Here is an 89,509-nt window from a genome sequence, read left to right as displayed (position 1 = left end):
TTTTACGAAAAGCCCGGTTGAGAGCTTCGGCTCCCAACCGGGCTTTTCTCATTGCGCTTTGTAGGCTGACCGTATGAGCTATGACCTGGTCATCTTCGACAACGATGGAGTGCTCGTCGACAGCGAGCCCATCTCCAATCGGCTTCTCGCCGCCTATCTCACGGAGTTGGGGCATCCCACCAGCTACGAGGACTCCATACGCGACTACATGGGCTCCGCCCTGCACCGCGTCCACGATCTGGTCCTCGAGCGCTCCGGCAGACGGCTTCCGCCGGACTTCGACGCCACCTTCCACGCCCGGGTCTTCGACGCCTTCCGCCGCGACCTGCGCCCGGTGGCCGGTGTGGCCGAGGTTCTGGAGAAGCTGCGGGCCGATGGGATCCCGTGCTGCGTCGCCTCCTCCGGAAGCCATGCGCGCATCCGGGTCGCCCTCCGTACGACCGGGCTGTACGACCTCTTCGGCGAGGACCACATCTTCAGCTCCGAGGACGTGGGCCGGGGCAAGCCCGCCCCGGATCTGTTTCTGCACGCGGCCGAGCGGATGGGCGTGGCGCCCGCGCGCTGTGCCGTCGTCGAGGACAGCCCGCTCGGGGTCCAGGCCGCTGTGGCCGCCGGGATGGATGTGTACGGCTACACGGCCATGACACCCGCCGCCAAGCTCTCCGCGGCCCGAGCCCGCTTTGTCGACATGGCCGAACTGCGAGCACTGCTCACCTCTACCCACAAGTAGTCCGGGGCCGTACGCTCCACGGCCATGACGGATTCGCCTCCGAGCCGCCGGCTCCGGCATGGCCGGGCCTCGTTGGCCATCAGCTTCTTCGTCCAGGGCGCGGTCTTCGCTCTGCTGGTGACGCGGATACCCGCGTTGCAGGACCGGTACGGGGTCTCCGACGGGCTGCTGCCCGTCTTCCTGGCCGCCGTGCCGATCCTCGCCGGAGTGGGCAGCGTCGGCACCGAACATCTCGTCAAACGGATGCGTCCGGGACTCGTCCTCCGCGTCGTCCAGCCGATCGTCTCCCTCGCCCTGCTGGCCGCCGGATCGGGTACGGCGGTGTGGCAGCTCGCCTCGGCGCTCGCGGTGTTCGGGCTGACGGTCGGGGCGCTCGACGCGTCGATGAACATGCTCGGGGTGAGCCTCCAGCGCGCGTACGGGCGCAGCATCATGCTCGGCTTCCACGCCGCGTACAGCCTGGGCGGGATCGCCGGGGCCTCGCTCGCCTGGGCGGGCGCGCACTGGGACCTGTCACTGACCACGCTCTACGCACCGCTCGTGGCCACCCTGGTGCCCGCCGCGCTGATCGCCAGTCGCTGGTACCTCGACGACCGGAGCATCCCGCGGACCGGACCGTCCCCGGCGGCGGAGGCGGGTGGCGCCGCGGTGAGCATGCGGGTGCTGCTGCCGCTCTGTCTCGTCATGGCCTTCGCCTATATCGGGGATTCCACGGTCTCCAACTGGAGCGCCAAGTATCTGGAGGACGTGCTGCACAGCTCGGAGCAGCTGGCCACGGTCCCGTACAACGTCTATATGGTCACCACGCTCCTCGGCCGCTCCTTCGGGGACCTCGGGGTGCGGCGCTTCGGCGCGGCCGCCGTGGTGCGGGCCGGGGCGCTGCTCGCGGGCGGCGGGTTCGCGGTGGTCGCGGCGGCGCCCGGGGCATGGGCGGGGATGGCCGGGTTCACGCTGCTGGGGCTGGGGTTGTGCGTGCTGGTGCCGCAGACCTTCGCGGCCGCGGGGCGGCTCTTCCCCGGGGCGTCCGATGCCGCCGTCGCCCGCCTCAACATCTTCAACTACGTGGGCTTCCTCATCGGCTCACCGCTCGTCGGCGCGCTGGGCGGGCTGTGGAACTACCGTGCGGCGATGCTGGTGCCGATGGTGCTCGTGCTGGTGACGATCCGGTACGCGAGGTCGTTCAGCCCGGTACCAGCCGGATACGGTGACGGGCATGAGCGGCCGCGCACAGTTGATGTGGGATGAGGAAGTAACCGGATACGACTTCGGCGCCGGGCATCCGATGGACCCGGTGCGGCTGGCGCTGACCATGCGGTTGGTGCAGGCGTACGGGCTGGATCGGGCGGTCAGGGTGGTCGCCGCCAAACCGGCCGGGGAGTCGACGCTGCGCCTGGTCCACGGGCAGGAGTACATCGAGGCCGTACGGCGCGCCTCGGCCGCCCCGGAAGCGGCGGACGGTTCGTACGGCCTGGGGACGATCGACGATCCGGCCTTCGCGGGGATGCACGAGGCGTCCGCGCTGATCGCCGGGCAGTCGGTCGGCGCGGCGGAGGACGTATGGCGCGGAGAGGCGCTGCACGCGGTGAACTTCTCGGGCGGGCTGCACCATGCGATGCCCAGGGCCGCGTCGGGGTTCTGCGTCTACAACGACGCGGCGCTCGCGGTCGCCCGGCTGCTGGAGCTGGGGGCGGAGCGGGTCGCGTACGTGGATGTGGACGTTCACCACGGGGACGGCGTGCAGGCCGCCTTCTGGGACGATCCGCGGGTGCTGACGATCTCGCTGCACGAGCACCCCCGGACTCTGTTCCCGCAGACCGGCTGGCCGGAGGAGGCGGGCGGGGAGGGCGCCGAGGGCTCGGCGGTCAATGTGGCGCTCCCGGCCGGGACCTCGGACGCGGGCTGGCTGCGGGCCTTTCACGCGGTGGTGCCGGAGCTGCTTGCGGCGTTCCGCCCGCAGGTGCTGGTGAGCCAGCATGGCGCGGACACCCATGTGGAGGACCCGCTGGCCCACTTGGCGGTGACCGTCGACGCGCAGCGGGCCGTCGCGGAGAGCTGTCACCGGCTGGCGCATGAGCACGCGGACGGGCGCTGGGTCGCGCTCGGGGGCGGTGGCTACGCGGTGGTGGACGTGGTGCCGCGGTCCTGGACGCATCTGGTCGCGATCGCGGCGGGGCGGCCGGTGGAGGCCACCACGCCGGTGCCGGAGGAGTGGCGGCAGGAGGTGTACCGGCGGACCCGGATGGACGCGCCGCGGCGGATGACGGACGGGCGGGAGCCGAACTGGCAGGAGTTCGGCGAGTCCGGGTACGACCCCGCGGACCGGCTGGACCAGGCGATCCTGGCGACGCGCCGGGCGGTCTTCCCGCACCACGGGCTGCTTCCGTGAATCGCCCCGCGGAAAGCCGCTCGGCGCCTTTCGGGAGCGCCCGCACGAGGAGCTGATCCAGCGGGCGTTACGCCAACCGTGGGGTCTGCCGGCGTATCCGGGCGGCCGGCGGGGTGTGTCCGCCAGCATCGGTGGAGTGTTGAGTACCGCCGCGCTGCGTGCGCATCTGCTGGCGGCGCGGCTCGCCGGACCGGTGGCGACGAGCCGGGAGGAGAGCCTGCGCCGCTATCGGCTTTTCGCCGCCCGGGACCCCCGGGTGCTGCTCGGTCTGGAGCCCGAATACGACTGGTCCTTTATGGAATTGCTCTGCCTGATGGGCGACAAATGCGGGGTTTCGATCGACCCGGCCAATGTTTCGGGGCCGGATGTGATCGATCCGGAGCTGACGATCGCCGCGCTGCATGCCTTCGCGGACCGGCTGCGCGGCGCCGCCAGGACCCGGCTCCCCGTGCTCCTGGGCACCGGCCACCCCCACCGTCTCCTCGGTTTCTACGCCGCGTTGGCGTCGGCGCTCTCGGCGGCCGGCTGCCGTGTCCTCACTCCCGCGGAGGGTAGATGTATCGACATAACGACGCGGTTCGGCGTACGCACCCACCAGCTCGCCTACGTACGAGGTGTCGCGATGGTGCGGGCGCCCGGCGCCCGCCCGACGGCGAGTGAGCCGGGCGCCCACAGTCATTCGCCGCTCCCGGTTCGGGTCGCCCTCGGCTGTGCCGCGGAGTCCGGCGGCCCGCTGCCGGGGCTGGTCATCGGGGACCACGGATGGGTCTGCGGAGCAGGTCAGCTGGGCTTTGAGGCCATCGGGCTGGGGGACACGGACGACCCCGCGCTGTTCGTCGGGGAGGCCGAGGGACGGGTGTCCGTCGCCGTTCCGCTTGATGACGGTGTGCGGTCTGGTTACTACCGGCCGATTACTCGCTATGTACTCAATCGAGCGTGTCTGTCACAGTAGGCGTCCGATCGCTACTCCTCTTCCCCACTTGCATCACCCGCCCCTAACCTGGGGAGGAGCGCGCATGCGACAAGGAGTCACCGGAGGGGAAGCCGGTGCCCGACATGTGCGGAAGGTTCAGGTGTTGTCATGGCTGCTGGCGAACGGCCTCTGAACGAGGTTCAGTTTCTGACCGTGGCGGAAGTCGCCTCGGTGATGCGAGTGTCCAAGATGACCGTGTACCGCTTGGTGCACAGCGGTCATCTGCCGGCGATCCGGGTGGGCAGGTCTTTCCGGGTCCCAGAGCAAGCGGTTCATGAATACCTCCGCGAATCGTATGTGGGGGTGGAGTCCGCCTAGGCCCATTCCGGGGCCCGGGGAGGACCCTCGGATTACGTGGTTCGCTCGGCGGCGGGTAGGCTGGCCCGATGTAGGTCGTGTGGGCTCGGACGCCCCGCACCGAGTGAATCGAAGTGAGCGAGGGTAGTCGTGGGCTCTGTTATCAAGAAGCGGCGCAAGCGGATGGCCAAGAAGAAGCACCGCAAGCTGCTCAAGCGCACGCGCGTCCAGCGTCGCAACAAGAAGTAGGCAAGCGGCGCTGTGTTCGTCCCGCAGCCCTTCCACCACAGGTGGGAGGGCTGCGGCGCGTGCATGGCACCGGTCTTCGCCACGGCCGTCCCGTTGGCCCCGGCTTAAAACGTCGCACCGCGCGGCGAGTGGTCATCACAGTGCAACATCGAGCGGTTACGGTGTTCGGCACAGCCCAGCTCGGACGAGGGTGGGAAGGAAGGCGCTGATCTTGGGAAAGGTCGTGCTCGTCACCGGAGTCGCTCGCCGGCTGGGAGGCCGTTTCGTCCGGCGCATACAGCGCGAACCCGATGTCGAGCGGGTGATCGGCGTGGACGCCGTGCCCCCCGAACACCACCTCGGCGGCGCCGACTTCGTCCGGGCCGATATCCGTCATCCCACGATCGGGAAACTGCTCGCCGAATACGGTGCCCACACCGTCGTCCACATGGATATCAACGGCACTCCGCTGGGGGCGCGCGGCAATCGCACCTCGGTCAAGGAGACCAATGTCATCGGCACCATGCAGCTGCTCGGCGCCTGCCAGAAGGCCCCGTCGGTGCAGCGGCTGGTGGTGAAGTCCAGCACCAATGTGTATGGCTCCGCGCCCCGCGACCCCGCCGTCTTCAGCGAGACCACCCCGCCCAAATCCCTGCCGAGCGGGGGCTTCGCCAAGGACACCGTCGAGGTCGAGGGATATGTGCGCGGTTTCGCCCGGCGCCGCCCCGATGTCGCGGTGTGCGTGCTGCGCTTCGCCAACATCCTGGGGCCGTGCGCGGACTCCCCCCTCGCCGAGTACTTCGCGCTGCCGGTGCTGCCCACCGTGATCGGCTACGACCCCCGGCTCCAGTTCGTCCATGAGAAGGACGCCATCGAGGTGCTGCGGATCGCGGCCTCCGAGCCGCGCCGCTCCACGCTCAACAGCGGCACGTTCAACATCGCCGGAGACGGGGTGCTGCTGCTCTCCCAGGCCGCCCGGCGGCTCGGCCGCCCCACCCTGCCGCTGCTGCTGCCCACCCTGCGCTGGGCCCGCACCGCGCTGCGGTCCCTCGGCATCACCGACTTCTCGCCCGAGCAGATCCGGCTGCTCACCCACGGCCGGGTCGTGGCCACCAACCAGATGCGCGAGACCCTGGGATTCGAACCCGAGCACACCACCGCCGGCGCCCTCGCGGACTATGCGCACAGCCGTGGTCCCGGGCTGCTCCCGCCCGAGACCCTCGCCCGTACCATCGACCGGCTCGCCGCGCTGCTGCCCGCCGGCGCCCAGACGTGAGGAGCGCAACCACCATGGCGGATGCCAAGGTCATTCCGTTCGGTGAGGAACCACGGTCCCGGAGGAAGGTCCCTCGGCTGGGCCGTGGCGGCCGCTCCCAGGGCTCGCTCAAGCCCGTACCGCAGCAGCGCGACGAGGAGCCCGAGGACCCCCAGACGGCGGCCGCGGCCGTGCCGCCCCTGCCGCCCGGCTCGCCCAAGCCCGCCCCGGGCAGCGGCGACTGGGAGCGCAAACTGGCCCACGGGCTGAGCTTTCTGCGCCGCCGGATCACCGGGGACTACGAGGTCGACGACTTCGGCTACGACCACGATCTGACCGAGCAGGTCCTGATGTCCCTGCTCCGGCCGCTGTCCGACAAGTACTTCCGGGTCGAGGTGAAGGGGATCGAGAACATCCCCGACAGCGGTGGTGCGCTCGTCGTCGCCAACCACTCCGGGGTGCTGCCGCTGGACGGGCTGATGCTCCAGGTCGCGGTGCACGACCACCACCCGGCCCAGCGCCATCTGCGGCTGCTCGCCGCCGACCTGGTCTTCGTACTGCCGGTCATCAACGAACTGGCCCGCAAGGCGGGCCACACCCTCGCCTGCGCCGAGGACGCCCAGCTGCTGCTGGAGCGCGGCGAGGTGGTCGGGGTGATGCCGGAGGGCTTCAAGGGGATCGGCAAGCCGTTCTCGGAGCGGTACAAGCTCCAGCGCTTCGGGCGGGGCGGCTTCGTCTCGACGGCGCTGCGCGCGGGGGCGCCGATCGTGCCGTGCTCGATCGTGGGCGCGGAGGAGATCTACCCGATGGTGGGGAACTCGAAGACCCTGGCCCGGCTGCTCGGCCTGCCGTACTTCCCGATCACGCCGACCTTCCCGCTGCTTGGGCCGCTGGGCGCGGTGCCGCTGCCGACGAAGTGGACCGTCCAGTTCGGCGAGCCCATCCCCACGGACGGGTATCCGCCGGAGGCGGCGGACGATCCGATGCTGATGTTCAACCTGACCGACCAGGTACGGGAAACGATCCAGCACACGCTCTACAAGCTGCTGGTGCAGCGGCGGTCGGTGTTCTTCTGACGGTTGCCCGGCCGGGGGCGGTGTGGGCGGCGCGGCCACCCGGCCCGACGGACGGAGTCCGGTGGTGGGTGGTGTGCCCTGCACACCACCCACCACCGGCTTTTTCACCTTGTGTCGTCGCCGTCGATGCTCAGGCCCGGCAGCAGATCCGGCAACAGCGGGGGGATCGTGATGTCCGGCTGGGGCGGCTTGCTGCCCTGGTCGCCCCTGCCCGTGGACGGGCTGGGGCTCGCGCCGCCGAGCGGCGGGTCCAGCAGATCGCCCGCCCCGCCCACCAGGCCGCCGCTCTGGTCGTGGGCGGTGGCCGAGGTCGACGACGGGCGCGGGTGGCTCGAGGTCTCGCCGGTGTGGCTGCCGCTCGGGGTGGCCGGGGCGGATGCCGCGCGGTCGCTCGCGTCCACCCCACCGTCGTGCTGCGGCGCACTGCCGGTCTGGTGGCCGGACTGGCCCTGCTGCTCCTTCTTCGTGGGCAGCAATGCCCGCAGCGGGCCGACCTCTTCGTCTATGGCGTCGAAGACCGAGCTCACCTCGTCGCCGACGTCCATCAATTGGATCGGCAGCCGCTCGCGCAGCTGGCTCCAGCCGTCGCGGTGGGCCTGGGAGAAGGTGGACAGCCGCTGAATCGGGCCGAGCGAGCCGTCGCGCTCGTAGACCTGGTGCAGCAGCCGGTGGCCTTCGGAGGCGTCATGGTGCATACCGGCGAGGACCCGGCGGATCTCCCGCAGCGACTCATGGTCCAGATCGCCGCTGCGGGTCCGCTCCATCAGGCGGCGCGCCTCGCTCATCCGCGTCGACGCCTGGTCCAGATAGATCCGGCCCCGGTCGGCGTCGCCGTTCGCCATCTCCAGCTTGAGGTCTTCCATACCGCGCTTGAACCCGTAGAGGGTGTCGCCCGGCAGCGCGTTCGAGCTGGCCGCGGCGACGCCGCCGAACGCTCCCGCCGCGACACCGACCGTGAGCCCCCCGGCCGCGAGCCCCTTGGACCAGCGGGAACGGGGGCGGAGTCTTGCCACCGGGGGTTTGGCCCGGTGGGCGCCGCTGGGGCGGCGGCGCTGCTCCGGCACGCGCGGCGCGCCCTCGGCGAAGGCCGCCTCCATGGCGGCGAGCAGCTGGGCCCGCTGGGTGGCGCGGACCTCAGGGTCCAATGTCGGTGCCGGCAGCTCGCCCAGCCCGCTCGCCAGGGCCAGCAGCCGTCTCCGCTCGGCGCTCTCCGCCGATGAGGAATCTGGCTGTTGCTGCGGCGTCTCGTCCCGGGCGGCCTGGCTGTTGCTCTCCAGGGCCTCCAGGGCCTCCAGGGCCTTGGCGAAGGCGTTCGCCCGCCGGTGTGCCGATACGTTCGCGATCACAGGCGGCACCTCCTCTCGTCGTGACGGTCGACTCCTCAGGACACCCGAGGGTTCCGTGCCATGCGCGCGTCCACCCGATCGAGTGAGTGGACCACGGGCAGGGTACGACCACGAGGCGCCTGCATCCCCCACAACGAGCGGCGCAGCACCCGGGTTACGCCCTCCTCACGGGCCCTGCCGCCGGGCGGACGGGCCGTGGCCGCGGCGCTACGGGCGGTCAGCGGGCGTCGTCCGGAAGGAGCCGGGCCAGAGTGCGGACGGCCCGGTACTGAAGGGTTTTGATCGCGCCCTCGTTCTTCCCCATGACCCGGGCGGTCTCGGCGACCGAGAGGCCCTGGAGGAAGCGGAGCGTCACACACTCCTGCTGCTGCGGGTTGAGTTTTCGCACCGCTTGGAGCAGGGCCGCGTTGGACAGCGATTCGAGGACGGAGTCCTCGGGGCTGCGCTCGACCTCGTTGGCGTCCAGCATCTCGCCGGTGGTGACCTCCAGCCGGAAGCGGCTGGACTTGAAGTGGTCGGCGACGAGGTTGCGGGCGATGGTCACCAGCCAGGCGCCGAAGTCGCGGCCCTGCCAGGTGAACGTGCCGATGCGGCGCAGGGCCCGCAGGAACGTCTCGCTGGTGAGGTCCTCGGCCGTGGCCTTGCCGCCCACGCGGTAGTAGATGTAGCGGTAGACCGTGTCGGCGTACTGGTCGTAGAGCCTGCCGAACGCTTCGGCCTCCCCGGCCTGGGCGCGCTCGACGAGGTCCATCATGCGGCGGCTGTCGCTGTCGGCGCCTGGGCGCCGGGTGGTTGAGGTGGAGCCGCGGGAGCGTCTGCCGACCGCGGCGCCGCCGTCCGCCAGGGCGTAGCACGGACCGGCCTGGCCGGGGCGGTCGACCGTGCCGACGGCTGGGCTGACGGGCTGGGGGGTGGCGAGGGCGGGGACGGCATACGCGGTGGGGACGAAGCCGCGCAGACAGTCGAGGACCGTTGCGCGCAGCGTAGCCAGGCCCGAGGCGTCAACCCCGACGTGTGGGTACACGGGACTCCCAGAGGCAGAGCTTCCATCACGTGCAGTACGGGACCGTCACCCGCCGTAGGGACGCGTGGGTACCGGTTTGCGTCTAAGGAGAATAACGCTTCGTACAGGCAGCACTACACCCAGTTGCTCAAATCATCGTTTCCGTTCGTTCTGTTATGGATTGACGACGGATCAAGTATCGAACGTGTACTGCTAATTGACCGGAACCGTACGTGGGTTGTGCGATTGCGTGGCGTGTTGTGACAAAGCGGCGGTAAGGGGGCTGGCGGGGGCGCTGTGGGGTAGGAAGTGCGGAATGACCGAAACAGGGCGGGCGCGTTCGCTTGGTGACGCTGTGTATCGATGGGCACGTCGTCACGGAGCGCGATCGCCGGTCAGCTTTGACCGTCCTCGGTCACGGTCGTACGCAGGCGGTCAGCACCGCCCGAAAGGAGCACACCGGAAGGCGCTCAACAGGAGGTCGGAGGGGGTCGGAAGGGGGCATGGGGAGGCCGGCGGTGGACCGGGGAGTGGCGCGGGCGTGCGAGCGCCGGGCGGTCAGCGGCGCCGGCGGTGCAGCGCCACGGCGGCCGCCGTACCGCCCGCCACCGCGCCCACCCCGGCCGCCGCCGGGATGCCGATCTTGGCCGCTTTGCGGCCGGTGCGGTAGTCGCGCAGCCGCCAGCCGTGCTCACGGGCGTGTTTGCGCAGTCCGCTGTCCGGATTCACCGCGTACGGATGACCCACGATGGACAGCATCGGGATGTCGTTGGAGGAGTCGCTGTAGGCCGCGCAGCGGGAGAGGTCCAGCCCCTCGGCCGTTGCCAGCGCCCGTACGGCCTCGGCCTTGGCCGGGCCGTGCAGCGGCTCGCCGACCAGCCGGCCGGTGTAGATGCCGCCCACCGACTCGGCCACCGTGCCCAGCGCCCCGGTCAGGCCGAGCCGCCGGGCGATGATCGTCGCGGTCTCGACCGGCGCGGCGGTCACCAGCCAGACCCGCTGCCCGGCGTCCAGGTGGGCCTGGGCCAGGGCGCGGGTGCCGGGCCAGATGCGGTCGGCCATGTACTCGTCGTAGATCTCCTCGCCGATCGACATCAGCTCGGAGACCCGGTGGCCCTTGACGATGGACAGGGCGCTGCTGCGCACGTCCTCCATGTGCGCCGGGTCCTCGACCCCGGCCATCCGGAACCAGGTCTGCTGCCATGCGAAGCGGGCGAGTTCGCGCTTGCGGAAGAAGTGCCGCTTGTAGAGGCCGCGGCCGAAGTGGAAGAGCGCGGCGCCCTGCATGACCGTGTTGTCCAGGTCGAAGAAGGCGGCGGCCAGCTCGTCCCCGACGACGGGGAACTCCGGCTCGGCGGGTGGCTGCGGTGCGGGGGTCTCGGCCGATGACTTGCGCGCGGCCTCGGCCGATGCCTCTCCGGCGAGGACACTCCGCTCGGTGGCGGGTCGTCGGCGTCGGGTGAACCATCCCAGTGCGGCCATGGAGCGAGCATAGCCAGCGCTCCGGCGGCATCCCGTTACGCCCGGGTGTCGGGCCGATTCAGGTTACGCGAAAGGGAGGCCGCGCGAGGTCGCGCGTGGGGCCGGAATCAGCCGCCGAGCGCGGCGCGCAGCCGCTTGGGGTCGACCCGCCAGAAGTCGTGCTGCTCGCCGTCGATGAGCACCACCGGGATCTGCTCCCAGTAGACGCGGTGGAGCTCCTCGTCCTGGGTGATGTCCTTCTTCTCCCAGGGGGTGCCCAGTTCCCCGCAGATCTCCTTGATCACGGCCTCGGCGTCCTCGCACAGGTGGCAGTCGGGCTTGCCGATCAGCGTGACCGTGCGCTCGGTGGGCTTCTTCCGCGGGGTGCGGCGCAGCAGCGGACTCATGTCCATAAGCATGCCCTCTCGCGCGGGCGGGCCGCTCCCGACGAGTTCGGAAGTGGGCTCTCGGTCGATTACGATCGTGGGCGTTTTGTTGCTGTCCGGGGGTAAAAAGGTGAGGAGTGAGCGCCTGTGCTCCGGTCGGCGGTCCAGGGGTACGAGCGTTCCCGCCGGGAACGGTGCGACGCAGGTAGTGGTTCCGCGGCTGGCCCGAAAACGCGCGTGACACCGGTCACTTTGCAAGGACAAAGCGGACACCATCTTTGTGCACGCGTTCACAAAGACATAGCCTGCTGTCGATGGGGCGGTCATGAAACACCCGGCCGCCCGCAGCCTCGCTCTACCCGCAGGAGCACCGTGGCAACTGGCCGAACTCACCGACCGGCGACCCGCAGCCGAGGGATCCCCGAGGCCACCGTCGCCCGGCTACCGCTGTATCTGCGGGCCCTGACCGCTCTCTCGGAGCGCTCGGTGCCCACGGTGTCCTCGGAGGAGCTGGCCACGGCGGCCGGCGTCAATTCGGCCAAGCTGCGCAAGGACTTCTCCTATCTCGGTTCGTACGGCACCCGCGGTGTCGGCTACGACGTGGAGTACCTCGTCTACCAGATCTCGCGGGAGCTCGGGCTCACCCAGGACTGGCCGGTTGTGATCGTCGGTATCGGTAACCTCGGCGCCGCGCTCGCGAACTACGGCGGCTTCGCCTCCCGCGGTTTCCGGGTCGCCGCGCTGATCGACGCCGATCCCGCCATGGCCGGGAAGCCGGTCGCGGGCATCCCGGTGCAGCACACCGACGAGCTAGAGAAGATCATCACGGACAACGGGGTCTCGATCGGCGTCATCGCCACCCCGGCGGGCGCGGCCCAGCAGGTCTGCGACCGGCTCGTCGCCGCCGGGATCACCTCGATCCTCAACTTCGCGCCCACCGTGCTGTCCGTTCCGGACGGGGTGGACGTGCGCAAGGTCGATCTCTCGATCGAGCTCCAGATCCTCGCCTTCCACGAGCAGCGCAAGGCGGGCGAGGAGGTCGCCGCCCCCGAGGAGGGCGCGGGGGCCGTATCCCCGCCGCCCGTGTCGCCCCACCGCGCACCCCCCGGCGCTCCCGGCGCCGACAGCGGCCGACAAGGACCTGACGGGGACGTGCCCGCCGTGATGCCGGCATGAGTCTCCTCGTCGTCGGACTGAGCCACCGCAGCGCGCCCGTGAGCGTGCTGGAGCGCGCCTCCCTCGTGGGGGACGAGCAGGCGAAGCTGGTGCAGGACACCCTCGCCGCCGAGCCCGCCACCGAGGCCGCGGTGCTGGCCACCTGCAACCGCATCGAGCTCTACGCCGATGTGGACAAGTTCCACGCCGGGGTCGCCGAGCTGTCCACGCTGCTCGCCCAGCACACCGGCGTCGGACTGGACGAGCTCACCCCGTATCTCTACGTCCACTACGAGGACCGGGCCGTCCACCACCTGTTCTCGGTGGCCTGCGGGCTGGACTCGATGGTCGTCGGCGAGGGCCAGATCCTCGGCCAGATCAAGGACGCGCTCGCGCTGGGGCAGGAGCTGCACACCGCCGGACGGCTGCTGAACGATCTCTTCCAGCAGGCGCTGCGGGTCGGCAAGCGGGCCCACAGCGAGACCGGTATCGACCGGGCGGGTCAGTCGCTGGTCACCTTCGGCCTGGAGCAGCTGGCCCAGGGCGCGCCGGTGGCGGAGTGGGCCCGGGGCAAGCGGGCCCTGGTGATCGGCGCCGGTTCGATGTCCTCGCTGGCGGCGGCGACGCTCGCACGCGCCGGAGTGGCAGAACTGGTGATCGCCAACAGGACGTTGGAGCGGGCCCTGCGCCTGGCCGAGTCCCTGGCCGAGCAGCACGCGGCCACCCCGGCCGCGGTCACCGCCGCGGGTGAGGAAACGTTGCGCGGGGGTCTGGTGGCCCGCGCCGTGCCCCGGGACCGGGTCTCCGCCGAGCTGCCGCACGCCGACATCGTGGTGTCCTGTACGGGCGCGACCGGTCTGGTCCTGACCGCCGCCGAGCTGCGCACCGCGCTCGCCCAGCGCGCCGCCTGTCCACCCGGGGCCCACCCCGCGGCGGCGGACGTCTCGCTGCTGGACCTGGCGATGCCGCGCGACATCGACGCCGCGGCGCACCGCGTCGAGGGGCTGCACCTGGTCGACATAGAGTCCCTCGCCGAGGCGGCCGCCGAGCCGTCCGGGGAGCCGGGCTCGTCCGCCGGGGCGATGGCCGCCGACGTGGACAAGGTGCGTGCCATCGTCTCCGAGGAGGTGGCCGCCTTCGGGGCGGCCCAGCGTGCCGCGCATATCACCCCGACCGTGGTCGCGCTGCGTACCATGGCTGCGGACGTCGTCGCCAGCGAGATCGCCCGCCTCGACGGGCGCCTTCCCGATCTGGACGACAAGCAGCGCGCCGAGATCACGCAGACCGTGCGCAGGGTCGTCGACAAGCTGCTGCACGCGCCCACCGTGCGGGTCAAGCAGCTCGCGAGCACTCCGGGAGGCGCCGGTTACGCGGACGCCCTGCGCGAGCTGTTCGACCTCGATCCGCAGGCGGTCGCCGCCGTCAGCCGCGCGGACGGCTCCGCCCGCACCGCCGGACCGAACGACCCGAAGGGAGGCCGGGCATGAACGCCACCCCCTCACCCGCCGCCTCCGGCGGCGCTCCGCCGCTGCGCCTGGGCACCCGCCGCAGCGCGCTCGCCATGGCCCAGTCCGGCCTGGTCGCGGATCTGGTGCGGGACGTCACCGGGCGCCCCGTCGAACTGGTCGAGATCACCACGTACGGCGACACCTCGCGGGAGCACCTCGCCCAGATCGGCGGCGCCGGTGTCTTTGTCTCGGCGCTGCGCGAGGCGCTGCTGCGCGGTGAGATCGACCTGGCCGTGCACTCGCTGAAGGACCTTCCCACCGCGGAGCCGGAGGGGCTCGCGCTGGCCGCCGTCCCGCGCCGCGAGGACCCGCGCGACGCGCTGATCGCCCGGGACGGGCTCACCTTCGCCCAGCTTCCGCCGGGGGCCCGGATAGGCACCGGATCCCCGCGCCGCGCGGCCCAGCTGAACGCATGGGCCCGCTCCCTCGGCCTCGACATCGAGACCGTGCCGATACGCGGCAATGTCGGCACCCGTATCGGCTACGTCCGGTCCGGGCGGCTGGACGCCGTGGTGCTCGCCGCCGCCGGTCTGACCCGGCTGGGGCGGATCGGCGAGGCGACCGAGCTGCTCGATGCCGACCATGTTTTGCCCGCCCCCGGCCAGGGGGCCCTGGCAGTGGAGTGCGCCGCGTCCAGCGCCTCGCTCGCTGCCCGGCTCGCCGAGATCGACGACCCGTGCACACGGGTCGCCGTGACCGCCGAGCGTTCCCTGCTCGCCGCCCTGGAGGCCGGTTGCAGCGCACCCGTGGGGGCGCTGGCCGACCTGTTGGGCGACGGTCAGGTTGTCACCGAAATGCGCCTGCGCGGCGTCGTCGGCACGCTCGACGGCACGACGCTGGTGCAGCTGTCCACCACCGGTCCCGTACCCGCGTCGCCCGGCGACGCCGCGGACCTCGGTCGCGTACTCGCGGCCGAGATGCTCGCCAAGGGTGCGGCCGGTCTTATGGGGGAGCGAGCACTTTGAACCCCACCGCCCCGAATCACCCCGGCTGCGGACACGTCACCTTTCTCGGTGCCGGCCCCGGAGATCCGGGCCTGCTGACCTTGCGCGCCGTGGAGGCTCTGGCCGCCGCTGACGTACTGATCGCCGACCCTCAAGTGCTCGACGTGGTGCGCAGTCACGTCAGGCCGGGCGTGGCCGCGGACGCTCAGGGCACGCCGCGGCAGGCGGACGCTGATGGGTCATCAGGCACCGCCACCGTCCCGGTACTCCGGGACAGCGCCAATCTTGTCATGACGGCCGCGCGCGGCGGCAAGCGGGTCGTCCGCGCGGTCGCGGGCGACCCCGGCCTCGACGGATACGCCGCCGACGAGATGCTCGCCTGCGCCGCCGAGGGCATCGTCTTCGAGGTGGTGCCCGGTGTGGCCGCCGCGGTGGGCGTGCCCGCCTACGCGGGAGTGCCGCTGCGGGACGCCCACAGCGCCGATGTGCGCTTCGTGGACGCGCTGACCGCCGATGAGCGCTGCTGGAGCGAGATCGGCTCGTCCGACGCGACCGCCGTGGTCTCCGCGACCCTGGAGACGGTGGCCGCCGCCGCGGGCGAGCTGGTGGCCGCGGGCCGCAAGCCGGACACCCCGCTCACCGTCACCGTCGCCGGCACCACCACCCGCCAGCGGACCTGGTCCGCGACGCTGGGGACCATCGCCCAGGTGCTGAAGGCGGCGAAGGTGCTGCCGTCGCCGCAGGGCGGGCAGCCGGTGATAGCCGTGGTCGGGGAGCAGAGCGCGGCCGGTAAGCGCGATCAGCTGTCTTGGTTCGAGTCCAAGCCGCTGTTCGGCTGGAAGGTCCTGGTGCCGCGCACCAAGGAGCAGGCCGCCTCGCTCTCGGACCAGCTGCGCGGTTACGGCGCGGTGCCCAGCGAGGTGCCGACGATCGCCGTGGAGCCGCCGCGCACCCCGCAGCAGATGGAGCGCGCGGTCAAGGGCCTGGTCACCGGGCGCTATGAGTGGATCGCCTTCACCTCGGTCAACGCGGTCAAGGCGGTGCGGGAGAAGTTCGAGGAGTACGGGCTCGACGCCCGCGCGTTCGCCGGGATCAAGGTCGCCGCGGTGGGCGAGCAGACCGCGAGGTCGCTGATCGACTTCGGGGTGAAGCCGGATCTGGTGCCCAGCGGTGAGCAGTCCGCGGCCGGGCTGCTGGAGGACTGGCCGCCGTACGACCCGGTCTTCGACCCGATCGACCGGGTCTTCCTGCCGCGTGCCGACATCGCCACCGAGACCCTGGTCGCCGGGCTGATCGAGCTGGGCTGGGAGGTCGACGACGTGACCGCGTACCGCACCGTGCGCGCCTCGCCGCCGCCGGCCGAGACCCGTGAGGCCATCAAGGGCGGCGGGTTCGACGCGGTGCTCTTCACCTCGTCGTCCACCGTGCGGAACCTCGTCGGCATCGCGGGCAAGCCGCACAATGTCACTGTCATCGCCTGTATCGGCCCGGCCACCGCGAAGACCGCGGAGGAGCACGGCCTGCGGGTGGACGTGCTGTCGCCCGAGCCCTCGGTGCTCAAGCTGGCCGAGGCGCTCGCGGACTTCGGGGCGGCGCGGCGCCAGGCCGCGATCGAGGCCGGGGAGCCGGTCACCCGCCCGAGCGAGCGACGGCCCGGTTCGCGGAGGAGGGCACGCTCTTGAGCACCACGTACGGCAGTTTTCCCGGTGCGCGGCCGCGCCGGCTGCGCACCACGCCCGCGATGCGGCGCATGGTCGCGGAGACCCGGCTGCACCCGGCGGAGCTGATCCTGCCCGCGTTCGTCCGCGAGGACGTGACCGAGCCGGTGCCGCTGGAGTCGATGCCGGGCGTCGTCCAGCACACCCGGGACACCCTGCGGAAGGCGGCGGCCGAGGCGGTCGCCGCGGGGGTCGGCGGGATCATGCTCTTCGGAGTGCCTGAGGAGTCCAAGAAGGACGCCGTCGGCACCCCCGGCACCGACCCGGACGGGATCCTTCAGCAGGCCATCCGGGATGTGCGCGCGGAGGTCGGCGACGACCTCGTGATCATGTCCGATCTGTGCCTGGACGAACACACCGACCACGGCCACTGCGGGGTCCTGGACGCCGAGGGCCGGGTGGACAACGACGCCACGCTGGAGCGGTACGCGGAGATGGCGCGCGTCCAGGCCGACGCGGGCGTCCACACCGTGGGCCCCAGCGGGATGATGGACGGGCAGGTCCGGGTGATCCGCGAGGCGCTGGACGGCGCCGGGCACCAGGACATCTCGATCCTCGCCTACACCGCGAAGTACTCCTCCGCCTTCTACGGTCCGTTCCGCGAGGCGGTGGGCTCGTCGCTGAAGGGCGACCGCAAGACCTACCAGCAGGACCCGGCCAACGCCCGGGAGTCCCTGCGCGAGCTGGAGCTGGACCTGGCCGAGGGCGCGGACATGGTCATGGTGAAGCCGGCCCTGCCGTACCTGGACATCCTGCGGCAGATCGCCGACGCCGTGGACGTGCCGGTGGCCGCGTACCAGATCTCCGGTGAGTACGCGATGGTCGAGGCGGCCGCGGCCAACGGCTGGATCGACCGCGACCGCGCGATCATGGAGACGTTGACCTCGGTGCGGCGCGCGGGCGCGGGGATGATCCTCACGTACTGGGCGACGGAGGTCGCGCGGCGGCTGAACCGCGGGGAGTAGCTCGGTCACTCGGTGTCGGTCACTCGGTGTCGGTGGCTCGGCGTCGGTGACTGAGCGTCGGTGACTGAGCGGCTCACCGGCTCCGTGGCTGAGGGCGCCGGTCGTCATCGGCGCCTGACCACGAAGTCGGCGGCCGCCCGCCCGGGGGCGACCAGCCGGGCGTTGGCCTCGTCGGAGGCGAGGACGAAGCGCTCGGCCTCGTCGCGCGCCTTGCCGAACCGCTCATGGCGGTCGATCAGCCGGCGCACCCGCTCCTCGGTGTCCAGGTCGACCCACCAGGTCTCGTCCAGCAGCTCGCGCACCGGGAGCCAGGGCGCCTCGTCCAGCAGCAGATAGTTCCCCTCGGTGATCACCAGCGGGATCTCCGGCGCCACCGGGATGGAGCCCGCGACCGGCTGTTCGAGCTCGCGGTCGAACCCCGGCGCGTAGACGACCTCCTCGGCGCGCGGCGTCCGCAGCCGCCGCAGCAGCGCGGCGTAGCCGTAGGGGTCGAAGGTCTCCGGTGCGCCCTTGCGGCCGATCAGGCCGAGCCTGCGCAGCTCGGCGTCGGCGAGGTGGAAGCCGTCCATCGGCACCAGGACGGCCTGGTCGGCGCCGAGGGCGTCGACCAGGTATTCGGCGAGGGTGGTCTTACCGGCCCCGGGCGGTCCGGCGATGCCGAGCAGACGGCGGCCGCCTGCGTCGGCCAGGCGCTGAGCGCGCTCGAGGAGTTGCTGGGGAGTCATAGCGGGCACTTTCGGCGATTTCAGGGATCTTACGGGACCGCGGGACCAGGGGACTTACGGGGATACCGAACGTAAAGGCGCGGGATTTACGGGCGCGGGATTCACGGGATACGGATGCGCGGACGGGGCGCCGGCGCCGCCGAGTGGGCGGCCCCCGGATGCCCGCGCGGGGGAATTCGCGGGAAATCTCGGCAGAGAGCACATCCATCGGGCCCTCTCGTATGTCTGATCAGGGAGCGGCCCTGTGATGCGGCCGCCGGCCAGGGGCATTTGGAGATATTCACGTTGAAAACCGGCATGAAGGGACTTCGTCGCGTATCCGCGGTCGCGATCACCGCTGGAGCCGTGCTGACGGCGGGGGCGTTCACCGCCTCCGCGCAGGCCGCGACGACCGCTACTCCCACGATCACCGCCCAGGGCGGGTACGTGATGAACAACGGCACCGGGAAGAGCCTGTTCACCAAGGCCGCTGACACCCGCCGTTCCACCGGCTCCACCACCAAGATCATGACCGCTCGGGTGGTGCTCGCACAGCCGAACCTCAACCTGGACGCCAAGGTCACGGTCCAGAAGGCGTACAGCGACTACATCGTCGACAACAACTGGGCCTCCTCGGCCAAGCTGATCGTCGGCGACAAGGTCACCGTCCGCCAGCTGCTGTACGGGCTGATGCTCCCGTCCGGCTGTGACGCGGCGTACGCGCTGGCGGACAAGTTCGGCACCGGTTCCACCCGGGCGGCGCGGGTCAAGTCGTTCATCGGCAAGATGAACACCACCGCCAAGTCCCTCGGACTGACGAACACCCACTTCGACTCGTTCGACGGCATCGGGCACGGCGCCAACTACTCGACGCCGCGCGATCTGACCAAGCTCGCCAGCAGCGCGATGAAGTACTCCACGTTCCGCACGGTCGTGAAGACGAAGTCGACCAAGCAGAAGGTGACCACGAAGAGCGGTGGCTACCGCTACATGTCGTGGACCAACACCAACAGCCTGCTGGGCAGCTACTCGGGCACCATCGGCGTCAAGACCGGCTCGGGCCCCGAGGCCAAGTACTGCCTGGTCTTCGCCGCCACCCGGGACGGGAAGACGGTCATCGGCACCGTCCTCGCCTCCTCCTCGGTGGACAACCGCACCGCGGACGCGAAGAAGCTGATGAACTACGGCTTCACCAAGTAGCCGTACGCGGCGGGCTCGCCGCATATGAAGGGCCTGCCCCGCGCACCTCATCGGGTTCGCGGGGCAGGCCCTTCGCCGTGGCTCCGGCCCGCTCAGCGCACCGCGTTCCACGAGTGCGCCACATCCACCACGACATGCCCGTCCGTCTGGAAGACCCGGAACGGCAGCCGTGCGCGCACCCCGAGGCCGACCTGGGTCTCACCCTCGAAGCTGGCGCCGAAGCGGGTGTCCCGGAAGGTCTGGTAGCCGTCGATGTCCACCCCCGGCAGCGGCTTGCGCGCCCGCCCGGGATACGACTCCCCGCCGGTCCCCGGGTCGTAGCTGGGCGCGGACACATGGATGTCCAGGATCGCCCCGCCGCTGACCGGGATCTCCTCGCCCGAGCCGTCCTGGTGCAGGGCGTCCACGTACTCCACGCGGTAGCCGACGCGATCGGCGGCCGTGGCGCCCTTAACGTCGAACACGATGCGGTCGTAGCACGCGTGCCGCCCGGTCCTGATGTTCTCCAGCGGCGCGTGCCCCGCCGGAGCGGCCGTCTTCTCGCCGCTGCCCCAGCCGGTCTCACAGGCGGTCGCCGCCTTGGCCGCCGTCGGTGTGACGGCCCCCGCCGTCCCCGCCGTCGCCGCCAGCGCACCGCCCGCGAGCGCCATCGCCGCGAGCGCGGTCCCCCACCGTCGCATGTCGAGCCCCCAATGGTCTGTAGATGACAGGTGATTCACGGGGTTGGACGGGCCGGGACGGGGAGAGGTTGTCCAGGTCCGGGAAATGTGTCGTGAATGCCACGTGCGTGCCCGTACGCCTGACGGGCCGTCGGGGGGTTATCCCCCGGACGGGTCGGCCGGTTGCCCGGATGGGCCGGGGATACCGGTTCGACCAGGCTTGTTCCCCATGAGACCGACGACCGGCAGAACCGCAGCGCTGGCCCTCGCCACCGCCGCCACCGCATCCCTCCTCGGTGTCGCGTCCGCGGACGCGACACCGGGACCGCCCGCCGATCCGACCGCCACCGCCCTCGACTGGGGGCCCTGTGCGGGCACCGGGCTCGACCCCCGCCAGGAATGCGCCGTGCTGAAGGTACCGCAGGACTACCGCGACCCCGGCGGGAAGCGGATCTCGCTCGCCGTCTCCCGCATCCCCAGCGAGCGGCCGCAGGCCCGCCGGGGCACCCTGCTGCTGATCCCGGGCGGCCCCGGATCGCCGGGTCTTGACCGGCCCACCACACTCGGCAAGCGGCTGCCGAAGCCGGTGCGGGACGCGTACGACATCGTCAGCTTCGACCCGCGCGGCATGGGGCGGTCCACGCACACCGGCTGCGATCTGGACGCCGCCGATCTGTCGCTGCTCGCCTCCCGCCCGTGGCCCGCCCCCGGCGGCGACATCACGGCGAACATCGCCACCGGCCGCCGCATGGCCGACACCTGCGCCCGCAACGGCGGCGAGCTGCTGCGCACCATCAGCACCGTCAACGAGGCCCGGGACATCGACAGCGTCCGCCGGGCGCTCGGCGAGCGGAAGCTCTCCGCCTGGGGCGTCTCCTACGGGACGTATGTGGGCTCCGTCTACGCGCAGCTCTTCCCCGAGCACACCGACCGCTGGGTGCTGGACAGCAATGACGACCCGAACCCCGAGCGGGTGGAGCGCGGCTGGCTGGCGAACTACGCGGTCGGCGTCGAGGACACCTTCCCCGACTTCGCCGCCTGGGCCTCCGACCCCGACAGCCCCGTCCGGCTCGCCCGGACCCCCGACGGGGTGCGCGCGAGGGTCCTGGACCTCGCCGCCCGGCTGGACGCGAAGCCGCTGCCGTGGCCCGGCGCCAACCCGCCCGAGCTGAACGGCAACGCGCTGCGCCAGAGCGTGCTGAACGCCCTCTACTCCCGGGACGACTTCGAGGGCCTGGCCAGGCTGATCGTCGACGCGGACGCGGGCAAGGCGCCCGGCGAGGCACCGTCCGAGCCCCCTCAGGACGCCATGGCCGTGTCCCTCGCGACCATCTGCAACGACGTGGAGTGGCCCACCTCCCTGCCCGACTACGCGCGGGACGTCGCCGCCAGCCGTAAGAGCCACCCGCTGACGGCGGGCATGCCGGTGAACGTCACACCGTGCTCGTTCTGGCATGACAAGCCGCGGGACAAGCCGGTGCGGATCACCGATCAGGGGCCGTCGAACGTACTGCTGGTGCAGAACAAGCGGGATGTGGCCACCCCGTACAGCGGGGCGCTCAATCTACGGCACGCTTATGGGGACCGGGCCCGGATGGTCAGCGTGGACGCGATGGGGCATGGCGCGGCCTATGTGGAGAACAACGGCAGCGCCTGTGCGGACCGGAAGGTGACCGCCTTCCTGCTGACCGGTGAGCGGCCGGAGCGCGATGTGCTCTGCCGGTCATGAACGCGAAGAGCCGCCGATCCGCCGATGGACACGCGGTGGTCCTGAGGGGCGCACAGCCGTCGTGATGGACGCACAGGGGTCCTGACGGACGCACAGTGATGGACGCACAGGGGTCCTGAGAACGCGCGGTGCCCCGCCCTCTCTTGCCGGGGCGGGGCACCGCGCGCTTCAGCGGGCTCAGAGGCGCTCGGGGGTGCGGATGCCCAGCAGGGTCATGCCCTGCCGCAGCGTCCGCGCCGTGATGTCGCACAGGAAGAGGCGGTTCTCCACCTGGGCCGGGCCGCCCTCCGCCTTCAGGACCGGGCACTGGTCGTAGAAGGTCGTGTAGAGCGAGGCCAGCTGGTAGAGATACCCGGCCAGTTTGTGCGGCTCGAACCCGGCGGCCACCTCGCGCAGCGTCTCCCCGAACTGGTCGAGGTGCAGGCCCAGCGCCCGCTCGGCCGGGGCCAGCCGAAGCTCGGGGTGGGCCAGCGGCCGCTGCCCCTCCCCGGCGCGGCGCAGGATCGACTGGATCCGGGCGTACGCGTACTGGAGGTAGACCGAGGTGTCGCCGTTGAGCGAGACCATCTGGTCGAGGTCGAACTTGTAGTCGCGCGATGCGGAGGTGGACAGATCCGCGTACTTCACCGCGCCGATGCCGACCTGGGCGCCGCGCTCGAGGATCTCCTCCTCCGTGAGGCCCAGCTTCTCGCTCTTCTCCCGGACCACGGCCGCGGCCCGCTCGGTGGCCTCGTCCAGCAGGTCCTCGAGCCGCACCGTCTCGCCCGCGCGGGTCTTGAACGGCTTGCCGTCCTTGCCCAGGACCGTGCCGAAGGCGAGCTGGACGGCGTGCACCTGATCATTGAGCCAGCCGATCCGGCGGGCGGTCTCGAAGACCATCTTGAAGTGCAGCGACTGACGGGCGTCCACCACATACAGCAGGGTGTCGGCCTTCAGGTGCTGCACCCGGTCACGGATCGCGGAGAGGTCGGTGGCCGCATAGCCGAAGCCGCCGTCGGACTTCTGGACGATCAGCGGCACCGGCTTGCCCTCGGGGCCCTTGACGTCGTCGAAGAAGACGCACAGCGCGCCCTCGGAGCGGACGGCGACGCCGGACTCCTCCAGCAGCCGGCAGGTCTCGGCCAGCATGTCGTTGTAACCCGACTCGCCGACCACATCGGGGTCGTGGATCTCGATGTCCAGCTTGTCGAAGACCGAGTAGAAGTAGATCTTCGACTCGTCGACGAACTTCCGCCACAGGGCGATGGTTTCCTCGTCGCCCGCCTGGAGATCGACCACCCGCCGCCGGGACCGCTCCTTGAACTCCTCGTCGGAGTCGAAGAGCGCCCGCGCGGCCTTGTAGAGCCGGTTGAGGTTGGACATGGCCTCCTGGCCGGAGGCGGCGTCCTTGTGGTCCAGCTCATGCGGGTGCTCGATCAGATACTGGATGAGCATGCCGAACTGGGTGCCCCAGTCGCCGATGTGGTGGCGGCGGACCACCTGCTCGCCCGCGAACTCCAGGATCCGCACCACCGCGTCGCCGATCACGGCCGAGCGCAGATGGCCGACGTGCATCTCCTTGGCCACATTGGGCTGGGCGTAGTCGATCACGGTGGTGCCGGGCGAATCCGCGCGCGGCACACCCAGGCGGTCGTCGGCCGCGCGGGCGGCGAGCGTCGCGGTGATCGCGGAGTCGGCGATCGTGATGTTGAGGAAGCCGGGGCCGGAGACCTCGATGTCCTCGATCACCGGATCGGGGTCGGCCGAGGTGGCGGCGACCGGAAGGTGCGAGACGACCTTGGAGGCCAGCTCACGGGGGTTTCCCTTGAGCTTCTTGGCCAGCGCCAGCATTCCGTTGGCCTGGAAATCGGCCCGGTCGCTTCGTCGCAGCAGCGGGTCCGCGGAGCCGGCCTCCGGCAGGGCAGCCGAGAGGGCGTCCGCGACGCGCTGATGGACTGTAGCGGCGAGAGAAGGGACCGATGCCATGGATGAGGTGCCATTCCGATAGTGGTGGTATGGGCCAACCCAGTATTTCACGGCGGGTCCAGCGATTTCCCCGGCCTGTGGATAACCCGGGGCCACCGGGAGGCGCGGTGGGCACCTCAGGGCCGACCCTGTGGGTAACTCCGGAGGGGTCCGTTCCGTCTGGGACAATGGGCGGTGCCATGACCGCTAGGAAGGAAGTGCCGACCGTGGCTCAGAGCACCGAGACCGACTGGGTCTCCCGATTCGCCGACGAGGTCATTGCCGAGGCGGAGCGCCGCGCCCCGGGCAAACCTGTCGTCTGCGCCTCGGGCCTCAGCCCGTCCGGCCCGATCCACCTCGGCAATCTGCGCGAGGTCATGACCCCGCACCTGGTCGCCGACGAGATCCGGCGCCGGGGCTATGAATGCGTTCACATCCTGTCCTGGGACGATTACGACCGGTACCGCAAGGTTCCGGCCGGGATCGACCCCTCCTGGTCCGAGCACATCGGCAAGCCGCTCACCTCGGTCCCGGCCCCGCCCGGATCGCCGTATGCGAACTGGGCGGAGCACTTCAAGGCGCCGATGGCCGAGGCGCTGCGGGAGATGGGCATCGAGTTCCACCCCATCAGCCAGACGGAGATGTACACCTCGGGGGCGTACCGCGAGCAGATCCTGCACGCGATGCGCCACCGCCGGGAGATCGACGCCGTCCTCGACCGGTACCGCACCAAGGAAAAGGCCGCCGCGAAGAAGCCGGCCAAGCAGCAGCAGAAGCCGGTCGACGAGGCCGAGCTGGCCGCCGCCGAGGGCTCGGGCGCGGCCGCCGAGGACGACGGCAGCGCGGGCGCCGGGGGCTACTACCCGTACAAGCCGTACTGCTCGGTCTGCGAGCGCGATCTGACCACGGTGACCTCGTACGACGACGAGACCACCGAGCTGGTCTACACCTGTGTGTGCGGCCATGGCGAGACCGTCCGCTTGAGCGAGCACAACCACGGCAAGCTGGTCTGGAAGGTCGACTGGCCGATGCGCTGGGCCTACGAGGGCGTGATCTTCGAGCCCTCGGGCGTCGACCACTCCTCGCCGGGCTCGTCCTTCGTGGTCGGCGGCCAGATCGTCCGCGAGGTCTTCGGCGGGGAGCAGCCCATCGGCCCGATGTACGCCTTCGTGGGCATCAGCGGCATGGCCAAGATGTCCTCCTCCAAGGGCGGTGTGCCCACCCCGGCCGACGCCCTGGAGATCATGGAGGCGCCGCTGCTGCGCTGGCTGTACGCCCGGCGTCGGCCCAACCAGTCCTTCAAGATCGCCTTCGACCAGGAGATCCAACGGACCTACGACGAGTGGGACGCGCTGGAGCGCAAGATCACCGAGTCCACGGCCCAGCCCGCCGACGCGGCCGCGTACAGCCGCGCGACCCGCACCGCCTCGGGCGAGCTGCCGAGCACCCCGCGCCCGCTGCCGTACCGCACGCTGGCCTCGGTGGTGGACATCACCACCGGCCATGACGAGCAGACGCTGCGCATCCTCAGCGACCTCGACCCCGAGAACCCGGTGAAGTCCCTGGAGGAGACCCGGCCCCGGCTCGACAAGGCCGAGCGCTGGATCACCACCCAGGTCCCGGCCGACCAGCGCACCCGCGTGCGGGACGAGCCGGACACCGAGCGGCTGGCCGCGCTGGGCGACACCGAGCGGGAGTCGCTGCGGCTGCTGCTCGACCGCCTGGACGACCACTGGTCGCTGGACGGTCTCACCACGCTGGTCTACGGGGTGCCCAAGATCCAGGCGGGGCTGCCGCCGGAGGCCAAGCCGACACCGGAGCTGAAGGTCGCCCAGCGGTCCTTCTTCGCGCTGCTCTACACCCTGCTGGTCGGGCGGGACACCGGCCCGCGGCTGCCCACGCTGCTGCTGGCGGTGGGGGCGGACCGGGTGCGCAAGCTGCTCGCGGCCTGAGCGCTCCGCTCGTATCAGCCGCTCTCCGCTCCCGGGCGCCGGGCGGGTGGCCTCACGGCCCCCGCCCGGCGCCCTCGGCGTTACGGGATGGCCTCGCGCTCCAGGCGGACGCGCTCCTTGAAGTCGTCCACGTACGCGGCCAGCTCGCTGTTGCTGAGGTCGCTCACGCCGTACGTCTCCCGCAGCCGCTGCCCGAACTGGTACGCGGAGGGGTACCGGCTGTGGTCGGCGAGGAACTGGCGGAAGGTCGCGTAGTAGACCTCCTCGCGCGGCACATCGTCCGGCAGCTGGTTCATCGGCTGCCCCGGCTGCTCCTCGTACGCGTACCGCTCGGGCTCGCGCTGCTCCGGTACGTACACGCCCTGCTGGCTGCCCAGGCCCTCGCCGCCGAGCGGCCGCACCCGGCCGCCGGGCCCGACGGGCACGGTCAGCTGGGGCTGTTGGAGCTGGGGCTGTGCCTGTTGCGGCTGCGGCTGCTGAGGCAGCTGCTCGGGCTGCGCCGCCTGGCCCGGGACCTGCTGGTACTCCGGCTGGAGCTGCTGCGGCTGCTGTGGTTCCTGGAGCTGCTGGGGTTGCTGTACCTGCTGCTCGACCGGCGCCGGGTGGGTGGCGGCCGGGTCGAAGGGCACGGCGTTCCGCCCGTCATGGCCCTGCTGCCCGCCGGGCTGCTGGTACACCGGCAGGGGCAGTGAGAGCGGCAGCTCCTGCGTCTGGGGCTGTTCCGGGTGCTGCTGTGGGCCCCCACCGGCCAGGGCCCCGGGCGGGCCGTACGGGCCCGGCTGGGCCTCCGGGGGCGTGCTCTGCGCCCCCGGCTCGCCCGCCCGGTCCGTCCGGCCCGGAGGGAGCGCGGTGGCCGACACCGTGGCCGGGTCGAGACCGGCCGCCGCGAGCCCGGCCGGTGCGGTGTCCGCCAGCGGCACCCCGTACCGCGCCAGCCGCAGCGGCATCAGCGACTCCACGGGGGCCTTGCGGCGCCAGGCGCGTCCGTAGCGGGCCCGCAGCCGGGCCTGGTAGACCAGCCGGTCCTGCTCCAGCCTGATGACCTCCTCGTAGCTGCGCAGCTCCCACAGCTTCATCCGGCGCCACAGCCGGAAGGTGGGAATCGGCGCGAGCAGCCAGCGGGTGATGCGGACCGACTCCATGTGCCGGTCGGCGGTGATGTCGGCGATCCGGCCGACCGCGTGCCGGGCGGCCTCGACGGAGACGACGAAGAGGATCGGGATCACGGCGTGCATGCCGACGCCGACCGGGTCCGGCCAGGCGGCCGCGCCGTTGAAGGCGATGGTGGCCGCGGTCAGCAGCCAGGCGGTCTGGCGCAGCAGCGGGAAGGGAATGCGGATCCAGGTGAGCAGCAGATCCAGTGCGAGCAGGACCACGATCCCCGCGTCGATACCGATCGGGAAGACATTGGCGAACCTGCCGAAGCCCTTGTCGAGGGCGAGATCGCGCACCGCGGCGTAGGAACCGGCGAAGCCGATCCCCGCGATCACCACCGCTCCGGTGACGACCACGCCGGCCAGTATTCGGTGCATCCGTGTCAGTTGCATCGCGGCCACCCGCGACCCCTCCCCGTCCTCAACAACAGCCGCCACAGCGTCGCATACACGTCAAGGTGCGCGGGCGGGAAGGGGTCGTGTCGGTCGGTCAGACGCCGCTCGACGTGCCCTTCGCGATGGCACCGACGGCCTCCTTGGCGGCGGACTTGGCGTCCTTGAGCAGTGCGGCCGCGTCCGGGGCCTTGGCGGTCTCATAGCCCGCGCCGTCGTACTGGAGGGTGATGACGACATTGGCGGTGCGGGTCACCACCGTCTGGTCGCGGAAGTCGTCGCCGTCCTTCTTCTGCTTGGCGCTGACCGTGGTCGCCTCGTCGCCGATGCCCGCGACCTTCTCGGTCTTGGGGTCGGTCACCTTGCCGGCGGTGGCGGCCCGGCTCGCCTGCTGGGCGGCGTACTCCCCGGCGCGCCGGTCGCCGGAGCCGAGCCCCGGGTCGGAGCGGAACAGCTTGAGGGAGACGGTCAGCGAGCGGTAGTCGAACCCGTCGAGGCCGCTCCACAGGCAGCTGGCCGAGGTGTTGGTGTCGGCCGAGGGGAGGGCCTTGCCCTTCTTGCTCTGCGCCTTGGGAACGAGATCGTCGATCGTCTTCCCGGAGAGCGTGGTGCAGACATCGGGCAGTTTGCTGAACTTCGCCGCCTCGACGGTGGGTGACGTACTGGGTGAGCCGGGTCTCGCCGAGCCCTCCGCCTTTTTGTCGTCCGGCTTGTCCGACTTATCCGAGCCGGAGGAGCAGCCGGCGACGAGCACCACCGGTACGGTCGCGCAGGCGAGTATTCGGGCGAGTCGCGGGGCTGAACGGTGCATGGGTCCTTCGCTCATTCTCTGTCGATGGGCGGACGTGCCGCCCGCGTCATTAGTCGGCACGGTACGCGGCCGACGCGCGGGCGTCCCAATTTCCGAAGTCTCCGCGGAGGGTGGGCGGGGCGCTCGCGGGGGTGTGGCGAGGACCCGTTATTCGTTGAGGCGACCGGTCAGTTCATCGGCCAAGTCCTGGGCTTTTTCCTGGAGTTCCTGGCTGCTGGGAATGTGCTTCTTGTCGGTCGTCCACTGGTCGTACTCAATGGTGGCAATCACATTCGAGGACCGGAACACGACCGTGATGTCGCGGTGGATACCCGAGTCCTTGGTGATCAGTTGGTCGTTGAGAAAGGCGTCGTCACCGAGGTCGTCCAGCCGGCGCGGGGCGGTGTCGGCCGAGGCGGTGTCACTTTCGTCACTTCCGCCACTCGCATCGGCCCCCGAGGAGGGGGTACCGGTGCCTTTGTCTCCACTATCCGTCTTGCCGCCTTTGCCGCTCTTGTTGCTGTTGTCGCCCTTACCGGGCTCATCGGAGCTCGAGCCGGGGGAGGCGGAGGAGCTGCCGCTATCGCTCGCGCCGCCGCTCTCGCTCCGCGACGAACTGGCGGAGGGCGTCGAGGGGCTGCTCGTGGCGTCCGGGATATGGGCGGCCGTGGCCTTCTCCTCGTAGGTCTCCTGAGCCCGGTCGTCATCGCTGACCGAGGGGTCGTACGAGACCACGCGCTGGAAGTCGATCGTGAGATAGCGCGTGCCGCTCGGGGTCTCCACCTTCCAGCGGCAGCCGTCCCGCCGGTCTATGTCGTACGTCACGGCCGCCTGGCCCTCGTACACCTTGTCGTCCTGCTCGGCGCCGGGCAGCAGCGCCTGGAGGTTCTTACGGCTGACCGCGCCGCATGCCTCGGGCAGGGTGCGGTAGCGGCCGGGCTCGGCCGAGACGGCCGTCCCGGAGTCGCCGGAGGCGCCGTCGTCCGGGCCGGGCGTTGAATCGGAGCCGGTGCATCCGCCGAGCCCCGCGGCGGCGAGCACGGTGATGAGCACGGCGACGGCGGGGGTGGGCCGCCGTTCGTACGCCCTTCGCTGCGCTGGCTGCACTGTCCGTGTCCCTTCGAGCGACGGAAAACTCCTTGCCGCCCGCGGGCGGTGGCTGGAGACAATGTCTATCGCACGCACTGCCGTGCCTGTCGGTCGCCCGCTACCTATGGGGTATCGGCCCGGCTTTTGCGTTTTCTGTCTTTTACGGGGGAATGAGTACATCATGTCGTATGTCGAGGTGCCCGGCGCTCGGGTGCCGATCCGGATGTGGACCGACCCTTCGACGGTCGAGGGCGTGGCCATGGAACAGCTGCGCAATGTGGCCACGCTGCCCTGGATCAAGGGCCTCGCCGTGATGCCGGATGTGCATTACGGGAAGGGTGCCACGGTCGGCTCGGTGATCGCGATGCAGGGCGCGGTGTGCCCGGCCGCGGTCGGTGTGGACATCGGCTGCGGGATGTCGGCGGTCAAGACGTCGCTGACCGCGAACGACCTTCCGGGGGATCTCTCGCGGCTGCGGTCCAAGATCGAGCAGGCGATCCCGGTGGGGCGCGGAATGCACGACGACCCGGTGGACCCGGGGCGGCTGCACGCGTTCCCCACCGGGGGCTGGGACGACTTCTGGAGCCGGTTCGGGGGCGTGGCCGAAGCGGTCAAGTTCCGCCAGGAGCGGGCCGTCAAGCAGATGGGTTCGCTCGGGTCCGGTAACCACTTCATCGAGTTCTGTCTCGATGACGAGGGTTCGGTCTGGCTGATGCTGCACTCCGGCTCCCGCAACATCGGCAAGGAGCTGGCCGAGTACCACATCGGCGAGGCCCGGAAGCTGCCGCACAACCAGGATCTGGTCGACCGCGACCTGGCCGTCTTCATCGCGGACACCCCGCAGATGGCGGCGTACCGGCACGATCTGTTCTGGGCGCAGGAGTACGCGAAGTACAACCGCGCGATCATGATGGCGCTCTTCCAGGACGTGGTGCGCAAGGAGTTCACGAAGGCACGCCCGGTCTTCGAGCCGGTGATCAGTTGCCACCACAACTATGTCAGTGAAGAGCGCTACGAGCACATGGACCTTCTCGTGACCCGTAAGGGCGCCATCCGCGCCGGCAGCGGGGACTACGGGATCATCCCGGGCTCGATGGGCACCGGTTCGTACATCGTGCGCGGTCTGGGGAACGAGGCGTCGTTCAACTCGGCCTCGCACGGCGCGGGCCGGAAGATGAGCCGTAACGCGGCGAAGAAGCGCTTCTCGACCCGGGATCTGGAGGAGCAGACGCGGGGCGTGGAGTGCCGTAAGGACTCCGGCGTCGTCGACGAGATCCCCGGGGCGTACAAGCCGATCGAGAAGGTCATCGACCAGCAGCGGGACCTCGTCGAGGTGGTGGCGAGGCTCAAGCAGGTCGTGTGTGTGAAGGGCTGAGTCCCGGGGTCGTGTGAAGGGCTGAAGCCCAGGGCCGTGTGAAGGGTTGGGGCGCAGGGCCGCGCAAGGGCTATGGCCCCCGGACCGGTGGCGGTTCGGGGGCCGTGTGCTTCCGTGCGGGCCCGCTACCGCCTGAGGCCGTCGTAGGCGATGGACAGGTGTTGGGGGCCCCTGAGGACGGCGTTGCGGCGGTAAGGGGGCGGGTCCTCGACCAAGCGGGGGTTGTCCAGCCGGCGGACGAGTTCGGTCAGGGCGGTCTGCGCCTCGAGGCGGGCGAGGGGGGAGCCGATGCAGTTGTGGATGCCGCTGCCGAAGCCGAAGTGCTGGTTGTCCGGGCGGTCGGGGATGAAGCGGTCGGGCTCGGGGAAGCGCTGGGGGTCCCGGTTGCCCGAGGCCGGGACGAGCCACAGCGAGGCGCCCTTGGGGATGGTGGTACCGGCGATCTCGATGTCGTCCAGCGTGGTGCGCTCGGGCAGCAACTGCACGGGCGGTTCGAAGCGCAGCAGCTCCTCCACGAGCGGGAAGATCAGATCCGGGTCCTCGCGCAGCTGCTTGAGGGCGTCCGGGTGGCGCAGCAGCGTGAGCATCCCGTTGGTGATCAGGTTGACGGTCGTCTCGTGGCCCGCGATCAGCAGCAGCGTCAGATTGCTGAGCATCTCGGGCAGGGACATCGGGCTCTCGTCGGCCCCGCGGTCCATGGTGAGGGCGGAGATCATGTCGTCCCGGGGCGCGCGGCGGCGCTGGTCGATCAGGCCGGAGAGATAGGTGGCCAGCTGGCGCCGGGCCTCCCGGACGGCCCGCCAGTGGGCCTGCTGCTCCTCGGGCGTGCCGACGGGCGGTTCGATGGCGGTGGCGACGGTGTCGGCCCAGCCGTGGAAGCGCTGCTCGTCCTCCTGCGGAACGCCGAGCAGACGGCAGATCACGGTGACCGGGAAGGGGTACGAGAAGTCCTCGACCAGGTCGATCCGGTCCCGCCCCTGGAAGCCGTCGATGAGTGCGGAGACGATTCCGCCGATCTCGCCGCGCAGGTCGTAGACCCGCCGGGGGGTGTGCGGCGGGCCGTACGTCCGCATGATCAGCCGGCGCACCCGGTCGTGGTCGGGCGGGTCGATCCGGATGAAGCTCGGGGGCAGCTCGGGGTCGTCGGTGCTGGGGACGGTTCTCGCCTCGGGAGCGAGATTGCGGACGTCGGAGCTGACCCGGGGGTCGTGGAGCAGGCTGCGGATCTCCCAGTAGGTGCTGACCAGGTAGGGGCCGGACTCGTCCCGCACCACGGGGGTCCCGCGGAGCTCGGCGTACAGCGGGTAGGGGTCGGCGCGGTTGGCGTGGTCGAGGATCTGGCCCAGGAGTGCGACCGACGTCATGGTGGATTCCTTCCGGGTGCGGTGCCGGTGGTGCCCGCGTCAGGCAGGGGTGAGGGTGACGCGCTGTCAGGCGGGGTGAACGTGACCGCTGGTCAGGCGGGGGTGAACGTGACGCGCTGGTCGGTCGGGGAGTGGCCGCTGACGGTGACCTCGGGGCCGTGGGTGGGGACCGAGGGGTCGGGGAAACCGGCCGGCACCGGCCGCATGCCCTCGGGCCGCCGGTCGACGGTGGTGAACGGCAGCGGGAAGGGCGCGGCCTGCTCGATCTGCCGCTGGTAGAACTCCAGCCATTTGGCCTGGTCGAAGGAGACGGCGGCGATGACGCGGCCCTGGTAGCCGTAGGCCGCGGTGAAACGGGGTTCGTCCAGGGACCCCTGGCTGATGAGGATGTGGTCGGCCATGTTCGGGACCCCGACGGACTTGATGTTGACGCCGAACTGGGCCGACCAGAAGTACGGCGTCCACAGGTGCGGGCGGCGCCGCTCACCGGGGCTGATCATGTTGTGCGCCGCGACCTCGGCCTGCGCGACCGCGTTGCCCCAGTGCTCCAGGGACAGGAACTGGTAGCCGAACAGGGGGTGCGGGGAGCGGGCCACGTCTCCCGCCACGAAGACGTCGTCCGCGACGATGCCCCGTATGTCGAAGGCCCGGCAGCCCGCGTCGCAGGCGATCCCGCGCGGCCCCGCGGCCAGTCCGGAGCCCGCGAGCCATTCGGTGTTGCGCGTCGCCCCCAGGGCGACGACGGCCACCTCCGCCTCCACCGTGCCGCCGTCGGAGAAGTGGGCGCGCCGCAGCCTGCCCGCGCTGTCGCCCTCGAGCCCGGTGACCATCACACCGCAGCGCAGGTCGACGCCGTGCTGGTGCTGAAGCCGGGCGGCCACTTCGCCGATCACGCTGCCCAGGGCGCCCACCAGGGGGGTCGCGCCGCGCTCGGCGACCGTGACGGGCAGGTCCCGCTCTCGGCAGACCGAGGCGATCTCCGAGCCGGTGAAACCGGCGCCGATCACCAGCACCCGGCTGGGGCCCGCCTTCAGCCGGTGGTCCAACCGGGCGGCGTCGTCCCTCGTCCGCAACACGAAGACGCCGTCCAGGCATGCCTCCAGCTCGTTCGGCCACGGGCGCGAGCGCACCCCGGTGGCGATCAGCAGCCGGTCGTACTCCACCGATGTGCCATCGGCGAGAGCCACCCGCTTGGCCGCCAGGTCCAGCCCGCTCGCGGCGACTCCCAGCCGCCACCGCGCGTCGATCGCGCAGTGCCGGGGGAGGTCCGTATGGTCCGGCGGCACCCGGCCGAGCAGGACCTGCTTGGACAGCGGCGGACGGTCATACGGCCCGTACGGCTCGTCGCCGATCAGAGTGAGGGCGCCGGTGAAGCCCTCCGTCCGCAGCGTCTCGGCGGCCCGCAGCCCCGCCAGGGAGGCACCCACGACGACGATATGGCCCTCGCGCCGGAGCCGCTCCAGGGAACCGTCAAGCGCCATGGGGGACACCCACCCGGTCCGCCGTCCACTTCCCGCCCGCGCCCTCGACGGTGATGGCCCTGACCGGACACGCGGCCACCGCCCGCAGCACGTCCACGCGCCGTATGTCGTCGGGCTGGGCGTCGTACAGCAGCGCTTCCTCACCGTGCATCGCGAAGACGTCCGGCGCCAGGAAGGCGCACTGCGCATAGCCCTGGCACCGGTTGAGATCAACGACAACCCTCATGACGCCTCCGCTCCACCGCGAGGTGCTCGGCCCCGCTCCAGCATCGGAGAGCCCCCGGGACGGCGCATACGCACTGGGCCGGACGGGGGAACGAACGGGCGGGGGCCGGGACGGGGGCGGGTCGCGCGGACGGAGGAGCTTGGGGCGGTGGAGGCCGCCCGGCCGGTCTACGGGGCGGCCCCGGCCCGTCCACGGGGCGGTGGGGCCCCGCGGTGGCCGTCTACGGAGGCGGGGAGGCCGGGCGGGCTACGAGGGCAGGCGGGCTACGAGGGCAGGCTCAGCGCTCGCGGTGGACCTTGTGCTGGGCGGCCTGGGCGCGCGGGCGGATGACCATCATGTCGATGTTCACATGCGAGGGGCGGGTGACCGCCCACTCGACCGTGTCGGCCACATCGTCGGCGGTCAGCGGCTCGGCCACGCCCTCGTAGACGGCCGCGGCCTGGGCCTCGTCGCCGCGGTAGCGGTTCACCGCGAACTCGTCCGTCTTGACCATGCCCGGGGCGATCTCGATCACCCGCACCGGCTCACCGCACAGTTCCAGCCGCAGGGTGGCCGCGATGGCGTGGGCGCCGTGCTTGGCCGCCACGTACCCGCCGCCGCCCTCGTAGGCCACATGGCCCGCCGTGGAGGACATCACGACGATCGTGCCGTCGCCGGAGGCGATGAGGGCGGGCAGCAGCGCCTGGGTCACCTGGACCACGCCCACGACGTTGACCTCGTACATCGCCCGCCAGTCGGCCGGGTCGGCGGAGGCCACGGTCTCGGCGCCGACCGCACCGCCCGCGTTGTTCACCAGGACGTCGCAGCGGTCCAGACCGGCGGCGAAGGACTCCACGGCGGCACGGTCGGTGACGTCCAGGACGTACGCCTCCGCCTCGTGCCCCGCCTCGGTCAGCTCGGCGGCGAGCGCGTCCACGCGCTCCTTACGGCGGGCGGCGAGGACGACGCGGAATCCGGCGGCCGCCAGACGGCGCGCGGTCGCGGCTCCGATCCCGCTGCTCGCGCCGGTGATGACTGCGGTACGGGTGGTCATCGGGCCTCCTGAGGCGACTGTGGCGACGTGGCGCAAACGGTGGTGCGTGCGCATGATCCATATGCAGGATATGACGGCCTGGTTTACGTCCAACCGGGGGACTGAAGATAGGAATCCGCTAGGGGCTCTTGGGCTCGGGGAAGGGTGCACTGCGTCCGGCACAGCGCCGGTATTGGAGCACCCATGCCCAAGGAGTGAATTCACGTAATGTCCCAGCAGAGCAGATTCCTTCAGCGGTCTCGTCGTTCCTTCAGACGTTGGGGCGTGGCCTCAGCGGGCGCCATCGCGGCCGCCGCCCTGGTCACTGGTGCTCCGGGAACCGCCTGGGCCTCGGGCAGCACTCCCGACCCGCAGCACTCGTCGTCGAGCAACCACTGCCCCCAGGACCGGGCGCACGACGAGAACAAGGGTCACCACGAGAACGGCCGCCACGACGAGAACGGCAACAAGGACCAGAACGGCCGCCACGAGGACAACGGGCACAAGGACTCCAACGGCCACGACGAGGACCACGGCCAGAAGGACAACGACGGCCGTCACGAGGACCACGGTCAGAAGGACAACGACCGTAAGGACAACGACTACACGGACTCGAACGGTCACCGCGAGGACCACGGTCAGAAGGACTCCGACGACCGCCGGGACGAGGGCGGGCGGTACGAGGAGAACGGCGAGCACGAGGACAGCGGCAAGCGCGAAGAGAACGGCAAGCACGAGGAGAACGGCGAGCACGAGGAAAGCGGCAAGCACGAGGACAGCGGCCGCGACGACGAGAAGATGAACGACGGCCGTAAGGACGACGACCGCCAGGAGGAGAAGGGCCAGCGCGACGACCACGGGCGTCAGGACGCCAGCCGCTACTTCCCCGGGAAGTTCTGGCAAGGCATCCAGGGGCGCAGCATCGCGCGCCCCGAGCAGGCCGCCCAGCCGCAGCAGGCCGCGCAGCCCGAGCAGGCCGCCCAGCCGCAGCAGGCCGCGCAGCCCGAGCAGGCCGCGCAGCCCGAGCAGGCTGCGCAGCCCGAGCAGGCTGCGCAGCCGTACGAGGCGGCCCAGTCCGGTGAGGAGACGCAGGACCGCGGCGCGGTGCGGCCCATCATGGCTCCCGTCCACCAGGACGACCAGGCCGCGCGCTACGGCGAGGAGCACAAGCAACAGCAGCAGCAGCACAAGCAGCAGGAGGAGCACAAGCAGCAGAAGGAGAACAAGGAGCGGCACCAGGACCAGAAGAAGAACGACCCGGTGACGATCGACGAGGCGATCGAGATCGCCGAGTGCGAGGTCGGCGGCCGGGCCATCAGCGCCGAGCTGGAGGACTGCCCCGAGGACGACCCGCACCACAAGGACGAGCGCAAGGAAGACCGCAAGGACGACCGTAAGGACGAGCGCCACGACGGTCAGCACAAGGACGAGCACAAGAAGGACGAGCACAAGGGCCCGCACCAGCACGAGGGCAAGAAGGTGTGGGTCGTGGAGGTCGAGTGCGACCACACCATCACGACCGTCTTCATCGACCCCGACACCGGCTGCGTCCTCGGCACGGAGCAGGAGCGGGACGACGACCACGGTGACCACGGCAAGCAGGGCAAGCAGGACGACCACGGCGACCGTAAGGGCAAGGACGGCTACAGCCGGCCGTCGGTCACCGCCTGAGCACGTACCACGAATCCGTAGGCGCCCAGAGCGATGACTCCGGCGCCGATCCACACCCATCCCCTGTGCTCACGCGATGTGCGATGAGCATGGGGGAAGGGTACGGCCCGCCCCCGATCGAAAGGCCGGGGCGGGAACCCACGCCCGCCCTCGCACCTCCCGCCCGCCCCGCCCGTCCCGTAGCGGGGCGGAGCGCTACGATCGGCGCCCACCACAGGATCACACCGGGGGAGTGGTGCCGTGCAGTTCCGCCTTCGAGTCGATGCCGCTGAAGGGGCTCCCGGCGTACTCGACCTCTACCGCTGGCTGACCGAGGATCCCGATGCCGCGGACGCCGCGGAGCTGGCGCTGGTGGACGAGGGTGACCACGCCGACACATTGGGCGGCCTCGAGATCATCTCCATCGTCGTCTCGAATCTCACCGCCCTCGGCAACCTGTTGGTCGCCGTGGCCACGTGGCGTGACGCACGGGCGCGCGGCGCAGACACCCGGGTCGAACGCGATGGCGTCTCCCTGCGCGTCGAGAGCAGCGACCCGGAGACGATCCGCCGCCTCCTCCGGCAACTGGAGTCCCCCGAGGGCCCCGAGGGCCCCGACGGCCCGGAAGACCCGGCATGACACGGCGTTCCCACACCGCAGACGCCACGGCAGGACGGCTCTCCGACCCCTCCGCGTCCCGGGCGGTCCTCATCGAGGCCCACGCCTTCACCCGCGGTGGAGCCGCCGCACGGGACCGGCAGCGGCATCTGGACGACCGCCCGTCGGTGGCCGTCGGCTGCCGGCGGCTGGCCGAGCTGTTCCGGGATCCCGAGGTGTGGGGCCTCCCCGAGGACCATTGCGCGATCGTCTCGCAGCCGACGCGCGACAGCATGCTGGAAGCCGTCCACCGCGCGGCCGCCGAGGCCACGGACACGCTCGTCGTCTACTACGCGGGCCACGGCCTGCTCTATCCGCTCAGCGGTGACTTACACCTGGCCGTACCGGAGACGACGAAGGACAAGTCGTTCACCGCGGTGAAGTACGACGACCTGCGCGAGATCCTGCTGAGCGCCACCCGTGTCCGCCGTAAGGTCGTCATCCTCGACTGCTGCTTCAGCGGCACCGCCCTGCGCGGACACCTGTCCGCCGATGCCGACGCGATCCGGCTGGCCGACGTCGAGGGCACCTCGGTACTCGCCGCCTCGCACGCCACCAGACAGGCCCTGGCGCCCCGTGGGGAGCGGTACCCGGCCTTCACCGGCGAGTTGATCGCCCTGCTCGAAGAGGGCGACCCGGACGCGCCGGAACTGCTCACCATGGCGGATCTGTACGACCGCGTGGACCGCGCCCTGATGCGCAAGAACCGCCCGCGCCCCCAGCAGCTGAACCGCGACCGCGGCGCCCATATCTCCATAGCCCGCAACCGCGCTTCCCGCCAGGAACCCCCGGAGACGGACGAGACCGGCTCCGCGGCCGAAACCCGGCGCCTCGGCGGACGGCGGCGCACGCTCGCCGCCGCCACCCTGGTCCTCGCCGCCATCGCGGGCCTGACCTTCTGGCTCCTGCCCGACGGCAAGGGCCTGGACTGCGGCAAGGCCCACTCGACCTTCGACATGGGGGATGGCACCCAACGCCACGAGGTGTCCATCGACGAGGTGCACGACGCCGCGTGCGAGGGCAACTTCCGCCCCATGGAAGTCGCCATGGACCGCGGGGGGTTCGACGGCACGGGCCTCTCGGCTGCCACACCGGACAAGGTCATCGCGTCCTGGAAGAAGCGCACGGACCGGGCGTCCTTTCTCCATGGCCTTGCCACCCTGCTGGAACGCGAACCGGAGGCCGGGCAGGGCGGCTTGACCTTCTCCAACGGCAAACAGGTGGCCACCTGGGCACGAGGCGCGGGCACTGTGCCCGACAGCACCTACCGCTGGACGGGCTACTTCCTCTGCGACGGCCCGGACTCCGGCCACCCGGCCTGCGATCCCCCCTGAGCGAGCCCCACATGGGCGTGCCCGAGCCCCGAGCCCCGGGCCCCGAGCCCCCGTCGGAAATTCCCTTTGCGGGAATCGGGCCGTGTGCCAGGGTCGGCCGATGACGACTTCGGCCACCTCCCGATGTGCCTTACTGCGCTGGCAGTTCGACCTGACCTGGTCGCTTTTCGAGTACCACCTGGAGCGGTTGGAGCCCGGGGACTTCCTGTGGGAGCCCGCGGCGCACTGTTGGACGGTGCGGCGGGCCAATGACGGGTCATGGGTGCCGGACTGGGCGGAGACCGAGCCCGATCCCGTGCCCGTCCCCACCATCGGATGGCTGAGCTGGCACATCGGCTGGTGGTGGAGCGTGACCCTCGACCACGCGGAGGGGCGCGAGCCGCGGAAGCGCACCGAGGTCGGCTGGCCCGGCGACGGTAAGGCGGCCATCGAGTGGCTGCGCGCGCTGCGGACGCAGTGGACGGCCGTACTGGACCGGCTCACCGAGGAGGACCTGGACGGCATCGCGCCGTTCCCCTGGGACCGGGACCCCGAGCACACCGTCGCCCATATGGTCGCGTGGGTGAACGCCGAGCTGATGAAGAACGCCACCGAGATCGGCCAACTCCGCCTGCTGCGCGCCGCGTCCACGGCGTAGGGGCCGCGCCTCGGCGCCCAAGCCCTGGTCCCTGTGCTCAGGGCCATGGCTCCAGCTTCAGGGCCGTGGCCCTGCCCTCAGGGCCACACCAGGCAGTACGGCTGATGCCCCGCCTCGTGCAGCCGGTGGCTGAAGTCCTGCCATTCGTGCAGCAGCTGATAGACCGTGAAGGCGTCCCGGGGGCCGCCGCGGTCGGGGACCGTGGACCAGATGAAGGCCGCGGCGCCCACGGCCTCCTCGCCCACGCCGCGCAGCGGGTCCACCGCGGTCATCGGGAGCTTGACCACGGCGTAATCCGGGTGGAGGACGACCAGTTCGAGCGGGGGGACCTTGTGGAGCGGGACGCCCTCGATACCGGTGAGGACCATCGCCGCGACCGTCTCCGGCTTGATCTTCGTGAACATGCCCTGGCCGAGCTCGTCGCCGCCGAGCTCCTCGGGACGCATGGAGATGGGGACCCTGGCCGCGGTGGCGCCGTCGGGCGCACCGAAGTACTTGTAGGTCACCCCCATGCGGCCCCCGCTCCTGCCTGCCCTGCCCGCCTCGTCCCGCCGATGGCGTCCGGGCCGGGCACGCTCGGGGCCTCGGTCATCGGTCCCTTCACCCAGTTCGCCACCGCGATGCATATCTCCACCCGACCACTCGCGGCCACTACCGCGCAACCCGATCTCTGTGACAGAGACCTCCCCCACGCTCGGGCGGTGAAACGCCCGGCCGCAGGACTTCGTCCGCCTCTGACAACATGGCTTGCGTGAGCTATCCGTACGCAGCCCCAGTTTCGCAGACGCTTTTCGATCGCGCCGCCGTCGTGACGCCCGGCGGCGTTAATTCTCCGGTGCGGGCGTTCCGCGCCGTGGGAGGTACGCCCCGGTTCATGGTGTCCGGTGACGGTCCGTACCTCACCGACGCCGATGGACGCGAGTATGTGGACCTCGTGTGCTCGTGGGGTCCGATGATCCTCGGCCACTCCCACCCCGAGGTCATCGCGGCCGTGCAGGCGGCCGTCGCTCGCGGTACGTCGTTCGGTACGCCGGGTGAGGGCGAGGTCGAGCTCGCCGAGGAGATCGTGGCCCGGGTCGCCCCGGTCGAGCAGGTGCGCCTGGTCTCGTCCGGCACCGAGGCGACGATGTCGGCGATCCGGCTGGCCCGCGGCTTCACCGGGCGGGCCAAGGTGATCAAGTTCGCCGGTTGTTATCACGGGCATGTGGACGCCCTGCTGGCCGCGGCCGGGTCCGGCGTCGCGACGTTCGGACTGCCGGACACTCCGGGGGTGACGGGAGCGCAGGCGGGGGAGACCCTGGTGCTGCCGTACAACGACCTGGAGGCGGTCCGGGCGGCCTTCGTCGCGCACCCCGGGGAGATCGCCTGTGTGATCACCGAGGCGTCGCCGGGCAACATGGGCGTGGTGCCGCCGCTGCCCGGGTTCAACGCGGGCCTCAAGCAGCTCTGCGCCGACCATGGCGCGCTCTACATCTCCGACGAGGTCATGACCGGCTTCCGGGTCTCCAGGGCCGGGTGGTACGGGCTGGACGGCGTGGAGCCGGACCTGATGACCTTCGGCAAGGTCATGGGCGGCGGCTTCCCGGCCGCGGCCTTCGGCGGGCGCGCGGACGTCATGGGGCGCCTGGCCCCGGCCGGCCCGGTCTACCAGGCGGGCACGCTGTCCGGGAACCCGGTCGCCACGGCCGCGGGCGTCGCGCAGCTGCGGCTGCTGGACGACGCGGCGTACGCCAAGGTCGACGCGGCCTCCGAGCGGCTGCGGGCGATGGTGACGGAGGCGCTCGCCAAGGAGGGCGTGGACCACCGGGTCCAGGTCGCGGGCAATATGTTCTCGGTCTTCTTCACCGGCGACGAGGTCACCGACTATGAGAAGGCCAAGGCGCAGGAGGCGTTCCGCTTCACCGCCTTCTTCCACTCGATGCTGTCGCAGGGGGTCTACCTCCCGCCGTCTGCCTTCGAGTCGTGGTTCGTCTCCACGGCGCATGACGAGCGGGCGCTGGAGCGGGTGGCGGCGGCTCTGCCGGGGGCGGCGCGGGCCGCCGCCGAAGCCACTGAATGATGGGTGACATGACACAGAGCGAGAACGACATCACCGTCGTCCATGTGATGCGCCACGGCGAGGTCCACAACCCGGAGGGGGTGCTGTACGGCAGGCTGCCCGGCTACCACCTCTCCGACCTGGGGCGCCGGATGGCCGACCGGGTCGCCGAGCACCTCGCCGACCGTGACATCACCTATGTGGTCGCCTCCCCGCTGGAGCGGGCTCAGGAGACGGCGGCGCCGATCGCCAAGGCGCACGGCCTGGACGTGGCCACGGACGAGCGGCTGATCGAGGCGGCGAACGTCTTCCAGGGCAAGACCTTCGGCGTGGGTGACGGCGCGCTGCGCAAACCGGGCAACTGGCGCCATCTCGCCAACCCCTTCCGCCCGTCCTGGGGCGAGCCCTATGTGGACCAGGTGGTGCGGATGATGGCGGCGCTTGGCCGGGCGCGGGACGCCGCGCGGGGGCACGAGGCGGTGTGCGTCAGCCATCAGCTGCCCATCTGGATCGTGCGGAGCTTCGTGGAGCGCCGGCGGCTGTGGCACGACCCGCGCCGGCGGCAGTGCACGCTGGCCAGCCTCACCAGCTTCACCTTCCGGGGCGACAGGATCGTCTCGGTGGGCTACAGCGAACCGGCCCGTGATCTCGTTCCGCCCCATCTGCGCGCGGGCGCCAAGCCGGTGAAGGGGGCCTCCAAGGGCTACGGGGCCTGAGACGGCCTTCAGCGGCTACGGCGCTCGAGCGCGGCCGCCGGGGCCACGGCGCCTGGGCGGAGCGGGGCCGCGGTGTGCGTGACCGGCACATGGCCGCGGGATGACCGGCGGGCCATGGGCCATGTCATCGAATGGAGACATTGTGCTCGCCGTGTAATTGACCGCGTTCCCTCGGAACCTCGCTATTCGCCTCGCCATCTCCAGGGTTGTCCGGACACCCCGGGCAATCAGAGCGGCGAGTGCGAATTGAGGACGTTATGCGTGAGGTCAGCCGGAGGGGGATCCTCGGTCTTGGTGTGGGAGCGGCGGCATCACTGGCCGTCGCCGGCTGCTCCTCGGGATCCGGATCCGGTACGCCGAAGCCCGCGAGGACGACCCAGGCGAAGCCGATTGGTGACGGCTCGACTTCACAGGGTGAGAAGCGGCCGGAGGCCCCGAAGCCGGAGCGGCTGGAACCTGGGCAGAAGCCGCCGCAGTTCGTGGTCTTCTCATGGGACGGCGCGGGAGAGGTCGGCAACGGTCTCTTCCCGCGGTTCCGCAAACTGGCCCGGGACCACGATGCGTCCATGACGTTCTTCCTCTCCGGTATCTACTGCCTTCCGGAGTCGAAGAAGTCGCTGTACCGGCCGCCGAACAACCCCGTGGGCGCCTCCGACATCGGCTATCTCACCGATGAGCACATCAAGGAGACGCTGCGGAACGTGCGCGAGGCATGGCTCGAGGGCCATGAGATCGGCACCCATTTCAACGGGCACTTCTGCTCCGGAAGCGGATCGGTGGAGAACTGGACGCCCGCGCAGTGGAAGTCCGAGATCGACCAGGCCGTGTCCTTCGTCACGGAGTGGCGGACGAATACGCGTTTCACCGATGTGGAACCGCTGCCCTTCGACTACCACAAGGAACTCATCGGCGGCCGCACTCCGTGTCTGAAGGGGCAGACCAATTTGCTGCCGACGGCCCGGGAGCTCGGCTGGCGCTATGACGCCAGTTCGCCGGGCGGACTTCAGGTGTGGCCCTCGAAGAAGCAGGGGGTGTGGGACTTCCCGCTTCAGCAGATTCCCTTTCCCGGGCACTCCTTCGAGGTGCTCTCGATGGACTACAACATCCTGGCGAACCAGTCACAGAATTCCACCAAGGCCCCGCCCGCGAACTACCCGGGCTGGCGCAAACAGGCCACCGACGCGTACATAGCCGGTTTCAATCGCGCCTATGAGACCAATCGCGCCCCGTTCTTCATCGGAAACCACTTCGAGCAGTGGAACGGCGGTATCTATATGGACGCCGTCGAGGAAGCGCTCAAGCACATGGCCGACGAGAAGCGGAAGGACGTCCGGCTGGTCTCCTTCAAGCAGCTCACCGACTGGCTGGACGCACAGGACCCCGCGGTCCTGGCCGAACTGCGCGGGTTCGGCGTGGGCCAGGCGTGGAGCGCGAACAACGACTGACGCCGTCGGCGGGGGCGTGGAGCGGAGACGGTGCGGGGCGGGGAGCCGGGGTGGTGGCGCGCCGCAGGGCCCGTGGGGCCCGGCGGTTGGTACCCGGAGGGGGGTGGCGAAGATCCCCAAAAGGGCCATGCGAAACTTTTCACATGAGTGCCTGCCGTGCCCCTCGGGGCCTCGCGACCCGTCGTCGCGCAACCGTGCTGGCCGTCGGGGCCACGGTTGCCGCGCTGTCCCTGACCGCCTGCGGCGGGGGCGGCACCTCGGGCGGCTCCGCCGACACCAAGTTCGTCCAGGGCAAGGGCGGCGTGGACACCGTCGCCAAGGAGAACCGTAAGGACTCCCCCCAGCTCTCGGGGAAGACCCTGGAGAACAAGCCGCTGGATGTGGCGGACTACAAGGGCAAGATCGTGGTCCTGAACGTCTGGGGGTCCTGGTGCGCCCCCTGCCGGGCCGAGGCGGCGAATCTCGCCAAGGTCGCCAAGGACACCAAGGCCAAGGGTGTGCAGTTCATCGGGATCAACACCCGTGACTCCAACCGCGCCCCCGCGCTCAGGTTCGAGAAGGAATACGGCGTCGACTACCCGAGCCTGTACGACCCGATCGGGAAGCTCATGCTGCGCTTCCCCAAGGGCAGCCTCAACCCGCAGGCCATCCCCTCGACGATCGTCCTGGACCGGGAGGGCAGGATCGCGGCCCGCGCCCTGACGCCGCTCAGCGAGGAGCGCCTGCGCTCGATGGTCACCCCGCTGATCGCGGAGAAGTGACCTCCGTGAGCATGCTGGCCGCCGCCACCGATCCCAACCAGACCGTCCTGACCGGGGCGCTGCTGCTGGCGCTTCCGGTCGCCCTGCTCGGCGGGCTGGTCTCCTTCTTCTCCCCCTGCGTGCTGCCGCTGGTGCCCGGCTATATGTCGTATGTCACCGGTGTCACGGGGACGGACCTGGCCGAGGCCAAGCGCGGCCGCATGATCGCCGGCGCCTCGCTCTTCGTGCTCGGCTTCACCGCGGTTTTCGTCTCCGGGGGCGCGCTCTTCGGCAACTTCGGCTGGACGCTCCAGGAGCACAAGGAGACCATCTCCAAGGTGCTCGGGGTCATCACGATCGTGATGGGCCTCGCCTTCATGGGGGTCCTCAAGGGCTTCGGTCAGCGGGAGTTCCGCTTCCACGTCAAGCCCACGCTGGGGCTCGCGGGGGCGCCGGTGCTGGGCGCCCTGTTCGGCGTCGGTTGGACGCCGTGCCTGGGGCCGACGCTCACCGCCGTCAACGCCCTGGCGTTCAATGAGGCGAGCGCGGGGCGCGGGGCCCTGCTCACCGCCGCGTACTGCGTGGGGCTCGGGCTGCCGTTCGTGGTGGTCGCCGTGGCCTACCGCCGGGCGCTGGGTGCCTTCGGCTGGGTCAAGCGGCACTACGTCTGGGTGATGCGAGCCGGGGGCGGCATGCTCGTCGCCCTGGGGGTGCTGCTGCTCACAGGTGTCTGGGACACCATGATGGGCTCCATGCAGACCTGGGCTCAGGGCTTCAACGTTGGGATCTGATCGATGTCCACCACCGATACCGACACCGCGGCCGGCAAGGAGGCCGGAACGCCGCCCGAGGGCGGCGCGACCGCCGAGGAGCGCGAGCTCGGCGCCGCGGAGTCGCAGCTGTCCACCGCCCCGGCCGAGGAGATCAACATCCCCTCGCTGGGGCCGCTCGGCTGGGCCCGGTGGTTCTGGCGGCAGCTGACCTCGATGCGGGTGGCGCTGCTGCTGCTCCTGCTGCTCTCCCTGGCCACGATCCCCGGCTCTCTGGTCCCGCAGACCAGCATCGACCAGCTCAAGGTGCAGGACTTCCAGGAGCGGCACCCGACGCTGACGCCGATCTACGAGAAGCTCCAGCTGTTCCACGTCTACAGCTCGGTGTGGTTCTCGGCGATCTATCTTCTGCTGTTCATCTCCCTCATCGGCTGCATCGTGCCGCGCACCTGGCAGTTCATCGGCCAGCTGCGCTCCCGCCCGCCGGCCGCGCCCCGCCGGATGACCCGGCTCCCCGCGTACACCACCTGGCGCAGTGAGGCCGAGCCGGAGCAGGTGCTGGCCGCCGCCCGGAAGATCATGAAGGGGCGCCGCTTCCGCGCCCACGCCTCGGGCGACGCGGTGGCCGCGGAGAAGGGCTATCTGCGCGAGGTGGGCAATCTGCTCTTCCATATCGCGCTGATCGTGCTGTTGGTGTCCTTCGCCGCGGGCCAGCTGTGGAAGACCGAGGGCAGCAGCCTGGTCACCGAGGGCGGCGGCTTCTCCAACAGCCTCACCCAGTACGACGACATCAAGACGGGGCAGCTGTTCAACAGCGATGACCTCGCCCCCTTCGGCTTCCAGCTGGACCGCTTCACCGCGACCTATGAACGCAGCGGCCCGCAGATGCGCACCCCGCGCACCTTCCGCGCCGATGTGACCTACTGGGACGGTGCGGAGGGTGCCTCCCGCAAGACCTCCATCGAGGTCAACAAGCCGCTGGAGATCTCGGGCTACAAGGTCTTCCTGCTGAACCACGGCTACTCGCCGGTCGTCACCATCCGGGACGGCAAGGGCAATGTGGTGCACCAGGGCCCGGTGGTCGGGCTGCCGATCGACGGGGCCAACCTCACCGAGAGCATGGTCATCAAGGTCCCGGATTACCGGGACAAGAACGGCAAGAAGGATCAAATCGGCTTCCAGGGGCAGTTCCTGCCGACCTGGGTGCGCAGCCAGGGCATGTTCTCCGTCTTCCCGGCGCTGGACAATCCCACCCTGGTGCTGACCGCCTACCACGGCAGCCTCGGTGTGGACGGCGGTACTCCGCAGAGCGTGTACCAGCTGGACAAGTCGCGGATGAAGCAGTTCATGGAGTCCGACGGCAAGACCAAGTTCGCCCGGGCGCTCAGTGTGGGCGACACGATGAAGCTGCCGAACGGCGCCGGAACGCTTTCGTTCGACGGCGTCAAGGAATGGGCCAGCTTCCAGATCTCGCACAAGCCGGGTGACCAAGGCGCCCTCATCGGCGCCGTCGTCGCCCTGGTGGGCCTGGCCGGCTCCCTGTTCATCCAGCGCCGCCGGGTGTGGGTGCGCGCGGTGACGGGCGACGACGGCACCACCGTGGTCGAGATGGCGGGGCTCGGCCGCAGTGAGTACGCCAAGCTCCCCGAAGAACTCGCCGATCTGGCCGTCCGTCTCCAGGCGGACGCACCTCCGGCCCCGGAAGCGGAACCCGATCCGGAATCCGGCCGGGAGTCCACCCAGGAATCCGGCAAGGGCTCCGACGAGAACCCCAGCAAGGACTCCTCCCCGGAATCCGCATCCGACACCGCAGATCCCGCAGATCCTGCCGAAGGAGCGCGCGCGTGAAACTCGCCGCCGAAGTCAACGAGAACCTGGCTCACTACAGCAACGTGCTGATCTACTCGGCGATGGCGGTCTACACCCTCGCCTTCCTCGCGCATATCGCCGAGTGGGTGTTCGGCAGCCGCAGCGCCGTGGGCCGCACCGCCGCCGCGATCACCTCCGACGCCGCGGCCACCCAGCGCGCCAAGGTGACCGTGCAGGTCGGCGGGCAGGGCGGCGGCACCGCCGTGCTGGAGCGCCCGAAGATCGTCACCCGCTCCGCGGCGGGCAGCCGCGACATCCCGGACGGGCCGGGCGCCGCGGGCGGCACCGAACAGGGCGATGTGTACGGCCGGATCGCGGTGGGCCTGACCGTACTGGCCTTCCTCTTTCATGCCGCGGGCGTCCTCTTGCGCGCGCTGTCCGTGCAGCGGGCCCCGTGGGGCAACATGTACGAGTTCTCCACGACCTTCGCCATGGTCGCGGTCGGCACATACCTCGTGCTGCTGGCGCTGAAGAAGAATGTGCGCTGGATCGGGCTGCCCCTCGTCACCACGGTCCTCCTCGACCTCGGTCTCGCCGTCTCTGTCTTGTACACCGACAGCGACCAGTTGGTTCCGGCCCTGCACTCGTACTGGCTGTGGATCCACGTCAGCTGCGCGATCATCTCCGGCGCCTCGCTCTACATCGGGGCCGTCGCCACGCTGCTCTACCTCTTCCGCGACCGCTACGAGGCCCAGCTGGAGAACCCGGAGGGCAAGCAGTTCGGCCGGTTCGCCAAGTCCGTTCTGGAGCGGGTGCCCTCGGCGGCGTCGCTGGACAAGTTCGCGTACCGGATCAACGCCACGATCTTCCCGCTGTGGACCTTCACGATCATCGCGGGCGCGATCTGGGCCGAGGCCGCCTGGGGCCGCTACTGGGGCTGGGACCCCAAGGAGGTCTGGTCCTTCATCACCTGGGTCGCCTACGCCGGGTATCTGCACGCCCGCGCCACCGCCGGCTGGAAGGGCCGCAAGGCCGCCTACCTGGCGCTGATCGCCTTCGGCTGCTACCTGTTCAACTACTACGGCGTCAACATCTTCATCACCGGCAAGCACTCCTACGCCGGGGTCTGACACCGATACGCCGGAGTCCGGCACTAAACCCCCAGCGGCCGGCTCCTGTGACATGGGTCACGGGAGCCGGCCGCTGTCGTGCGGACAGCCCAGAGGGCAGGCGAACGCCCGTAAGGACCGCGGCGTCCCCGCCCGCGCCTCGGCGCGCCGTGCCGTCGGCCGCCTGAGCCCCGTTCAGGACACGGCGGGCGGCGGGGTGTCCTCGGGTCCCGAACCGGGCCCGGAGCCGGAGCCGGAGCCCGAACCGGAGCCGGGCCCCTCGCCCTTGCGCCGCAGCTCCTCCTCGCGGCGGCGGAGGTCGGCCTCCCAGTCCTTCAGGCGATCCTCGTCGCTCTCGCGGTCTGCGGGCGTGTCGGCCGGTCCGTTCCCGTCGTCCTTACCGCTGTTGTCATTCAGGGACTTGAGGAACTCGGGGTTGTCATCAGGCGCGACCCAGCCGCCCCCGCCGCCCGCGCTCCGCACCCCGGGCCATCCGCCGCCCCCGCCGACGGCGCGCTTACGGCCCGCGATCAGCCAGGAGACGGAGCCCACGACGGGGAACAGCAGGACGAGGATCGCCCAGATGGGCTTGGGGATATAGCGGATGTCCTGTTCGTCGGTGGTGATGCAGTCGATGAACGCGTAGATGCTCAGTGCCAGCGGCACCAGGATCATCAGCACCCGTAGCATGAGGCGATTCCCCCCTGCGTGTGGTGTTCGGGGCGGTGGCTCGGGCCCCCAGTTACGGGACCAGGGTAGTGCGTACCGGATACTGGGACGCATGGCTTATGACGATCTTCGTTCCTTTCTGCGGGCGCTCGACAGGGAAGGCGACCTCAAGAGGGTCAAGGCCGAGGTCGATCCGTATCTGGAGATCGGGGAGATCGTCGACAGGGTCAACAAGGCCGGCGGGCCCGCGCTGCTCTTCGAGAACGTCAAGGGCTCGGCGATGCCGCTGGCCATGAATGTCTTCGGCACCGACCGCCGTCTCCTCAAGGCCCTTGGCCTCCGCTCGTACGACGAGATCAGCGAGAAGATCGGCGGGCTGGTCAAACCCGAGTTGCCCCAGGGGTTCACCGGACTGCGCGAGGCGTTCGGGAAGCTGGGCTCGGTGGCCCATGTGCCGCCGAAGAAGGTGAAGGAGGCGCCCGTCCAGGAGGTGGTCCTCACCGGCGACGACGTCGATCTGGACCAGCTTCCGGCGCTGTTCACCTGGCCCGAGGACGGCGGGTCGTTCTTCAACCTCGGCCTCACCCACACCAAGCATCCCGAGACCGGGGTGCGCAACCTGGGCCTGTACCGCCTCCAGCGCCATGACCGCCGCACCATCGGCATGCACTGGCAGATCCACAAGGACAGCCGCAACCACTACCAAGTGGCCGCCAGGCGCGGGGAGAAGCTCCCGGTGGCGATCGCCTTCGGCGCGCCGCCCGCCGTGACCTACGCCGCGACCGCGCCGCTGCCCGGCGATATCGACGAGTACCTCTTCGCGGGGTTCGTGCAGGGCCGGCGGGTCGAGATGGTCGACTGCCGGACGGTGCCGCTCCAGGTCCCGGCGGCCGCCGAGGTGGTCATCGAGGGCTGGCTTGAGCCCGGGAAGATGCTGCCGGAGGGTCCGTTCGGCGACCACACGGGCTTCTACACGCCCCAGGAGCCGTTTCCGGCCCTGACCATCGACTGTGTGACGATGCGGCGGCGGCCGCTGCTCCAGTCGATCGTGGTGGGCCGTCCGCCGACCGAGGACGGACCGCTGGGGAGGGCGACCGAGCGGTTCTTCCTCCCGCTGCTCAAGATCATCATCCCGGACATCGTGGACTACCACCTCCCCGAGTCCGGTGGCTTCCACAACTGCGCGATCGTCTCGATCGACAAGAAGTACCCCAAGCACGCGCAGAAGGTGATGCACGCCATCTGGGGCGCCCACATGATGTCGCTCACCAAGCTGATCGTCGTGGTCGACGCCGACTGCGATGTACACGATCTGCACGAGGTCTCCTGGCGCGCTCTGGGGAACACCGACTACGCCCGCGATCTGACCGTGGTCGATGGGCCCGTCGACCACCTCGACCACGCCTCGTACCAGCAGTTCTGGGGTGGCAAGGCGGGCATCGACGCCACCGCGAAATGGCCCGAGGAGGGCTATACCCGCGACGGCGGATGGCCGCGCATGGTCATGTCCGACCCGGAGACCGCCGATCGGGTGACAAAGCGATGGAAGGAGTACGGGCTGTGAGCGCCGATTCCGCGACCCCCGATCTCTTCGGCCCCGAACCGGCGCCGCCCGGCCGGGTCCGCGCCTTTCTGCGGCTGGTGATGATCGAGCACTCGGTCTTCGCGCTGCCCTTCGCCTACACCGCCGCGCTGACCGCGATGCACCTGTGGGACTCCACGGTCCACTGGACGCGGCTGCTGCTGATCACGGTCGCCATGGTGGGCATGCGCACCTTCGCGATGGCCTGCAACCGGATCATCGACCGCGAGATCGACGCCCGCAATCCGCGCACCGCCGGCCGTGAGCTGGTCACCGGCGCGGTGTCGGTGCGCACCGCGTGGACCGGCACGCTCATCGCGCTCGCCGTCTTCCTGGGCTCGGCGGCGCTCCTGGGCCCGCTCTGCCTGGCGCTGGCGCCGATCGCGGTGGTGCCGATGGTGGTCTATCCGTACGGCAAGCGGTTCACCGACTATCCGCACGCCATCCTTGGCCTGGCCCAGGCCATCGGCCCGATCGGCGCCTGGATCGGGGTCACCGGCGAGTGGTCGTGGGACGCGGTGATCCTCGGGCTCGCGATCGGTATCTGGATCGGCGGTTTCGACCTGATCTACGCCTGCCAGGACGTGGCGGCCGACCGGGCGCACGGGGTGCGGTCGGTGCCGGCCCGCTTCGGGATCGCGGGGGCGCTGTACGGGGCGCGGGTCTGCCATGTGGTCACCACGGCCCTGCTGGTCTGGTACGCGCTGGCCACGGACGCCGGGGCGTTCTTCTGGGTGGGGCTGGTGATCGTCGCGGTGGCGTTCGCGTATGAGCACACGATCGTGCGGCCGGGCGATCTGTCCCGGCTGAACCGCGCCTTCTTCACGGTCAACGGCTTCATCGGGATCGCCCTCTTCTGCTGCGCCCTCCTCGACCTCGTGGTGCGGGGCCTCAGCCTGTGAGACCCGCCGGATAGGCTCGGTGGCGTGGAGACGCCGCACGAGCCTTACGGACCGCATGAGCCGTACGGGCCGCACGAGGAAGTGAGTCGGCGCCGTCCCTGGGTGGTCGGTGTGTCCGGCGCGTCCGGGACGCCGTACGCCGCCTCGGTGCTGCGCGCGCTGCTGGCGGCGGGGGAGGCGGTCGACCTGGTGGTCAGCCGGGCGTCGCGGCTGACGCTGCTGGACGAGACGGGGATCGGGTTCCGGGACGCCCACTGGCGCGAGGATCTGTGCCGCTGGCTGGCGCGGGGCGCGGACGGTACGCCCGACGCCTTCGAGGTGCCGGCCGAGGTCGCGGACGTGACCCACTGGGCGGCCGGGGACCTGGCGGCCGGGCCGTCCTCGGGCTCGTACCCGACCAAGGGGATGCTGATCGTCCCGGCGAGCACCGCGTGTGTGGCCGGGGTGGCGCTCGGACTGTCGAAGGACCTGCTCCAGCGGGCCGCGAGCGTCACGCTCAAGGAACGGCGCAAGCTCGTGGTGGCGGTGCGCGAGACACCGCTGAACGGGCAGACGCTCAAGGCTCTGGTGACGCTGGACGAGGCGGGCGCGGTGGTGCTGCCCGCCTCGCCGGCGTTCTACGCGGGGGCGACGCATATCCAGGATCTGGTGGACTTCGTCGCGGGGCGGGTGCTGGACGCGGCAGGGGTGCCGCACAAGCTGTACCGCCGGTGGGAGGGGGAACTCGGTGGGGACCGGGACCGGGGAACGGCCTAGCGGGTCCAGCGCCTCCTCGAGCGTGCGCTGCGGGCCGCGACGACGGCCGCGCGGCGGGCCGCGCGGGAGACGGGCCGGTCGGTGGTACGGGCTGCACGCGAGCGGCCGGCCAGGTCCCGCAGCTCGAGCATGCGGGCCTCAAGGCCCTCGATCGTGTACACGGTGAGTCTCATCTCCTGAGGGATGGTCGATCGCCTAAAAGATTTACAGGGCTTGTGGCCCTGATGCCTTAGATTCTACATGTAATCTTGCTCAATCCCTGAATAATGGAAGGCGTACGTGGATATGGACGCGGTGGACAGGCAGCTCATCCAGGCTCTTCGGGAGAACGGACGGGCCTCGTACGCGGAGCTCGGCAGGCTTGTCGGCCTCTCCGGGCCCAGCGTCACGGACCGGATCAACCGCCTGGAGGCCGCCGGGGTCATCACGGGCTATCGCGCGACCGTCGACGCCGCCTCCCTCGGACTCGGCGTCACCGCCCTGATCGGCATCCAGCTCTCGGACGCCACCGACCACGAGGACGTGGCCCACCGGCTGCGCGAAGTCGCCGAGATCGAGGACTGCTGGTTCATCGCGGGCGACGACTCCTACATGCTCAAGGTGCGCGCCTCCGATGTGGACGGCCTGGAGGGGACCATCCGCAAGCTCTCCGGCACCAAGGGCGTCTCCCGTACCCGTACCACGATCGTGCTCTCGACCAAGTGGGAAAACCGGGTCGGCGAGCTTCCGGAGGACATCGAGGCGTAGTGTCGGCCAAGGCTGACATCAGCAGACGTATGGGAGGCGACCGGGGTGACGGGGACCACAGACGACGCGGGTTTCAAGCGGGAGTTGGAGCAGAAGGTCCGCGCGGGCGAGCGGCTGTCGAGGGAGGACGGCATCGCCCTGTACGAGTCCGACGATCTGGCCTGGCTGGGCGGTCTCGCCCACGAGGTGCGCACCCGTAAGAACGGCGACGTCGTGCACTTCAACGTCAACCGCCACCTCAACATGACGAACGTGTGCACCGCGTCCTGCGCGTACTGCTCCTTCCAGCGCAAGCCCGGCGAGAAGGACGCCTACACGATGCGCATCGAGGAGGCCGTCCGCCTCGCCAAGGCGATGGAGAACGAGAACCTCACCGAGCTCCACATCGTCAACGGCCTGCACCCCACCCTCCCCTGGCGCTACTACCCGCGCTCGCTCAGGGCGCTCAAGGAGGCCCTTCCGCAGGTCTCGCTCAAGGCGTTCACCGCCACCGAGATCCACCACTTCGAGAAGATCTCCGGCCTGTCGGCCTCGGAGATCCTCGACGAGCTGATCGACGCCGGGCTCGAGTCCCTCACCGGCGGCGGGGCCGAGATCTTCGACTGGGAGGTCCGGCAGCACATCGTCGACCACGAGACCCACTGGGAGGACTGGTCGCGCATCCACCGGCTCGCGCACGAGAAGGGGCTCAAGACGCCCTGCACGATGCTCTACGGGCATATCGAGGAGCCCCGCCACCGGGTGGACCACGTACTGCGCCTGCGTGAGCTCCAGGACGAGACCGGCGGCTTCCAGGTCTTCATCCCGCTGCGCTACCAGCACGACTTCGTGGACATGAGGGACGGCAAGATCCGCAACCGCCTTCAGGCCCGCACCACCATGGCGACCGGCGCCGAGGCGCTGAAGACCTTCGCGGTCTCGCGGCTGCTGTTCGACAATGTGCCGCACGTCAAGGTCTTCTGGGTGATGCACGGGGTACAGACCGCGCAGCTCGCGCTCAACCACGGCGCGGACGACATGGACGGCTCGGTCGTGGAGTACAAGATCACCCACGACGCCGACGACTACGGGACGCCCAACAAGCTCACCCGTGACGACCTGCTCGAACTGATCCAGGACGCCGGTTTCCGGCCGGTGGAGCGCAACACCCGCTACGAGATCATCCGCGAGTTCGACGGCCCGGACCCGGCCCGCCGCGAATCCCCGCAGCCGATGCGGGTGTGAACCGTCCCGCCCTCCGCCCGGGGCGGGGGTGACCCGCTCCGCCCTCCGCCCGGCGGCCGCTGTCTGACGGCCGCCGAGCGGGGCACCCGGGGGCCATGGCCGGTACGAAGAGCCCCGAGGACGCGTACACCGCCGCCCCCTTCGTCCCGCACCACGCCGACCTGGGCACGCTCCGGGAGGCGGCGGCCGGATGCCACGGCTGCCCGCTGCACCGCGACGCCACCCGGACGGTCTTCGGCGCCGGTGACGCGGACGCCCGGGTCGTGCTCGTCGGCGAGGAGCCGGGCGACCAGGAGGACCGGCAGGGCAAGCCGTTCGTGGGCCCGGCGGGCAAGGTCCTCGACCGGGCGCTGGACGAGGCCGGGATCGACCCGGACGAGTCGTACCTCACCAACGCCGTCAAGCACTTCAAGTTCACCCATGTCCCCGCGCGCGGCAAGCGCCGCATCCACAAGCCGCCCAGCCTGCGCGAGCTGTCCGCCTGCGGGCCCTGGCTCGAGGCCGAGCTGGAGCTGATCGAGCCCGAGGTGATCGTGGCGCTCGGCGCCACGGCGGGGAGGGCGCTGCTCGGCCCGTCGTTCCGGGTGACCAAACAGCGCGGGACGCGGCTGGAGGGCGATGCGTCGGGACCGGCGCACGGCGGCCTGATCGTCCCCACGATCCACCCCTCCGCGGTGCTGCGGGCCGACGACCGGGAGGCGGCGTACGAGGGCCTGGTGGCGGACCTGAGGGTCGCGGCGGAGCTGCTCGGCTGAGGCGAGGAGACCGGAGCGCGGGTCGCGTACGAGCGGTGATCGGGGCCCGATACCCGATGGCCGGGGCCCGATGCCCCATGGCCGGGGCCCGAGGGTGCTGTCAGCCCCCATCGGTATCGTCCGCCGCATGCCCCTGCGCTTTGAACTCGACCCCGAGACCACCCCCGAGCTGCTCGATTCCGTCTGCGCCCTCTGGGCCGACGTCTCGAACGCGGGCGGCGCCGTCGGCTTCGTACCGCCCGTGGCCAAGGACGACATACGCCCCGATCTGCTCAGGCACCTCGCCGCGATGACGGAGGGCCGGACCCGCCTGCTCATCGGCCGCGACGAGGACGGCGCCGTGGCCGCCACCGCCTTCTTCACCTTCAACACCCACCGGCTGATGCACCACTGGTGCTGGCTCTACACCGTGATGGTGCACCCCTCCCACCAGGGCAAGGGACACGGCCGCGCCCTTATGGCCGCCGCCGAGGACGCCGCGCGCCGTATGGACGGCATCCAGGGGATACGGCTCACCTGCCGCGGCGGCACCGGGGCGGACCGCTTCTACGAGGCGTGCGGCTACAAGGAGGTCGGGCGGGTGCCCGGCGCGATCAGGGTCGCGGACGACGATTTCCGGGACGACGTCACCATGTGGCTGCCGCTGAATTGATCAGAAACCGGCCATGGTTCACTGGGAGGACAGGTTCTTCCGGCAGAGGCCCCATCAGGAGCGCCCGGCGGAACTCGCAGAACTCCCAGAACTCCCCGGAGAGAGAGGACGAGTCGTGTCCTTCACGCCGAGCGCCGCGTTCCGCTACACCCTCATGCGCCTGGGAATCTTCGTCGGCTCGTTCCTGGCCATCTGGGGCCTGGTCTACTTCCGGGTGCTGCCCTCCGGCCTCGGCAGCTCCAACCTCTTCTGGGTCATGCTGCTCGCGCTGGTCGTCTCGGCGCCGCTGAGCTGGGTGGTGCTGCGCAGGCAGCGGGACGCCATGGCCGTCCAGGTCGCCGAGAAGGTGGACCGCGCCAAGGAGCGGCTGGCCGCGAACCAGAGCCAGGAGGACGGCGTCTGACCGGTGGGCCGGGAGAACGGCGCCTGACCGGCGCGGTCCTGTAACCCTCCTCACACCACCCCGCACACTCCAGCGACGCCCCTTGTGCCATCTTCCGTCGGCACAAGGGGCGTTGGTGTCTTTCCGTCCCTCAGGGGCCCTCAGAAGTCAAAGATTTCCTTTGGGTTCCCCAAAGTGGCGGTGTTAATGTACTTGTCATGAAGACAGCAGCCGCGCCCCACATCACAGCGAGCGTTCCGCTCGTGGCGCGCCTGCACATCGATCTTTGCCGCTGTCTGTCCGCGGCCTGTCGTCGCCGCTGACTTCTCCTCCGCACAGCGGCCGGAGATCCCGTACGGACTCCTGGCTTTCTCCTGCCCTCTTACCTCCACCGGAGTGTGTCCGTTGTCGTCCGACCTCAAGGCGTCCCCCCAGGGGCCGTCCTCCTTCCGCCTGCCCAAGGTGCCCTTCTGGGCGCAGATCCTGCTGGGCCTCGTCCTCGGTGTGGTGCTCGGCTGGATCGCCCGCAGCGGCGATGTCGGCTGGCTGGTCACCACGCTCGACAAGATCGGCTCGATCTTCGTCCAGCTGCTGAAGCTGGCCGTCGCCCCGCTGGTGTTCTTCGCGATCCTGATCTCGATCACCAATCTGCGGAACGTCAACAACGCCGCCCGGCTGGCCACCCGGACCCTGCTGTGGTTCATGGCCACCTCGCTCATCGCCGTCGCCATCGGCCTGGCGATCGGCCTGATCACCAACCCGGGCGCCGGCACCGACCTGTCCCCCAAGGACGGCGCCAAGCCGGATCACGCGGGCTCCTGGCTGGACTTCCTGACCGGCATCGTGCCGACCGACGTCATCACCCCGTTCACCGAGCTGAACGTCCTCCAGATCGTCTTCATCGCCGCCGTCGCGGGCGTCGCCGCCCTCCAGCTCGGCGAGAAGGCCCAGCCGATCCTCACCCTGAGCCAGTCGGTGCTCGAACTCCTCCAGAAGGCGCTGTGGTGGGTCATCCGCCTCGCCCCGCTGGGCACCCTCGGCCTCATCGGCACCGCCATCGCCGACTACGGCTGGAACCTGATCGGCAAGTACGCGACCTTCACCGCCGACATCTACATCGGCTGCGCACTGGTGATGTTCGGCGTCTACCCGCTGCTGCTCGCGACGGTCGCCAAGATCAACCCCCTGAACTTCTTCAAGGGCGCCTGGCCCGCCATCCAGCTCGCCTTCGTCTCCCGCTCCTCGGTCGGCACCATGCCGCTGACCCAGAAGGTCACCGAGCGGCTGGGCGTCCCCAAGGAGTACGCCTCCTTCGCGGTGCCCTTCGGCTCGACGACGAAGATGGACGGCTGCGCCTCGATCTACCCGGCGATCGCCGCGATCTTCATCGCCCAGATCTTCGACGTGCACCTCGGCGTCGGCGACTACCTCCTGATCGCCTTCGTCTCGGTCATCGGCTCCGCAGCCACCGCCGGCCTTACGGGCGCCACGGTCATGCTGACCCTGACCCTCTCCACCCTGGGCCTGCCCCTGGAGGGCGTCGGCCTGCTGATGGCCATCGACCCGGTCCTGGACATGATGCGGACCGCCACCAACGTGGCCGGCCAATCGCTGATACCGGTGATCGTCTCGGCCCGCGAGAAGATCCTCGACCACGAGGCGTACGCCCACGCCAGCGCCTCCCCGCTGGACGACCGCGAAGAGCAGCCGGAGCCCCAGCTGGCCGCCGCGTGACGTCGTCGGGCAACGCCGCCGCGTAGCACCTCCGTGCGGCAAGGGCGACAACGGCCATAAGAGCGACAAGCGGTGCCCCCGGACCACGCCTCGGTCCGGGGGCACCGTGCTGTTCACTCGCCCGCCGTGGCCTCCAGGCCGACGATGGCCACCACCAGCAGGAGCAGGAAGAAGATCCGGGCCGGGGTGACCGGCTCGTGGAAGAGGACCATGCCGAGCAGGGCGGTGCCTACGGCGCCGATGCCGACCCAGACGCCGTAGGCCGTGCCGATGGGCAGGCTCTTCACCGCCGCGCTCAGCAGCCCCATGCTCACGATCAGCCCGGCGACGGTGATCACGCTGGGCCACAGGCGGGTGAAGCCATCGCTCAGCTTCATGCCGATCGACCAGCAGATTTCGAACAGCCCGGCCGTGAAGAGCAGGACCCAAGCCATGACGGCACCTCCGTGAAGTCTCTCGTTACGGGGTGCGTCGTCTTTGCGGGTCCCGGTACGGCGCGTCTCGTCGGGTCGATTCCGACCGTAGCAAACCTCCCCGTGTCAGATGAGCGGGGCGGTGAGGAGGGGGAGGGCGTGGGTGAGTTCGCGTTCCCAGTAGGGCCAGGTGTGGGTGCCGGGGCCGTAGAGGTGGGCGGTGATGGCCAGGCCGTGGGCGCGGGCGCGACGGACATAGCGCTGGGCCATCTCGCCGAGGCCGCGCTCCAGGGTGTCCTCGGGGCGGTCCGGGGGGTCGAGGGGACCGGGGCTGCCGTTGCCGCAGGCGAGGTAGAGCGGGTAGCCGCGGGGGAGCCGGGGGATCAGGGCGTAAGGGTTGTGGGCGTCCCAGAGCGAGGACTGGGCGGCGGGGTCTCCCCAGAGGGCCGCCGGGTCGGCGCCCTGGCCCGTGAGGATGCCTTGGACGCCGGCGGGGTCCAGGGTGGTGTGGATGACACCGCTGAAGGACGCCGCCGCGCGGAAGAGACGGGGGTGGCGGGCGGCGTAGGAGAGGGCGCCGAAGCCGCCCATGGACAGTCCGGCGATCGCGCGGCGGCCGTTGGCCCGCAGGGCGCGCTCCAGGAGGGGGCGCAGCTCGCCCAGGTGGAAGGTCTCCCAGGCGGGCGGGCCGTAGTGGCCGCCGTTCCACCAGTTCGAGTAGAAGCCGGCGGGGCCGCCCTCGGGGGAGACGATCAGCGCCGGGGTGGCGGCGGTGATGGTCTCGACATCGGTGTTGCGGGTCCACGCCTCCCATCCGGGGGCCGGGTCGCAGCAGCCGTGGAGCAGATAGAGGATGGGCCAGCGGTGGTGGGGCCGGCGGTCGTAGCCGGTGGGGAGGAGGACGCGGGCGTGGCCCTCGCGGCCCAGGGCGGGGGAGTCGATCGTCAGGTCCAGGACGCGCTCACTGACGCGGTCCGCGGCGATGAGGCGCGGGCGGGCGGGTGTCCGGCGTCTGCTGAACGCTTCCGGGGAACGGGCCTTGGAGGAGCCGGGCTCCGGGGAGCGGGCCTCCGCGGGGGCCGTGAGGAGCGGTGCGGCGGCCAGCGCGGTCAGCGCGGCGAGGGTACGGCGGCGGTTCGGCATCGTTCGTTCTCCTTCGCGCTTGCGTTACGGAGTTGAACGGGGCACGGTGCGTGGTCAGTTGAAACTTTGAGGTCGGCGGGCGGCCGTGGCAAGAGCGCTGACAGTGGTCCCACGTAGGCTTATCCGCGATATGTGTGCGGGGGCACGATCGAAGGGGGCGGCCTGCGTGGGCGGGGCGACGCGGAACAAGCGCGTACCACGGGCGGTGCGGGAGCAGCAGATGCTGGACGCGGGGGTGCGGGCCTTCGCGCGCAGCGGCTATCGGAACGCCTCCATGGACGACATCGCCGAGCTGGCCGGGGTCTCCAAACCGCTGGTCTATCTCTATCTCAACTCCAAGGAAGACCTGTTCACGGCGTGCATACGGCGGGAGGCCGCGGCGCTGGTGACCGCGGTGCGCGCGGCCGTGGAGCGGGACGCGCCCGCCGACCGGCAGTTGTGGAGCGGGCTGAGCGGCTTCTTCGCCCATACGGCCGAACACCCCGACGGATGGACGCTGTTGCATGTGCAGGCCCGTACGCATGGCCAGCCCTACGCACGCGAAGTGGCCGCGATGCGCACGGAGATCGTGGAGTTCGTGACCCAGCTGATAGCCGCGGCGGCGCGGGAGCACGCCCGCGAGGCGGCGCGCGCCCGGACCCTCGCGGGCACCGAGGTGTCCGGGCTCGCGCATGCGCTCGTGGGCGCGGCCGAGTCGCTCGCGGACCGGGCGGGGGACGGCAGGGCGGGCGGCCCCTCGGCCAAGGAGGCCGCGGCCACCCTGATGAACTTCGCCTGGGCCGGGCTGGGGAACCTGCTCCAGGGGAGAGGCTGGGCGCCCGAGCGGATCGGCTGACGCGCGGGTCCTACGGCTCATGTGCGGGGCTAACGGCTCACGCGGGCGGATCGGTTGACGCAGGCTGATCGGCTGACAGGCAGTCGGCGCCGCATCAGGCGGGCGTCGCGCCAGGCAGGCGTCAGGCCCCGCAGTTGCCCCGCGTCGGCTCGTCCGCCAGCCGTCCGGCCATCCAGTCCAGGGCCGTCGGTATCCCGGTCAGCGCCGTGGTGACGTGGTCGAGCGGATAGTCCTGCCACTCCACCGGTACCCCCCGGGCGCACCAGCGGTCGCGCAGCGCCTCGCCGACCCGGTACGGGATCAGCTCGTCGAGCCTGCCCTGGTAGAGGTAGACGGGGTGGTCGACAGAGCGGGTGCCCAAGAGGGAGGCGCGCAGCGCGAGTTGCCAGACCGGGTCGGCCAGCGGGTCCCTTACGGTCACCTCGGACCTGTGCTGGAAGAGCCCGGCGATGGTGCTGAGGGACACGCAGTTCCGCTTCATGAAGTCCACATAGCCGCGTCCCCGGTCGTTGAGGTACGAGTCGAGCCGCAGCGCGGGGAAGGCCGAGTCCTGTCCGGCGAGCGCCATCAGGGCGAGCCCGGCGCCCGCGCCGCCGTCGTTGTAGTCCAGCGTCGTGGGGAGGTCGGCGGGCACGCCCCCGGCGACCGTGCCTTTCACCCGCAGCTCGGGGGCGTAGGAGGGGTGGAGTTCGGCGGCCCAGCCGGCCGCCTGGCCGCCTTGGGAGTAGCCCATGATGCCCACGGGCGCGTCCGGTGAGAGCCCGGCCTCCGGAAGGCGCTGGGCGGCGCGCGCCGCGTCCAGGACGGCCTGGCCCTCGGACCGGCCGACCGTATAGGTGTGGTCGTCCGGCGTGCCCAGGCCCTCGTAGTCGGTGACGGCCACCGCCCAGCCACGGCGCAGCGCGAGGTCGATCAGCTGGGCCTCGATCGAGGCGCCCTGCGGGAATCGGCCGGACACCGCGCAGCCGTCGGCGAGGCCGACGGCGCCGATGCCCCAGGCGATGAGCGGCCGCGGGCCCTCTGTGCCGTCGTCGGGGACGACGACCGTGCCGGAGACGACGTCGGGACGGCCGGTGGCGGTGGTCGAGCGGTAGGTGATGTGCCATGCCCTGGTGGCGGTCGGCACACCGGGCAGGGTCCGGAAGGCGGTGGGGGCGGAGGTGACGATGTCGCCGGGTCTGCCGGTGTCCGCGGCCGGGGTGTCCGACGAGGCCGCGGCGGCCGGGGCGGCGGGTGACGCCGAGGCCAGGGTCAGTGCGGCGAGGGCGGCGAGCACGGTGGTGCGGATACGCATACGGCTCTCCCAACGGTGCGGGCGGTGCGCTCCGGCGGTGCCGGGTCGCTGTGGGAGGACCGTAGGGACGGCCGGGGTGTCTGTGGCTGACCGCGGCGCTCAGATTTGCTGACTCCACATCTCATGTCGGTATGCGCCCGGGGTTGCCCCGGTCCAGCGCCGGAACGCCCGGTGGAACGCGGTGTCCTCGGAGAAGCCCAGCCGTACGGCCAGGTCGGCGATGGGTTCGTCCCCTTCGGCCAGGCTGCTGACCGCCTCATCGCGCCGTACGGCGTCCTTGAGCCGCTGGAAGGACGTGCCCTCCGCGCTCAGCCGCCGCCGCAGCGTCGCCGGGCTGACCGCCAGCCGGGCGGCGACCTCGGGAAGCTCCGGGAGCCGCGCGGTGCGCCGGGCGCGCGGGCCGTCGGCCGGGCCGCCGCGCGTCCGCAGCGCCCCGGTGAGCGCGTGCCGCACCTGTTCCGCGACGGTCGTCGTTCCGTACTCGCCGCGGCTGAGCAGCCCGGCGGGCGCGTACCGCAACAGCGTCTGGAGCGTGGCCTCGTCCTGGACGACGGGGGCGGTCAGCCAGCGACGGTCGAATCCGGCCGCGGTGCGCGGTGCGCCGAACCGGGGCGGGCAGCCGAAGAGCGGCTCGTAGTCCTCGGCGTACGGCGGCGGGGGATACGCGAACTGCGCCCACAGCAGCGGGATCCGGTGCCCGATCAGCCAGCCCGCGAGCCGGTGCCAGATGAGCATGAGCCACTCGGCGACGATATGGCCCTCGGCCGCCGTAAGGCCGCCCTCATGCGGGCCCAGCCCGCCGCGCAGGGCGAACACCGCCTCCCGGCCCGGGCTCGCGCCGCGCTCCAGGGCCAGATTGGGCCCGCCGGGGAAGAGCCGGTAGAAGCGGGCCCCGCGCTCCACCGCCGTGCCGAGGTCGGGGCAGCCCAGCGAGGCGTAGCACATCATCGCGAAGGTGCCGGGCCGGCTGCGGATGGTCCCCAGCCCCAGGAACTCGTCCCGCGTGACCCGGTGCAGGGCGCGCACCAGCCGGGCGAACTGCTCGGGGGAGACACGGGCGCGGTCGTCGGCGAGCAACAGCGGGGGTATCCGGGCCCGTTGGAGCAGGGGGATGGTGTCGAGGCCGAGCCGCTGCGCACCGCGCAGCGCGGCCCGTACATGGTGCACCGTCACCGTTCGCCGCCCGCGCCCCATGGTCAGAACCGTAGCCCGGGCGGGCACGTCTCGTCAGCGGTGCGTCGCCGGACCCCTACAGTCCGTGAGCGCCTTACGGGGCGCTTTTCGGGACGCCTCACGGGCTATCCTCGACGGGCCCGGACCGATGTGTGAGAGCGGTGAGTGAGGGACATGACCACGACCCGACGGCCCGCGACGGCCGAATGGCTCGGCCTCGAACCCCATCCGGAAGGCGGCTGGTACCGGGAGACCTGGCGCAGCGATGTCACGGTGCGGCCACCGGGGTACGACGGCGAGCGCGCGACGGCCACGGCGATCTACTTCCTGCTGACTCCCGGTGAGGAGTCCCGCTGGCATGTGGTGCGTTCGGCCGAGCTGTGGCTGTGGCACAGCGGCGGCCCGCTGCGGCTGCGGCTCGGCGGTACGGGCGACGCTCCGGAGGCGGCCCCCACGGATGTGGTCCTGGGCCCCGATATCGCCTCCGGTCAGCGCCCCCAGGTCGTCATCCCGCCGGGCACCTGGCAAGCGGCTCGTCCGGCGGCGGACGAGGAGGTCCTGGTGAGCTGTGTGGTCGCCCCGGGCTTCGACTTCGCCGACTTCCGGCTGCTGGAGGACTGACCGTCCCCGTGACGCGGGCCCGAAGGGCGGAAGAGGCGGAAAGGGGCATGGAAAGGCAGGAGCCCCGCCTCCCCGCCGGGCGGGGAGCAGGGCTCCTTGGGTGGTGCTGCTGGATCAGGCGGCGCTGACGTTCTCCGCCTGCGGGCCCTTCGGGCCCTGGGTGACGTCAAAGGTCACGGCCTGGTTCTCCTCGAGAGAACGGAAGCCGCTCGCGTTGATCGCGGAGTAGTGAACGAAGACATCGGGGCCGCCGCCGTCCTGGGCGATGAAGCCGAAGCCCTTCTCGGCGTTGAACCACTTGACGGTTCCGGTAGCCATAAGCCCTCCTTGGGCCAAAGGGTTGCCCTGCTCCAGAACCTGCAAGAAGTCTGAAAACTACAAAAGCCTGCGGTTACATGCTCCGCAGGCTCTGTACTGCAAGGAAACCAAACTGCAACTTGCGGCGAGCTTAGCACGCTCCGTGTGCGAGAGGAAAGAGCCGAAGATCACGAAAACGAGGGGTTTCCCTGGCCTGTGAGATGGATAAGATCGCAGGTCGAGCAGGTGTCGGCCGGTCAGCCCCAAGGCTACCCGGCCACCCCGCCGCCATTCCCGGGGCCGAGCGGAGCTAGCCTCCGAGACGTGGACAATTCACCGAGTTCCCCCTCGCGGAGTACACAGGGCGCCTCCGAAAGCAGCAGACCGCCCGTCGGCCATCGGCTCAGCCGGCCGAAAGTGGGGCACATCCAGTACCTCAATTGCATGCCGTTGTACTGGGGCCTCGCCAGGACCGGATCGCTTCTGGATTTCGAGCTCACCAAGGCGTCTCCCGACGCCCTGAACGACCTCCTGGTCCGTGGCGATCTCGACATCGGCCCGATCAGCCTGGTGGAGTATCTGCGCAATGCCGACGATCTCGTCGCACTTCCCGACATCGCGGTGGGCTGCGACGGGCCCGTGATGTCCTGCGTGATCGTCTCGCAGCTGCCGCTGGAGCAGCTGGACGGGGCGCGCGTCGCACTCGGTTCCGCCTCGCGCACTTCCGTACGCCTGGCCCAGCTGCTGCTCGCCGAGCGGTACGGACTCACTCCCGACTACTACACCTGCCCGCCCGACCTCAGCCTGATGATGCAGGAGGCCGAGGCGGCGGTGCTGATCGGAGATGCCGCGCTGCGGGCCAATCTCCATGACGCGCCCCGGCTGGGGCTGCGCGTCCACGACCTCGGACAGATGTGGAAGGAGTGGACCGGGCTCCCCTTCGTCTTCGCGGTGTGGGCGGCCCGCCGTGAGTATCTGGAGCGGGAGCCGGAGATCGTCCGGGGGGTGCACGAGGCGTTTCTGTCCTCGCGGAACCTCTCCCTGGAGGAGGTCGGCAAGGTCGCCGAGCAGGCGGCGCGTTGGGAGCAGCTCGAGGCGTCGGTGCTGGAGCGCTACTTCACCACCCTCGACTTCAGCCTCGGCACGGCGCAGCTGGACGGCATCGCCGAGTTCGCCCGCCGTACGGGGCCGACGACCGGATACCCGGCGGACGTCCATGTCGAGCTGCTGACCTGACCTTTCGGGGGGCACGGGCCTGCGGTAGACGGCCGAACACCGCCTAAGCTGGACCGGCGCACGGAGGGGGAGGCAACGCGATGGAGCCGCTGGGACCGGACGATCCACAGGTCATCGGCGCCTACCGGCTGCTCGGACGGCTCGGTTCGGGCGGTATGGGCCGGGTCTTCGTGGGGCGCAGCGCGGGCGGGCGCACGATCGCGGTGAAGGTTGTGCACGCCCATTTCGCGCTGGACGAGGAATTCCGCGCCCGCTTCCGGCGCGAGGTCGACGCCGCGCGCCGGGTCGGCGGCGCCTTCACCGCACCGGTTCTGGACGCCGACCCGGAGGCGCGCATTCCGTGGGTGGCCACCGGCTATGTGGCGGGCCCTCCGCTCAACCAGGCGGTGTCCGACGAGGGGCCGCTGCCCGAGCCGTCGGTGCGGGCTCTGGGCGCGGGGCTCGCCGAGGCGCTGGCCGCGGTGCACGCCCTCGGCCTGGTCCACCGCGACGTCAAACCGTCCAATGTGCTGCTGGCGCTCGACGGTCCGCGTCTGATCGACTTCGGCATCGCCCGGGCCACCGAGGGCACGGTGTCGCTGACTTCGACCGGCGCCTCCATCGGCTCGCCCGGCTATATGGCGCCCGAGCAGATCCTGGGCGAGGGCGTCGAGGGCGCGGCCGATGTCTTCTCCCTGGGCGCGGTGCTGGCGTACGCGGCGACCGGCGAACCGCCGTTCCCGGGCGACACCTCGGCCGCGCTGCTCTACAAGGTGGTGCACGACGAGCCCCGGTTCGGCCCCGAGCTGACCGGAGAGCTGCGCGATCTGGTGGCCGCGTGCCTCGCCAAGAACCCGGCCGACCGCCCCACCCCCGAGCAGATCGTGCGGCGGCTCGCCCCGGAGGACGGCGCCTCGGGGCTCGCACGGCCGGGCTGGCTGCCGGGGGCGGTGGTCGAGCGGGTGAGCCGGCAGGTGGTGGAGCTGCTCGACCTGGAGGCGGAGGCCGTGGCCCCGCCGTCCGCGGCGGAACCCTCCGATGCCGGGCCGCCGGCCACGGAGCCGCCCGCCTTGCCCTTCGGCGCCGGGCCGCGCGCCGAGGACCGTCCGACCCCGCCGCCTTCCTTGGCCCCGACCCCGCCGCCCGCCCCGGCCTCGGCCCCGCCCGTGCTGGGCGCCTTCGGCCCGCCCGACCCGTCGTACGTCGGCGGGCCGCCCGCGAAGGACCGGCCCGTCGGCCATCCGCTCCCCTCCCCGTCGTCGCCGGAGCCGGGCGGCCGAAGTGTCTCGCTCTCGGCCGCCGTCGGCGGTAAGAAGCGTCCCAGGGCGCTGAGCTGCACGCTGGTGCTGTCCGTCGCGGGCGCGCTGGCCGTGGCGACGACGGCTGCCGTGCTCTTCAATGTGCTGCCCGGCGACTCCGGCGACAGCAAGGACCAGAGCGCCGGGAAGCCCCACCCGTCCGCCACGGAACAGAACCCGGGAGACGGAGACGCCGGTTCCGGAAGCGGCGCCGTGCCCAAGCCGTTCCTCGGCACCTGGCAGGGCGATCTGACCTCCGACTCCGGCATTCCGGTGGGCACGCTCACCATCACTTTCCGGCAGGGGCGCACCGGGCAGGACGTGGCCAGCGGCCGGGTCAAGCTGTCGGTGCTGCGCTGCGACAGCACCTGGAAGCTGGTCTCGGCGGCCCCTAAGGAGCTCCACCTCGACGCGCGTCTCAAGGGCTCCGAGCCCCAGCAGGGGTGCAGCGACGCCTCGACGGACGAGCAGTTCACCCTCACTTCCGACGGGACGCTCAGCTACCAGGCGAAGGACAAGGCGGCGGGCGACCCCACGGGCACTTTGCGCAAGCTCAAGTGAGCGTGGAGGGCGGGTACGGATGTGCCCGACACGTACTCGTACAGGCGTACAGGCCGTGGCGTACTCTGGCCCGGTCCATCCATAAACCTCCGAAAGGTACGCCCCGGTGACCGCAAACGCAGAGGTGCAGGCAATCCTCGACCGCGCCGCCGACGGGGGTCGGATCACCCCACAAGAGGCGCTCGACCTTTACCGCTCGGCTCCGCTGCACGCGCTGGGGGCCGCGGCCGACGCGGTCCGGCGCCGTTGCTACGCGGGCGCCGAGCACATCGCGACGTACATCATCGAACGGAACATCAACTACACCAACGTCTGCGTGACGGCGTGCAAGTTCTGCGCCTTCTACGCCCCGCCGAAGGACACGGCGAAGGGCTGGACCCGCGATCTCGACGACATCCTGCGGCGCTGCGCGGAGACCGTCGAGCTGGGCGGCACGCAGATCATGTTCCAGGGCGGCCACCACCCGGACTACGGCGTGGAGTACTACGAGAAGCACTTCTCGGCGATCAAGAAGGCGTTTCCGCAGCTGGTGATCCACTCGCTGGGGGCGTCCGAGGTCGAGCACATGGCGCGGATCTCGGGCGTCCCGGCCGAGGAGGCCATCCGCCGTATCCACGCGGCGGGTCTCGACTCCTTCGCGGGCGCGGGCGCCGAGCTGCTGCCCGAGCGGCCGCGCAAGGCCATCGCGCCGCTGAAGGAGTCCGGTGAGCGCTGGCTGGAGATCATGGAGATCGCCCATAACCTCGGCGTGGAGTCCACCACCACCATGCTGATGGGCACCGGCGAGACCAACGCCGAGCGGATCGAGCACCTCCGCATGATCCGCGATGTGCAGGACCGTACCGGCGGCTTCCGCGCCTTCATCCCGTACACCTACCAGCCCGAGAACAACCATCTGAAGGGCCGTACGCAGGCGACCGTCTTCGAGTACCTGCGGATGATCGCCATCGCCCGGCTGTTCCTCGACAACGTGGCCCATATCCAGGGTTCCTGGCTGACCGTCGGCAAGGAGGCCGGTCAGCTGGCCCTGCACTACGGGGCGGACGACCTCGGCTCGGTGATGCTGGAGGAGAACGTGGTCTCCTCGGCGGGCGCCCGCCACCGCTCCAACCGGATGGAGCTGCTCCACCTCATCCGCGCCGCCGGCCGGGTCCCCGCGCAGCGCGCGACGACGTACGAGCACCTGCTGGTGCACGACGACCCGGCGAACGACCCGGTCGACGACCACGTCGTCTCGCATCTGTCCTCCACCGCGATCGACGGGGGCACGGCCCACCCCGAGCTGACGGTGATCCAGGCGTCCTGATGCTCACGCTCCACGCGGCGCCCGTCGTCCGGCGCACCCCCGGCGACGCGGCGCCGCTGCACGACGCCGCCGTCGCGGTCGACGGCGACCGCATCGCGGCCATCGGCCCCCTGGAGGAGCTGCGGCGGACCTATCCGCGGGCCCGGGTGCGGGAGTGGCCCGGGGAGCTCGGCCCGGCCCTCGTCCACGAGGGCCCGGTGCCGGACGCGCCCAGCCCGCGGGAGCGGATCCACGCCCTGCTGCGGCGGGGCGCGACCGCCGTCCTCACGCGCCACCTCGACGACGCCGAGTTGCGCGCGGCCGCCCACCGGGGCGGCATCGCCGTCCTGGACCGGCCGCGGCCGCCCGCCCTCGCCCCGGCAGGCCGCGCGGACCTGGCCGTTTTCGACGCGGACGGCGAGTGCCTGGCCACGGTGGTGGCGGGGCGGCTGGTGCACCGGCGCCGCTGAGGGACCGGCGGTCGAGGCACTGGCCAACGAGGCACCGGCACGGCTCGGGCCCCGCGCCGCCGCGGCGCGGCGGGCCCCGTGCGGGGGCCCGGGGCGACGAGGTGAACAATGGGGGGCGTGAGCCGAGCATCCCTGGACAAGCAGCCGCATGAAGTCGCCGCCATGTTCGACGGCGTGGCGGCCAAATACGACCTCACCAACGATGTGCTGTCGCTCGGGCTGACCCGGCTGTGGCGCAAGGAGGTCGCCCGGGCCGTGGCCGCGCGCCCCGGCGAGCGGGTGCTCGACCTCGCGGCCGGTACGGGGACGTCCTCGCTGCCCTTCCTGGCGGCGGGCGCGTACGTGGTGCCGTGCGACTTCTCGCTCGGGATGCTCCGCGAGGGCAAGCGGCGCCATCCGCGGCTGCCGCTGACGGCGGGCGACGCCACCCGGCTGCCCTTCGCGGACGGGGTCTTCGACGCCGTCACGATCTCCTTCGGGCTGCGCAACGTCCAGGACACGCAGGGGGCGCTGCGCGAGATGCTGCGGGTGACCCGGCCCGGCGGACGCATCGTCATCTGCGAGTTCAGCCACCCCACATGGGAGCCGTTCCGCACGGTCTACACCGAGTATCTGATGCGCGCGCTGCCGCCGATCGCGACGTCGGTCAGCAGCAACCCGGACGCGTATGTCTACCTCGCCGAGTCCATCCGCGCCTGGCCGGACCAGCCCGGTCTCGCCGCCCGGCTGCGGTCGGCCGGCTGGGAGCGCCCGGCCTGGCGCGATCTCACCAGCGGTGTGGTGGCCCTCCACCGGGCGTACAAGCCGTAGGACGGCCGGTGCCGGTACGGGCCGTAGGGCACCCGGCACGAGCAGTGAGGGGCGGGCCGTGCCGATCGTAAGGCGGCCGTGCGAACCGTAAGGCGGCCATGGGCGGTTCTCCGGGCGGGCCGCGGGGGACGGCCCTTCGCGAGTGCCCGGGTCCCGGCCCCATAGACTCTGCACATGTCCAGTGACCGGTGCGACCGGCACGCCGTTACCGAGGCTTGGGGAGACCCCGCGTGAGCGAGACCGCACCCACTGAGAGCGCGTCCTCCGGGATCTCGGAGCGCAGCGCCGATGTGATCGTCGTCGGCGCCGGGCCGGCCGGCTCCACCACCGCGTACTACCTCGCCAAGGCGGGGCTGGATGTGCTGCTGCTGGAGAAGACGGCCTTTCCGCGCGAGAAGGTGTGCGGTGACGGACTGACTCCGCGCGCCACCAAGCAGCTCGTGTCCATGGGCATCGACATCTCCGAGGAGGCGGGCTGGCTGCGCAACCGCGGCCTGCGGATCATCGCCGGCGGAGTGCGGCTACAGCTCGACTGGCCGGATCTGGCCGCGTACCCCGACTACGGCCTGGTCCGTAAGCGCGACGACTTCGACGAGCAGCTGGCGCGGCAGGCGCAGAAGGCCGGGGCGCGGCTGTACGAGCGCTGCAATGTGGGCGCGCCGATCATCGACGAGCGCACCGGCCGGATCACCGGGGTCGAGGCGAAGCTGGGTGAGGAGCGGACGCCCGTCACCTTCCACGCGCCCCTGGTGGTCGCCGCCGACGGCAACTCCACCCGCCTCTCGCTCGCCATGGGGCTGCACCGGCGCGAGGACCGCCCGATGGGCGTGGCCGTGCGGACGTACTTCACCTCGCCCCGCCATGACGACGACTACCTGGAGTCCTGGCTGGAGTTGTGGGACCGGCGCGGCGCGGAGGACCGGCTGCTGCCCGGCTACGGCTGGGTCTTCGGCATGGGCGACGGTACGAGCAATGTGGGCCTGGGCGTCCTCAACACCTCGTCCTCCTTCAAGGAGCTCGACTGGCGCGAGGTCCTCAAGGCGTGGTGCGCCTCGATGCCGGAGGACTGGGGCTACACCCCGGAGAACATGACCGGCCCGATCCGCGGCGCCGCCCTCCCGATGGCCTTCAACCGGCAGCCGCACTACACCCGCGGGCTGCTGCTCGTCGGGGACGCGGGCGGCATGGTCAACCCGTTCAACGGCGAGGGCATCGCCTACGCGATGGAATCCGGGCAGATCGCCGCGGACGTGATCGTCCAGGCCCATGCCCGCGCCACCGCCCCCCAGCGCGAACTGGCCCTCCAGCGCTACCCGAAGGTCCTCAAGGACACCTACGGCGGCTACTACACGCTGGGCCGGGCGTTCGTGAAGCTGATCGGCAATCCGGCGGTCATGAAGCTGGCGGCGCAGCGCGGGCTGACGCATCCGATGCTGATGCGGTTCACCCTCAAGCTGCTGGCGAATCTGACGGATCCGACCGGCGGCGACGCGATGGACCGCATCATCAACGGCCTGACAAAGGTGACCCCGCGCGCCTGACGGCCGCCGTAAGGGGCCTCGGCTCGACCTAAGGGCGGCCGGCGCCCCGAAGGGGCGCGGGGAACTGCGCGACCAGCCACAACGGCGCCGCAGCCGACCGACAACGCATCGCGGCACAGACGTATCGCGGCACGGCCAGCGAGCGCAGCGCTTACGCGCCCGGGCCGCCGCTCGCTATGACGCCGAACGGCGCCCGGACCGCATCCGTCAGCCAGGCCATCCGGCCGATCCCCTCGGCCGACATGGCCGGCATCAGCACCGAGCCGCCCAGGTCCTGCCCCTTGGCCACCACCGCGTCGCAGTCCGCCACCTCGAAGTACGGCAGCCACTGCGGCGGCGTCGAATGCCCCTCCTGGAGCTGGGCGACGCCGCCGAAGGAGCCCTCCCGGCCTGCGCCGGAGGTCATCAGCGTCGTGTACGTCCCGCCGGGGAAGGGCATCTCCTCGGCGTCCCAGCCGAAGACCTTGCGGTAGAAGGCCAGGTCCGTGGCGGGGTCGGGGGAGTGCAGCTCGGTCCAGCACAGGGTGCCCGGGTCGTTGACCGCGTCCAGCCCCGCCGTCCTGCCGGGCTGCCAGACGGCGAAGCGGGCCCCGCCGGGGTCGGTGAACTGGGCCATCCGCCCTTCCTCGAAGACGTCGAACGGGGCGAGCCGCACCGTGCCGCCCGCCTGGTCCACGGTCCGGGCGGTCGCCTCGGCGTCACGGGTGTGGAAGTACGGCGTCCAGGCGGGCCGTGCGCCCTCCTCGGTGAGCGGCCCGACGGCCGCGACGGTCCTGCGGTCCAGGGTGAAGAAGCCGTACCCGCCCGCTTCGGGGCCGGCCGACTCGAAGTGCCAGCCCATCAGGGAGCCGTAGAAGGCCACGGCCGCTTCGGTGTCGGAGGCGCCAAGATCGAGCCAGTTGGGGGCGCCGGGGACGTAATCGGTGGTGAGCATGGGCGCTCCTTCGACGGTCGGGCGCGAAGGCGCACGGAGTCCTGCCGGAGATTGCCTCGTTCTGCAATTGCCTGCTTCTGTGCGGGAATGCCTCGTTACTCAGTCTGGCACCGGGCACCGACAGCCGCCGCCGGGCTCGACATGACGTCGCCGTGGGGTGGTGGTGACAATGAAGGCGGGGGGCGCCGTGCGCGCCAGCCGCGGCGACGCCGGATCGATGGGGCTCACGGGGCCGGATCCACCGCCGGTGGGCCTGATAGGAGGTACACCATGACGAAGGCAGCGGACATCATGCACCCGGGCGCGCAGTGGGTGTCGGAGCACGAGACGGTACTGCGCGCCTCCCAGCTGATGCGGGATCTGGGCGTGGGGGCCCTGCCGGTCAGCGACGCCAATGAGCGGCTGTGCGGCATCGTCACCGACCGGGACATCGTCGTCGGATGCATCGCGGAGAGCGCCGACCCGTCCGGGACACCCGTCGGGGCGCTCACCAAGGGCACCCCGCGCTGGATTCCCGCGGAGGCCGATGTCAGTGACGTCCTGCGGGAGATGGAGGAGCACAAGATCCGCAGGCTGCCGGTGATCGACCAGAACAAGCGGCTGGTCGGAATGATCTCCGAGGCGGATCTGGCCCATCACCTCAGCGACGACCTCCTCGGCGAGTTCCTGGAGAAGGTCTACGCACAGTAAGGACGTGAGGCCGCCGTCCACGGCGGAACGGCGGCCCTCACGCCTACAAGGACGCACAAGGGGCCTGACAGGGGACGCGCGAGCCTTACAGGGCGCGTGAGCGCCTTACGGATCGCGCGAACGCGCCTTACAGGACGCGCACGGCCCCGGTGGGCATGTCGTAGTCCAGCGGGCGCTCGACGATCCCGGTGCTCGGGTTCTGGGCGCCGATGAACTTGCCGCCACCGACGTAGACGCCGACGTGGTAGGCGCTGCCGGCGCTGCCCCAGTAGAGCAGGTCGCCCGGCTGGAGGGAGTCCAGCGAGACCGGGGTGCCGGTGGTGGACTGGTCCTGGGAGACCCGCGGCAGGCTCACGCCGATCTGCTTGAAGGCGGCCTGGGTCAGCCCGGAGCAGTCGTAGGAGGACGGACCGCTGGAGCCGAGCACATACGCCTTGCCCAGCTGCGCCTTCAGGAAGCTGATCAGCGTCGCGGCATTGCCGGTGGCGTTGCTGACGCCGGCGGTGGAGAGCGTGGTGCGCTCGGCCGAGCGCGACGCCTTCGCAGCCTGGGCCTTGGCCTCGGCCGCGCGCTTGGCGGCCGCCTTACGGGCCGCCTCCCGGGCTTCCTGGGCTTCCTTCGCCTTGCGGTCGGCCTCCGCCTTGGCCTTCTTGGCGGCGGTCTTCGCGTGGGCGGCCGCCTGGTCCTGCTGCGCCTGGAGCTCGTAGTCCGACGCGGCCTGCTGTGTGGCGTCGGCGGTCTGGGCGGCCGTGCTCGCCAGCGTGGCGCTGACGGTCGGCATCTCCAGGGTGGACTCGGCGGGAGCGGCGTTGGACTCGGTGGCGGAGGCGGGCACCGCGGCACCGGCCACCGCGAGGGTGAGGAAGCCACCGGTCACCCCTGCGCGGAGAGCACGCGTCGACGCGGCTTGGCGGGGCTTCCGGTGGCTGGGTATGTGTGCGACTGGGGACATAGGTCACTGGCTACCAGGGCCCTAAGGCCCAGATCAACAAAAGTGGGGTGCGCCACATTTGGCGTGCACACGTCCAAAAACCGGGCCAAATGATCTTCCTGGGCCATCCGGCCGCCATGCCCGAATTTCTCGATCATGTCTCTACGCACGGCATTTGAGGGCCATGCGGTGACTGTGGGCGGCCTACCATCGATGCGGCCCGCGTACAAAGGGTTCCCGTGAAATCTAGATCCACAACCCGTCCGGGCGTGGGATACCTCACTCGCCCCGAGCCGCTCGTGAACGCGTGCGCGAGCCGGTGATCAATTGGCACCCGGGACCAAGGTCACTCATGGGCATGGCGGACTCTTATCAGCTGACACCGCCATAGCAAATTTGCATGTATGTACCATGTCTTGGTAGGCGCGCAATGCGCTCACCTGTGATGACGTCTTCGAATGTCACTTCTCGTGGTCGTTCGGATGCTTCATGTACAAGATCACCGCTCATCCGACTTCATGATCCTTCGTCAGGTGGTGGAGATCACAAAGACGTTGTCGTACCCCGTGTCGCAGATCACAGACCGACGGGCATAAGATGCAGGCGAAACGGCTTGTGAACTGCCTCACATGTGCGCGATCTTCGTGGGGCGGCGGCATGTCCGTGCGGTCCGCCAAGCAGTCATCGTCGACTGAAGGGAGCGAGGACGGTGAACGCATACGCGCCCATCCTCGTACTGGGAGCCCTCGGGGCTGGTTTTGCGATCTTCTCGGTTCTGATGGCCGCGATCATCGGCCCCAGGCGCTACAACCGGGCCAAGCTCGAAGCCTATGAGTGCGGCATCGAGCCGACTCCGCATCCGGCCGGCGGTGGGCGCTTCCCCATCAAGTACTACCTGACGGCGATGCTCTTCATCGTCTTCGACATCGAGATCGTCTTCCTCTACCCCTGGGCGGTCACCTTCGACGCCCTCGGCCTGTTCGGGCTCGTGGAGATGCTCCTCTTCGTGCTCACCGTCTTCGTCGCCTATGCGTACGTATGGCGGCGCGGTGGCCTGGAGTGGGACTAAAAGGGGCTCTAGAGGAGATAGGGGAAACATCGCATGGGTATCGAAGAGAAGCTCCCGAGTGGGTTCTTGCTCACCACCGTGGAACAGGCCGCCGGGCTGGCCCGTAAGTCCTCCGTCTTTCCGGCCACCTTCGGGCTGGCCTGCTGCGCCATCGAAATGATGACCACCGGCGCGGGGCGCTACGACCTCGCGCGCTTCGGCATGGAGGTCTTCCGCGGCTCGCCCCGCCAGGCCGATCTGATGATCGTTGCCGGGCGCGTCAGCCAGAAGATGGCCCCGGTGCTGCGCCAGGTCTACGACCAGATGCCGAACCCGAAGTGGGTCATCTCCATGGGCGTCTGCGCATCCTCCGGAGGGATGTTCAACAACTACGCGATCGTGCAGGGCGTCGATCACATCGTCCCGGTCGACATCTATCTGCCCGGCTGTCCGCCGCGACCCGAGATGCTCATGGACTCGATCCTCAAGCTGCATCAGAAGATCCGCGAGGAGAAGCTCGGCGTCAATCGCGAGCGCGCGGCCCGTGAGGCGGAGGAGGCGGCGCTGAAGGCGTTGCCGATGATCGAGATGAAGGGGCTGCTCCGGTGAGCGACGCACATGAGGCCGCCGGGCCGCAGACAGCGACGAAGGCCGCACCTCTGCGCCTCGTGGGCGGAGAAGCGAGCGGAGGTACGCAGTGAGTGATAACGGGGCCAACGGGGTCAACCCCGACAAGGACCTCAATGCCGAGAACCTCCCCGGCCGCCGCGGCGACCAGGGCGAGCCCATCCGCGTCCAGCGCGGGATGTTCGGCGCCAACAACGGCGGCGACACCACCGGCTACGGCGGTCTGGTGCGCCCCGTACGGCTGCCCGGCCAGGCCACCCGGCCGTACGGGGGCTGGTTCGACGAGGTCGCCGACGAACTCGAGGGCGCGCTCGAGGAGCAGTCGCTGCTCCCGGAGAACGCGATCGAGAAGACCGTCGTGGACCGCGGTGAGCTGACCTTCCACATCGCCCGCGAGCACCTGCCGCGGGTCGCCCGGACCCTGCGCGACGACCCGGCGCTCCGCTTCGAGCTGTGCACCGGCGTCAGCGGTGTGCACTTCCCCGGCGACAAGGGCCGTGAGCTGCACGCCGTCTACCATCTGCGGTCGATCACCCATGGCCGGGTGCTCCGGCTGGAGGTGAGCGCTCCGGATGACGACCCGCACATCCCGTCGATCGTCGATGTCTATCCGACCAACGACTGGCATGAGCGCGAGACCTACGACTTCTTCGGCCTGATCTTCGACGGTCATCCCGCGCTGACGCGGATCATGATGCCCGACGACTGGCAGGGCTTCCCGCAACGCAAGGACTACCCGCTCGGCGGCATCCCCGTCGAGTACAAGGGCGCCCAGATCCCGGCTCCGGACCAGCGGAGGTCGTACAGCTGATGACTGCCCCCCACGCAACGCCCTCGGCGTCCGCGCGCGAGACGACCGAAGGCACCGTCTACACCGTCACCGGCGGCGACTGGGACGAGGTCGTGGCCGCCGCGGCGAAGGCCGACGACGAGCGGATCATCGTCAACATGGGTCCGCAGCACCCCTCCACCCACGGGGTGCTCCGGCTGATCCTGGAGATCGACGGCGAGACGGTCACCGAGGCCCGCTGCGGAATCGGCTATCTGCACACCGGAATCGAGAAGAACCTCGAATTCCGGAACTGGACGCAGGGCACCACCTTCGTGACGCGCATGGACTATCTGACGCCGTTCTACAACGAGGCGGCGTACTGCCTGGGCGTCGAGAAGCTGCTCGGCATCGAGGACCAGGTCCCGGACCGGGCCTCGGTGATCCGGGTGCTGCTGATGGAGCTCAACCGGCTCTCCTCGCATCTGGTGGCCATCGCCACCGGCGGTATGGAGCTCGGCGCGACCACCATCATGATCTACGGCTTCCGCGACCGCGAGCTGATCCTGGACATCTTCGAGCTGATCACCGGCCTGCGGATGAACCACGCGTACATCCGGCCCGGCGGGCTCGCCCAGGATCTGCCGCCCGGGGCGGTCGACCAGATCCGGGCCGTGCTCAAGACCATGCGCAAGAACCTGCCCGAGTACGACAAGCTGGCCACCGGGAACCCGATCTTCAAGGCCCGGCTCCAGGACGTGGGCTACCTCGACCTCGCCGGCTGTATGGCGCTCGGTGTGACCGGCCCGATACTGCGGGCCACCGGGCTGCCGCACGATCTGCGCAAAACCGATCCGTACTGCGGCTATGACACCTATGACTTCGAGGTGCCGACCGCCGACACCTGCGATGCCTACGGCCGCTTCCTGATCCGGCTGGAGGAGATGCGCCAGTCGCTGCGGATCGTCGAGCAGTGCCTGGAGCGGCTGGAGCCGGGTCCGGTGATGGTCGCGGACAAGAAGATCGCCTGGCCCGCGCAGCTCGCGCTCGGCCCGGACGGCCTCGGCAACTCCCTGGATCACATCAAGAACATCATGGGCACCTCGATGGAGGCCCTGATCCACCACTTCAAGCTGGTGACCGAGGGATTCCGGGTCCCGCCGGGACAGGCGTACACGGCGATCGAGTCGCCCAAGGGTGAACTGGGCGCCCATGTGGTCAGCGACGGCGGCACCCGCCCGTATCGCGTCCACTTCCGCGACCCGTCCTTCACCAATCTGCAAGCCGTGGCGGCGATGTGCGAGGGCGGTCAGGTCGCCGATGTGATCGTCGCTGTCGCGTCCATCGACCCCGTGATGGGAGGAGTGGACCGGTGAGTGCCGAAGTGCAGCTGGGGATGCCGGAGCTGCCGGCGTCCGACTACCCGGCCGAGGTGCGCACCCGGCTCGAGGAGGACGCCCGGGAGGTGATCGCCCGCTACCCGGACAGCCGCAGCGCGCTGCTGCCGCTGCTGCATCTGGTGCAGTCCGAGGAGGGCCATGTCACCCGCACCGGCATGCGGTTCTGCGCCGAGATGCTGGGCCTGACCACCGCCGAGGTCACCGCCGTCGCCACCTTCTACACGATGTACCGGCGCAAGCCCTCCGGCGACTACCAGGTGGGGGTGTGCACCAACACCCTGTGCGCGGTGATGGGCGGCGACGCGATCTTCGAGGAGCTCCAGAGCCATCTGGGGGTGGGCAACGGGGAGACCACCGAGGACGGCAAGGTCACCCTGGAGCACATCGAGTGCAACGCGGCCTGCGACTTCGCACCCGTGGTGATGGTCAACTGGGAGTTCTTCGACAACCAGACCGTCGAGTCCGCCAAGCGGCTGGTCGACGAGTTGCGGGCGGGCCGGACCGTCGAGCCGACCCGGGGCGCGCCGCTGTGCACCTACAAGGAGACCGCCCGCATCCTGGCCGGCTTCCCCGACGCCCGTCCGGGCGCCGTCGAGGCCGGTGGCTCCGCGGGGCCCGCCTCGCTGGTCGGGCTGCGGCTGGCCAAGGGGGAGGCCGCGCCTGGCCGGGTCGTCTCGCCGAGGTCCGCGGACGCCCCGCAGGACGAGGCGCCGCCGACGCATCCCAGCTCGCATGACGCGCCGCAGCGGACCTCCGCCTCCGATCCGCATCACCCGGCCGGTCCGGTCGCCGAGGAGGGGGAGTGATGACCGTGACAACCGAGATCAATGGGCACAGCCCCGAGAAGCTGCTGGCACCCGTGCTCTCCGCGTTCTGGGACCAGCCCAACTCCTGGGCCCTGCGCACCTATCTGCGGCACGAGGGCTACGAGGGGAGCGCCAAGGCCCTCGCCATGGACCCCGACGCGGTGATCGCGCTGGTGAAGGACGCGGGTCTGCGCGGACGCGGCGGCGCCGGCTTCCCCACCGGAATGAAGTGGCAGTTCATTCCGCAGGGCGATGGCAAACCGCACTATCTCGTCGTCAACGCCGATGAGTCGGAACCGGGCACCTGCAAGGACATCCCCCTTCTCTACGCCAATCCGCACGCCCTCATCGAGGGCATGGTCATCGCCTGTCACGCCATCCGCTCCGAACACGCCTTCATCTATCTGCGCGGCGAGGTCGTCCCCGTGCTGAGGCGGCTGCACGAGGCCGTTCGCGAGGCGTACGAGGCGGGCTACCTCGGCACGGCGGAACGGCGACGGCAGAAGCTGGGGGTGGATGGACTTCCGGGTCTCGACATCACCGTGCACGCCGGCGCCGGCGCGTACATCTGCGGTGAAGAGACGGCGCTGCTGGACTCGTTGGAGGGACGCCGTGGCCAGCCCCGGCTGCGGCCTCCCTTCCCCGCGGTCGCCGGTCTGTACGCGTGCCCCACTGTTGTCAACAACGTCGAGTCCATCGCCTCTGTTCCCGCGATCCTCAACAAGGGCAAGGAATGGTTCCGATCGATGGGCAGCGAGAAGTCACCGGGCTTCACGCTCTACTCGCTGTCCGGCCATGTGACCAACCCCGGACAGTACGAGGGCCCGCTCGGGATCACCCTGCGCCAGCTGCTCGAGATGAGCGGCGGGATGCGCCCCGGCCACCGGCTGAAGTTCTGGACCCCGGGCGGCTCGTCCACCCCGCTGCTCACCGATGAGCACCTCGACGTCCCGCTGGACTACGAGGGCGTGGGAGCGGCCGGGTCGATGCTGGGCACCAAGGCGCTCCAGTGCTTCGACGAGACCACCTGCGTGGTGCGGGCCGTGACCCGCTGGACCGAGTTCTACGCGCATGAGTCCTGCGGCAAGTGCACACCCTGCCGCGAGGGCACGTACTGGCTGGTCCAGCTGTTGCGCGACATCGAAGCCGGCAAGGGGCGCATGGACGACCTCGACAAGCTGGCGGACATCGCCGACAACATCAACGGCAAGTCCTTCTGCGCCCTCGGCGACGGGGCGGCCAGCCCCATCGTCTCCTCGCTCAAGTACTTCCGAGAGGAGTACGAGCAGCACATCACCGGCGGAGGCTGTCCGTTCGACCCGGCCAAATCCACCGCCTGGGCCGACGAGCCGCGCTCCACTCACCTGGGGGTGAACGCATGACCGTGACCACCAACGCACCCTCGTCGGGCGGGGAGGCGGCGGTGCCGCGAGAAGATCTGGTCTCCGTCACCATCGACGGGATCGAGATCTCCGTCCCCAAGGGGACGCTGGTCATCCGCGCCGCCGAACTGCTCGGCATCGAGATCCCGCGGTTCTGCGACCATCCGCTCCTCGACCCGGTCGGCGCCTGCCGCCAGTGCATCGTCGAGGTGGAGGGCCAGCGCAAGCCGATGGCCTCCTGCACCATCACCTGCACCGACGGGATGGTGGTCAGGACGCAGCTCACCTCGCCGGTGGCCGAGAAGGCACAGCGCGGGGTGATGGAGCTGCTGCTGATCAACCACCCGCTGGACTGCCCGGTCTGCGACAAGGGCGGTGAGTGCCCGCTCCAGAACCAGGCGATGAGCGCGGGCTCGGCGGAGAGCCGCTTCGAGGGCCATAAGCGCACCTTCCCCAAGCCGGTCCCGATCTCGGCCCAGGTGCTGCTGGACCGCGAGCGCTGTGTGCTGTGCGCGCGCTGCACCCGCTTCTCCAACCAGATCGCGGGCGACCCGATGATCGAGCTGCTGGAGCGGGGCGCGCTCCAGCAGGTGGGCACCGGTGAGGGCGACCCGTTCGAGTCGTACTTCTCCGGCAACACCATCCAGATCTGCCCGGTGGGCGCCCTGACCTCGGCGGCGTACCGCTTCCGCTCCCGCCCCTTCGACCTGGTCTCCTCGCCGAGCGTGTGCGAGCACTGCGCGGGCGGCTGCGCGACCCGGACCGACCACCGGCGCGGCAAGGTCATGCGGCGGATGGCCGCGGACGACCCCGAGGTCAACGAGGAGTGGATCTGCGACAAGGGCCGCTTCGGCTTCCGCTACGCACAGCTCCCGGAGCGGCTCAGCACCCCGCTGGTGCGCGACCGCGAGTCCGGGAAGCTGGAGCCGGCGAGCTGGCCCGAGGCGCTGGACGCGGCGGCCGAGGGGCTCGGGATGGCGCGCGGCCGCACCGGAGTGCTCACCGGCGGCCGGCTGACCGTCGAGGACGCCTACGCCTACGCGAAGTTCGCACGGCTGGTCCTGGACACCAACGACATCGACTTCCGGGCCCGTACGCACAGCGATGAGGAGGCCGACTTCCTGGCCACCCATATCGCGGGCCGGGGCCGTGACCTGGACGGCGGCGGACTCACCTACTCCACGCTGGAGAAGGCCCCGGCCGTGCTGCTGGTCGGCTTCGAGTCCGAGGAGGAGTCGCCCGGCGTCTTCCTGCGGCTGCGCAAGGCGCACCGCAAGCACGGACAGCGCACCTTCTCGCTGGCCACCCACGAGACCCGCGGCCTCCGTAAGGCGGGCGGCACGCTGCTGCCGGCCGCTCCCGGCACCGAGACCGAGTGGCTGGACGCCATCGCGGGCCGCACCGGTCTGGACGAGAGCGGGGAGCGGGCCGCCGAGGCGCTGCGCGAAGAGGGCGCGGTGATCATCGTGGGCGAGCGGCTGGCGTCCGTGGCCGGTGGCCTGACCGCCGCCGTACGGGCCGCCGCCGCCACCGGGGCCACGCTCGCCTGGATCCCGCGCCGGGCGGGGGAGCGGGGCGCGATCGAGGCGGGGGCGCTGCCCGGACTGCTGCCCGGCGGCCGCCCAGCCCACGACCCGCGGGCCCGCGAGGAGGTCTCCTCCGTCTGGGGCACTGCCGACCTTCCGCACCAGGTGGGCCGGGACACCGGCCAGATCATCGAGGCCGCGGCGGCCGGCGGGCTCGGCGCGCTGCTGGTCGCGGGCGTCGAGGTCGCCGATCTGCCCGATCCGGCGCGGGCGCTTGAGGCCCTGGACGCGGTGGACTTCGTGGTCAGCCTGGAGCAGCGGCCCTCGGAGGTCACCGAGCGGGCCGATGTGGTGCTGCCGGTCGCGGCGGTCGTCGAGAAGTCCGGCACCTTCCTCAACTGGGAGGGACGGGCCCGACCGTTCGAGGCGGCGCTCAAGCCCGACCAGATGACCCGCCGTCATACGCTTCCGGACGCCCGGGTGCTGCACATGCTGGCCGACGCGCTGGAGACCCCCCTGGACCTGCCGGACGTCGGGGCCGTACGCGCCGAGATGACCCGGCTGGGCACCTGGCAGGGCCCGCGCGCCACGGCCTCGCTGGAGACGGGCGGTCCGCTGCCCCGGCCGGCCGAGGGCGAGGCGGTGCTCGCCGGCCATCGGCTGCTGCTCGACCAGGGCCGGCTCCAGGACGGCGATCCGGCCCTGGCGGGGACCCGCCACGCGGCCGTGGCCCGGCTGTCGGCCGCCACGGCGGACGAGGCGGGGGTCGAGGACGGCCGGCTCGTCCGGGTCACCGGCCCGGCCGGCTCCGTCCAACTGCCGCTGAGCATCACCCCGATGCCCGACCGGGTGGTCTGGCTGCCGCTGGCCTCCGTCGGCGGCGGGGTCCACCGCGATCTGGGCGCCCGCCCCGGCGATGTCGTCACGATCACTGCCCCCGCGACGGAGGTGACCCAGTGAGGATTCTCGCCGCAGAGGACCTGTCGATGTTCGGCCGCGATCCATGGTGGCTGATCGTGATCAAGGCCGTCTTCTGCTTCGCGTTCCTGATGGTGACGGTGCTGATCTCCATCGTCATGGAGCGCAAGGTGGTCGGCTGGATGCAACTGCGCGTCGGGCCCAACCGCCACGGACCCTGGGGCATGCTCCAGTCCCTCGCGGACGGCGTGAAGCTGATGCTCAAGGAGGACGTGGTCGTCAAGGGCGCGGACAAGGTGGTCTACGTCCTGGCGCCGATCGTGGCGGCCATCCCCGCCTTCATGGCGGTCGCGGTGATGCCGTTCGGCCCGGCCGGCGGTGAGGTCTCGATCTTCGGGCACCGCACCGCGATGCAGCTGACCGATCTGCCGATCGCCGTCCTCTACATCCTCGCCACCGCCTCGGTCGGCATCTACGGCATCGTGCTGGCGGGCTGGTCCTCCGGATCGACCTATCCGCTCCTGGGCGGCCTGCGCTCCTGCGCCCAGATGATCAGCTACGAGATCGCGATGGGGCTCTCCTTTGCCGCGGTCTTCCTCTACTCCGGGTCGATGTCGACCTCGCAGATCGTGGAATCGCAGCACGACCGCTGGTACGCGGTGCTGTTGCCGGTCTCGTTCCTCATCTACATCGTCTCGATGATCGGTGAGACCAACCGGGCGCCGTTCGACATGCCGGAGTCCGAGGGCGACCTGGTCGGCGGCTTCAACACCGAGTACTCCTCGATCAAGTTCGCGATGTTCATGCTCGCCGAGTACATCAACATGGTCACCGTCTCGATGGTCGCCGTCACCCTCTTCCTCGGGGGCTGGCGGGCGCCCTGGCCGATCAGCACCTTCTGGGAGGGTGCCAACCACGGCTGGTGGCCGATGCTGTGGTTCGTCGGCAAGGTCGTGACATCGCTGTTCGTCTTCATCTGGGTGCGCGGCACGCTTCCGCGGGTCCGCTACGACCAGTTCATGAAGCTGGGCTGGAAGGTGCTCATCCCGATCTCGATGGTCTGGCTGATGCTGGTCGCCACCGTCCGGGCGCTGCGCAACGAGAACTACGACTACCAGGACATCGTGCTGTACGTGGGCAGTGCGGTGATCGCGCTGCTGCTGCTGTCCTTCGTGGTCGACTTCTTCCGCGACCGTGCCGTGAAGGCCGAGGCCGGAGCGGAACCGGAACCGGAGCCCGCCTTCGATCCGATGGCGGGAGGTTTCCCGGTGCCGCCGCTGCCCGGACAGACCTTGCCGCCCGTCCCCCGCCGACGTCCGCACGCCGAGCGCGAGCTGATTGTCAGTGGTGGACCCGACACTGTCAGTGACGGAAAGGAGGCCGACGGTGTCTGACTTCCAGAATCCGGTGGCCGGCTTCGGCGTGACCTTCAAGGCCATGTTCAAGAAGCGGCTCACCGAGCAGTACCCGGAGGAGAAGAAGCCCACCGCGCCCCGCTTCCACGGACGCCACCAGCTCAACCGGCACCCGGACGGGCTGGAGAAGTGCATCGGCTGCGAGCTGTGCGCCTGGGCCTGCCCCGCCGACGCGATCTATGTGGAGGGCGCGGACAACACCGACGAGGAGCGCTACTCCCCGGGCGAGCGCTACGGCCGCGTCTACCAGATCAACTATCTGCGCTGCATCCTGTGCGGTCTGTGCGTCGAGGCGTGCCCCACCCGGGCACTGACCATGACCAATGAGTACGAACTCGCCGACCGCAGCCGCGAATCGCTCATCTACACCAAGGAGGAGCTGCTCGCGGGCCTCGAGGACGGGATGGTCGACTCCCCGCACGCCATCTACCCCGGCACCGATGAGCAGGACTACTACCGGGGTCTGGTGACCGAGGCCGCGCCCGGCACCACCCGGCAGGTCGCGGTCAGCAAGGGCGAGACCCTCTCCGACCAGGCCGCGGGGAACGAGGAGTCGCAGGAGTCGCCGGAGCGGCAGCGGGGGGTGCAGGCATGAGCGGCGGTCTGGCCGCGGCGGCCTCCACCACCTCCACCGGTGAGGCCCTCCAGTTCTGGGTGCTCGGCACGATCGCCGTGCTCGGCGCGCTGTGCACGATCCTGATGCGCAAGGCCGTGCACAGCGCCCTGTCCCTGGCCGGCACCATGATCATCCTGGCGATCTTCTACCTCGCCAACGGCGCGTACTTCCTGGGCATCGTCCAGATCGTCGTCTACACCGGCGCGATCATGATGCTCTTCCTCTTCGTGGTGATGCTGGTCGGTGTCACCGCCGCCGACTCCCTCAAGGAGACCCTGAAGGGGCAGCGCTGGCTCGCCGCCCTCTGCGGGATCGGCTTCGGCATCCTGCTGTGCGCCGGGATCGGCAATGCCTCGCTGAAGTCGTGGAACGGCCTGGGCCAGGCCAACTCCGGTGGCAATGTGGAGGGCCTGGCGGCTCTGATCTTCACCAAGTACGTCTTCGCCTTCGAGATCACCGGCGCGCTGCTGATCACCGCGGCGGTCGGTGCGATGGTGCTGACCCACCGCGAGCGCACCGAGCGGGCCCGCACCCAGCGTGAGCAGTCCGAGGAGCGGGTGCGCATCGGCCGGAACGTCCCGCCGCTGCCCGCCCCGGGTGTGTACGCGCGGCACAACGCGGTGGACATCCCCGGTCTGCTCCCCGACGGCACCCCGTCCGAGCTCACGGTCAACGCGACGCTGCGCGGCCGCGGCCAGATCCGGGACGTCTCCCGTGAATCGCTGGCCGAACTGGCGGCGCTGGAGCAGCGCTCGAAGCGCTGGCTGGGCCGGAAGACCGACGAGACCGCGGCGTCCGGGGGCGACGCGGAGACGGAGAACGGCGAGAACACCGCGAACGGCGAGAACGGCGAGAACGCGGGCAGCGCCCGGAATTCGAGGGGAGCCGCCAAGTGAATCCGGTCAACTACCTCTACCTGGCCGCCCTGTTGTTCACCATTGGTGCGGCCGGCGTCGTCATCAGGCGGAACGCGATCGTTCTCTTCATGTGCGTCGAGTTGATGCTGAACGCGTGCAACCTCGCGTTCGTGACCTTCTCCCGGCTGCACGGGAACCTCGACGGCCAGATCATCGCCTTCTTCACGATGGTCGTCGCCGCGGCGGAGGTCGTGGTCGGTCTCGCGATCATCGTGACCGTCTTCCGCTCCCGCCACTCGGCCTCGGTCGACGACGCCAGCCTGATGAAGCTCTAGAAGGGGTCGCGTTCAAGTGGAGAACCTCATCGGATTGCTTGTCGCGGCGCCCCTGCTCGGCGCCGCCCTGCTGCTGTGCGGGGGGCGGCGGCTGGACGGCAAGGGTCACTACATCGGCACGGCGCTCGCCGCGGCCTCCTTCGTGATCGGCGCGGTGCTCTTCGCCGACATGCTCGGCCGCGGCGAGCACGACCGGGCCCTGCACAGCAAGGTCTTCAGCTGGATCCCGGTGGGCGGCTTCCGCGCGGACGTCGCCTTCCAGCTCGATCAGCTGTCCATGACCTTCGTCCTGCTGATCACGGGTGTGGGCACACTGATCCACATCTACTCGATCGGCTATATGGAGCACGACGAGCGCCGCCGCCGCTTCTTCGGCTATCTCAATCTCTTCCTCGCGGCCATGCTGCTGCTCGTCCTCGCCGACAACTACCTGCTGCTGTACGTCGGCTGGGAGGGCGTGGGCCTCGCCTCGTACCTGCTCATCGGCTTCTGGCAGCACAAGCCCAGCGCGGCCACGGCGGCGAAGAAGGCGTTCATCGTCAACCGCGTCGGCGATGTGGGCCTGTCGATCGCGATCATGCTGATGTTCACGACATTCGGGACCTTCACCTTCGCCCCGGTGCTGACCGACGTGGATAACGCGAGCGAGGGCAAGCTCACCGCGATCGGGCTGATGCTGCTGCTCGCCGCCTGTGGCAAGTCGGCCCAGGTGCCGCTCCAGTCCTGGCTCGGGGACGCGATGGAGGGCCCGACTCCGGTCTCGGCCCTGATCCACGCGGCGACCATGGTGACCGCGGGCGTGTATCTGATCACCCGCTCCGGCGCCATCTTCGAGAGCGCCCCGGACGCCCAGACCGCGGTGGTCACGGTCGGCGCGGTCACGCTCCTCTTCGGTGCGATCGTCGGTTGTGCCAAGGACGACATCAAGAAGGCCCTGGCCGGGTCCACCATGTCGCAGATCGGCTACATGATCCTGGCCGCCGGGCTCGGCCCGATCGGCTATGTCTTCGCGATCATGCACCTGGTGACCCACGGCTTCTTCAAGGCCGGGCTCTTCCTCGGGGCCGGATCGGTCATGCACGGCATGAACGACGAGGTCGATATGCGCAAGTACGGCGGCCTGCGGAAGTACATGCCGGTCACCTTCGTCACCTTCGGGCTCGGCTATCTCGCGATCATCGGCTTCCCCGGGCTGTCCGGCTTCTGGTCCAAGGACAAGATCATCGAGGCGGCCTTCGCCAAGGGCGGCACCGAGGGCTGGATCCTCGGCGGCGCGGCCCTGCTGGGCGCGGCCATCACCGCGTACTACATGACGCGGGTGATGCTGCTGACCTTCTTCGGCGAGAAGCGCTGGGTGCCGGACGAGGCGGGCAATGAGCCGCATCCGCATGAGTCGCCCTCGTCCATGACCATCCCCATGATCGTTCTGGCCGTGGGATCGGTCTTCGCGGGCGGGCTGTTCAGTCTGAACGACTCGTTCCTGAAGTGGCTGGAGCCGGTCACCGGCCACAGCCACGGCGACTCCCCGCTCAGCGCGGCGACGGTCACGGCCGGGACGATGGTGGTGCTGGTGATCGGTGTCGCGCTCGCCTGGGCGCAGTACGGACGCCGTCCCGTGCCGAGGACCGCCCCCCGCGGGTCGCTGCTCACCCGGGCCGCCCGGCGCGATCTGCTCCAGGACGACTTCAACCATGTCGCGCTCGTCAAACCCGGCCAGTATCTGACCCGAGGTCTGGTCTATGTCGACCACAAGCTGGTCGACGGGGTGGTCAACGGCACCGCGGCCGGAGTCGGCGGACTCTCCGGCCGGCTGCGGAAGCTCCAGAACGGCTACGCCCGTACGTACGCGGTCTCGATGTTCGGCGGTGCGGCGGTGCTCATCGCCGCGACCCTGCTGATGAGGGCGGTCTGAGTCATGTCATTTCCCCTGCTGACGGCCACGGCCGTGGTGCCCGCCCTCGGCGCGGTGGCCACCGCCGCCGTGCCCGCCGCCCAGCGCGCCGCCGCCAAATGGGTGGCGCTGGGCTTCTCCCTGGTCACGCTCGCCCTCGCGGCGATCGTGCTGGTCCGCTTCGATCCCGGCGGCGCCCGCTTCCAGCTCACCGAGTCCCATGCCTGGATCAAGGACTTCGGCGTCCGCTACGAACTGGGCGTGGACGGGATCGCGGTCGCGTTGCTCGCGCTCACCGCCGTGCTCATCCCCTTCATCATCCTGGCGGGCTGGCATGACGCCGATCCGCTGGAAGGCGCCCGCCCCAACCGCCGCTGGCGACCCACCCAGGGCTTCTTCGCGCTGATCCTGATGGTCGAGGCGATGGTGGTGATCTCCTTCGAGGCCACCGACGTCTTCCTCTTCTACATCTTCTTCGAGGCCATGCTGATCCCGATGTACTTCCTCATCGGGGGCTTCGGGGACCGGGCCGGAGGCCGCTCCGAGGAGGAGACGGCCACTCAGCGCTCCTACGCCGCGGTGAAGTTCCTGCTCTACAACCTGGCGGGCGGGCTGATCATGCTGGCCGCGGTGGTCGGTCTGTACGCGGTCACCGCCGATCAACTCGGCACCGGCACCTTCTCGCTCCAGGAGATCGTCCAGGCGCGGGCGAACGGCCATCTGAACATGGCCTCCAGCACCGAGCGGCTGCTCTTCCTCGGCTTCTTCTTCGCCTTCGCGGTGAAGGCGCCGCTGTGGCCGCTGCACACCTGGCTGCCCAACGCGATGGGGGAGTCCACCGCCCCGGTCGCGGTGCTGATCACCGCGGTCGTCGACAAGGTCGGCACCTTCGCGATGCTCCGCTTCTGCCTCCAACTCTTCCCGGAGGCCAGCAAGTGGGCCACTCCGGCGATCATGATCCTGGCGCTCATCAGCATCATCTACGGCGCACTGCTGGCGATCGGCCAGCGGGACATCAAGCGGCTGATCGCCTACGCCTCGATCTCCCACTTCGGCTTCATCATCCTGGGCATCTTCGCGATGACCACCCAGGGCCAGGGCGGCGCCACCCTCTACATGGTCAACCACGGTGTCTCCACGGCCGCGCTGATGCTGGTGGCCGGGTTCCTGATCACCCGGCGCGGTTCGCGGCTCATCGAGGACTACGGCGGTGTGCAGAAGGTCGCCCCGGTGCTCGCCGGCACCTTCCTGATCGGCGGTCTCGCCACCCTCTCGCTGCCCGGGCTCGCGCCGTTCATCAGCGAATTCCTGGTCCTGGTCGGCACGTTCAGCCGCTACCCGGTGTTCGGCGTGATCGCGACCGTCGGAATAGTGCTGGCCGCGCTCTACGTGCTGATCCTCTACCAACGCACCATGACCGGTCCGGTGAAGGCCGAGGTGCGGTCCATGCCCGATCTGCGGGTGCGTGAGCTGGTCGTCGTGGCCCCGCTCATCGCCCTGCTGATCTTCCTCGGCGTCTACCCGAAGCCGCTGGCCAACATCGTCAACCCGGCGGTCGACCACACGCTGTCCGTGGTGGACAAGAAGGATCCCAGGCCCGAGCACCCCGTCACCGACGCGGGCTGGTTCAGCTACAGCCCCAAGTCCGAGGGTGCTTCCCACGACGGTGCTTCCGGAGGTGCCAAGTGACCAACGCGGCCACTGTCCACAGCCTGTGGACAACAGCGGCGGCGGCGCCCGAAAAGATCCCGTCGCCCCATATCGAGTACGGCCAGCTGTCGCCCACGCTGATCGTGCTCGGCGCCGCGATCGTCGGCGTCCTGATCGAGGCGCTCCTGCCGCGCCGCCAGCGGTACGTGGCGCAGGTGTTCGTCTCCGTGGTCGCCCTGGCCGCGGCCTTCGCCGCGGTGATCGGCCTCGCCGCCGGTGACTACGGCACCAGCAAGGCCCGCGTCGCGGCCATGGGCGCGATCGCGGTCGACGGACCGGCGCTCTTCCTCCAGGGGACCATTCTCCTGGTGGCGCTGGTGGCGGTGTTCACCTTTGCCGAGCGGCGGCTGGATCCGGTGGTGCACGGCAACCGCGTCGACTCCTTCGCCGCGCAGGCCGCCGCCGTGCCCGGCGGCGACGCCGAGAAGGCCGCCGTCAAGGCGGGCTTCACCACCACCGAGGTCTTTCCGCTGGTCCTCTTCGCGGTCGGCGGCATGCTGGTCTTCCCGTCCGCCAACGATCTGCTGACGCTCTTCGTGGCGCTGGAGGTCTTCTCCCTGCCGCTGTACGTGCTGTGCGCGCTCGCCCGGCGCCACCGTGCGCTGTCGCAGGAGGCCGCCGTCAAGTACTTCCTGCTGGGCGCCTTCTCCTCGGCGTTCCTGCTCTTCGGCATCGCCCTGCTGTACGGCTACGCGGGCACGGTCACCTACTCCGGGATCGCGGACGTCGTCGACGGCCAGGTCAGGAACGTCACCCCGGCGCTCGCCGGGACCATGGGCAATGACGCGCTGCTACTGATCGGCGGGGCGATGGTGCTGATGGGGCTGCTGTTCAAGATCGGCGCCGTGCCGTTCCACATGTGGACCCCGGACGTCTATCAGGGCGCGCCGACCCCGGTGACCGGCTTCATGGCGGCGGCCACCAAGGTCGCGGCCTTCGGCGCGCTGCTGCGGCTGCTGTATGTCGTGCTGCCGGGGCTGCGCTGGGACTGGCGGCCGGTGATGTGGGGCGTCGCCATCGTCACCATGCTGGGCGGTGCGATCGTGGCCGTCACCCAGACCGATGTGAAGCGGCTGCTGGCGTACTCGTCGATCGCCCACGCCGGGTTCATCCTGGCCGGTGTCATCGCCACCACGCCCGAGGGCATCTCCTCCGTCCTCTTCTACCTCGCCGCCTACTCCTTCGTGACCCTCGGCGCCTTCGCGGTGGTCACCCTGGTGCGGGACGCGGGCGGCGAGGCCACCCATCTGTCCAAGTGGGCCGGGCTCGGCCGCCGTTCGCCCCTGGTGGCCGCGGTCTTCGCGGTCTTCCTGCTGGCCTTCGCCGGTATCCCGCTGACCAGCGGCTTCGCCGGGAAGTTCGCCGTGTTCAAGGCGGCGGCCGACGGCGGGGCGGGTGCGCTGGTGGTGATCGGTGTGATCTCCTCGGCGGTCGCCGCGTTCTTCTACATCCGGGTCATCGTGCTGATGTTCTTCAGCGAGCCGCGCACGGACGGCCCGTCCGTGGCGGTGCCGAGCCCGCTGACCTCGTCGGCCATCGCCATCGGCGTGGCGGTCACGCTGGTCCTGGGCGTCGCCCCGCAGTACTTCCTGGACCTGGCCAGCCAGGCGGGGGTCTTCGTCCGCTAGCCATTCCCCGACCCCGCCCCTTCCCGAATTCAGAGGGCTCGCCCCCTGACCCCCGGCCGGGCACGGACACCACGACGGTGCCGTGCCCGGCCGGAGTCTTGCCTCCCGCGGTAGCCGTCCCCGCGCCGCCCCTCCTCGAATCCACCCCCCCCCCCCCCCCCCCCCACCCCCCCCCCCCCCCCCCCCCCCCCCCCCCCCCCCCCCCCCCCCCCCGCCCCCCCCCCCCCCCCCCCCCCCCCCCCCCCCCCCCCCCCCCTCC

Annotated in this window: 84 protein-coding genes and 1 riboswitch; of the genes, 60 read left to right on the top strand and 24 right to left on the bottom strand. The window is 70.5% G+C overall.

The features are described 5' to 3' along the window. Window positions 1–73: 73 nt before the first annotated feature. The 8 genes from NQU54_RS35035 (at window position 74) to NQU54_RS35000 (ending at window position 6,945) form a co-directional block, all read left to right on the top strand. The gene (locus tag NQU54_RS35035; RefSeq protein WP_257634543.1) at window positions 74–730 is read left to right on the top strand and encodes an HAD family hydrolase; all 657 of its coding nucleotides are present in this window, start codon (window positions 74–76) and stop codon (window positions 728–730) included. Between the two features lie 24 nt (window positions 731–754). Next, window positions 755–1,975: an MFS transporter gene (locus NQU54_RS35030; RefSeq protein ID WP_257634542.1), complete on the top strand. Its 1,221-nt coding sequence runs from the start codon at window positions 755–757 to the stop codon at window positions 1,973–1,975. Next, window positions 1,944–3,116, top strand: coding sequence for an acetoin utilization protein AcuC (locus NQU54_RS35025; protein WP_167502651.1), 1,173 nt, complete (start codon window positions 1,944–1,946; stop codon window positions 3,114–3,116). Before NQU54_RS35030 ends, NQU54_RS35025 begins: the two co-directional genes overlap by 32 nt. A gap of 136 nt (window positions 3,117–3,252) precedes the next feature. Beyond that, window positions 3,253–4,068 carry a phosphatase gene (locus NQU54_RS35020; protein WP_100809264.1) on the top strand — a complete coding sequence of 272 codons (816 nt, stop codon included), beginning with the start codon at window positions 3,253–3,255 and terminating at the stop codon, window positions 4,066–4,068. Between the two features lie 129 nt (window positions 4,069–4,197). After that, a complete protein-coding gene (locus NQU54_RS35015; protein ID WP_014053989.1) occupies window positions 4,198–4,407 on the top strand; it encodes a helix-turn-helix domain-containing protein in 210 nt (69 codons plus the stop codon). A gap of 129 nt (window positions 4,408–4,536) precedes the next feature. After that, window positions 4,537–4,635 (top strand): 30S ribosomal protein bS22, encoded by a 99-nt coding sequence (locus tag NQU54_RS35010; protein WP_003948845.1) that lies wholly within the window; start codon window positions 4,537–4,539, stop codon window positions 4,633–4,635. Window positions 4,636–4,846: 211 nt separating this feature from the next. Beyond that, complete coding sequence (locus tag NQU54_RS35005) at window positions 4,847–5,890, top strand: NAD-dependent epimerase/dehydratase family protein (protein ID WP_257634541.1); 1,044 nt, start codon at window positions 4,847–4,849, stop codon at window positions 5,888–5,890. 14 nt (window positions 5,891–5,904) lie between these two features. Next, window positions 5,905–6,945: a lysophospholipid acyltransferase family protein gene (locus NQU54_RS35000; protein WP_257634540.1), complete on the top strand. Its 1,041-nt coding sequence runs from the start codon at window positions 5,905–5,907 to the stop codon at window positions 6,943–6,945. A gap of 104 nt (window positions 6,946–7,049) precedes the next feature. Here NQU54_RS35000 and NQU54_RS34995 read toward each other — a convergent pair whose 3' ends face one another. The 4 genes from NQU54_RS34995 to NQU54_RS34980 all read right to left on the bottom strand — a co-directional run bounded on the left by NQU54_RS34995 (window position 7,050) and on the right by NQU54_RS34980 (window position 11,162). After that, window positions 7,050–8,291 carry a DUF5667 domain-containing protein gene (locus NQU54_RS34995; protein ID WP_257634539.1) on the bottom strand — a complete coding sequence of 414 codons (1,242 nt, stop codon included), beginning with the start codon at window positions 8,289–8,291 and terminating at the stop codon, window positions 7,050–7,052. A 217-nt stretch (window positions 8,292–8,508) separates the two neighbouring features. Further along, on the bottom strand, window positions 8,509–9,315 hold the full coding sequence (locus tag NQU54_RS34990; protein WP_257634538.1) for an ECF subfamily RNA polymerase sigma factor, BldN family: 807 nt from the start codon (window positions 9,313–9,315) through the stop codon (window positions 8,509–8,511). Between the two features lie 537 nt (window positions 9,316–9,852). Next, window positions 9,853–10,776 carry an HAD family hydrolase gene (locus tag NQU54_RS34985; RefSeq protein WP_069865453.1) on the bottom strand — a complete coding sequence of 308 codons (924 nt, stop codon included), beginning with the start codon at window positions 10,774–10,776 and terminating at the stop codon, window positions 9,853–9,855. Window positions 10,777–10,883: 107 nt separating this feature from the next. Beyond that, a complete protein-coding gene (locus tag NQU54_RS34980) occupies window positions 10,884–11,162 on the bottom strand; it encodes a glutaredoxin family protein (protein WP_069865670.1) in 279 nt (92 codons plus the stop codon). 351 nt (window positions 11,163–11,513) lie between these two features. Here NQU54_RS34980 and NQU54_RS34975 point away from each other — a divergent pair, with 351 nt between their 5' ends. From NQU54_RS34975 to hemB, 5 genes are read left to right on the top strand one after another with little or no spacing between them, the layout of a single operon-like run. After that, window positions 11,514–12,317, top strand: a complete 804-nt coding sequence (locus NQU54_RS34975) for a redox-sensing transcriptional repressor Rex (RefSeq protein ID WP_069865451.1) — start codon at window positions 11,514–11,516, stop codon at window positions 12,315–12,317. Further along, window positions 12,314–13,783 carry a glutamyl-tRNA reductase gene (locus NQU54_RS34970; protein WP_257634537.1) on the top strand — a complete coding sequence of 490 codons (1,470 nt, stop codon included), beginning with the start codon at window positions 12,314–12,316 and terminating at the stop codon, window positions 13,781–13,783. The genes NQU54_RS34975 and NQU54_RS34970 overlap by 4 nt, the downstream gene beginning before the upstream one ends. Continuing rightward, the gene (hemC, locus tag NQU54_RS34965; protein WP_257634536.1) at window positions 13,780–14,769 is read left to right on the top strand and encodes a hydroxymethylbilane synthase; all 990 of its coding nucleotides are present in this window, start codon (window positions 13,780–13,782) and stop codon (window positions 14,767–14,769) included. The genes NQU54_RS34970 and hemC overlap by 4 nt, the downstream gene beginning before the upstream one ends. Continuing rightward, window positions 14,766–16,430, top strand: a complete 1,665-nt coding sequence (locus NQU54_RS34960) for a bifunctional uroporphyrinogen-III C-methyltransferase/uroporphyrinogen-III synthase (RefSeq protein WP_257634535.1) — start codon at window positions 14,766–14,768, stop codon at window positions 16,428–16,430. Before hemC ends, NQU54_RS34960 begins: the two co-directional genes overlap by 4 nt. Further along, window positions 16,427–17,431, top strand: coding sequence for a porphobilinogen synthase (hemB, locus tag NQU54_RS34955; protein ID WP_257634534.1), 1,005 nt, complete (start codon window positions 16,427–16,429; stop codon window positions 17,429–17,431). The genes NQU54_RS34960 and hemB overlap by 4 nt, the downstream gene beginning before the upstream one ends. A gap of 104 nt (window positions 17,432–17,535) precedes the next feature. On the opposite strand, the gene NQU54_RS34950 is transcribed toward hemB, so the two are convergent. Further along, complete coding sequence (locus NQU54_RS34950) at window positions 17,536–18,156, bottom strand: nucleoside/nucleotide kinase family protein (protein WP_257634533.1); 621 nt, start codon at window positions 18,154–18,156, stop codon at window positions 17,536–17,538. Between the two features lie 297 nt (window positions 18,157–18,453). Between NQU54_RS34950 and NQU54_RS34945 the strand changes: the two genes are divergently transcribed. Then, the gene (locus tag NQU54_RS34945; RefSeq protein ID WP_257634532.1) at window positions 18,454–19,335 is read left to right on the top strand and encodes a D-alanyl-D-alanine carboxypeptidase family protein; all 882 of its coding nucleotides are present in this window, start codon (window positions 18,454–18,456) and stop codon (window positions 19,333–19,335) included. A 92-nt stretch (window positions 19,336–19,427) separates the two neighbouring features. On the opposite strand, the gene NQU54_RS34940 is transcribed toward NQU54_RS34945, so the two are convergent. Further along, window positions 19,428–20,015, bottom strand: coding sequence for an AMIN-like domain-containing (lipo)protein (locus tag NQU54_RS34940; RefSeq protein ID WP_257634531.1), 588 nt, complete (start codon window positions 20,013–20,015; stop codon window positions 19,428–19,430). 208 nt (window positions 20,016–20,223) lie between these two features. Between NQU54_RS34940 and NQU54_RS34935 the strand changes: the two genes are divergently transcribed. Next, entirely contained in the window at window positions 20,224–21,723 is a 1,500-nt protein-coding gene (locus tag NQU54_RS34935; RefSeq protein ID WP_257634530.1) for an alpha/beta hydrolase, read from the top strand. Between the two features lie 177 nt (window positions 21,724–21,900). Here the strand turns inward: NQU54_RS34935 and argS are convergent, their stop codons facing one another. Next, entirely contained in the window at window positions 21,901–23,688 is a 1,788-nt protein-coding gene (argS, locus tag NQU54_RS34930; protein WP_174885251.1) for an arginine--tRNA ligase, read from the bottom strand. Between the two features lie 179 nt (window positions 23,689–23,867). On the opposite strand from argS, the gene lysS reads away from it, so the two are divergent. Continuing rightward, on the top strand, window positions 23,868–25,619 hold the full coding sequence (gene lysS, locus NQU54_RS34925; RefSeq protein ID WP_257634529.1) for a lysine--tRNA ligase: 1,752 nt from the start codon (window positions 23,868–23,870) through the stop codon (window positions 25,617–25,619). An 80-nt stretch (window positions 25,620–25,699) separates the two neighbouring features. On the opposite strand, the gene NQU54_RS34920 is transcribed toward lysS, so the two are convergent. The 3 genes from NQU54_RS34920 to NQU54_RS34910 all read right to left on the bottom strand — a co-directional run bounded on the left by NQU54_RS34920 (window position 25,700) and on the right by NQU54_RS34910 (window position 29,063). Beyond that, window positions 25,700–27,175, bottom strand: coding sequence for a DUF2637 domain-containing protein (locus tag NQU54_RS34920; protein WP_372506143.1), 1,476 nt, complete (start codon window positions 27,173–27,175; stop codon window positions 25,700–25,702). An 88-nt stretch (window positions 27,176–27,263) separates the two neighbouring features. Further along, a complete protein-coding gene (locus tag NQU54_RS34915; RefSeq protein WP_093703358.1) occupies window positions 27,264–27,977 on the bottom strand; it encodes a hypothetical protein in 714 nt (237 codons plus the stop codon). 147 nt (window positions 27,978–28,124) lie between these two features. Continuing rightward, a complete protein-coding gene (locus NQU54_RS34910; protein ID WP_257634527.1) occupies window positions 28,125–29,063 on the bottom strand; it encodes a DUF3558 domain-containing protein in 939 nt (312 codons plus the stop codon). A gap of 163 nt (window positions 29,064–29,226) precedes the next feature. On the opposite strand from NQU54_RS34910, the gene NQU54_RS34905 reads away from it, so the two are divergent. Continuing rightward, window positions 29,227–30,420 (top strand): RtcB family protein, encoded by a 1,194-nt coding sequence (locus NQU54_RS34905; protein WP_257634526.1) that lies wholly within the window; start codon window positions 29,227–29,229, stop codon window positions 30,418–30,420. A gap of 125 nt (window positions 30,421–30,545) precedes the next feature. Here NQU54_RS34905 and NQU54_RS34900 read toward each other — a convergent pair whose 3' ends face one another. The 4 genes from NQU54_RS34900 to NQU54_RS34885 all read right to left on the bottom strand — a co-directional run bounded on the left by NQU54_RS34900 (window position 30,546) and on the right by NQU54_RS34885 (window position 34,524). Next, complete coding sequence (locus NQU54_RS34900) at window positions 30,546–31,784, bottom strand: cytochrome P450 (RefSeq protein WP_257634525.1); 1,239 nt, start codon at window positions 31,782–31,784, stop codon at window positions 30,546–30,548. Between the two features lie 92 nt (window positions 31,785–31,876). Beyond that, a complete protein-coding gene (locus NQU54_RS34895) occupies window positions 31,877–33,265 on the bottom strand; it encodes an NAD(P)/FAD-dependent oxidoreductase (protein WP_257634524.1) in 1,389 nt (462 codons plus the stop codon). Next, window positions 33,255–33,491, bottom strand: coding sequence for a ferredoxin (locus tag NQU54_RS34890; RefSeq protein WP_257634523.1), 237 nt, complete (start codon window positions 33,489–33,491; stop codon window positions 33,255–33,257). Before NQU54_RS34890 ends, NQU54_RS34895 begins: the two co-directional genes overlap by 11 nt. Before the next feature lie 277 nt (window positions 33,492–33,768). Next, window positions 33,769–34,524, bottom strand: coding sequence for an SDR family NAD(P)-dependent oxidoreductase (locus NQU54_RS34885; protein WP_257634522.1), 756 nt, complete (start codon window positions 34,522–34,524; stop codon window positions 33,769–33,771). Window positions 34,525–34,788: 264 nt separating this feature from the next. Between NQU54_RS34885 and NQU54_RS34880 the strand changes: the two genes are divergently transcribed. The 4 genes from NQU54_RS34880 (at window position 34,789) to NQU54_RS34865 (ending at window position 38,781) form a co-directional block, all read left to right on the top strand. Next, complete coding sequence (locus NQU54_RS34880; protein WP_257634521.1) at window positions 34,789–36,174, top strand: hypothetical protein; 1,386 nt, start codon at window positions 34,789–34,791, stop codon at window positions 36,172–36,174. A 240-nt stretch (window positions 36,175–36,414) separates the two neighbouring features. Beyond that, window positions 36,415–36,792: an effector-associated constant component EACC1 gene (locus tag NQU54_RS34875; RefSeq protein ID WP_257634520.1), complete on the top strand. Its 378-nt coding sequence runs from the start codon at window positions 36,415–36,417 to the stop codon at window positions 36,790–36,792. Further along, a complete protein-coding gene (locus NQU54_RS34870; RefSeq protein WP_257634519.1) occupies window positions 36,789–38,144 on the top strand; it encodes a caspase family protein in 1,356 nt (451 codons plus the stop codon). Before NQU54_RS34875 ends, NQU54_RS34870 begins: the two co-directional genes overlap by 4 nt. 100 nt (window positions 38,145–38,244) lie before the next feature. Continuing rightward, window positions 38,245–38,781: a DinB family protein gene (locus NQU54_RS34865; protein ID WP_257634518.1), complete on the top strand. Its 537-nt coding sequence runs from the start codon at window positions 38,245–38,247 to the stop codon at window positions 38,779–38,781. Between the two features lie 77 nt (window positions 38,782–38,858). Here NQU54_RS34865 and NQU54_RS34860 read toward each other — a convergent pair whose 3' ends face one another. After that, window positions 38,859–39,407, bottom strand: a complete 549-nt coding sequence (locus tag NQU54_RS34860) for a hypothetical protein (RefSeq protein ID WP_231981349.1) — start codon at window positions 39,405–39,407, stop codon at window positions 38,859–38,861. Window positions 39,408–39,523: 116 nt separating this feature from the next. On the opposite strand from NQU54_RS34860, the gene hemL reads away from it, so the two are divergent. From hemL to ccsB, 7 genes are all read left to right on the top strand, one after another. Continuing rightward, a complete protein-coding gene (hemL, locus tag NQU54_RS34855) occupies window positions 39,524–40,840 on the top strand; it encodes a glutamate-1-semialdehyde 2,1-aminomutase (protein ID WP_257634517.1) in 1,317 nt (438 codons plus the stop codon). Window positions 40,841–40,848: 8 nt separating this feature from the next. After that, window positions 40,849–41,535 (top strand): histidine phosphatase family protein, encoded by a 687-nt coding sequence (locus NQU54_RS34850; RefSeq protein WP_257634516.1) that lies wholly within the window; start codon window positions 40,849–40,851, stop codon window positions 41,533–41,535. A 257-nt stretch (window positions 41,536–41,792) separates the two neighbouring features. Next, window positions 41,793–42,980 carry a polysaccharide deacetylase family protein gene (locus NQU54_RS34845; RefSeq protein ID WP_257634515.1) on the top strand — a complete coding sequence of 396 codons (1,188 nt, stop codon included), beginning with the start codon at window positions 41,793–41,795 and terminating at the stop codon, window positions 42,978–42,980. A gap of 143 nt (window positions 42,981–43,123) precedes the next feature. Continuing rightward, the gene (locus NQU54_RS34840) at window positions 43,124–43,741 is read left to right on the top strand and encodes a TlpA family protein disulfide reductase (RefSeq protein ID WP_257634514.1); all 618 of its coding nucleotides are present in this window, start codon (window positions 43,124–43,126) and stop codon (window positions 43,739–43,741) included. Between the two features lie 11 nt (window positions 43,742–43,752). Beyond that, window positions 43,753–44,511 carry a cytochrome c biogenesis CcdA family protein gene (locus NQU54_RS34835; RefSeq protein WP_069865666.1) on the top strand — a complete coding sequence of 253 codons (759 nt, stop codon included), beginning with the start codon at window positions 43,753–43,755 and terminating at the stop codon, window positions 44,509–44,511. A 3-nt stretch (window positions 44,512–44,514) separates the two neighbouring features. Then, a complete protein-coding gene (resB, locus tag NQU54_RS34830; protein WP_257634513.1) occupies window positions 44,515–46,338 on the top strand; it encodes a cytochrome c biogenesis protein ResB in 1,824 nt (607 codons plus the stop codon). Then, window positions 46,335–47,429, top strand: coding sequence for a c-type cytochrome biogenesis protein CcsB (ccsB, locus tag NQU54_RS34825; protein ID WP_069865396.1), 1,095 nt, complete (start codon window positions 46,335–46,337; stop codon window positions 47,427–47,429). The genes resB and ccsB overlap by 4 nt, the downstream gene beginning before the upstream one ends. 174 nt (window positions 47,430–47,603) lie before the next feature. Here the strand turns inward: ccsB and NQU54_RS34820 are convergent, their stop codons facing one another. Further along, complete coding sequence (locus tag NQU54_RS34820) at window positions 47,604–48,098, bottom strand: PLD nuclease N-terminal domain-containing protein (protein WP_257634512.1); 495 nt, start codon at window positions 48,096–48,098, stop codon at window positions 47,604–47,606. A 91-nt stretch (window positions 48,099–48,189) separates the two neighbouring features. Between NQU54_RS34820 and NQU54_RS34815 the strand changes: the two genes are divergently transcribed. The 3 genes from NQU54_RS34815 (at window position 48,190) to NQU54_RS34805 (ending at window position 51,317) form a co-directional block, all read left to right on the top strand. Continuing rightward, entirely contained in the window at window positions 48,190–49,641 is a 1,452-nt protein-coding gene (locus NQU54_RS34815; protein ID WP_257634511.1) for a menaquinone biosynthesis decarboxylase, read from the top strand. Continuing rightward, the gene (mqnP, locus tag NQU54_RS34810; RefSeq protein ID WP_257634510.1) at window positions 49,638–50,561 is read left to right on the top strand and encodes a menaquinone biosynthesis prenyltransferase MqnP; all 924 of its coding nucleotides are present in this window, start codon (window positions 49,638–49,640) and stop codon (window positions 50,559–50,561) included. The genes NQU54_RS34815 and mqnP overlap by 4 nt, the downstream gene beginning before the upstream one ends. Window positions 50,562–50,642: 81 nt before the next feature. Beyond that, a complete protein-coding gene (locus tag NQU54_RS34805) occupies window positions 50,643–51,317 on the top strand; it encodes a UbiX family flavin prenyltransferase (protein WP_176743172.1) in 675 nt (224 codons plus the stop codon). Here NQU54_RS34805 and NQU54_RS34800 read toward each other — a convergent pair. Then, window positions 51,314–51,490 (bottom strand): hypothetical protein, encoded by a 177-nt coding sequence (locus NQU54_RS34800; RefSeq protein WP_167459889.1) that lies wholly within the window; start codon window positions 51,488–51,490, stop codon window positions 51,314–51,316. The genes NQU54_RS34805 and NQU54_RS34800 overlap by 4 nt on opposite strands. A 112-nt stretch (window positions 51,491–51,602) precedes the next feature. Between NQU54_RS34800 and NQU54_RS34795 the strand changes: the two genes are divergently transcribed. The 6 genes from NQU54_RS34795 (at window position 51,603) to NQU54_RS34770 (ending at window position 56,811) form a co-directional block, all read left to right on the top strand. Continuing rightward, window positions 51,603–52,064, top strand: coding sequence for an Lrp/AsnC family transcriptional regulator (locus tag NQU54_RS34795; protein ID WP_069865386.1), 462 nt, complete (start codon window positions 51,603–51,605; stop codon window positions 52,062–52,064). 45 nt (window positions 52,065–52,109) lie between these two features. Next, complete coding sequence (gene mqnE / locus NQU54_RS34790) at window positions 52,110–53,288, top strand: aminofutalosine synthase MqnE (RefSeq protein WP_257634509.1); 1,179 nt, start codon at window positions 52,110–52,112, stop codon at window positions 53,286–53,288. 95 nt (window positions 53,289–53,383) lie between these two features. Next, the gene (locus NQU54_RS34785) at window positions 53,384–54,043 is read left to right on the top strand and encodes a UdgX family uracil-DNA binding protein (RefSeq protein ID WP_257634508.1); all 660 of its coding nucleotides are present in this window, start codon (window positions 53,384–53,386) and stop codon (window positions 54,041–54,043) included. A gap of 127 nt (window positions 54,044–54,170) precedes the next feature. After that, window positions 54,171–54,695, top strand: a complete 525-nt coding sequence (locus NQU54_RS34780) for a GNAT family N-acetyltransferase (protein ID WP_167502678.1) — start codon at window positions 54,171–54,173, stop codon at window positions 54,693–54,695. A gap of 115 nt (window positions 54,696–54,810) precedes the next feature. Then, on the top strand, window positions 54,811–55,098 hold the full coding sequence (locus NQU54_RS34775) for a DUF4229 domain-containing protein (protein WP_173963240.1): 288 nt from the start codon (window positions 54,811–54,813) through the stop codon (window positions 55,096–55,098). A 384-nt stretch (window positions 55,099–55,482) separates the two neighbouring features. Then, window positions 55,483–56,811: a dicarboxylate/amino acid:cation symporter gene (locus tag NQU54_RS34770; protein ID WP_257634507.1), complete on the top strand. Its 1,329-nt coding sequence runs from the start codon at window positions 55,483–55,485 to the stop codon at window positions 56,809–56,811. Between the two features lie 113 nt (window positions 56,812–56,924). Here NQU54_RS34770 and NQU54_RS34765 read toward each other — a convergent pair whose 3' ends face one another. Then, a complete protein-coding gene (locus NQU54_RS34765; protein ID WP_079258533.1) occupies window positions 56,925–57,245 on the bottom strand; it encodes a DMT family transporter in 321 nt (106 codons plus the stop codon). A gap of 31 nt (window positions 57,246–57,276) precedes the next feature. Continuing rightward, window positions 57,277–57,342: riboswitch (guanidine-III (ykkC-III) riboswitch) on the bottom strand. Window positions 57,343–57,350: 8 nt separating this feature from the next. Then, window positions 57,351–58,367 carry an alpha/beta hydrolase gene (locus tag NQU54_RS34760; RefSeq protein ID WP_257634506.1) on the bottom strand — a complete coding sequence of 339 codons (1,017 nt, stop codon included), beginning with the start codon at window positions 58,365–58,367 and terminating at the stop codon, window positions 57,351–57,353. Window positions 58,368–58,497: 130 nt separating this feature from the next. Between NQU54_RS34760 and NQU54_RS34755 the strand changes: the two genes are divergently transcribed. Continuing rightward, window positions 58,498–59,202: a TetR/AcrR family transcriptional regulator gene (locus NQU54_RS34755; protein WP_372506140.1), complete on the top strand. Its 705-nt coding sequence runs from the start codon at window positions 58,498–58,500 to the stop codon at window positions 59,200–59,202. Between the two features lie 121 nt (window positions 59,203–59,323). On the opposite strand, the gene NQU54_RS34750 is transcribed toward NQU54_RS34755, so the two are convergent. Continuing rightward, a complete protein-coding gene (locus NQU54_RS34750) occupies window positions 59,324–60,496 on the bottom strand; it encodes a lipase family protein (protein ID WP_257634505.1) in 1,173 nt (390 codons plus the stop codon). A gap of 99 nt (window positions 60,497–60,595) precedes the next feature. Then, the gene (locus NQU54_RS34745; RefSeq protein WP_257634504.1) at window positions 60,596–61,690 is read right to left on the bottom strand and encodes an AraC family transcriptional regulator; all 1,095 of its coding nucleotides are present in this window, start codon (window positions 61,688–61,690) and stop codon (window positions 60,596–60,598) included. 153 nt (window positions 61,691–61,843) lie between these two features. Here NQU54_RS34745 and NQU54_RS34740 point away from each other — a divergent pair, with 153 nt between their 5' ends. After that, window positions 61,844–62,290, top strand: coding sequence for a cupin domain-containing protein (locus tag NQU54_RS34740; RefSeq protein WP_093700974.1), 447 nt, complete (start codon window positions 61,844–61,846; stop codon window positions 62,288–62,290). 114 nt (window positions 62,291–62,404) lie between these two features. Here the strand turns inward: NQU54_RS34740 and NQU54_RS34735 are convergent, their stop codons facing one another. After that, window positions 62,405–62,608 carry a cold-shock protein gene (locus tag NQU54_RS34735; RefSeq protein WP_014178671.1) on the bottom strand — a complete coding sequence of 68 codons (204 nt, stop codon included), beginning with the start codon at window positions 62,606–62,608 and terminating at the stop codon, window positions 62,405–62,407. A 303-nt stretch (window positions 62,609–62,911) separates the two neighbouring features. On the opposite strand from NQU54_RS34735, the gene NQU54_RS34730 reads away from it, so the two are divergent. From NQU54_RS34730 to NQU54_RS34705, 6 genes are all read left to right on the top strand, one after another. Then, a complete protein-coding gene (locus tag NQU54_RS34730; protein ID WP_372506139.1) occupies window positions 62,912–63,823 on the top strand; it encodes a menaquinone biosynthetic enzyme MqnA/MqnD family protein in 912 nt (303 codons plus the stop codon). A gap of 80 nt (window positions 63,824–63,903) precedes the next feature. Further along, window positions 63,904–65,661, top strand: a complete 1,758-nt coding sequence (locus tag NQU54_RS34725) for a serine/threonine-protein kinase (protein ID WP_257634502.1) — start codon at window positions 63,904–63,906, stop codon at window positions 65,659–65,661. Window positions 65,662–65,767: 106 nt separating this feature from the next. Next, window positions 65,768–66,967, top strand: coding sequence for a cyclic dehypoxanthinyl futalosine synthase (gene mqnC, locus NQU54_RS34720; protein WP_257634501.1), 1,200 nt, complete (start codon window positions 65,768–65,770; stop codon window positions 66,965–66,967). Beyond that, window positions 66,967–67,416 carry an imidazolonepropionase-like domain-containing protein gene (locus NQU54_RS34715; protein WP_257634500.1) on the top strand — a complete coding sequence of 150 codons (450 nt, stop codon included), beginning with the start codon at window positions 66,967–66,969 and terminating at the stop codon, window positions 67,414–67,416. The genes mqnC and NQU54_RS34715 overlap by 1 nt, the downstream gene beginning before the upstream one ends. Before the next feature lie 117 nt (window positions 67,417–67,533). Further along, entirely contained in the window at window positions 67,534–68,226 is a 693-nt protein-coding gene (locus NQU54_RS34710; RefSeq protein ID WP_069865660.1) for a demethylmenaquinone methyltransferase, read from the top strand. Between the two features lie 230 nt (window positions 68,227–68,456). Next, window positions 68,457–69,767 carry a geranylgeranyl reductase family protein gene (locus NQU54_RS34705; RefSeq protein WP_257634499.1) on the top strand — a complete coding sequence of 437 codons (1,311 nt, stop codon included), beginning with the start codon at window positions 68,457–68,459 and terminating at the stop codon, window positions 69,765–69,767. A gap of 151 nt (window positions 69,768–69,918) precedes the next feature. On the opposite strand, the gene NQU54_RS34700 is transcribed toward NQU54_RS34705, so the two are convergent. Further along, a complete protein-coding gene (locus NQU54_RS34700) occupies window positions 69,919–70,701 on the bottom strand; it encodes a VOC family protein (RefSeq protein ID WP_257634498.1) in 783 nt (260 codons plus the stop codon). Between the two features lie 270 nt (window positions 70,702–70,971). On the opposite strand from NQU54_RS34700, the gene NQU54_RS34695 reads away from it, so the two are divergent. Next, the gene (locus tag NQU54_RS34695; RefSeq protein WP_093703864.1) at window positions 70,972–71,391 is read left to right on the top strand and encodes a CBS domain-containing protein; all 420 of its coding nucleotides are present in this window, start codon (window positions 70,972–70,974) and stop codon (window positions 71,389–71,391) included. 127 nt (window positions 71,392–71,518) lie between these two features. On the opposite strand, the gene NQU54_RS34690 is transcribed toward NQU54_RS34695, so the two are convergent. Beyond that, entirely contained in the window at window positions 71,519–72,343 is an 825-nt protein-coding gene (locus NQU54_RS34690) for a C40 family peptidase (protein WP_257634497.1), read from the bottom strand. 688 nt (window positions 72,344–73,031) lie between these two features. Here NQU54_RS34690 and NQU54_RS34685 point away from each other — a divergent pair. From NQU54_RS34685 to nuoN, 14 genes are all read left to right on the top strand, one after another. Continuing rightward, window positions 73,032–73,391 carry an NADH-quinone oxidoreductase subunit A gene (locus NQU54_RS34685; protein ID WP_069865353.1) on the top strand — a complete coding sequence of 120 codons (360 nt, stop codon included), beginning with the start codon at window positions 73,032–73,034 and terminating at the stop codon, window positions 73,389–73,391. A 33-nt stretch (window positions 73,392–73,424) separates the two neighbouring features. Continuing rightward, entirely contained in the window at window positions 73,425–73,979 is a 555-nt protein-coding gene (locus NQU54_RS34680) for a NuoB/complex I 20 kDa subunit family protein (protein ID WP_093463764.1), read from the top strand. 88 nt (window positions 73,980–74,067) lie between these two features. Then, window positions 74,068–74,808: an NADH-quinone oxidoreductase subunit C gene (locus NQU54_RS34675; RefSeq protein ID WP_099014524.1), complete on the top strand. Its 741-nt coding sequence runs from the start codon at window positions 74,068–74,070 to the stop codon at window positions 74,806–74,808. Beyond that, window positions 74,808–76,142 carry an NADH-quinone oxidoreductase subunit D gene (locus NQU54_RS34670; protein WP_257634496.1) on the top strand — a complete coding sequence of 445 codons (1,335 nt, stop codon included), beginning with the start codon at window positions 74,808–74,810 and terminating at the stop codon, window positions 76,140–76,142. The genes NQU54_RS34675 and NQU54_RS34670 overlap by 1 nt, the downstream gene beginning before the upstream one ends. Before the next feature lie 20 nt (window positions 76,143–76,162). Further along, window positions 76,163–76,972 (top strand): NADH-quinone oxidoreductase subunit NuoE, encoded by an 810-nt coding sequence (gene nuoE, locus NQU54_RS34665; protein ID WP_257634544.1) that lies wholly within the window; start codon window positions 76,163–76,165, stop codon window positions 76,970–76,972. Beyond that, the gene (nuoF, locus tag NQU54_RS34660; RefSeq protein WP_167502695.1) at window positions 76,972–78,354 is read left to right on the top strand and encodes an NADH-quinone oxidoreductase subunit NuoF; all 1,383 of its coding nucleotides are present in this window, start codon (window positions 76,972–76,974) and stop codon (window positions 78,352–78,354) included. Before nuoE ends, nuoF begins: the two co-directional genes overlap by 1 nt. Further along, window positions 78,351–80,840: an NADH-quinone oxidoreductase subunit G gene (locus NQU54_RS34655; RefSeq protein WP_257634495.1), complete on the top strand. Its 2,490-nt coding sequence runs from the start codon at window positions 78,351–78,353 to the stop codon at window positions 80,838–80,840. The genes nuoF and NQU54_RS34655 overlap by 4 nt, the downstream gene beginning before the upstream one ends. 26 nt (window positions 80,841–80,866) lie before the next feature. Then, window positions 80,867–82,192: an NADH-quinone oxidoreductase subunit NuoH gene (gene nuoH / locus NQU54_RS34650; RefSeq protein ID WP_202542975.1), complete on the top strand. Its 1,326-nt coding sequence runs from the start codon at window positions 80,867–80,869 to the stop codon at window positions 82,190–82,192. Beyond that, window positions 82,185–82,808 (top strand): NADH-quinone oxidoreductase subunit NuoI, encoded by a 624-nt coding sequence (gene nuoI, locus NQU54_RS34645; RefSeq protein WP_093701387.1) that lies wholly within the window; start codon window positions 82,185–82,187, stop codon window positions 82,806–82,808. The genes nuoH and nuoI overlap by 8 nt, the downstream gene beginning before the upstream one ends. Continuing rightward, entirely contained in the window at window positions 82,805–83,725 is a 921-nt protein-coding gene (locus NQU54_RS34640; protein ID WP_257634494.1) for an NADH-quinone oxidoreductase subunit J, read from the top strand. The genes nuoI and NQU54_RS34640 overlap by 4 nt, the downstream gene beginning before the upstream one ends. Then, window positions 83,722–84,021: an NADH-quinone oxidoreductase subunit NuoK gene (gene nuoK, locus NQU54_RS34635; RefSeq protein ID WP_009715954.1), complete on the top strand. Its 300-nt coding sequence runs from the start codon at window positions 83,722–83,724 to the stop codon at window positions 84,019–84,021. The genes NQU54_RS34640 and nuoK overlap by 4 nt, the downstream gene beginning before the upstream one ends. Before the next feature lie 16 nt (window positions 84,022–84,037). Next, a complete protein-coding gene (gene nuoL / locus NQU54_RS34630) occupies window positions 84,038–85,933 on the top strand; it encodes an NADH-quinone oxidoreductase subunit L (RefSeq protein WP_257634493.1) in 1,896 nt (631 codons plus the stop codon). A 3-nt stretch (window positions 85,934–85,936) separates the two neighbouring features. Beyond that, on the top strand, window positions 85,937–87,601 hold the full coding sequence (locus NQU54_RS34625; protein WP_257634492.1) for an NADH-quinone oxidoreductase subunit M: 1,665 nt from the start codon (window positions 85,937–85,939) through the stop codon (window positions 87,599–87,601). After that, window positions 87,598–89,250: an NADH-quinone oxidoreductase subunit NuoN gene (gene nuoN / locus NQU54_RS34620; protein WP_069865331.1), complete on the top strand. Its 1,653-nt coding sequence runs from the start codon at window positions 87,598–87,600 to the stop codon at window positions 89,248–89,250. The genes NQU54_RS34625 and nuoN overlap by 4 nt, the downstream gene beginning before the upstream one ends. The last annotated feature ends 259 nt before the right edge of the window (window positions 89,251–89,509 follow it).

The organism is Streptomyces malaysiensis subsp. samsunensis (genome assembly GCF_024519315.1).
GTDB lineage: Bacteria > Actinomycetota > Actinomycetes > Streptomycetales > Streptomycetaceae > Streptomyces > Streptomyces malaysiensis.
Note: the sequence above shows the minus strand (reverse complement) of the source record. Positions and strands in the feature narration are given on the sequence as shown.

Coding starts and splice junctions, on each gene's coding strand:
- NQU54_RS35035 (WP_257634543.1), top strand. CDS start 74: ATGAGCTATGACCTGGTCATCTTCGACAACGATGGAGTGCTCGTCGAC.
- NQU54_RS35030 (WP_257634542.1), top strand. CDS start 755: ATGACGGATTCGCCTCCGAGCCGCCGGCTCCGGCATGGCCGGGCCTCG.
- NQU54_RS35025 (WP_167502651.1), top strand. CDS start 1,944: ATGAGCGGCCGCGCACAGTTGATGTGGGATGAGGAAGTAACCGGATAC.
- NQU54_RS35015 (WP_014053989.1), top strand. CDS start 4,198: ATGGCTGCTGGCGAACGGCCTCTGAACGAGGTTCAGTTTCTGACCGTG.
- NQU54_RS35000 (WP_257634540.1), top strand. CDS start 5,905: ATGGCGGATGCCAAGGTCATTCCGTTCGGTGAGGAACCACGGTCCCGG.
- NQU54_RS34985 (WP_069865453.1), bottom strand. CDS start 10,776: ATGGCCGCACTGGGATGGTTCACCCGACGCCGACGACCCGCCACCGAG.
- NQU54_RS34980 (WP_069865670.1), bottom strand. CDS start 11,162: ATGAGTCCGCTGCTGCGCCGCACCCCGCGGAAGAAGCCCACCGAGCGC.
- NQU54_RS34970 (WP_257634537.1), top strand. CDS start 12,314: ATGAGTCTCCTCGTCGTCGGACTGAGCCACCGCAGCGCGCCCGTGAGC.
- hemC (WP_257634536.1), top strand. CDS start 13,780: ATGAACGCCACCCCCTCACCCGCCGCCTCCGGCGGCGCTCCGCCGCTG.
- NQU54_RS34950 (WP_257634533.1), bottom strand. CDS start 18,156: ATGACTCCCCAGCAACTCCTCGAGCGCGCTCAGCGCCTGGCCGACGCA.
- NQU54_RS34945 (WP_257634532.1), top strand. CDS start 18,454: ATGAAGGGACTTCGTCGCGTATCCGCGGTCGCGATCACCGCTGGAGCC.
- NQU54_RS34940 (WP_257634531.1), bottom strand. CDS start 20,015: ATGCGACGGTGGGGGACCGCGCTCGCGGCGATGGCGCTCGCGGGCGGT.
- NQU54_RS34935 (WP_257634530.1), top strand. CDS start 20,224: ATGAGACCGACGACCGGCAGAACCGCAGCGCTGGCCCTCGCCACCGCC.
- argS (WP_174885251.1), bottom strand. CDS start 23,688: ATGGCATCGGTCCCTTCTCTCGCCGCTACAGTCCATCAGCGCGTCGCG.
- lysS (WP_257634529.1), top strand. CDS start 23,868: ATGACCGCTAGGAAGGAAGTGCCGACCGTGGCTCAGAGCACCGAGACC.
- NQU54_RS34915 (WP_093703358.1), bottom strand. CDS start 27,977: ATGCACCGTTCAGCCCCGCGACTCGCCCGAATACTCGCCTGCGCGACC.
- NQU54_RS34905 (WP_257634526.1), top strand. CDS start 29,227: ATGTCGTATGTCGAGGTGCCCGGCGCTCGGGTGCCGATCCGGATGTGG.
- NQU54_RS34900 (WP_257634525.1), bottom strand. CDS start 31,784: ATGACGTCGGTCGCACTCCTGGGCCAGATCCTCGACCACGCCAACCGC.
- NQU54_RS34895 (WP_257634524.1), bottom strand. CDS start 33,265: ATGGCGCTTGACGGTTCCCTGGAGCGGCTCCGGCGCGAGGGCCATATC.
- NQU54_RS34890 (WP_257634523.1), bottom strand. CDS start 33,491: ATGAGGGTTGTCGTTGATCTCAACCGGTGCCAGGGCTATGCGCAGTGC.
- NQU54_RS34885 (WP_257634522.1), bottom strand. CDS start 34,524: ATGACCACCCGTACCGCAGTCATCACCGGCGCGAGCAGCGGGATCGGA.
- NQU54_RS34870 (WP_257634519.1), top strand. CDS start 36,789: ATGACACGGCGTTCCCACACCGCAGACGCCACGGCAGGACGGCTCTCC.
- NQU54_RS34865 (WP_257634518.1), top strand. CDS start 38,245: ATGACGACTTCGGCCACCTCCCGATGTGCCTTACTGCGCTGGCAGTTC.
- NQU54_RS34860 (WP_231981349.1), bottom strand. CDS start 39,407: ATGCATCGCGGTGGCGAACTGGGTGAAGGGACCGATGACCGAGGCCCC.
- hemL (WP_257634517.1), top strand. CDS start 39,524: ATGGCTTGCGTGAGCTATCCGTACGCAGCCCCAGTTTCGCAGACGCTT.
- NQU54_RS34850 (WP_257634516.1), top strand. CDS start 40,849: ATGACACAGAGCGAGAACGACATCACCGTCGTCCATGTGATGCGCCAC.
- NQU54_RS34845 (WP_257634515.1), top strand. CDS start 41,793: ATGCGTGAGGTCAGCCGGAGGGGGATCCTCGGTCTTGGTGTGGGAGCG.
- NQU54_RS34840 (WP_257634514.1), top strand. CDS start 43,124: ATGAGTGCCTGCCGTGCCCCTCGGGGCCTCGCGACCCGTCGTCGCGCA.
- NQU54_RS34835 (WP_069865666.1), top strand. CDS start 43,753: ATGCTGGCCGCCGCCACCGATCCCAACCAGACCGTCCTGACCGGGGCG.
- resB (WP_257634513.1), top strand. CDS start 44,515: ATGTCCACCACCGATACCGACACCGCGGCCGGCAAGGAGGCCGGAACG.
- NQU54_RS34820 (WP_257634512.1), bottom strand. CDS start 48,098: ATGCTACGGGTGCTGATGATCCTGGTGCCGCTGGCACTGAGCATCTAC.
- NQU54_RS34815 (WP_257634511.1), top strand. CDS start 48,190: ATGGCTTATGACGATCTTCGTTCCTTTCTGCGGGCGCTCGACAGGGAA.
- NQU54_RS34800 (WP_167459889.1), bottom strand. CDS start 51,490: ATGAGACTCACCGTGTACACGATCGAGGGCCTTGAGGCCCGCATGCTC.
- NQU54_RS34795 (WP_069865386.1), top strand. CDS start 51,603: ATGGACGCGGTGGACAGGCAGCTCATCCAGGCTCTTCGGGAGAACGGA.
- NQU54_RS34785 (WP_257634508.1), top strand. CDS start 53,384: ATGGCCGGTACGAAGAGCCCCGAGGACGCGTACACCGCCGCCCCCTTC.
- NQU54_RS34780 (WP_167502678.1), top strand. CDS start 54,171: ATGCCCCTGCGCTTTGAACTCGACCCCGAGACCACCCCCGAGCTGCTC.
- NQU54_RS34765 (WP_079258533.1), bottom strand. CDS start 57,245: ATGGCTTGGGTCCTGCTCTTCACGGCCGGGCTGTTCGAAATCTGCTGG.
- NQU54_RS34760 (WP_257634506.1), bottom strand. CDS start 58,367: ATGCCGAACCGCCGCCGTACCCTCGCCGCGCTGACCGCGCTGGCCGCC.
- NQU54_RS34755 (WP_372506140.1), top strand. CDS start 58,498: ATGTGTGCGGGGGCACGATCGAAGGGGGCGGCCTGCGTGGGCGGGGCG.
- NQU54_RS34750 (WP_257634505.1), bottom strand. CDS start 60,496: ATGCGTATCCGCACCACCGTGCTCGCCGCCCTCGCCGCACTGACCCTG.
- NQU54_RS34745 (WP_257634504.1), bottom strand. CDS start 61,690: ATGGGGCGCGGGCGGCGAACGGTGACGGTGCACCATGTACGGGCCGCG.
- NQU54_RS34740 (WP_093700974.1), top strand. CDS start 61,844: ATGACCACGACCCGACGGCCCGCGACGGCCGAATGGCTCGGCCTCGAA.
- NQU54_RS34735 (WP_014178671.1), bottom strand. CDS start 62,608: ATGGCTACCGGAACCGTCAAGTGGTTCAACGCCGAGAAGGGCTTCGGC.
- NQU54_RS34725 (WP_257634502.1), top strand. CDS start 63,904: ATGGAGCCGCTGGGACCGGACGATCCACAGGTCATCGGCGCCTACCGG.
- NQU54_RS34715 (WP_257634500.1), top strand. CDS start 66,967: ATGCTCACGCTCCACGCGGCGCCCGTCGTCCGGCGCACCCCCGGCGAC.
- NQU54_RS34700 (WP_257634498.1), bottom strand. CDS start 70,701: ATGCTCACCACCGATTACGTCCCCGGCGCCCCCAACTGGCTCGATCTT.
- NQU54_RS34695 (WP_093703864.1), top strand. CDS start 70,972: ATGACGAAGGCAGCGGACATCATGCACCCGGGCGCGCAGTGGGTGTCG.
- NQU54_RS34690 (WP_257634497.1), bottom strand. CDS start 72,343: ATGTCCCCAGTCGCACACATACCCAGCCACCGGAAGCCCCGCCAAGCC.
- NQU54_RS34680 (WP_093463764.1), top strand. CDS start 73,425: ATGGGTATCGAAGAGAAGCTCCCGAGTGGGTTCTTGCTCACCACCGTG.
- NQU54_RS34670 (WP_257634496.1), top strand. CDS start 74,808: ATGACTGCCCCCCACGCAACGCCCTCGGCGTCCGCGCGCGAGACGACC.
- nuoE (WP_257634544.1), top strand. CDS start 76,163: ATGCCGGAGCTGCCGGCGTCCGACTACCCGGCCGAGGTGCGCACCCGG.
- nuoF (WP_167502695.1), top strand. CDS start 76,972: ATGACCGTGACAACCGAGATCAATGGGCACAGCCCCGAGAAGCTGCTG.
- NQU54_RS34655 (WP_257634495.1), top strand. CDS start 78,351: ATGACCGTGACCACCAACGCACCCTCGTCGGGCGGGGAGGCGGCGGTG.
- nuoH (WP_202542975.1), top strand. CDS start 80,867: ATGTTCGGCCGCGATCCATGGTGGCTGATCGTGATCAAGGCCGTCTTC.
- NQU54_RS34640 (WP_257634494.1), top strand. CDS start 82,805: ATGAGCGGCGGTCTGGCCGCGGCGGCCTCCACCACCTCCACCGGTGAG.
- NQU54_RS34625 (WP_257634492.1), top strand. CDS start 85,937: ATGTCATTTCCCCTGCTGACGGCCACGGCCGTGGTGCCCGCCCTCGGC.